112 protein-coding genes, 2 tRNA genes and 1 pseudogene (1 of these 115 running past the window's edge) are annotated in these 115343 nt (G+C 55.3%); 47 read left to right on the forward strand and 68 right to left on the reverse strand.

The window, feature by feature from the left end:
• From ABLV75_RS06425 to pdxA, 7 genes are all read right to left on the reverse strand, one after another.
• The coding region (locus ABLV75_RS06425) for a hypothetical protein (RefSeq protein WP_148673295.1) at nt 1–106 on the reverse strand (106 nt) is incomplete at its 3' end.
• An 18-nt stretch (nt 107–124) separates the two neighbouring features.
• Nucleotides 125–1075: a transaldolase gene (tal, locus tag ABLV75_RS06430; RefSeq protein WP_017146113.1), complete on the reverse strand. Its 951-nt coding sequence runs from the start codon at nt 1073–1075 to the stop codon at nt 125–127.
• 30 nt (nt 1076–1105) lie between these two features.
• Nucleotides 1106–1564 carry a ribose 5-phosphate isomerase B gene (rpiB, locus tag ABLV75_RS06435; protein WP_004101165.1) on the reverse strand — a complete coding sequence of 153 codons (459 nt, stop codon included), beginning with the start codon at nt 1562–1564 and terminating at the stop codon, nt 1106–1108.
• A 28-nt stretch (nt 1565–1592) separates the two neighbouring features.
• Nucleotides 1593–1967, reverse strand: coding sequence for a PTS glucitol/sorbitol transporter subunit IIA (locus tag ABLV75_RS06440; protein ID WP_016807640.1), 375 nt, complete (start codon nt 1965–1967; stop codon nt 1593–1595).
• Nucleotide 1968: 1 nt separating this feature from the next.
• Nucleotides 1969–2988, reverse strand: coding sequence for a 2-keto-3-deoxygluconate permease (locus tag ABLV75_RS06445; protein ID WP_004101158.1), 1020 nt, complete (start codon nt 2986–2988; stop codon nt 1969–1971).
• Nucleotides 2989–3080: 92 nt separating this feature from the next.
• Nucleotides 3081–4799, reverse strand: coding sequence for a four-carbon acid sugar kinase family protein (locus tag ABLV75_RS06450; protein ID WP_004101151.1), 1719 nt, complete (start codon nt 4797–4799; stop codon nt 3081–3083).
• A gap of 35 nt (nt 4800–4834) precedes the next feature.
• Nucleotides 4835–5842: a 4-hydroxythreonine-4-phosphate dehydrogenase PdxA gene (pdxA, locus tag ABLV75_RS06455; protein ID WP_023320718.1), complete on the reverse strand. Its 1008-nt coding sequence runs from the start codon at nt 5840–5842 to the stop codon at nt 4835–4837.
• 242 nt (nt 5843–6084) lie between these two features.
• Between pdxA and ABLV75_RS06460 the strand changes: the two genes are divergently transcribed.
• Together ABLV75_RS06460 and ABLV75_RS06465 are read left to right on the forward strand one after the other, a co-directional pair.
• Nucleotides 6085–6879 carry a triose-phosphate isomerase gene (locus ABLV75_RS06460; RefSeq protein WP_004101148.1) on the forward strand — a complete coding sequence of 265 codons (795 nt, stop codon included), beginning with the start codon at nt 6085–6087 and terminating at the stop codon, nt 6877–6879.
• 41 nt (nt 6880–6920) lie between these two features.
• On the forward strand, nt 6921–7883 hold the full coding sequence (locus ABLV75_RS06465) for a sugar-binding transcriptional regulator (protein ID WP_004101147.1): 963 nt from the start codon (nt 6921–6923) through the stop codon (nt 7881–7883).
• Between the two features lie 89 nt (nt 7884–7972).
• Here ABLV75_RS06465 and ABLV75_RS06470 read toward each other — a convergent pair whose 3' ends face one another.
• The 7 genes and pseudogenes from ABLV75_RS06470 to ABLV75_RS06500 form a co-directional block, all read right to left on the reverse strand.
• Entirely contained in the window at nt 7973–8284 is a 312-nt protein-coding gene (locus tag ABLV75_RS06470) for a hypothetical protein (protein WP_032734362.1), read from the reverse strand.
• Between the two features lie 43 nt (nt 8285–8327).
• Nucleotides 8328–9158: a Sir2 family NAD+-dependent deacetylase gene (cobB, locus tag ABLV75_RS06475; protein ID WP_004101139.1), complete on the reverse strand. Its 831-nt coding sequence runs from the start codon at nt 9156–9158 to the stop codon at nt 8328–8330.
• A gap of 14 nt (nt 9159–9172) precedes the next feature.
• A complete protein-coding gene (nagK, locus tag ABLV75_RS06480; protein WP_004101137.1) occupies nt 9173–10084 on the reverse strand; it encodes an N-acetylglucosamine kinase in 912 nt (303 codons plus the stop codon).
• 48 nt (nt 10085–10132) lie between these two features.
• On the reverse strand, nt 10133–11377 hold the full coding sequence (gene lolE / locus ABLV75_RS06485; RefSeq protein ID WP_004101135.1) for a lipoprotein-releasing ABC transporter permease subunit LolE: 1245 nt from the start codon (nt 11375–11377) through the stop codon (nt 10133–10135).
• On the reverse strand, nt 11377–12078 hold the full coding sequence (lolD, locus tag ABLV75_RS06490) for a lipoprotein-releasing ABC transporter ATP-binding protein LolD (RefSeq protein ID WP_004101134.1): 702 nt from the start codon (nt 12076–12078) through the stop codon (nt 11377–11379). The genes lolE and lolD overlap by 1 nt, the downstream gene beginning before the upstream one ends.
• Nucleotides 12071–13270 (reverse strand): lipoprotein-releasing ABC transporter permease subunit LolC, encoded by a 1200-nt coding sequence (gene lolC, locus ABLV75_RS06495; RefSeq protein WP_004101133.1) that lies wholly within the window; start codon nt 13268–13270, stop codon nt 12071–12073. The genes lolD and lolC overlap by 8 nt, the downstream gene beginning before the upstream one ends.
• A gap of 200 nt (nt 13271–13470) precedes the next feature.
• A pseudogene (locus ABLV75_RS06500) lies at nt 13471–13536 on the reverse strand (hypothetical protein); the annotation flags it as partial.
• Between the two features lie 39 nt (nt 13537–13575).
• Here ABLV75_RS06500 and mfd point away from each other — a divergent pair.
• Both mfd and ABLV75_RS06510 read left to right on the forward strand, forming a co-directional pair.
• Nucleotides 13576–17022, forward strand: coding sequence for a transcription-repair coupling factor (mfd, locus tag ABLV75_RS06505; protein WP_017146119.1), 3447 nt, complete (start codon nt 13576–13578; stop codon nt 17020–17022).
• Nucleotides 17023–17185: 163 nt separating this feature from the next.
• The gene (locus ABLV75_RS06510) at nt 17186–18145 is read left to right on the forward strand and encodes a L,D-transpeptidase family protein (protein ID WP_004101131.1); all 960 of its coding nucleotides are present in this window, start codon (nt 17186–17188) and stop codon (nt 18143–18145) included.
• 220 nt (nt 18146–18365) lie between these two features.
• On the opposite strand, the gene bhsA is transcribed toward ABLV75_RS06510, so the two are convergent.
• Nucleotides 18366–18623 carry a multiple stress resistance protein BhsA gene (gene bhsA / locus ABLV75_RS06515; RefSeq protein ID WP_004101130.1) on the reverse strand — a complete coding sequence of 86 codons (258 nt, stop codon included), beginning with the start codon at nt 18621–18623 and terminating at the stop codon, nt 18366–18368.
• Between the two features lie 249 nt (nt 18624–18872).
• Between bhsA and ABLV75_RS06520 the strand changes: the two genes are divergently transcribed.
• Entirely contained in the window at nt 18873–19508 is a 636-nt protein-coding gene (locus ABLV75_RS06520) for a TetR/AcrR family transcriptional regulator (protein ID WP_004101129.1), read from the forward strand.
• Between the two features lie 367 nt (nt 19509–19875).
• Nucleotides 19876–22053 (forward strand): TonB-dependent siderophore receptor, encoded by a 2178-nt coding sequence (locus tag ABLV75_RS06525; RefSeq protein WP_023320716.1) that lies wholly within the window; start codon nt 19876–19878, stop codon nt 22051–22053.
• 56 nt (nt 22054–22109) lie between these two features.
• Here the strand turns inward: ABLV75_RS06525 and ABLV75_RS06530 are convergent, their stop codons facing one another.
• The 8 genes from ABLV75_RS06530 to hinT all read right to left on the reverse strand — a co-directional run bounded on the left by ABLV75_RS06530 (nt 22110) and on the right by hinT (nt 28221).
• Nucleotides 22110–22649, reverse strand: a complete 540-nt coding sequence (locus ABLV75_RS06530) for a glycine zipper 2TM domain-containing protein (RefSeq protein WP_004101127.1) — start codon at nt 22647–22649, stop codon at nt 22110–22112.
• Between the two features lie 229 nt (nt 22650–22878).
• Nucleotides 22879–24183 (reverse strand): NAD(P)/FAD-dependent oxidoreductase, encoded by a 1305-nt coding sequence (locus ABLV75_RS06535; RefSeq protein ID WP_004101125.1) that lies wholly within the window; start codon nt 24181–24183, stop codon nt 22879–22881.
• Between the two features lie 233 nt (nt 24184–24416).
• A complete protein-coding gene (gene ycfP, locus ABLV75_RS06540; protein WP_004101110.1) occupies nt 24417–24959 on the reverse strand; it encodes an alpha/beta hydrolase YcfP in 543 nt (180 codons plus the stop codon).
• 36 nt (nt 24960–24995) lie between these two features.
• The gene (gene nagZ, locus ABLV75_RS06545) at nt 24996–26006 is read right to left on the reverse strand and encodes a beta-N-acetylhexosaminidase (protein ID WP_029779317.1); all 1011 of its coding nucleotides are present in this window, start codon (nt 26004–26006) and stop codon (nt 24996–24998) included.
• 31 nt (nt 26007–26037) lie between these two features.
• Nucleotides 26038–26856 (reverse strand): thiamine kinase, encoded by an 819-nt coding sequence (thiK, locus tag ABLV75_RS06550; RefSeq protein ID WP_004101107.1) that lies wholly within the window; start codon nt 26854–26856, stop codon nt 26038–26040.
• On the reverse strand, nt 26837–27472 hold the full coding sequence (gene lpoB / locus ABLV75_RS06555) for a penicillin-binding protein activator LpoB (RefSeq protein ID WP_004101106.1): 636 nt from the start codon (nt 27470–27472) through the stop codon (nt 26837–26839). The genes thiK and lpoB overlap by 20 nt, the downstream gene beginning before the upstream one ends.
• Nucleotides 27473–27484: 12 nt before the next feature.
• The gene (locus tag ABLV75_RS06560) at nt 27485–27859 is read right to left on the reverse strand and encodes a YcfL family protein (protein ID WP_004101105.1); all 375 of its coding nucleotides are present in this window, start codon (nt 27857–27859) and stop codon (nt 27485–27487) included.
• Between the two features lie 5 nt (nt 27860–27864).
• Nucleotides 27865–28221 carry a purine nucleoside phosphoramidase gene (gene hinT / locus ABLV75_RS06565; protein ID WP_004101104.1) on the reverse strand — a complete coding sequence of 119 codons (357 nt, stop codon included), beginning with the start codon at nt 28219–28221 and terminating at the stop codon, nt 27865–27867.
• A 353-nt stretch (nt 28222–28574) separates the two neighbouring features.
• Between hinT and fhuE the strand changes: the two genes are divergently transcribed.
• Nucleotides 28575–30758, forward strand: coding sequence for a ferric-rhodotorulic acid/ferric-coprogen receptor FhuE (gene fhuE, locus ABLV75_RS06570; RefSeq protein WP_004101103.1), 2184 nt, complete (start codon nt 28575–28577; stop codon nt 30756–30758).
• Nucleotides 30759–30857: 99 nt separating this feature from the next.
• Here fhuE and ptsG read toward each other — a convergent pair whose 3' ends face one another.
• The 6 genes from ptsG to pabC form a co-directional block, all read right to left on the reverse strand.
• A complete protein-coding gene (gene ptsG, locus ABLV75_RS06575; RefSeq protein WP_004101102.1) occupies nt 30858–32291 on the reverse strand; it encodes a PTS glucose transporter subunit IIBC in 1434 nt (477 codons plus the stop codon).
• A 297-nt stretch (nt 32292–32588) separates the two neighbouring features.
• A complete protein-coding gene (locus tag ABLV75_RS06580) occupies nt 32589–33383 on the reverse strand; it encodes a metal-dependent hydrolase (RefSeq protein WP_004101101.1) in 795 nt (264 codons plus the stop codon).
• A gap of 10 nt (nt 33384–33393) precedes the next feature.
• On the reverse strand, nt 33394–34398 hold the full coding sequence (holB, locus tag ABLV75_RS06585) for a DNA polymerase III subunit delta' (protein ID WP_004101100.1): 1005 nt from the start codon (nt 34396–34398) through the stop codon (nt 33394–33396).
• On the reverse strand, nt 34395–35036 hold the full coding sequence (gene tmk / locus ABLV75_RS06590) for a dTMP kinase (RefSeq protein WP_004101099.1): 642 nt from the start codon (nt 35034–35036) through the stop codon (nt 34395–34397). The genes holB and tmk overlap by 4 nt, the downstream gene beginning before the upstream one ends.
• Entirely contained in the window at nt 35026–36048 is a 1023-nt protein-coding gene (yceG, locus tag ABLV75_RS06595) for a cell division protein YceG (RefSeq protein WP_004101098.1), read from the reverse strand. The genes tmk and yceG overlap by 11 nt, the downstream gene beginning before the upstream one ends.
• Nucleotides 36049–36050: 2 nt before the next feature.
• Nucleotides 36051–36860, reverse strand: a complete 810-nt coding sequence (gene pabC, locus ABLV75_RS06600) for an aminodeoxychorismate lyase (protein ID WP_004101097.1) — start codon at nt 36858–36860, stop codon at nt 36051–36053.
• A gap of 393 nt (nt 36861–37253) precedes the next feature.
• Between pabC and ABLV75_RS06605 the strand changes: the two genes are divergently transcribed.
• The 6 genes from ABLV75_RS06605 (at nt 37254) to ABLV75_RS06630 (ending at nt 43207) form a co-directional block, all read left to right on the forward strand.
• Nucleotides 37254–37796, forward strand: a complete 543-nt coding sequence (locus ABLV75_RS06605) for a fimbrial protein (protein ID WP_004101095.1) — start codon at nt 37254–37256, stop codon at nt 37794–37796.
• Nucleotides 37797–37872: 76 nt separating this feature from the next.
• Nucleotides 37873–38547, forward strand: a complete 675-nt coding sequence (locus ABLV75_RS06610; protein ID WP_004101093.1) for a molecular chaperone — start codon at nt 37873–37875, stop codon at nt 38545–38547.
• Between the two features lie 34 nt (nt 38548–38581).
• Nucleotides 38582–41134 (forward strand): fimbria/pilus outer membrane usher protein, encoded by a 2553-nt coding sequence (locus ABLV75_RS06615; protein WP_004101092.1) that lies wholly within the window; start codon nt 38582–38584, stop codon nt 41132–41134.
• 20 nt (nt 41135–41154) lie between these two features.
• Nucleotides 41155–42132 carry a fimbrial protein gene (locus tag ABLV75_RS06620; RefSeq protein ID WP_004101090.1) on the forward strand — a complete coding sequence of 326 codons (978 nt, stop codon included), beginning with the start codon at nt 41155–41157 and terminating at the stop codon, nt 42130–42132.
• Between the two features lie 13 nt (nt 42133–42145).
• Nucleotides 42146–42655, forward strand: a complete 510-nt coding sequence (locus tag ABLV75_RS06625; protein ID WP_004101088.1) for a fimbrial protein — start codon at nt 42146–42148, stop codon at nt 42653–42655.
• 81 nt (nt 42656–42736) lie between these two features.
• Complete coding sequence (locus tag ABLV75_RS06630; RefSeq protein WP_224226998.1) at nt 42737–43207, forward strand: fimbrial protein; 471 nt, start codon at nt 42737–42739, stop codon at nt 43205–43207.
• 102 nt (nt 43208–43309) lie between these two features.
• Here the strand turns inward: ABLV75_RS06630 and fabF are convergent, their stop codons facing one another.
• The 8 genes from fabF to yceD all read right to left on the reverse strand — a co-directional run bounded on the left by fabF (nt 43310) and on the right by yceD (nt 49798).
• Complete coding sequence (fabF, locus tag ABLV75_RS06635; RefSeq protein WP_142477916.1) at nt 43310–44551, reverse strand: beta-ketoacyl-ACP synthase II; 1242 nt, start codon at nt 44549–44551, stop codon at nt 43310–43312.
• A gap of 89 nt (nt 44552–44640) precedes the next feature.
• Complete coding sequence (acpP, locus tag ABLV75_RS06640) at nt 44641–44877, reverse strand: acyl carrier protein (protein ID WP_000103754.1); 237 nt, start codon at nt 44875–44877, stop codon at nt 44641–44643.
• 210 nt (nt 44878–45087) lie between these two features.
• Nucleotides 45088–45822 (reverse strand): 3-oxoacyl-ACP reductase FabG, encoded by a 735-nt coding sequence (gene fabG / locus ABLV75_RS06645; RefSeq protein ID WP_004101082.1) that lies wholly within the window; start codon nt 45820–45822, stop codon nt 45088–45090.
• 12 nt (nt 45823–45834) lie between these two features.
• Nucleotides 45835–46764, reverse strand: coding sequence for an ACP S-malonyltransferase (fabD, locus tag ABLV75_RS06650; RefSeq protein WP_004112164.1), 930 nt, complete (start codon nt 46762–46764; stop codon nt 45835–45837).
• A 15-nt stretch (nt 46765–46779) separates the two neighbouring features.
• Nucleotides 46780–47733: a beta-ketoacyl-ACP synthase III gene (locus ABLV75_RS06655; RefSeq protein WP_004101080.1), complete on the reverse strand. Its 954-nt coding sequence runs from the start codon at nt 47731–47733 to the stop codon at nt 46780–46782.
• Between the two features lie 53 nt (nt 47734–47786).
• Entirely contained in the window at nt 47787–48884 is a 1098-nt protein-coding gene (gene plsX, locus ABLV75_RS06660) for a phosphate acyltransferase PlsX (protein ID WP_024274027.1), read from the reverse strand.
• 202 nt (nt 48885–49086) lie between these two features.
• Nucleotides 49087–49260 carry a 50S ribosomal protein L32 gene (gene rpmF, locus ABLV75_RS06665; protein WP_004101077.1) on the reverse strand — a complete coding sequence of 58 codons (174 nt, stop codon included), beginning with the start codon at nt 49258–49260 and terminating at the stop codon, nt 49087–49089.
• A gap of 16 nt (nt 49261–49276) precedes the next feature.
• The gene (gene yceD, locus ABLV75_RS06670) at nt 49277–49798 is read right to left on the reverse strand and encodes a 23S rRNA accumulation protein YceD (RefSeq protein ID WP_004101075.1); all 522 of its coding nucleotides are present in this window, start codon (nt 49796–49798) and stop codon (nt 49277–49279) included.
• Between the two features lie 141 nt (nt 49799–49939).
• Between yceD and ABLV75_RS06675 the strand changes: the two genes are divergently transcribed.
• Entirely contained in the window at nt 49940–50524 is a 585-nt protein-coding gene (locus tag ABLV75_RS06675) for a nucleoside triphosphate pyrophosphatase (protein WP_004101073.1), read from the forward strand.
• Between the two features lie 222 nt (nt 50525–50746).
• Nucleotides 50747–51892 (forward strand): alpha/beta fold hydrolase, encoded by a 1146-nt coding sequence (locus ABLV75_RS06680; protein ID WP_004101071.1) that lies wholly within the window; start codon nt 50747–50749, stop codon nt 51890–51892.
• Nucleotides 51893–51903: 11 nt separating this feature from the next.
• On the opposite strand, the gene rluC is transcribed toward ABLV75_RS06680, so the two are convergent.
• On the reverse strand, nt 51904–52857 hold the full coding sequence (gene rluC / locus ABLV75_RS06685; RefSeq protein ID WP_098992436.1) for a 23S rRNA pseudouridine(955/2504/2580) synthase RluC: 954 nt from the start codon (nt 52855–52857) through the stop codon (nt 51904–51906).
• Nucleotides 52858–53554: 697 nt separating this feature from the next.
• On the opposite strand from rluC, the gene rne reads away from it, so the two are divergent.
• Nucleotides 53555–56791 carry a ribonuclease E gene (rne, locus tag ABLV75_RS06690; protein ID WP_004101061.1) on the forward strand — a complete coding sequence of 1079 codons (3237 nt, stop codon included), beginning with the start codon at nt 53555–53557 and terminating at the stop codon, nt 56789–56791.
• Between the two features lie 35 nt (nt 56792–56826).
• On the opposite strand, the gene ABLV75_RS06695 is transcribed toward rne, so the two are convergent.
• Nucleotides 56827–57762 carry a LysR family transcriptional regulator gene (locus tag ABLV75_RS06695; protein ID WP_004101060.1) on the reverse strand — a complete coding sequence of 312 codons (936 nt, stop codon included), beginning with the start codon at nt 57760–57762 and terminating at the stop codon, nt 56827–56829.
• Between the two features lie 109 nt (nt 57763–57871).
• Here ABLV75_RS06695 and ABLV75_RS06700 point away from each other — a divergent pair, with 109 nt between their 5' ends.
• Entirely contained in the window at nt 57872–59086 is a 1215-nt protein-coding gene (locus ABLV75_RS06700; RefSeq protein WP_004101059.1) for an MFS transporter, read from the forward strand.
• Nucleotides 59087–59139: 53 nt separating this feature from the next.
• On the opposite strand, the gene murJ is transcribed toward ABLV75_RS06700, so the two are convergent.
• The 4 genes from murJ to rimJ all read right to left on the reverse strand — a co-directional run bounded on the left by murJ (nt 59140) and on the right by rimJ (nt 62955).
• Nucleotides 59140–60675 (reverse strand): murein biosynthesis integral membrane protein MurJ, encoded by a 1536-nt coding sequence (gene murJ, locus ABLV75_RS06705; RefSeq protein ID WP_004101058.1) that lies wholly within the window; start codon nt 60673–60675, stop codon nt 59140–59142.
• Between the two features lie 112 nt (nt 60676–60787).
• Nucleotides 60788–61711, reverse strand: a complete 924-nt coding sequence (locus tag ABLV75_RS06710; RefSeq protein WP_004101057.1) for a Gfo/Idh/MocA family oxidoreductase — start codon at nt 61709–61711, stop codon at nt 60788–60790.
• Between the two features lie 2 nt (nt 61712–61713).
• On the reverse strand, nt 61714–62361 hold the full coding sequence (locus tag ABLV75_RS06715; RefSeq protein WP_004101051.1) for a YceH family protein: 648 nt from the start codon (nt 62359–62361) through the stop codon (nt 61714–61716).
• 9 nt (nt 62362–62370) lie between these two features.
• Nucleotides 62371–62955, reverse strand: coding sequence for a ribosomal protein S5-alanine N-acetyltransferase (gene rimJ / locus ABLV75_RS06720; protein WP_004101049.1), 585 nt, complete (start codon nt 62953–62955; stop codon nt 62371–62373).
• Nucleotides 62956–63184: 229 nt separating this feature from the next.
• Here rimJ and mdtH point away from each other — a divergent pair, with 229 nt between their 5' ends.
• The 8 genes from mdtH (at nt 63185) to ABLV75_RS06760 (ending at nt 69264) form a co-directional block, all read left to right on the forward strand.
• Nucleotides 63185–64393, forward strand: a complete 1209-nt coding sequence (gene mdtH, locus ABLV75_RS06725) for a multidrug efflux MFS transporter MdtH (protein ID WP_004101048.1) — start codon at nt 63185–63187, stop codon at nt 64391–64393.
• Between the two features lie 65 nt (nt 64394–64458).
• Nucleotides 64459–65106: a glutaredoxin 2 gene (gene grxB, locus ABLV75_RS06730; RefSeq protein WP_004101046.1), complete on the forward strand. Its 648-nt coding sequence runs from the start codon at nt 64459–64461 to the stop codon at nt 65104–65106.
• 137 nt (nt 65107–65243) lie between these two features.
• A complete protein-coding gene (locus ABLV75_RS06735) occupies nt 65244–65804 on the forward strand; it encodes a lipoprotein (protein WP_004101044.1) in 561 nt (186 codons plus the stop codon).
• Nucleotides 65805–65927: 123 nt separating this feature from the next.
• Complete coding sequence (gene pyrC / locus ABLV75_RS06740; RefSeq protein ID WP_004101042.1) at nt 65928–66974, forward strand: dihydroorotase; 1047 nt, start codon at nt 65928–65930, stop codon at nt 66972–66974.
• Nucleotides 66975–67046: 72 nt separating this feature from the next.
• Nucleotides 67047–67292 carry a DNA damage-inducible protein I gene (dinI, locus tag ABLV75_RS06745; RefSeq protein ID WP_004101040.1) on the forward strand — a complete coding sequence of 82 codons (246 nt, stop codon included), beginning with the start codon at nt 67047–67049 and terminating at the stop codon, nt 67290–67292.
• Nucleotides 67293–67578: 286 nt separating this feature from the next.
• Nucleotides 67579–67833 carry a biofilm formation regulator BssS gene (bssS, locus tag ABLV75_RS06750; protein WP_004101039.1) on the forward strand — a complete coding sequence of 85 codons (255 nt, stop codon included), beginning with the start codon at nt 67579–67581 and terminating at the stop codon, nt 67831–67833.
• 124 nt (nt 67834–67957) lie between these two features.
• On the forward strand, nt 67958–69076 hold the full coding sequence (solA, locus tag ABLV75_RS06755) for an N-methyl-L-tryptophan oxidase (protein ID WP_004101038.1): 1119 nt from the start codon (nt 67958–67960) through the stop codon (nt 69074–69076).
• Nucleotides 69077–69150: 74 nt separating this feature from the next.
• Nucleotides 69151–69264 carry a YceO family protein gene (locus tag ABLV75_RS06760; protein ID WP_004101037.1) on the forward strand — a complete coding sequence of 38 codons (114 nt, stop codon included), beginning with the start codon at nt 69151–69153 and terminating at the stop codon, nt 69262–69264.
• Here the strand turns inward: ABLV75_RS06760 and ABLV75_RS06765 are convergent.
• Nucleotides 69250–70314 (reverse strand): rhodanese-related sulfurtransferase, encoded by a 1065-nt coding sequence (locus tag ABLV75_RS06765; protein WP_004101035.1) that lies wholly within the window; start codon nt 70312–70314, stop codon nt 69250–69252. The two genes, ABLV75_RS06760 and ABLV75_RS06765, sit on opposite strands and share 15 nt — an antisense overlap.
• A gap of 209 nt (nt 70315–70523) precedes the next feature.
• Here ABLV75_RS06765 and ABLV75_RS06770 point away from each other — a divergent pair, with 209 nt between their 5' ends.
• From ABLV75_RS06770 to ABLV75_RS06780, 3 genes are all read left to right on the forward strand, one after another.
• Nucleotides 70524–71444, forward strand: a complete 921-nt coding sequence (locus tag ABLV75_RS06770) for an LpxL/LpxP family Kdo(2)-lipid IV(A) lauroyl/palmitoleoyl acyltransferase (RefSeq protein WP_004101033.1) — start codon at nt 70524–70526, stop codon at nt 71442–71444.
• Between the two features lie 183 nt (nt 71445–71627).
• Entirely contained in the window at nt 71628–72878 is a 1251-nt protein-coding gene (gene mdtG, locus ABLV75_RS06775; RefSeq protein WP_004101031.1) for a multidrug efflux MFS transporter MdtG, read from the forward strand.
• A 79-nt stretch (nt 72879–72957) separates the two neighbouring features.
• A complete protein-coding gene (locus ABLV75_RS06780; RefSeq protein ID WP_004101030.1) occupies nt 72958–73344 on the forward strand; it encodes a MysB family protein in 387 nt (128 codons plus the stop codon).
• On the opposite strand, the gene ABLV75_RS06785 is transcribed toward ABLV75_RS06780, so the two are convergent.
• The 3 genes from ABLV75_RS06785 to mdoG all read right to left on the reverse strand — a co-directional run bounded on the left by ABLV75_RS06785 (nt 73345) and on the right by mdoG (nt 77714).
• Nucleotides 73345–73572, reverse strand: coding sequence for a YceK/YidQ family lipoprotein (locus ABLV75_RS06785; RefSeq protein ID WP_004101029.1), 228 nt, complete (start codon nt 73570–73572; stop codon nt 73345–73347). It lies immediately after the preceding gene.
• A 67-nt stretch (nt 73573–73639) separates the two neighbouring features.
• Complete coding sequence (gene mdoH / locus ABLV75_RS06790) at nt 73640–76168, reverse strand: glucans biosynthesis glucosyltransferase MdoH (protein ID WP_004101028.1); 2529 nt, start codon at nt 76166–76168, stop codon at nt 73640–73642.
• Entirely contained in the window at nt 76161–77714 is a 1554-nt protein-coding gene (gene mdoG, locus ABLV75_RS06795; protein WP_004101027.1) for a glucans biosynthesis protein MdoG, read from the reverse strand. The genes mdoH and mdoG overlap by 8 nt, the downstream gene beginning before the upstream one ends.
• 252 nt (nt 77715–77966) lie before the next feature.
• On the opposite strand from mdoG, the gene mdoC reads away from it, so the two are divergent.
• Nucleotides 77967–79127 (forward strand): glucans biosynthesis protein MdoC, encoded by a 1161-nt coding sequence (mdoC, locus tag ABLV75_RS06800; RefSeq protein WP_004101026.1) that lies wholly within the window; start codon nt 77967–77969, stop codon nt 79125–79127.
• A gap of 35 nt (nt 79128–79162) precedes the next feature.
• Here mdoC and ABLV75_RS06805 read toward each other — a convergent pair whose 3' ends face one another.
• The 7 genes from ABLV75_RS06805 to ghrA all read right to left on the reverse strand — a co-directional run bounded on the left by ABLV75_RS06805 (nt 79163) and on the right by ghrA (nt 83992).
• Nucleotides 79163–79753 carry a TetR/AcrR family transcriptional regulator gene (locus ABLV75_RS06805; RefSeq protein WP_016807604.1) on the reverse strand — a complete coding sequence of 197 codons (591 nt, stop codon included), beginning with the start codon at nt 79751–79753 and terminating at the stop codon, nt 79163–79165.
• Nucleotides 79754–79799: 46 nt separating this feature from the next.
• Nucleotides 79800–80354: an O-acetyl-ADP-ribose deacetylase gene (ymdB, locus tag ABLV75_RS06810; protein ID WP_004101023.1), complete on the reverse strand. Its 555-nt coding sequence runs from the start codon at nt 80352–80354 to the stop codon at nt 79800–79802.
• A gap of 91 nt (nt 80355–80445) precedes the next feature.
• Nucleotides 80446–80751 (reverse strand): type 1 fimbrial protein, encoded by a 306-nt coding sequence (locus tag ABLV75_RS06815; RefSeq protein ID WP_004101022.1) that lies wholly within the window; start codon nt 80749–80751, stop codon nt 80446–80448.
• A 316-nt stretch (nt 80752–81067) separates the two neighbouring features.
• Nucleotides 81068–81550: a DUF1097 domain-containing protein gene (locus tag ABLV75_RS06820; RefSeq protein WP_026055849.1), complete on the reverse strand. Its 483-nt coding sequence runs from the start codon at nt 81548–81550 to the stop codon at nt 81068–81070.
• 103 nt (nt 81551–81653) lie between these two features.
• Nucleotides 81654–82208, reverse strand: coding sequence for a molecular chaperone (locus ABLV75_RS06825; RefSeq protein ID WP_004101018.1), 555 nt, complete (start codon nt 82206–82208; stop codon nt 81654–81656).
• A 22-nt stretch (nt 82209–82230) separates the two neighbouring features.
• Nucleotides 82231–82968 carry a phosphatase gene (locus tag ABLV75_RS06830; RefSeq protein ID WP_004101016.1) on the reverse strand — a complete coding sequence of 246 codons (738 nt, stop codon included), beginning with the start codon at nt 82966–82968 and terminating at the stop codon, nt 82231–82233.
• 85 nt (nt 82969–83053) lie between these two features.
• Nucleotides 83054–83992, reverse strand: a complete 939-nt coding sequence (gene ghrA / locus ABLV75_RS06835; protein ID WP_348854907.1) for a glyoxylate/hydroxypyruvate reductase GhrA — start codon at nt 83990–83992, stop codon at nt 83054–83056.
• A 268-nt stretch (nt 83993–84260) separates the two neighbouring features.
• Here ghrA and ABLV75_RS06840 point away from each other — a divergent pair.
• Nucleotides 84261–84348: transfer RNA gene (locus ABLV75_RS06840), tRNA-Ser, on the forward strand.
• Between the two features lie 163 nt (nt 84349–84511).
• Here the strand turns inward: ABLV75_RS06840 and ABLV75_RS06845 are convergent.
• Complete coding sequence (locus ABLV75_RS06845) at nt 84512–85417, reverse strand: LysR family transcriptional regulator (protein WP_348854908.1); 906 nt, start codon at nt 85415–85417, stop codon at nt 84512–84514.
• 114 nt (nt 85418–85531) lie between these two features.
• Here ABLV75_RS06845 and ABLV75_RS06850 point away from each other — a divergent pair, with 114 nt between their 5' ends.
• The 3 genes from ABLV75_RS06850 (at nt 85532) to ABLV75_RS06860 (ending at nt 87323) form a co-directional block, all read left to right on the forward strand.
• On the forward strand, nt 85532–86392 hold the full coding sequence (locus ABLV75_RS06850; protein ID WP_204723555.1) for a pirin family protein: 861 nt from the start codon (nt 85532–85534) through the stop codon (nt 86390–86392).
• Between the two features lie 20 nt (nt 86393–86412).
• Complete coding sequence (locus tag ABLV75_RS06855; RefSeq protein ID WP_004101006.1) at nt 86413–87090, forward strand: isochorismatase family protein; 678 nt, start codon at nt 86413–86415, stop codon at nt 87088–87090.
• 145 nt (nt 87091–87235) lie between these two features.
• Nucleotides 87236–87323: transfer RNA gene (locus ABLV75_RS06860), tRNA-Ser, on the forward strand.
• A 409-nt stretch (nt 87324–87732) separates the two neighbouring features.
• On the opposite strand, the gene ABLV75_RS06865 is transcribed toward ABLV75_RS06860, so the two are convergent.
• Nucleotides 87733–88431, reverse strand: a complete 699-nt coding sequence (locus tag ABLV75_RS06865) for a hypothetical protein (RefSeq protein WP_004101005.1) — start codon at nt 88429–88431, stop codon at nt 87733–87735.
• A 96-nt stretch (nt 88432–88527) separates the two neighbouring features.
• On the opposite strand from ABLV75_RS06865, the gene ABLV75_RS06870 reads away from it, so the two are divergent.
• Entirely contained in the window at nt 88528–88821 is a 294-nt protein-coding gene (locus ABLV75_RS06870; RefSeq protein ID WP_348854909.1) for a YciI family protein, read from the forward strand.
• A gap of 50 nt (nt 88822–88871) precedes the next feature.
• On the opposite strand, the gene phoH is transcribed toward ABLV75_RS06870, so the two are convergent.
• The 4 genes from phoH to efeU all read right to left on the reverse strand — a co-directional run bounded on the left by phoH (nt 88872) and on the right by efeU (nt 93468).
• Nucleotides 88872–89660 (reverse strand): phosphate starvation-inducible protein PhoH, encoded by a 789-nt coding sequence (gene phoH / locus ABLV75_RS06875; protein WP_032704643.1) that lies wholly within the window; start codon nt 89658–89660, stop codon nt 88872–88874.
• Nucleotides 89661–90169: 509 nt separating this feature from the next.
• Entirely contained in the window at nt 90170–91450 is a 1281-nt protein-coding gene (gene efeB / locus ABLV75_RS06880; RefSeq protein ID WP_004101000.1) for an iron uptake transporter deferrochelatase/peroxidase subunit, read from the reverse strand.
• Nucleotides 91451–91454: 4 nt separating this feature from the next.
• Nucleotides 91455–92582 (reverse strand): iron uptake system protein EfeO, encoded by a 1128-nt coding sequence (efeO, locus tag ABLV75_RS06885; protein WP_004100998.1) that lies wholly within the window; start codon nt 92580–92582, stop codon nt 91455–91457.
• Between the two features lie 55 nt (nt 92583–92637).
• Nucleotides 92638–93468: an iron uptake transporter permease EfeU gene (gene efeU / locus ABLV75_RS06890; protein WP_004100994.1), complete on the reverse strand. Its 831-nt coding sequence runs from the start codon at nt 93466–93468 to the stop codon at nt 92638–92640.
• 272 nt (nt 93469–93740) lie between these two features.
• Between efeU and ABLV75_RS06895 the strand changes: the two genes are divergently transcribed.
• The gene (locus ABLV75_RS06895; RefSeq protein ID WP_004100992.1) at nt 93741–94925 is read left to right on the forward strand and encodes a nucleoside transporter C-terminal domain-containing protein; all 1185 of its coding nucleotides are present in this window, start codon (nt 93741–93743) and stop codon (nt 94923–94925) included.
• Between the two features lie 129 nt (nt 94926–95054).
• On the opposite strand, the gene ABLV75_RS06900 is transcribed toward ABLV75_RS06895, so the two are convergent.
• Nucleotides 95055–95489 (reverse strand): DUF3574 domain-containing protein, encoded by a 435-nt coding sequence (locus tag ABLV75_RS06900; RefSeq protein ID WP_032734361.1) that lies wholly within the window; start codon nt 95487–95489, stop codon nt 95055–95057.
• 112 nt (nt 95490–95601) lie between these two features.
• Nucleotides 95602–97110 carry a sodium/proline symporter PutP gene (gene putP, locus ABLV75_RS06905; RefSeq protein WP_004100988.1) on the reverse strand — a complete coding sequence of 503 codons (1509 nt, stop codon included), beginning with the start codon at nt 97108–97110 and terminating at the stop codon, nt 95602–95604.
• 556 nt (nt 97111–97666) lie between these two features.
• Here putP and putA point away from each other — a divergent pair.
• Nucleotides 97667–101629, forward strand: a complete 3963-nt coding sequence (gene putA, locus ABLV75_RS06910) for a trifunctional transcriptional regulator/proline dehydrogenase/L-glutamate gamma-semialdehyde dehydrogenase (RefSeq protein WP_004100986.1) — start codon at nt 97667–97669, stop codon at nt 101627–101629.
• Nucleotides 101630–101821: 192 nt separating this feature from the next.
• Nucleotides 101822–102217: a lysozyme inhibitor LprI family protein gene (locus ABLV75_RS06915; protein ID WP_004100983.1), complete on the forward strand. Its 396-nt coding sequence runs from the start codon at nt 101822–101824 to the stop codon at nt 102215–102217.
• Here ABLV75_RS06915 and rutR read toward each other — a convergent pair.
• On the reverse strand, nt 102214–102852 hold the full coding sequence (gene rutR / locus ABLV75_RS06920) for an HTH-type transcriptional regulator RutR (protein ID WP_004100981.1): 639 nt from the start codon (nt 102850–102852) through the stop codon (nt 102214–102216). The two genes, ABLV75_RS06915 and rutR, sit on opposite strands and share 4 nt — an antisense overlap.
• Before the next feature lie 284 nt (nt 102853–103136).
• On the opposite strand from rutR, the gene rutA reads away from it, so the two are divergent.
• The 7 genes from rutA to rutG are packed head-to-tail and all read left to right on the forward strand — an operon-like array spanning nt 103137 to nt 108558.
• Complete coding sequence (rutA, locus tag ABLV75_RS06925; RefSeq protein ID WP_004100980.1) at nt 103137–104228, forward strand: pyrimidine utilization protein A; 1092 nt, start codon at nt 103137–103139, stop codon at nt 104226–104228.
• Nucleotides 104228–104938, forward strand: a complete 711-nt coding sequence (gene rutB / locus ABLV75_RS06930; protein WP_004100975.1) for a pyrimidine utilization protein B — start codon at nt 104228–104230, stop codon at nt 104936–104938. The genes rutA and rutB overlap by 1 nt, the downstream gene beginning before the upstream one ends.
• Nucleotides 104931–105323 carry a pyrimidine utilization protein C gene (gene rutC, locus ABLV75_RS06935; protein ID WP_004100974.1) on the forward strand — a complete coding sequence of 131 codons (393 nt, stop codon included), beginning with the start codon at nt 104931–104933 and terminating at the stop codon, nt 105321–105323. The genes rutB and rutC overlap by 8 nt, the downstream gene beginning before the upstream one ends.
• Nucleotides 105320–106123 (forward strand): pyrimidine utilization protein D, encoded by an 804-nt coding sequence (gene rutD / locus ABLV75_RS06940; protein WP_004100973.1) that lies wholly within the window; start codon nt 105320–105322, stop codon nt 106121–106123. The genes rutC and rutD overlap by 4 nt, the downstream gene beginning before the upstream one ends.
• A complete protein-coding gene (locus ABLV75_RS06945; RefSeq protein ID WP_004100972.1) occupies nt 106120–106710 on the forward strand; it encodes a malonic semialdehyde reductase in 591 nt (196 codons plus the stop codon). The genes rutD and ABLV75_RS06945 overlap by 4 nt, the downstream gene beginning before the upstream one ends.
• Before the next feature lie 9 nt (nt 106711–106719).
• Nucleotides 106720–107214, forward strand: coding sequence for an NADH-dependent FMN reductase RutF (rutF, locus tag ABLV75_RS06950; RefSeq protein WP_004100971.1), 495 nt, complete (start codon nt 106720–106722; stop codon nt 107212–107214).
• Between the two features lie 21 nt (nt 107215–107235).
• On the forward strand, nt 107236–108558 hold the full coding sequence (rutG, locus tag ABLV75_RS06955; protein WP_004100970.1) for a pyrimidine utilization transport protein G: 1323 nt from the start codon (nt 107236–107238) through the stop codon (nt 108556–108558).
• A 240-nt stretch (nt 108559–108798) separates the two neighbouring features.
• On the opposite strand, the gene ABLV75_RS06960 is transcribed toward rutG, so the two are convergent.
• The gene (locus ABLV75_RS06960; RefSeq protein ID WP_004100969.1) at nt 108799–108972 is read right to left on the reverse strand and encodes a general stress protein; all 174 of its coding nucleotides are present in this window, start codon (nt 108970–108972) and stop codon (nt 108799–108801) included.
• Between the two features lie 374 nt (nt 108973–109346).
• Here ABLV75_RS06960 and wrbA point away from each other — a divergent pair, with 374 nt between their 5' ends.
• Nucleotides 109347–109943 carry an NAD(P)H:quinone oxidoreductase gene (wrbA, locus tag ABLV75_RS06965; RefSeq protein WP_004100968.1) on the forward strand — a complete coding sequence of 199 codons (597 nt, stop codon included), beginning with the start codon at nt 109347–109349 and terminating at the stop codon, nt 109941–109943.
• A 20-nt stretch (nt 109944–109963) separates the two neighbouring features.
• Nucleotides 109964–110191, forward strand: coding sequence for a YccJ family protein (locus ABLV75_RS06970; protein ID WP_004100967.1), 228 nt, complete (start codon nt 109964–109966; stop codon nt 110189–110191).
• A 139-nt stretch (nt 110192–110330) separates the two neighbouring features.
• Here ABLV75_RS06970 and agp read toward each other — a convergent pair whose 3' ends face one another.
• Nucleotides 110331–111578 carry a bifunctional glucose-1-phosphatase/inositol phosphatase gene (gene agp / locus ABLV75_RS06975; RefSeq protein ID WP_004100966.1) on the reverse strand — a complete coding sequence of 416 codons (1248 nt, stop codon included), beginning with the start codon at nt 111576–111578 and terminating at the stop codon, nt 110331–110333.
• Between the two features lie 137 nt (nt 111579–111715).
• Nucleotides 111716–111940 (reverse strand): hypothetical protein, encoded by a 225-nt coding sequence (locus tag ABLV75_RS06980; RefSeq protein ID WP_004100965.1) that lies wholly within the window; start codon nt 111938–111940, stop codon nt 111716–111718.
• 273 nt (nt 111941–112213) lie between these two features.
• On the opposite strand from ABLV75_RS06980, the gene ABLV75_RS06985 reads away from it, so the two are divergent.
• Entirely contained in the window at nt 112214–112336 is a 123-nt protein-coding gene (locus ABLV75_RS06985; protein ID WP_004100963.1) for a small membrane protein, read from the forward strand.
• Between the two features lie 122 nt (nt 112337–112458).
• On the opposite strand, the gene ABLV75_RS06990 is transcribed toward ABLV75_RS06985, so the two are convergent.
• The gene (locus ABLV75_RS06990; protein ID WP_004100961.1) at nt 112459–113850 is read right to left on the reverse strand and encodes an APC family permease; all 1392 of its coding nucleotides are present in this window, start codon (nt 113848–113850) and stop codon (nt 112459–112461) included.
• Nucleotides 113851–114202: 352 nt separating this feature from the next.
• Nucleotides 114203–115343, reverse strand: partial view of a glutamate-putrescine ligase gene (gene puuA / locus ABLV75_RS06995; RefSeq protein ID WP_004100960.1) — the 3' portion only. Its footprint extends 278 nt past the window's final position; the window shows 1141 of its 1419 coding nt (coding positions 279–1419); the start codon falls outside the window, past its right edge — the gene reads right to left on this strand; its stop codon occupies nt 114203–114205.

Raw genomic sequence — 115343 nt, forward strand, 5'->3', positions numbered from 1 at the left:
CCATCGGGGCACCCGGGTGGCCGGATTTGGCTTTCTGTACTGCGTCCATGCTCAGGGCTCGCAGCGCGTTGGCGCAGAGGCTGCGGGTGGTTTTTGTGGTATTCATAAGTCTCTTTTCCTGCCCTTACAGCATCTGCTGAATCTGATTTTCCAGTTTGACCTGATCGACCGCGAACAGGCGGATACCTTCCGCCAGTTTTTCCACCGCCATCGGATCCTGATGATGTTGCCAGAGGAACTCCGCCTGAGTCATCGGGCTGGGGCGGGTTTCCGTCACGCAGCCGGGCGCCAGCTGGCGACTCAGCGTCCCTTCACTGGCGGCCAGCTCATCAAGCAGCGCCGGGGAGATAGTCAGGCGATCGCAACCTGCCAGCGCCTGGATCTGCTCGATACGGCGGAAGCTGGCCCCCATCACCACGGTGTCGTAGCCGTGCGATTTGTAGTACTGATAAATCTGGCGCACGGAAACCACGCCCGGATCGCTGTCGACCTGATACTCCGGCTGCGGTTGGTTTTTCTGATACCAGTCGTAAATACGCCCCACGAACGGCGAGATTAAAAAGACGCCGGCTTCGGCGCAGGCCCGCGCCTGGGCAAAGGAGAACAGCAGGGTCAGGTTACAGTTGATACCGCTTTGTTCCAGCTCCTCTGCGGCGCGAATCCCCTCCCAGGTGGCGGCAAGTTTGATGAGGATGCGTTCCGGCCCGACGCCGTTCTTTTCATACATCTGAATAAGCTTGCGCGCCTTCGACACGCACATCCCGCGATCCCAGGCAAAACGGGCATCGACTTCGGTAGAAATACGCCCGGGCACATGACGCAGCACCTCGGTACCGATATCCACCGCCACCTGATCGCAGGCGTTTATCAGCTGCGTTTCCGGGCTGCCGCCCTGCCGACGCGCCTTGCCGATGGCGTCGGCAATGAGCGCCTGATACTGCGGGAGCTGCGCGGCCTTCAGCACCAGTGAAGGGTTGGTAGTCGCATCCTGCGGGGCAAATTTTTTGATCGATTCGATATCGCCGGTGTCGGCAACCACCGTGGTGTATTTTTTCAGTTCGTCTAACTGGCTCATAGTCTGTTCCTTATATTACGACTGCGGATATTAATCTCTGGCGTGCTGGTGTTCGTAATAGTCGATACGCTCCACTTTCGACGCGGAGCCGCCGCCTTCATATTCGGATTCAAGCCAGGCCTGAATAATTTTTTTGCCCAGCTCCGGGCCAATCACGCGCGCGCCAAGAGTGATAATCTGCGCGTTATTACTTTTGCGCGCCCGCTCGGCGGAGAAAGTATCGTGGCATTGGGCGGCTCGTATCCCCGGCACTTTATTCGCCACAATGCTCATTCCAATACCGGTGCCGCAAATCAGGATGCCGCGATCGTGCTCGCCCTGCTTTATTGACATTGCCACCGCATGGGCAACATCCGGGTAGACCATGCTGCCCTGGCGTTTATCGCTGCTGTAATCCGCGACCTTAATTCCCTGCCCATTCAGATAAGCGACGATAGCGTCGCGAAAAGCATAGGCGGCATCATCCGCACCAATAGCGATTGTTTTCATGATAATTTCCTTAATTTAGCTGTACGTCTTAATTTAGTTCCGGATAGAAAAAGATTTGGTCGCCACGCTGAATATTCTGGGGGACGTCACCACTGAGATGCACCATCCCCGGTAATTCAGCGGTGGCAGCGCCATCAAATTTTAAAGTGATATGGCCAAGCTGTTTTAAATTTGCCGTTGCAACACCACCTACCGCCGTGACTCGATAAATAGTCTCATTTATTTTCATTATCTGCCCGGGTACCAATTCAGCTGTCAGCTCACTGCTCTGATGTACGGCGCAATACATCGCAATATCGTCAGGAACGGATTCAGAAAATAAAATCAGCTGATGCTCCTGTAGATAGTCTTTGACATATTTCCCGACAGCCGTGATAAGTAATGAATACAACGGCGCAGTCATATTATTTGTTCCCTTTGGTGGCAGGCGAAGATAACGTCACTTTCTCTTCACTGGTTTCTTCTTTTACCGGTTCAACCCTCGGCGCGCGCTTTTTCAGACGCTTATCAAACCAGGCCACCAGTATCGGCGCGGTAATCATGGTGATGATGCTCGCCGTCGCCAGCTGCGCGGTCGCGGCATCCACGTACATCGCCAGCGAGGGATCGGCCTGAGCCACCATTGCCGGCGTCAGCGCAGAGCTGGCGGCGGTTGTCCCCAGCGCGGCGCCCAGCGCGGTTTTCTTCTTCAGGAACAGGTTGTAGATAAAATAGAACACAATGCCGGTTAGCGCAGAGATAATGCCAAGCAGGATCCCGGACAGTCCGGCGGTAAAGACCGTGTTAATGCTGGAATTGGCGCCGATGGCAAACGACATAATAATGATAATCAGCGGCTGAGCGGCGGCGCACAGCTGTTTGAAACGCTCATCAAGGTTGCCCCACAGCATACCAATCAGCAGCGGGATAAGCATCGATAGCAGCGCGGCGAAAGGAATATTGGCCAGGCCGCTGACCCCCAGCACCATCATGGTAACAAAGGGCCCATCCTTGACGCAGAAGACGGAGATCGCCCCGGCATCGCTGGCATCGCCGTAGTTGCTGCACAGCGCGATATACAGCGAGCTGTTGGAGCTGGTTAAACAGGCAATCAGCGCCAGGGTCGAAATACCGAGGAAACCGTTGGGGCCAAACATCGCCCCGGCCACCCATACGGCCAGCGCGCCGGCGAGGCATTTCAGCAACAACAGCACCGCGCCTTTATAGAGCGGCAGGCCGGCCTGGCGGATATTGATCGAGGTACCACAAATCAGCAGAAAAATCCCCATCATTGCGCTGGAACCGACTTTGAATAATGCGGTCGTCGGGCCGCCGATGCCCAGGACTTCTGGAGCAAAGGTATTAATAAGAATCGCCACGAGCAACGGAATAATAATTAAACCGCCTGGCACCTTATTCATCTTCTCTAATATATTTATGTTCATAGGGTAACTCATAAATTATGATTTAACAGAGATAACGACGCAATACTACCCGGACGACCATTACGTCGCTTTTTATTTATATGACCTGTGGGTTATAGCTGCGCTTCTTTATAAATTCTTTCAACAATCGTGCTAATAATATCTTCTGGTCCGGTTAAACCGCCTTTGCCGACGCAAATCAATCCCGCATAATCGCCGCCGATAATACGCACCATATCGGTTTGCGGTATCACGTAGTCGATCATTTCAATGCCGGTCGCGCCAAGCTCTTTAAGAACATTTACCATCGTATCGCCGCCGGTCATATACAGGCCTTTAATTTCTCCGGCTGCGCAGTTAAGCACTTCACGAACAATATTCCCCAGTCCCTGGTTAATATTTTCCGCAGCCTGTCCGTGGGCCAGCCCAAAGCGCTGCTCTTCTTCCTGAAGATTCAGCAGCCGCCCGGTTAACGCGGATTCAAAAACGAAGATAGCGTTCTGCTGCGCCGGCACGCACTGCCGGGCATGCTGCACCACGCGATTCACTTCGATTTCAGCGGCGTTTTTCCTGTCAACCAGCAGTTCGGCATCAACAGGGATGTGACACACTCTTTCATCATTAGCGATCAGATGCTGAAGCTGCTTTTTGGTCACCGGCGTGGCGCTACCGGCAACCACCAGAATCGAACCGCGCGGGTTTTCCGCCCCTGACGACGCTGTCGCGCTGCTGCGCGCTTCCCGCATCAGGCCACGACGGACCGCAAGCCGCTCGGTAAAAGGCCCCGGGTCGACTGCCAGCACGTTCCAGTTCAGCGCCACCACCGCCCCGGCAATCGCATCGACATCGTCAACAGTAATCGCATCGACGACGATCACCCGCACGCCGCGCTGCTGCTGTTCCTGGAGATCCCGCTGCAGTTGCTCCTCGCCTTTCATCACCGAGGCCAGCGCGATATGCCCGACCTGATGATGGGTCTGCGCCGCCAGCAATCCCGGCACCCAGGATTCGGTAACCGGAGTACGCACATCGCGTGCGACATCGGTTCGCGAAAGCGCGACGGAGTCAATTACCGAATAGCCGCCAACCAGAATACGCCGCGACTGCGGCATCGCCGGCACGACGACGGCAACCGTTTCCAGCGGCAATTGTTCCAGCATGGCATCAATTTCAAAGCCGATGCCGCCGCGCAGCGTGGTATCAATACGCTTGGTAAAGTAGTGCGCGCCGCGCGCCTGCAGCTGCTTCACCGCGGCGCTGACCTGCTGCTGGGCTTCCGCTTTCGGCAAAGGACGGCTGTCGCTGCTGACGACCATCGCCGGATACTCCACCTCATTGCGGGCGAAGGATTCAGTATCGAAGAACGCGGCGGTTTTTAACCCGCTACGCGCCAGCAGCACCCCGACGGTGGTCGCACCGGTCAGATCGTCGGCCACGATCCCCAGCTTACCGCCTTCCCCCTGCGGCCAGATCATTTCAATACAGGCGGGCGTCACGCCGGAGACGTAGATCCCTTCATGAATAAACTCCGCCAGCGGACCACTTTTACCGGTGGGATGGAGGTTAATCGTCGGAATACCGCGTTTGGGATAGAGACCGCAGCGTAGCGTGCCGCCGCAGTCGATAACCATCAGGCCGATCTCCTCTTCCGGCGGCTCGCCGTTTTTAAATACGTCGACGGAAGGCCAGCCAGTCAGTTCGCTCAGGCGCTCAACGACCGGGGGACAAATCCCCCCGGTGATATAAGCAATCTTTTTCGCCTGGCTAATATTAATGGTCAGCGGCCCGCCCCAGCCCTTACAGCCTTTGCTAATTAACAGATGTTTTTCCATTTCTCTGCCCTTTTGCTTCGCATTAACCTCAGCGATTAGTGGTTTTTCATTTTCCAGTAGCTCACCGCGGCCATCGTGGACTCCAGCATACTGACGGTGCCCGCTTTACCGGTGCCGGCAATATCAAACGCCGTGCCGTGGTCTACCGAGCTACGCATAAACGGCAGGCCAAAGGTAATGGTTACGGAACGCTCAAAATCGAGGGTTTTACAGGCGATATGCCCCTGATCGTGATAAAGCGAGAGGATGGCGTCATAGCGCCCCTGTTTACCCAGATGGAAGACGGAATCTGCCGGCACCGGGCCGATGGCGTTAATCCCCATTTCCTGCGCCGCTTTGACTGCCGGGATGAGGTTATCGGCTTCTTCGTGGCCAAACAGGCCGTTGTCTGAACCATGCGGATTCAGCGCGGCTACCGCAATGCGCGGATTTTTGATATTCAGCGCGGTAAACTCATGGTGGATCTGCTGCACGCAGGCCAGAACGCGCTCTTTATTGGCGTAATCGCAGGCGTCTTTAAGCGCCATATGACGGCTCACGAAGAAGACCCGCAGGTTATGAACGTGGAACATGGTCAGGCCATAATCGGATTGCGTTTCAACCTGATAGATCTCGGTATGACCCGGCAGTTTACACCCCGCCAGCTTGATTGCTTCTTTATGAATCGGCGCGGTAGAGACCACATCGATCAGGCCGGCTTTCCCCAGTTCGATAGATTTCAGCACATAGTCCAGCGACATCTGCCCCGCCAGCTTCTGCACTTTGCCCCATTCAATGCTCTCGCAGTCATACTCACCGGTTTCCAGCACGTCCACCGTACCCCAGTTGAAGCGAGCTTCCTGCGGATGGCTAATTTTGTTAATCGGAAAATCACAGCCCATGATTTTCATTGCTCTGGCGATAATCGGCGCTGAGCCAATCAAAAAAGGTTTGCACTCGTCGTAGACGCTTTTCTCCATCATCGTCGCGACTGAAATCTCCGGACCAATCCCGGCAGGGTCGCCAATGGTAAGTGCGACAACTGGCTTTTTCTCTTGTGACATCGTGGACCTCTCGTAGTGAAGTTCGGCTTGTTCATATGTTCAATGGTGAATCATATGCTCAAAACATTACCTGATGATTGAGAGGTTATTGGTGATTTAGATCACATAAAAAAATCCATAGATTTATTTTATAAAAAAATGTGATCTAACATATGTTCATTGGGTGATAAAAAGTTCAATCTCTCTCATAAGCGAAAGCCATTTCACGACAAGCTATTGATTTACCTATTATGGAGAACAAGATGGAACAAATCTGGTTAGGAACCAGCTGGAAAATGAATAAACCGTTATCACAAGCCATGGCCTTTTGTGAAACGCTGGCGCAGCGGTTACCGCAGGTGAGGCATCCGAAAATCCAGCCGTTTATTATTCCCCCTTTCACCGCCATTTATCCCGTCAGCCAGTATCTACAGCAGCATCAGATCCCCTGCCTGACCGGCGCGCAGAATATGCATGAAGCGGAAAACGGCGCCTGGACCGGTGAAATTTCCGCCGCCATGCTGGCTGAAACCGGCGCCTCCCTGGTCGAGCTTGGTCACTCCGAGCGTCGCGGCGCGTTCAATGAATCCGACGCCGCCATTAACCAAAAAGTGCATCGCGCCCTGCGTCACGGGCTTCGACCTCTGATCTGTATCGGCGACAGCGCCGATGAAAAACGCTGGCAGGTCTCACGGGAAACGGTAGTGAGGCAGATGAAAATCGCGCTTTCTGGCCTGAATGAACAGCAGGTTTTACACACTCTGGTTGCCTATGAGCCCATATGGGCTATCGGCGAACACGGCACGCCGGCGACGCCGGAGCAGGCCGCAGAGATCCACCGGGCGCTGCGTCAGGCGTTATGCGAGACCTTCGGCGAAGAAATCGGACGGCGCATTCCCCTGCTGTACGGCGGTAGCGTCAATCGGCAAAATGCCGTAGAACTGCTTCAGCAGGATGACATTAACGGACTGTTTATTGGCCGCGCGGCATGGGATGCCAACGGCTATTGCGACATTGTTCAACGCGTTACAGAGGAATTTATTCTTCAGGCGCAGTAGTATTAGGGAGACATCAAAGATGGAAACACCAGGCGATAACTATGACTGAACAAGACTCAGATTATGCGCTGCTGACAGAAATTGCCGTGGCCTATTACGATCAGGAGCAAACCCAGGAAGAGATTGCAAAACGCTTTGGGATCTCACGCATTAAGGTCGGTCGGTTGCTGAAAAAAGCTCGCCACGAAGGGATTGTCGAGATCAGCGTGAAATACCACCCGGTCTTCAGCTCCCAGATTGAGCAGCAGTTTATCTCCCATTTCGGCATCAAGCGCGCGCTTATCGCCCTGGACCATCACGACGAGGATGAACAGCGCCAGCAGGTCGCGGCGCTGGTCAGCAACTATCTCGCCGGGATCCTCAAAAGCGATATGACCGTGACCGTCGGGCAGGGTCGCAACGTCGCCGCCGTGGCCAACCACGTGGGGATCTTTCCAGAGCGCAACTGTCGCTTTATTTGCGGTATCGGCGGCACCAAGCGCGACAACCAGCTGATCGATGCCGATCACATCAGTCGAAACCTGGCGCGTAAATTCAACGGTTTTAGCGAAACGCTGTACGCCCCGGCCTATGTCGAAACGCCGGAACTGCGCTCAGCGTTTATGCAAAACCGGCTGATTAAAGCCACGCTCGAACAGGCAAGCAAGGCGGATGTAGCCATCATTGGCCTTGGCGATATGAACGAAAATAGCTTTATGGTGCAGCTCGGCTGGTTCTCCCCGCAGGAAATTGCGACTGCGCGCCAGGAACAGGGCGTAGTGGGCGATCTCGCTGGCTATAGTTTTTTCAATATTCAGGGTAAACCGGTTGATACGGTGATGAACGATCGGGTTATCGGCCTGAGCCTTGAACAGCTTCGCGCCATCCCGTGCGTGATCGCCATTGCTTCGGAAAGCACCAAGGCAACGGCGATCCTCGGCGCGCTGCGCACCGGCGTAATTGATGTGCTGGCCACCAGCGCATCTAATGCCCGGGCGGTGATCAATATGCAGAAGGCGCTATGAATAAAGGGCGCCGAGGCGTCCTGAATTTCATGAGCGGCCTGCCCAGGCGATTGCCGTACGCTTTTTCCGGGCGGTGGCAAAAGCCGGGATTATTTCTTGCCCTGATTTTTCGTTAAGACAGCATCAAGCTTGCCCGCAATATACTTCAGCGGCTTCCACAACGCGCCCAGCACGATAAGCGGCCCGAACCACGCCGAACCGCCCTGCGCGCTCTGGCCCTCAATCAGCAGAAACAGCAGATGAAACAGGCAGGAAGCCGCGGATACGACGCCGAGAATAAGAGAGAGGATGAACAGAATATTTCTGCTATCAGAAAGACGAGGCAGGCCATACTGACTCCACAGGCCAACCCCCACTGCGGCCAAAAATATCGCAGCAGATAGTGCTAATGGGCTATCCATAGCCACTCCTGTTTTCCGTAACGCTGTATTGGTGAGGTTGCGTCTACCCGGCCAGCTGTTTCAGCAGCTTTTCCACAAAGCGCGGCACTTCTTCGCTTGCCGGGCCATAGTGTTTCTCGGCAAATTCGCTGCCTACCTGGCTTGGCTCGAGATTTAGCTCAACCGTGTGGGCGCCCTGCAGCCGCGCTTCATGGACAAACCCTGCCGCCGGATAAACGTGCCCGGAAGTACCGATGGCGATAAAGATATCCGCCTCCGCCAGCGCCAGGTAGATTTCATCCATATCCAGCGGCATCTCGCCGAACCACACCACGTGCGGGCGCAGCGGCGCGGGAAACTGGCAGCAGTGACACTTATCTTCCGTCGTCACATCACCGGTCCACGCCACCACCTGGCCGCTCCACGAACAGCGCACCTTCAGCAGCTCGCCGTGCATATGGATCACCCGACGGTTGCCCGCGCGCTCGTGCAGATTATCGATATTCTGGGTCACCAGTAGAAAATGGTCACCCAGTCTCTCTTCCAGCCGCGCCAGCGCCTGATGCGCCGCATTGGGCGCAATGTCCGGACTTTGCAGCTGACGACGGCGATCGTTGTAAAACGCCTGCACCAGCGCCGGGTCGCGGGCGAACCCTTCCGGCGTGGCGACGTCTTCTACCCGATGCTCCTCCCACAGGCCGTCGGCGGCGCGGAAGGTTTTAATTCCCGACTCCGCCGAAATACCCGCGCCGGTTAGCACCACGACTCTTGGTTTTTCCATCGTTTCAGGTGTCTCCTTATCTTCGCCGAAGAAAATCCGCTGACGCAGACGGTCTCGTAACCGACGCTTATTGCGGCGAAATCGGCTTAATCGATGTAAGCGGCGCGACTGCATAGCTACCTCTGTCGTTAATGAGTCAGATGAAGGAAGGCCGCACCGCGCATACCTCCCGCATCGCCATGACGCGCGCGTTCGATGCGCGGCACGCTGGCAACGGGGAGCAGATGTCGCGGCAGGCGCTGCGCCAGCCCTTCGGTTATTGCTGTAAAGTTAGACAATCCCCCGCCCAACACCAGCAGATCCGGGTCGACAATCGTTAAAATATTGCCCAGGCACACCGCCAGCAGATCGAGGTAGCGCTCAACGTGCTCGCGCGCCTTCGCGTCGCCCTGCTGCCAGAGCGCGACGATCTCGGGTGAGGTTAAGGATTGTTGGTAAAAATGGTGGTACAGCCAGGCAAAGCCGCGTCCGGAAAGGTAGTTTTCAATGCAGCCCAGTTGGCCGCAGCCGCAGCGCGTAAGCGGGAAATCGCGCCCTACGACTTCCAGCGCATCCACCGGCAGGCGGATATGGCCGAATTCGCCGGTTATATAGCGATGCCCGGTAATCGATTTACCGTTGAGCACCAGCCCGCCGCCAACGCCGGTGCCGAGGATCATCCCCATCACCAGCGGGTATTGGGTAAATTCGTCGTCCCACGCTTCGGAGAGGGCAAAACAGTTGGCGTCGTTATCAAGCCGCACATCGCGCCCCAGCCGCTCGCTCAGATCGGCCCGCAGCCGTCTGCCGCTGGCGGCAGGGACGTTGGCGGCATATAGCGTACCGTCTTCCGTCTCCGGCATGCCGGGAATACCGATGCCCACCGAACCCTGACAGCCGAAGCGCTGGTCGGCCTCCGCCACCAGCGCTTCTACCGCTTGCAAAAAATCTTCATAGCTCTCTTTTGGCGTGGCGACGCGTTTTTCCCACTGCAGCCGCCGCGCGTTATCAAATACGCCCAGCGCTATTTTGCTGCCGCCAATGTCAAATCCATAGTACATTTCAGCCATTCCTCTTTACCGATCGGCAACGCCGACCATGACGATAAATTACTGGCCACTCAGCACCCTCGCCGGGTCAATGCGGCTGGCGCGGCGGGCGGGATACCAGCTGGCCAGCAAACTCAGCAACAGTGCCGTCACCAGCACGTAAACGACGTCCAGCCAGTGCAGTTCAGACGGCAGGAAGTCAATAAAATAGATGTCGCCGGAGAGGAATTTATGCCCGATCAGATCCTCAATACCGTTAATGATTGCGGTCAGCTTAAATGCGCAGATAATGCCAATAGCCACGCCAATCAGGCTACCTACCGAACCGGCAAGTAAACCATACCATACGAAAATCGCGCGGATCAGCCCGTCTTTTGCGCCAAGCGTGCGTAGCACCGCAATATCGCCGCTTTTATCTTTCACCGCCATCACCAGGGTCGAGACGATATTAAAGCAGGCCACGCCAATCACCAGCACCATCGCCAGATACATAATGGCGCGAATCATCTGAATATCCCGGTACATATAGCCGTAGGTACCGATCCAGCTTTTGATGTAAACGTAGCTGTTGGTCACTTCGCCCGCATCGCGTACCAGCGTATTGGCATGAAACACGTCGGTCACTTTGATAGCGATCCCCGTCACGCTGCTGCCCATATCCAGGTACTGCTGCGCATCCTGCATGGGAATCATGGCAAAACTATGATCGAGCTGGCCGCTGAGCTGCAAAATGCCGGTAACGTGAAGCCTGACGCGCTTTGGCTGCAGCAGCTGGTGCTCGGCATCGGAGTTAGGGATCATGATCGACACCCAGTCGCCCTGCTTGACGTGCAGCGCATCGGCAACGCCCTTACCGAGGATCACCTGCTGCTCGCCGGCTTTAAAGCTGGCCCACGCATTGTTCTGCACAAAGTTGGGTAACGAACTGAGACGGCTTTCCTGCTGTGGGTCGACGCCTTTCACCTGAATTGCGCGCATGTTGCTGCCGCTCTCCACCAACCCGGTGAAGTTAATATAAGGCGCCGCGGCAACGATACCTTTGACCTTTCCAACCTTCGCCAGCGCCTCGTTCCAGTTGTTCCACGGCTGGTTTACCGGCTCAATTTCACCGTGCGGTACCACCGCCAGAATGCGGTTATTGAGCTCGCGTTCGAAGCCGTTCATCGCGCTCAGGCCAACGATCAACACCGCCACGCCCAGCGCGATACCGATCGTCGAAATAACCGAAATCAGCGACACCATCCCACCGCGCCGCCGTCCACGGCTAAAGCGCAGGGCAATCAATAACGATAACGGAGAAGCCATTACTCAGCCCCCATCAGGGAGAGTTCGGCTGTCAGGCGCCCGTCGCGCATCTCCAGCTGGCGGCTCATACGTTTTGCCAGCTGCAGGTCGTGGGTCACCACCAGGAAGGCGGTACGCTGGGCGACGTTCAGCTCGCCAAGTAGCTGAAAAATGCTGTCGGCGTTGCGGGCGTCAAGGTTACCGGTGGGTTCGTCCGCCAGCACCAGACGCGGTTTATTAACCAGCGCACGAGCAATCGCGACGCGCTGACGCTCGCCGCCGGAGAGCTCCGACGGACGATGATCGCTACGGTGCTCAAGCCCAACAGAGCGCAGCATCGCTTTCGCCTGACGCTCGATATCCGCCGCCTTCTGTTTACCAATCAGCAGCGGCATCGCTACGTTTTCCAGGGCGGTGAAATCCGGCAGCAGATGGTGAAACTGATAGATAAAGCCCAGTTCGCGATTGCGCAGATCGGCGCGGGCGGCGGCGGAGAGCCGGCTCATTGGCTGGCCGGAAAAGATAACGTCACCGGAGGTTGGCGTGTCCAGCCCGCCCAGCAGATGCAGCAGCGTACTTTTGCCGGAACCGGAGGTACCGACAATCGCCATCATCTCGCCCTCTTCAATGCTGAAGCTGACATCGTGCAACACGTCGGTTTGCACGGTGCCTTCCTGATAGCGTTTGCACAGGTTGTCGCATTGCAGCAGGATCTTATTCATAACGTAAAGCCTCAGCGGGTTGAGTGGCGGCAGCGCGCCATGAAGGATACAACGTAGAGAGTAATGCCAGCGCCATGGCCACGAGGGCAATGACGATGACCTGCAGCGGCTCAATAGCCACCGGCAGCGCGGCGCCGTCGAGGAACGCGCCGATAATCGGCATTAAATTATTGAGCTGGCTGGCAAGCAGCGCGCCCAGCCCGGCGCCGAGCAGCGCACCGACGATCCCGGCGCTGGCCCCCTGGACCATAAAGACCAGCATGATCTGCCGCGGCGTCAGGCCGAGGGTCTGCAGGATCGCCACTTCACCCTGTTTTTCCATCACCATCATGCCCAGAGAAGTAATGATGTTAAAGGCGGCCACGGCGATAATCAGGCTCAGCAGCAGGCCCATCATATTTTTTTCCATCCGCACGGCCTGGAACAGTTCGCCTTTTCGCTCTCGCCAGTCCTGCCATTTGGTGCCTTCCGGCAGTTTCTGCTGGCTGAGCGTGTCGACCTGCAGAGGCTGACTCAGCCACAGACGCCAGCCGGTAATGTTCCCCTGGGGGTAACGCATCAGGCGAGAAGCATCGTCGATATTGGTCAACATCTGATAGCCATCGACTTCGCTGCTGGCGGCAAAGGTACCGATCACGTTGAACAGGCGCTGGCTGGGAAGCCGCCCCATCGGGGTAAACTGGCTGGCGGAAGGCACCATCACGCGGATCCGATCGCCGCGGTTGACCCCCAACTGCCCTGCCAGCTGCTCACCCAGGATGACGTTATATTTTCCGGCCTGCAGATCGCTCTGCTTCACGTTAACCAGATAAGGGGTCAATGGATCTTTTTGCGCCGGGTCGATGCCGAGCATCACGCCAACCGCTACGCTGCGGGCGCTTTGCAGCACCACATCGCCGGTGGTCAGCGGCGCCACGCGGGTGACGCCCTGTAGTCTGGCTGCGCTTTCCGGCAGTTTTTGCGGGTTTATAGACCCTTGCTGTGCGCTGAGAATGGCCTGCGGCATCAGCCCCAGGATGTTGTTTTGCAGCTCGCGCTCAAAGCCGTTCATCACCGAAAGAACGGTCACCAGCGCCATCACGCCAAGCGTAATGCCAATAGTGGAAAGCCAGGAGACGAAACGACCGAAGCGGTCGGCTGCGCGCCCGCGCATATAGCGAAGGCCGATAAAAAGTGCGGCAGGTTGATACATGTAATCCATCTGATTGCTGATAGCCGATGTCCGAGTATATAAGCGATTATGAGCAGCGTAAATGACTGAAACCTGTAGATTTTATTGGCAAAATCAGTAAAAAATCAATATAAACAACAACATAGAAACATAAGTCGTTATTTAACTTTACGCTTATCGGAGTTCGTTACATTTTCGTCCCTAACATGACCTTTGCGATACGGGTTGGCGAATTCTGGTCGATCGCGGATAATCAGACTATTGAATATCAGCGAGTTGCCCTCCATATCGGCAGAGCGAATCCTCAAGAGATCATGATACCGTCTATGCCTGAACAATACCGATACTCTCTGCCGGTTAAAGCCGGCGATCAGCGCCAGCTTGGCGAACTGACCGGCGCGGCCTGCGCCACTCTGGTGGCTGAAATGGCCGAGCGCCACGGCGGCCCGGTGGTACTGATAGCCCCCGATATGCAGAACGCCCTGCGTCTGAATGATGAAATCAGGCAGTTTACCGACAGCATGGTAGCAGGCCTGGCGGACTGGGAAACGCTCCCCTACGATAGCTTCTCTCCGCACCAGGATATTATCTCTTCACGTCTCGCTACCCTGTACCAGCTCCCGACCATGGAACGCGGCGTGCTGATCGTCCCGGTCAGCACTCTCATGCAGCGCGTCTGTCCGCATAATTTCCTCCACGGCCACGCGCTGGTGATGAAAAAAGGCCAGCGGCTGTCGCGGGATGCGCTGCGCTCGCAGCTGGATAGCGCCGGCTATCGTCACGTCGATCAGGTCATGGAGCACGGCGAGTACGCCACGCGCGGCGCATTGCTTGATCTGTTCCCGATGGGCAGCGAGCAGCCCTACCGTCTCGATTTTTTTGATGATGAGATCGATAGCCTGCGTCTGTTCGACGTCGACAGCCAGCGAACGCTGGAGGAAGTCGCCAGTATCAACCTGCTTCCGGCGCACGAATTTCCGACCGACCAGGCCGCTATCGAGCTGTTTCGCAGCCAGTGGCGCGACCGCTTCGAGGTTAAGCGCGACGCCGAGCATGTTTATCAGCAGGTCAGTAAAGGCACGCTGCCTGCGGGGATCGAATACTGGCAGCCTCTGTTCTTTAACGAACCGCTGCCGCCGCTGTTCAGCTATTTCCCGGCGAAAACGCTGATCGTCAACACCGGCGATCTCGAAGCCAGCGCCGAACGCTTCCAGAATGAAACCCGCGCTCGCTTTGAAAATCGCGGCGTTGATCCGATGCGTCCGCTTTTGCCGCCGGAGCAGCTGTGGTTGCGCAGCGATGAACTGTTCAGCGAGCTGAAAAAATGGCCGCGCGTGCAGCTCAAAACCGAACGCCTGGCGGAGAAGGCCGCTAATACCAATCTCGGCTATCAAAAATTACCCGAGCTGGCGATTCAGGCGCAGAACAAAGCGCCGCTGGATAACCTGCGCCGATTCCTCGAATCCTTTAGCGGGCCGGTGATTTTCTCGGTTGAGAGCGAGGGACGCCGCGAAGCACTCGGTGAAATGCTGGCCCGCATCAAGATCGCGCCAAAGCATATTTTGCGTCTTGAAGAGGCGACGGGTAACGGCCGCTATTTGATGATCGGCGCCGCCGAGCATGGCTTTATTGATAGCCAGCGCAACCTGGCGCTGATTTGCGAAAGCGACCTGCTGGGCGAGCGCGTTGCCCGCCGTCGTCAGGATTCACGCCGCACCATCAATCCGGATACGTTGATTCGTAACCTGGCGGAGCTGCATATCGGTCAGCCGGTGGTGCATCTGGAGCATGGAGTTGGGCGCTATGCCGGAATGACGACCCTTGAAGCGGGCGGCATTAATGGCGAATACCTGATGCTGACCTACGCCAACGACGCCAAACTGTACGTCCCGGTGTCCTCACTGCATCTGATTAGCCGCTATGCGGGCGGGGCGGAAGAGAATGCGCCGCTGCATAAACTGGGCGGCGACGTCTGGGCGCGAGCGCGGCAGAAAGCGGCCGAGAAAGTGCGCGACGTGGCCGCCGAGCTGCTGGATATCTATGCCCAGCGCGCGGCGAAAGCCGGCTATGCGTTTAAACATGATAAACAGCAGTATCAGCTATTTTGCGACAGCTTCCCGTTCGAGACCACGCCCGACCAGGCGCAGGCTATTAACGCCGTCCTGAGCGATATGTGCCAGCCTCTGGCGATGGACCGTCTGGTGTGCGGCGATGTTGGCTTCGGCAAAACGGAAGTGGCGATGCGCGCCGCTTTCCTGGCGGTCGAAAACCATAAGCAGGTGGCGGTGCTGGTGCCAACCACCCTGCTCGCCCAGCAGCACTTCGATAACTTCCGCGATCGCTTTGCTAACTGGCCGGTGCGTATTGAGATGCTTTCGCGCTTTCGCAGCGCCAAAGAGCAGGCGCAGATCCTTGAGCAAGTCGCGGAAGGAAAAATCGATATTCTTATCGGCACCCATAAACTGCTGCAGCCGGACGTTAAGCTGCGCGATCTCGGTCTCCTGATTGTTGATGAAGAGCACCGCTTTGGCGTGCGTCACAAAGAGCGCATCAAGGCAATGCGCGCCGACGTCGATATCCTGACCCTGACCGCGACGCCTATTCCGCGCACGCTGAATATGGCGATGAGCGGTATGCGCGATCTTTCGATCATCGCCACGCCGCCCGCCCGCCGTCTGGCGGTCAAAACCTTCGTTCGCGAATATGACGCGCTGGTGGTACGCGAGGCGATCCTGCGTGAGGTGCTGCGCGGCGGCCAGGTTTACTACCTCTATAATGACGTGGAAAACATCCAGAAAGCCGCCGAGAGGCTGGCGGAGCTGGTGCCGGAAGCGCGCATTACCATCGGTCATGGACAGATGCGCGAGCGCGAGCTCGAGCGGGTGATGAACGATTTCCATCACCAGCGTTTTAACGTGCTGGTCTGTACCACCATTATCGAAACCGGGATCGACATACCCACGGCGAACACCATTATTATTGAGCGTGCCGATCACTTCGGCCTGGCTCAGCTGCATCAGCTACGCGGACGCGTTGGGCGGTCGCACCATCAGGCCTATGCCTGGCTGCTGACGCCGCATCCGAAAGCGATGACCCCCGATGCGCAAAAACGCCTTGAGGCTATTGCATCGCTGGAAGATCTCGGCGCTGGCTTTGCGCTGGCGACCCATGACCTCGAAATTCGCGGCGCGGGCGAGCTGCTGGGCGAAGATCAGAGCGGTTCTATGGAAACCATCGGCTTCTCCCTCTATATGGAGCTACTGGAAAACGCCGTTGACGCGCTGAAGGCCGGGCGCGAGCCCTCGCTGGAAGATCTCACCAGCCAGCAAACCGAAGTTGAGCTACGGATGCCGTCGCTGCTGCCAGACGACTTTATCCCGGATGTGAATACTCGCCTGTCGTTCTACAAACGCATTGCCAGCGCGAAGAGTGAGAATGAGCTGGAGGAGATCAAAGTCGAACTTATCGATCGTTTTGGCCTGCTGCCGGATCCGGCCCGCAATCTGCTCGATATCGCCCGGCTGCGCCAGCAGGCGCAGAAGCTGGGGATCCGCAAGCTTGAGAGCAACGAAAAAGGCGGCACCATTGAGTTTAACGAGAAGAATAACGTTAATCCGATGTGGCTGATTGGCCTGCTGCAGAAGCAGCCGCAGCACTATCGACTGGATGGCCCGACGCGCCTCAAATTTACGCAGGACCTCGCCGAGCGTAAAACGCGGATGGACTGGGTGCGCCAGTTTATGCTTCAGCTGGAAGAGAACGCCACCGCTTAACGGTGCCCGGGATACGATCCGCGCGTCGTATCCCGGCCCCCTCATATTCGGCAAAATTTACAAACATTTTGCAATCCCTCTGCACTTCCACACACTCGTTCGACCATAATCTCAGGGACTTTTCTTATAAAAATAACCACTTACTTAATATGGAATTAAGGTGATGAAGAGCTTTTCGCGACTTTCTTTCTGGCTGGGGATGATGGCTATCGCCGCCGCGCTGGCGCTGCCCGCTCGCGCCAATACCTGGCCCCTGCCGCCTCCGGGCAGCCGTCTGGTCGGGCAGAACCAGTTCCACGTGGTCGAGAATAATGGCGGCTCGCTGGAAGCGATCGCTAAGAAGTACAACGTCGGTTTTCTGGCCCTGCTTCAGGCGAACCCCGGCGTGGATCCTTACGTTCCGCGAGCCGGTAGCGTACTGACCATCCCGCTGCAAACGCTGTTGCCCGACGCGACGCGGGAAGGATTAGTCCTGAATCTGGCCGAACTTCGTCTCTATTACTATCCGCCGGGCAAAAATGAAGTGACCGTGTACCCTATCGGCATCGGCCAGCTCGGCGGTGATACCATCACCCCAACGATGGTCACCACCGTATCCGACAAACGTGCCAACCCGACCTGGACGCCTACGGCCAATATTCGCGCCCGCTATAAGGCGATGGGCATTGACCTGCCTGCCGTTATGCCCGCCGGGCCGGATAACCCGATGGGCCACCACGCCATTCGTCTGGCAGCGTACGGCGGCGTCTACCTGCTACACGGCACCAACGCCGATTTCGGTATCGGCATGCGCGTAAGCTCCGGCTGTATTCGTCTGCGCGATGATGATATCAAAGCGTTGTACAATGAAATTAGCCCGGGCACCCGAGTGACGATAATCAATACGCCCATTAAGGTATCCGTTGAGCCGAACGGTACCCGTCTGGTAGAAGTGCACCAGCCGCTGTCAAAGCATATTGACGACGATCCGCAGACCCTGCCGATTACGCTCACTGACAGCATGCAGGCTTTCAAACAGGCGCATTTGACCGATACCGAAGTGATGGAACGTGCAATGATGCTGCGCTCCGGTATGCCGGTAGATGTGACCCGTCACCCTCGGGCCAGCGAACAGTCGCTATAGTTCATCCGCTAACGGACGTAAAAAAACCGCCTTCAGTTCACACTGAGGCGGTTTTTTTATGGCAATAATCAAACAGAGTACAGCTTTACTGCGTTTCGCGGCGCCATAAAGGGGTGGGCGCCGCGTCTCAGCAGGGAATAACTTACTTCTTACTTCGCGCGGTCAACTGAAGGGGGTCAGAACCGCGCGTGGTCAGTGGCAAAACAGGGGTGGTGCTAAATTATTTATAGATAACCGCGGTTCCGTGAAGGGTATTTGGACCGGTTACTGAAGTGATACGGTAAGAGGTTGCACCCATCTCTTCCGCTTTTTGCGCCAGCTGATCTTCCAGAGAACCCAGGTTGGTGCCAGCAGAGGCGGAAACGGTACCGATTTTATGCTGGCCCGCCGGAGTGGATTGAACTTCAACAGCGGCAAAGCTGGCGAAAGAGAGCGAGCTGAGAACAGCGGCGATGGTTAATGTTTTAACATTTTTCATGATTATTAAACCTGTGCAGATGAATATTTTTGTAGGGACGAACGCATTTACTTAACGATCGATAGGTAAATAATAATGTGATCCACATCACACGTCAAACTATTTTTATAACGTTCGTTTAACTATTTACAAACAGCTTAAAATTCATACATATATGAATTATTTATTTTTAGGCCTGCATCGCTGGCAGCCCATCAGCTTTATTTTTATAATGCTTCTTCAACACACCAACACAGGTACAGCGGCACCATGACAACTGACGTTCAAAGTTGCACGAAAAAAAGCCGTGGCCGACCTAAAGTGTTCGACAGGGAAGCGGCGCTGGATAAGGCCATGACACTCTTCTGGCAGCACGGCTATGAAGCCACCTCTCTCGCCGATCTGGTCGAAGCGACGGGCGCAAAAGCGCCAACGCTTTATGCCGAATTCGTGAATAAAGAGGGGTTGTTTCGGGCGGTGCTGGATCGCTACATCTCGCGTTTTGCCGCCAGGCATGAGGCGCTTTTGTTTGACGACGAGAAAACCGTCGATCGGGCCTTGCGCGATTATTTCACCGCCGTCGCGACCTGCTTCACCAGCAAAGAGACGCCGGCAGGCTGTTTTATGATCAATACCTCTGCGGCGCTGGCGGCCTCCTCAACCGATATCGCCAATACCGTGAAGTCGCGGCACGCGATGCAGGAACAGACGCTCACTCATTTTCTCCAGCAGCGGCAGCTGCGCGGCGAACTGCCGCCAGACGGCGATGTTCATCAGCTGGCGCAGTTCCTTAACTGTATACTGCAGGGGATGTCCATCAGCGCCCGCGAAGGCGCCGATTTCACTAAAATCATGCAAATTGCCGAAACCACGCTGCGGTTGTGGCCCCAGGTTCTTCAGCGCTAATTTCTCCTTTACCGGTGGGCGCACCACCGGTTTCACCCCGCCTTACCCACACATTACGTCATGTTTTCAGTCGTTTATTTGTTTTTTTCTCGAGAATGATATTGATAACAATAATCAATACGGGCAGAATTCAGCCTTAAACATTTCTGTTTATTTCACCCTGTAACAACCGGTGCACCCGTACCGGAAAATTAAAACAACGATATCGTTAGCCCTAACTAATTCGAGTTGCAGGACAAGGTACTTGTGCCTTGAACTGCGCTAGTGCTGGCCCCGTAGGGGCCAGCGCCATGGATGGGCCGAGTAATCCAAAGCCAACACCTGCGACTTGAAGAATGACGGGCATAAACTCATAAAAGGAATGAGCATGAACAAGCGTCTCTGGGTACTCAACCCACTGCTGCTGGCAACCGCCCTGCCCGCCTGGGCCGCTGATGACAATATGATCGTCAGCGCTAACCGAACGCATCGCACCGTCGCTGAAATGGCGCAGACCACCTGGGTCATTGAAGGCCAGGAGATTGAACAGCAGGTACAGGGCGGTAAAGAATTTAAAGATGTGCTTGCGCAGCTGATCCCTGGCATCGACGTCAGCAGCCAGGGACGCACCAACTACGGCATGAACATGCGCGGCCGCGCGATCGTCGTCCTGATCGATGGCGTTCGCCTTAACTCCTCCCGTACCGACAGTCGCCAGCTGGATTCAATCGATCCGTTTAACATTGAACACATTGAGGTGATCTCCGGCGCCACCTCGCTCTACGGCGGCGGCAGTACCGGTGGTCTTATCAATATCGTCACCAAAAAGGGACAACAAGAGCGTCAGGTCGATCTGGAACTGGGAGGCAAATCCGGCTTTGCTAATAGCAACGATCGCGATGAACGCGTGGCGGCAGCGGTCAGCGGCGGTACCGACCACGCTTCCGGTCGTTTGTCGGTCGCTTATCAGCGCTTCGGCGGCTGGTATGACGGTAACCACGATGCGCTAATCCTGGATAATACCCAGACCGGCCTGCAGCATTCCGATCGCCTCGACGTCATGGGGACGGGAACCATTGAAATTGACGATAACCGTCAGCTGCAGCTGGTTACGCAGTATTATAAAAGCCAGGGCGACGATTATGGCCTGTACCTGGGGAAAAATATGTCGGCGGTGACCGGCGACGGCAAGGCCTTTACCACCGATGGTCTGAACTCGGACCGCGTACCCGGCACCGAGCGTCACCTCATTAGCCTGCAGTATTCCGATGCCGATTTCCTTGGCCAGAACCTCGTCAGTCAGGTTTATTATCGCGATGAATCCTTGTCCTTTTATCCCTTCCCTACGCTGAGCAAAGGCCAGGTTAGCAGCTTCTCATCCTCAAAACAGGATACCGATCAATACGGGGCGAAAGTCACCCTTAACAGCCAGCCGCTGGACGGATTGGACCTGACCTGGGGGCTGGATGCGGACCACGAAACGTTCAACGCCAATCAGATGTTCTTCGATCTGAATCGATCAATGTCTTCCGGGGGCCTGAATAACCAGGCAATCTATACCACTGGCCGTTATCCCGGCTACAGCATTACCAACCTGGCGCCGTTCCTGCAGTCCAGCTACGATCTGAACGATATTTTCACCCTCAGCGGCGGCGTACGTTACCAGTGGACGGAAAACCGGGTCGATGACTTTGTTGGCTATGCCCAGCAGCAGGATGTCGCCGGCGGTAAGGTCAGCTCGGCGGATGCCATTCCGGGCGGAAAAACCGATTACGATAACTTCCTGTTTAACGCCGGGATCGTTGCTCATCTCACCGACCGCCAGCAAACCTGGTTTAACTTCTCTCAGGGCGTTGAGCTACCGGACCCGGGGAAATACTACGGCATCGGCAAGTACGGCGCGGCGGTCAACGGCCATCTCCCGCTTCTCTCCAGCGTTAACGTCGGCGACTCGCCGCTGCAGGGGATCAAAGTCAACTCTTACGAACTGGGCTGGCGCTATACCGGTGATAACCTGCGCACCCAGCTGGCGGCATACTATTCGACCTCCGATAAGACGATTGTCGTTAACCGTACCGACATGACCATCGACGTGCAGTCCGATAAACGCCGTATTTACGGCCTTGAAGGAGCCGTAGATTACTTCTTCCCGAATAGCGACTGGAGCGCCGGAGCTAACTTTAACCTGCTGAAATCTCAGGTGAAGAGTGACGGTAGCTGGCAGAAGTGGGACGTGACGCTCGCCTCGCCGTCAAAAGCCACCGCCTGGGTTGGCTGGGCGCCCGAACCGTGGTCGCTGCGGGTACAGAGCCAACAGGTATTCGATCTCAGCGATGCCAGCGGCAATAAGCTTGATGGTTATAATACCGTGGACTTTATCGGCAGCTACGCGCTACCTCTTGGCAAACTGACCTTCAGTATCGAGAACCTGCTTAATGAAGATTATGTCACCGTCTGGGGCCAGCGCGCGCCGCTGCTCTACAGCCCAACCTACGGCAGCAGCTCTCTGTACGAATATAAAGGTCGCGGCCGTACCTTTGGCCTGAACTACGCACTGAGCTTCTGATAAAAAAAGCCCCTCGGCCTGAGCGACTGAGGGGCTAATAGAGATAAACATCTTTTTTACGCTTTGTTAGTCAGAATCAGTTGACCATTGCTGTCCAGCGGGATTTGCGCGCCGGGGTCGCGATCCATACGGATTTTGCCCTGCTGGTCGCCGATTTTGTAAGTGACGTCATAGCCGAGCATTTTTTCCGATTTGTCATACACCGTTTTACAGCGCTGCTGCGTGGTTGTGTAAGTGTCCCCTTCCTGCATTGAGCCCTGAATCTGGTTACCAGCATAGCCGCCGCCCAGCGCGCCCACGACGGTGGCAACGTCGCGGCCGCGGCCGCCGCCGAACTGATGACCAATCACCCCGCCGGCCACTGCGCCTAAGACTGAACCGGCAATACGGTTTTCATCCTGCACCGGGCGACGATGAGTGACGGTGACGTTTCGGCACTCTTTACGCGGGGTTTTAATGCTCTCTTTTATCGGCGTACTGGACACCACCTGCGCATACTGCGGTCCGCGATCTAACACGTTAAGACCGGCAACGGCTGCAACGCCCAGCGCGGCAGCCACGCCAATCCCTATACCCGCCAACATAGATTTATTCACGGGACATCCTCCTTTGTTGCTATTACCGCTAAGTTTGCCGCTCAGCCATAAGCCTTGCAAATAAGAAAGCGGATGAAAAGTGCGTGAACGTACGGCAAATCAAGGTGATTCGGAGAAATCTGAGGGGGTTTTAAGGAAAAGACAGGAGGATATTCTGGATATTTCCGGGGGAAAGCTTAGCGGAGGGATCCGGGCGACAGCACCTTTTGGCTCTGCCGCCCGAACAACATTAATGCAGCTTCAGACGCGGGCGAATAATACGGTTGATACGCCCTACCAGCATCATCAGGCCGGTTTTGAAGTAACCGTGCAGCGCAATCTGGTGCATACGGTACAGAGAGATATAGACGAAACGCGCAATGCGCCCTTCAATCATCATTGAACCGCGCATCAGGTTGCCCATCAGGCTGCCCACGGTGGAATAGTTGGAGAGCGACACCAGCGAACCGTGATCCTTATAGGTATAGGCTTTAAGGGGTTTACCTTTCATCTGCGCCAGAATGTTGTGCAGAGCGCAGGTCGCCATCTGGTGCGCAGCCTGAGCGCGCGGTGGGACAAAACCGCCTTCAGGACGGGCGCAGGAGGCGCAGTCGCCGATGGCGTAGATATCCTCGTCGCGAGTGGTTTGCAGCGTCGGCTCAACCACCAGCTGGTTAATGCGGTTGGTTTCCAGGCCGCCAATCTCTTTCATGAAGTCCGGCGCTTTAATGCCGGCCGCCCAGACCATCAGATCCGCGTTAATAAATTCGCCTTCTTTGGTGTGCAGACCGTTAGCATCGGCGCTGGTGACCATGGTTTTGGTCAAAACGCGAACGCCCAGCTTGGTCAGCTCGTTGTGCGCCGCGCCGGAGATACGTGGCGGCAGTGCCGGCAGAATACGCTCGCCGGCTTCAACCAGCGTCACGTTCAGAGCTTCGTTAGTCAGACCTTTATAGCCGTAGCTGTGCAGCTGCTTCACCGCGTTATGCAGCTCGGCCGACAGCTCAACGCCGGTTGCGCCGCCGCCTACGATGGCGATATTCACCTTACCGTCCGCCCCAAGATTCGCCGAGTACTTGAGGAACAGATCCAGCATTTCCTGATGGAAACGACGCGCCTGGTGCGGGTTGTCGAGGAAAATGCAGTTTTCTTTAACCCCTGGCGTATTGAAATCGTTAGAGGTACTTCCCAGCGCCATCACCAGCGTGTCGTAAGGCAGCTTACGTTCAGGTACCAGCAGCTCACCCTTTTCGTTACGCAGTTCAGCAAGGGCGATCGTTTTGGTCTCGCGGTTAATATCTACCACTGACCCCAGCTGGAACTGGAAGCCGTGGTTACGGGCGTGGGCCAGGTAGCTCAGCGCGTCTACACCTTCATCAAGTGAACCGGTCGCTACTTCATGTAGCAGCGGTTTCCACAGGTGGCTGTGGTTACGATCGACCAGCGTAATTTTGGCTTTCTTATTGCGGCCCAGCTTTTTACCCAGCTGGGTAGCCAGCTCCAGCCCACCGGCACCACCACCCACAATCACTATTTTTTTCAATGGTGTAGTCACGCGACCCCCTAAAATTATTAACCAATTGTTAATTAAAGGTTATTGATATAGCCTTTAATTAACAACAGGTTACGGCATTGAAACCATTCAGCGAGATCGAGAATAACATGAACGGTGCATTGGTCATACCAAAATTGATATGCATCAAGTTTTACTGCATATTTTTTGAGCGCGCAATCGCAGAAATGGATAAAAAAAGCCCGCATTGTTTTCACATTGCGGGCCGGGAGCGATCAGCCGAGGGTTTTGAAGGCTTTTATTCGCTGGAGATGCGGGGAGATATTTTTAAACTTGTGGGTCTGTTCTTCATCCCAGATGATCTCATAGTAGTGGTGCAGCAGGTCCGCAGAACGCTGGCTATCCAGCGCTTCATCCTGTCGTGACAGCACCACCAGGCAGCGGTCGCGGTTTTTTTCACGGAAATTATTCACGCACTTGGTGGCGATATCAGCATACTCTTCCGGCCGGTCAATCTTGCCTTCCATGTTTTCATCAGGAAACAGGTTGGGGTTGAAAACGGCCTGGCGAATATCGCAAAGAAAGCCAATTCTCTCCGCCCAGAAACCACCGAGACCCACGCCGCAAATGAGGGGTCGATCGTCGGCGCTTAGCTGCAGCATTTTATCGACTTCTTTTAACAAATGCTGCATATCATGTTTAGGATGCCGCGTGCTGTAGCTAATCAACCGGACATCGGGGTCAATAAACTGAAGCTGTAGCACCTTCTCATGGTTACCGGGGCTGTTTGAGTCAAAACCATGTAAATAGATAATCATCGCATCCTCACCAGACAACAACGCCTTTCAGGTATATTACGCGGACTTCGCCTCTTGCCAGCGCGCGTGAAGCTGCTCCAGCTGCGCGCTTATTGTCTTCCAGCGGGCGGAATCCCTTAACGCCTGACGGCTAATGGAACCTTTATGATACAATTTCGTAACACGCTCTGCTTTGATCGGCGACAGGTTATCCAGCACGCTGACCGCACCCTTACGATTATTGCAGACAAGGATCATATCGCAACCCGCATCCAGGGACGCCTGGCCGCGTTCGGCATAGCTGCCCATAATCGCCGCGCCTTCCATTGACAGATCGTCAGAGAATATTACGCCGTCAAATCCCAGCTCGCCGCGCAGGACCGTTTTCAGCCAGTGCGCGGAGCCGCTGGCGGGACGGGGGTCAACGTCGCTGTAAATAACGTGGGCGGGCATAATAGCATCCAGACGCTGCTCGCCGATCAGCGTGCGGAACACGGCCATATCTTTCGCGCGAATTTCCGCTTCCGCACGCGGATCGCGCGGCGTCTCTTTGTGAGAGTCTGCCGTCACCGCCCCATGCCCCGGGAAGTGCTTGCCGGTGGTTTTCATACCCGCGCCGTGCATGCCATCGATGAAATGGCGAGCTATCGCCAGCGCCTTGTCGGGGTCCTGATGATAAGAGCGCTCGCCAATAGCGGCGCTGATATGTCCGACATCCAGCACCGGCGCAAAGCTGATATCAATATCCATAGCGATCATTTCGCTGGCCATCAGCCAACCGGCTTCTGCGGCCAGCCGGCCGCCCTCTTCCATGCCTAGCAGGGCGGCGAAGGATTGCGCTGCAGGAAGACGGGTAAAGCCCTCGCGGAAACGCTGCACGCGACCGCCTTCTTGATCGACCGCCACCACCAGATGGTTGCGCGAAGCCTCGCGGATCTGGCGAACCAGCTCACGCAGCTGCGCCGGATCGTGATAGTTGCGGGTAAACAGGATCAGCCCGCCAACCAAAGGATGCGCCAGAATCTCACGCTCTTCCGCATCCAGTTCAAAACCTTCGACATCCAACATTACCGGGCCCACAGCCACCTCTCTTATCCTTTTATTTTTTGTCTAACTGACGCCATATCTCATCGGCCAGCGTGATAAACTGCCGGTCGCCGGTTTGCTGCCAGCGTCGTTCATACCAGCCCGCCATCAGCAGCCGCACCCAAGGGCGCCAGCGCTGAATTTGCCGCCAGAGCTGAAGCTCATCAATGTGCGCCTGTCGCGCATACTCTGCGGTAAGCTGGCGATGCGCAACGGGGTCGATCCACACCGCCGCCAGTTCCAGCGCGATATCGCCATCGCCCGCATATTCCCAGTCAATCAGCCGCAGTCCCGCCTCGCCGCGAACAATGTTGCCCGCATGGACATCCATATGTAAGGGCGCCAGACGTAACGGCTGCGGTTCGCCCCGGCGAAGCAGCCGCTTATGCCACCGTAGCCACAGCGGTGTACGGCGCGCAGGACTGCACTGCTGCCAGTAACGCTCAAGCAGCGGCCGCAGCGCGATACGCCAGCCAAAGCGTGGCTGCCGGTGCAGATGATACAGCAACCCTGCGAGCGCCGGACACTCCGGTAATGCGTTGACCACGTCGCCAGAGCAATATTCCACCACCATCCAGGCGGGAGAATAAAAAACCGGCGCAGGCGCTAAGGTATTGGGAAGGCGGGAAAGCACACGGTACTGGCGGCGGAAGTCGCAGGACGGCGCATGCGGGTCGTGCGGCTGGCGCAGCACCCGCTTTCGCCGGCCATCGCTGAGAATACAGCTGCCGCCGCTCAGCCCGGTTTCGGACAGCGCGGCGACAGGCGTATAGTGGGGGAAAAAGCGCGACAGCACTTCGTCGCGCGTGAGCTTATTGTTGCTGAACAGCACCTTTACCCGACCAGATAATTTCGCCGGTTTGTACCAGCATCAGCTGCATTTTCAGCTCAGGTGAATTGACGTTGCCGGTTGCGTTGGAATAGAGCACATACTGTGCGCCAACGGTGCGCGCAATGCCCATCGCTTTGCTGCGACTACCAAGGCTATCCTGTGGCGACAGGCCAAGCTGCTGTTTGGCCACGCCCAGCTGCTGCTGGGAAACCAGGGTGAATTTTCCGTTACCCTCAAGCGCATTACGCAGCGCCGTGGTGGCTTCACCCGCATTCAACGTGCCGTTAGTGCGGTTGTTGACGCTGTCGACCAGCAAAATGCTGCCCGCATTTACGCCGCTGGCCTGCAGCATCTGACCAATCATCGGCTGCACCGCGGAGTGCCAGTCAAAATGACGCACGCGCGGCGCCGGCTGCGCAGGCTGCTCGCCGTGTTCAATCGGACCCGGCTGGGTCGGTATCACGGGAATAGTCGGCACAGTCGGCTGCGGCTGAACAGGCTGCTGCGGCTTCGGCTGCGCTTCCTCAACGGGAGCGGGTTCCTGACGTTGACCCACGCATCCGGCAAGGAATATCGCCAGTGCGGTAACTAATGCATAGCGACATAGTTTAATCATTACGATTACCTCTTACAGATAAAGATAAAGTCGGGCCTTGTGCGCCCCCAGAATATTGGCGCTGCCATAAAGCGTAACGGAAGAGTGCGCAGGAACCGTTATGCTGCGTGCAGACTCCAGCGGATGCATTTCCAGTCCCCTGGCGTCATACCAGAAAAAGCGATAATGCACGGTCACCGGAACCTGGCGTTCATTGAACAATCTGGTGGTCGCCGTCGCCTGAATCTCGGATGCAGTTACCGTTGGTACTTCAGCGCTGATTCCTGCTGCCAGTACGTTTGATTCCATCACCAGACTTTGCTGATCGCTGACCGGTATTTCCGGATGCGAACTGCACCCGGCCAGTAATGTCACGGCCAGTAATGCGCCGATATGGGCTGCACGCATGGAGTTTAACCTTTATGAGCCAGCATCGGGCCTAACGGACGGCCGCCCAGCAGGTGCATATGGATATGATAGACCTCCTGGCCGCCGTGGCGATTGCAGTTAACGATCAGGCGATAGCCATCGTCGGCGAGCCCCTCGTCGCGGGCGATTTTCGCCGCTACGGTCATCATGCGCCCCAGAGCCAGCTCATGCTCTGCGGTCACATCATTGACGGTGGGAATCAGGATATTGGGAACGATCAGAATATGGGTCGGCGCCTGCGGAGAGATATCGCGAAAAGCGGTAACGAGCTCATCCTGATAAACCACATCCGTCGGGATCTCCCGGCGAATGATTTTGCTGAAAATCGTTTCTTCTGCCATGACTGATTCCTTAATCATTTTTATACCGTGCACTGGCCTGCCCCTGCAGGTAAACGCGGACGCACGGAATTCCTCTAAGAGTATGAGCGAGTTACTCCCCCTCTTTCAACCTGAATGCGTTTTTTCTTACGCCACAAAGCGCCTGGCTGCCGACGGATTAATCGTTTATTACCTGGAAACGATGCAACGGCAGAAATAACGCCTTTATGACCTTCATGCTTACCCTTATTTACAGTTTAAATATTAATGCGTATATTTCTCATTTGTATTCAAAATGAATGCAGTGCGCTTACGATCGACCGCGGCCAGAGAGCCGTAGCGAATAACAATTATCTCATGATCAAGGGTTTATGATGTCTCTCTCCACTCACTCCCGGGATGGGCGAAACGCTCCATCCCTGCTTGCGATGGGCATAGCGCTGGCGCTCTCCCCAAACCTTAGCCAGGCTGCCAGTCACTCCGAAGACACTATTATTGTAGAAGGTTCCGCAGATAGCGCTTCGGATACGCAAGAACAGGATTACAGCGTCAAAACTACCTCCGCAGGGACAAAAATGGAGATGGCCCAGCGCGATATCCCGCAATCGGTCAGTATCATCACCGAACAACGGATGCGCGATCAGCAGTTGCAAACGCTGGGTGATGTGATGGAGCACACCATGGGGATCAGCAGCAGCCAGGCAGATTCTGACCGCACCAGCTACTACTCTCGTGGTTTTGAGATCGATAACTATATGGTCGATGGCATTCCGACCTGGTTTGAATCCCGCTGGAATCTGGGCGACGCGCTTTCCGATATGGCTCTTTTCGAACGGGTGGAGGTCGTCCGCGGCGCGAATGGTCTGCTGACCGGCACCGGTAATCCCGCCGCGTCGATCAATATGATCCGTAAGCATGCGACCAGCCGCGAGTTCAAGGGAAATGTCTCTGCGGAGTACGGCAGCTGGAACAAGCAGCGCTACGTTGCCGATATGCAAAGTCCGCTAACTGAAGATGGCAACGTGCGGGCGCGCATTATCGCTGGTTATCAAAATAATGACTCATGGCTCGATCGTTACAACAGCGAAAAAACGTTCTTCTCGGGGATTGTGGATGCGGATCTCGCGACGTCGACCAGTTTATCCGCCGGCTACGAGTATCAGCGTATCAACGTCAATAGCCCGACATGGGGCGGTCTGCCGCGCTGGAATACCGATGGCAGCACAAACCGTTACGATCGCGCCCACAGCACCGCTCCAGACTGGGCCTATAACGACAAAGAGATCAATAAAGTCTTCGTTACGCTGAAACAACGCTTTGCTGATACCTGGCAGGCAACGCTGAACGCCACTCACTCCGAGGTCAAGTTCGACAGCAAAATGATGTACGTAGATGCTTACGTCAATAAAGCGACCGGGATGCTGGAGGGGCCTTATAGCAGCTACGGTCCGGGCTATGACTACGTAGGCGGTACCGGCTGGAATAGCGGAAAGCGTAAAGTCGACGCCGTGGATCTGTTCACCGACGGCGGCTACGACCTGTTCGGCCGCCAGCATAATCTGATGATAGGCGGCAGCTACAGCAAGCAAAATAACCGCTATTTCAGCTCGTGGGCAAACGTCTTCCCCAATGAGATTGGCAGCTTCTACAGCTTCAATAGCGCTGGGTTCCCGGAAACCAGCTGGGGCCCGCAGAGTCTGGCGCAGGACGATACCACGCGCATGAAATCGGTGTATGCCGCGACGCGTATTTCCCTGCTTGATCCGCTGCATCTGATCCTTGGCGTCCGCTATAACAACTGGAGCATTGAGACGCTGACCTACAACATGGAGAAAAATCATACCACCCCATACGCCGGGCTGGTTTACGACATAAACGACAATTGGTCGGCCTACACCAGCTATACCTCGGTCTTCCAGCCGCAGAACAAGCGCGATAGCTCGGGTAAGTATCTGACGCCGATTACCGGGAATAACTATGAAGTGGGCCTGAAGTCGGACTGGATGGACAGCCGATTAACCACGACTCTCGCGATATTCCGCATCGAGCAGGATAATCTCGGCCAGGCGACCGGTGGGCAAATCCCCGGTAGCAACGGCGAAGCAGCCTATAAAACCGTCGATGGAACCGTGAGCAAAGGGGTGGAGTTCGAAATCAACGGTGCGATTACCGATAACTGGCAGATGACCTTTGGGGCGACGCGTTTTGTCGCTGAAGATAATGAAGGCAATGCGGTGAATCCCAACCTGCCGCGAACCAGCGTCAAACTGTTTACCAGCTACCGTCTGCCGGTAATGCCTGAACTGACCGTTGGCGGCGGCGTTAACTGGCAGAACCGGGTATATAAAGATACCGCGACGCCATACGGCACCTTCCGTGCGGAACAGGGCAGCTATGCGCTGGTTGATTTGTTCACTCGCTACCAGGTCACTAAAAATTTTGCTTTGCAGGGTAACGTCAATAACCTGTTCGATAAAACCTACGACACCAACATCGATGGTTCAATTGTCTACGGCGAACCGCGCAACTTCAGCATTACCGCCAGCTATCAGTTCTGATCTCTGGTTAACGTGACAAAATCCGCGGGCGCGCTTTTAACGCCTGCGGCCATTAAAAAAGGCAGCCAGTTGGCTGCCTTAGTCTCCCCATATCACAACTTAGCTGTTGCGGATGTATTCATCCATTTCAGTTTTCAGGTTATCGGATTTAGTACCGAAAATAGCCTGAACGCCCGAACCTGCAACAACCACGCCTGCGGCGCCCAGTTTTTTCAGGCCAGCCTGATCAACTTTCGCCACATCCGCCACGCTCACGCGCAGACGAGTGATACATGCGTCAAGGTTAGTAATGTTCTCTTTACCGCCGAAAGCAGCGATCAGTGCCGGAGCCATTTCGCTGGTCGCGCCAGCTTTGCTGTCTTCGGTTGCATCTTCGCGACCCGGGGTTTTCAGATCCAGCGCTTTAATCAGCACGCGGAAGACCACGTAGTACACGATCGCGTAGCAGATACCGACGATCGGGAACAGCCACAGCTTGCTGCTGTTGCCGGAGAGAACGATAAAGTCGATCAGGCCGTGAGAGAACGACGTCCCGTCACGCATACCCAGCAGGATACAGATCGGGAAGGCCAGGCCCGCCAGAATCGCGTGGATAATGTACAGGATCGGCGCAACGAACATGAAAGAGAACTCGATCGGCTCGGTGATACCGGTCAGGAACGAGGTCAGCGCTGCGGAGATCATGATACCGCCCACTTTCGCGCGGTTTTCTGGCTTAGCAGAGTGCCAGATAGCGATAGCGGCAGCCGGCAGACCGTACATTTTGAACAGGAAGCCGCCGGACAGTTTGCCCGCCGTTGGGTCGCCTGCCATGTAGCGCGGAATATCGCCGTGGAAGACCTGACCTGCTGCGTTGGTGTATTCGCCAATCTGCATCTGGAAAGGTACGTTCCAGATATGGTGCAGACCAAACGGCACCAGGCAACGTTCAATGAAGCCGTAGATACCGAACGCGACAACCGGGTTCTGGTAAGCAGCCCACTGGGAGAACGTCTGGATGGCAGTACCGATCGGCGGCCAGATAAAGGACAGGATCACGCCCGTGAAAATCGCTGCCAGACCGGAGATAATTGGCACAAAACGCTTGCCCGCAAAGAAGCCCAGATATTCAGGCAGCTTGATGCGATAGAAGCGGTTGAACATGTACGCTGCGATGGCACCCGAGATGATACCGCCGAGTACGCCGGTATCTGCAAGGTGTTTAGCCGCAATCTCTTCAGCAGGTAAATGCAGAACCAGAGGCGCAACCACGGACATGGTTTTCACCATGATGCCGTAAGCGACGACCGATGCCAGAGCGGATACGCCGTCGTTATTGGTGAAGCCAAGTGCGACACCGATAGCAAAAATCAGCGGCATGTTAGCGAAGACTGAACCGCCCGCTTCTGCCATGACGTGGGAAACTACGGCTGGCAGCCAGCTGAAGTTTGCGGAACCGACGCCCAGCAGGATACCTGCGATAGGCAGTACGGATACCGGCAGCATCAGCGATTTACCGACCTTCTGCAGGTTAGCAAATGCATTCTTAAACATAATTGAGAGTGCTCCTGAGTATTTGGTGCTTTTTTACGCTTTCACGCATTGGCCCGGGGGGAGAACCGCGCCGTGGACAGGACATCTAAGCGCCCTTTATTTATTACACAGAGTAAAATAATTACCGGGATGATTGTTTGACGGCTATCACGTTTCAATCAGACACGAGCCAAAAACTTACACTGGTTTACATAACTCGTGTCTGAATGTTGCCAAAAAACCTTCACCGCCCCATTTGTGGCGGTGAACTTTACTCGCTTTAGCTATTAATTACGAGCCTTAAAATAATAAGGAATATCAGAGAGGTTGCAGCCGGGAGGGGTCGATATGAAAAAGCGTCGCGAAATTTTCCGTGGTCTGTTGTGCCAGTTGCTCCAGCGATACGCCTTTAAGAACCGCCATATACTCGGCGACATCCCTGACCAATGCCGGTTGGTTCTCTTTACCACGATGCGGTACCGGAGCCAGATAGGGCGAATCGGTCTCTACCAACAGGCGATCGAGAGGTACATAGCGCGCTGCATCGCGAAGCTGCTCCGCATTACGGAACGTCACAATGCCGGAAAACGAGATGTAGAACCCCATATCCAGCAGCTTACCCGCTGTCTCTCTATCCTCAGTGAAACAGTGTAGTACGCCACCGCAATCCGTCACTTTTTCTTCGTGTAAAATTTCCAGCGTATCGGCGCGGGCATCTCGGGTATGCACGATAACCGGCTTATTCAGCTCCCGGCCTATCCGGATATGGTCGCGAAACGACGTCTGCTGGCGCGCTTTGGTTTCCGGCGTGTAGAAATAATCCAGTCCGGTTTCACCCATCGCCACCACGCCATCCTCTGCGGCGAGCTGGTGCAGCGCCTCAACGTCGTACTCTTCATCCTGGTTCAACGGATGCACGCCGCAGGAGAAAACGACGTCGTTACGCTGGCCCACCAGCTCGCGCATACCGCGATATCCCGGCAGGGTTGTGGCCACCGCCAGGCAAAATTTCACATCGCGGGCGGCGGCTTTAGCCAGCACATCGTCCACGTTTTTATGCAGCGTTTGATAATCCAGGCCATCGAGATGGCAATGGGAGTCGACTAAAAACATAATGTCTCTCTCAGAGGTGGGATACGGGAAGGACCGCCCCAGGTTGCAGGTAATGTTCCCAGCGCAGAAGGCGCTCGGTAAGCAGCAGTTCGCGATTGATACCGACAACGCTCAGCAACTGCTCGCGGCAGGCGTTAACGTCGCGCGCGATCGCCTGTAAACGCGCGGCTGGCAGCGCAGCGGCCAGTTGATTCACCAGAGGCCAGGCATCGGGATTGCTGATAAGCGTAATTCCCTGCTGCCTTTTTTGTGCATCGACCAGCAGTGATGCCAGCCAATGCAGACGAATCGCGGCCTGCTCATGATTCAATACCGGCAGCAGAGACAGCCAGTCGCCGTGGGTTAAAACAGCGCCCAGGGACTGGCAAAGCTGCAGCCGCACGCTCCAGTGAGCGTCCTGCAGCAGATCCAGCGCCGCCGCCGGGGCATTGGCGCTAAGCCGCAGCGCCGCGAGCAATGCATCTTGTGACATTGTCACTTCTCGTTCTAACCACGCCAGCGCATACTGTTCAGAAGGCGGAGCAAGATGATGTAACCGGCAGCGGCTGCGCAACGTGGCCAGCAGGCGTGCGGGCTCCTGACAGGCAAGGAAGAACCATGTGTTTTCCGGCGGCTCCTCCAGCGTTTTCAGCAGGGCGTTGGCCGCCGCGTCGGTCAGCAGAGCGGCATCGTCTATCCAGACGACCTTCGCGCCGCCCAGACGGGCTCGTTCATAGAGTTTTTCGCTCACTTCACGCACGGCGTCAATCCCGAGCGAGCTCTTCCCCTTTTCCGGGATCAACGCATAATAATCCGGATGCGTCCCGGCTTGCATCAGCTGACAGCTATGGCATCGACCGCAGCTTTTATGCCCCTCCGGCTGCCGGCACATCAGAAAACGACACAGCGCGTAAATCAACGCGTCGCTTCCCATACCCGGCAGCGCCTGAATCAGTAGCGCATGGTGACCCCGTCCCGCCTGATAGCCGGAAACTAGCTGTTCAAAAGAGGGACGTAACCACGGATACCATTTCATGCGCGCTGCTCCGCGACCCACTGATTCACCACCGCGCGGATATCGCGCTCTACGGCCTCAAGCGGCTGGGTGGCGTCAACGGTGCGTATGGTGTCGTCCTGTGCCGCCAGCTCAAGGTAGCGCGCGCGCGTACGGTTAAAGAAATCGAGCGACTCCTGTTCGATACGGTCGAGTTCGCCGCGAGCGCGGGCGCGCTTCAGCCCTACCTCGGGAGTCACATCCAGGTAGAGCGTCAGATTGGGACGAAAATCGCCCAGTACCGCATCGCGCAGGGTTGCCAGCATCGTTTGGTCGATACCGCGGCCGCCGCCCTGATAGGCCTGAGTCGAGAGATCGTGACGATCGCCAATGACCCACTGGCCGCGGGCCAGCGCGGGTTTAATCACCGTCTCAACCAGCTGCACGCGCGCCGCGTAAAACATCAGTACTTCGGCTTTATCATTGATAACTTCATCGCCGGTGGACTGTATATCCAGCACCAGGCTGCGCAGTTTCTCGGCCAGGATAGTACCACCCGGCTCGCGGGTAAACACCATGTCGCTAATGCCCAGCTGTTTTAGCGTCTCTACCACAAGATTACGTGCGGTAGTTTTCCCTGCGCCCTCCAGGCCCTCGATGACGATATAGTTACTGCGCATTTTTTTCCTTAAGTACATTCAGATAGTCCTGAACCGAGCGGTTATGGCCGATCAGGTTGGTATTAAACGTATGTCCGCCCTTCCCGTCCGCGACAAAATAGAGGTACGGCGTTTTTGCCGGATGCGCGGCGGCGTTGAGCGAGGCTTCCCCCGGCGCGGCTATCGGGCCGGGCGGCATGCCGTTAATGACATAGGTGTTGTAAGCGGTTGGGGTTTCCAGGTCTTTACGCGTCAACTTACCATTATAACCCTCACCCATGCCGTAAATCACGGTTGGATCGGTTTGCAGACGCATGCCGATACGTAAGCGGTTGATAAACACCGAGGCTACGCGGTCACGCTCTTCGGCCACTGCGGTCTCTTTCTCAATGATCGAGGCCATGGTCAGCAGCTGATTTTTATCTTTGTACGGCAGATTATCCATCCGCCCTTCCCAGGCTTTATCGACCGCGGCAACCATCTTCTGATGCGCGCGCTTAAGGATCGCCACATCGCTGGTGTTGGCGGTATACATCCAGGTATCCGGCCAGAACCATCCTTCGACCCAATCGGGATGCTCCAGATCGAGAGCCTTTGCGACGGTTTCATAGCGATCGTCCGCCAGCGTATGCTTTACGTAGGGCGCATCGCGCAGCTGGCGCAGGTAGTCGCTCACCCGCATCCCTTCCACGAAGCGTAGCGGAAACTGGGCCTCTTTGCCGCTGGCTAACAGCTGCAGCATTTGACGTACCGTCATCTCAGGCGTGAAGCGATAGGTTCCGGCTTTAAAGTGGGATAGCTCAGGCTCAATGCGCAGCAGCCACTGAAACACCCGAGGTCGGTTGATCACTTTATCGCTGTAGAGCTGCTGCCCAAGCGCCAGGCGACCTGTGCCGGTCTCGAGGGTAAAGATGGTCTCTTCTTTAATCAGTAATTTGCTGTCCGCCAGTTGGCGAACTTTCCACATACCGACGCCGGCGGCGATGCCCAGCACCACCACCAATAGCAGGATGAAACGTAACATTTTCTTCATGACTAATCAGACAGCTCACACAAGGGGGCTAAAAAATGGTAAAGCTCGCGCGCGGACCAGCATTTATCGTCCCAGCGGCGAACCGGCACCAGCGGCATCAATGCGTTACAGACAACGACCTCGTCGGCTTCGCGTAACGCATCGGGGCGCATGGTGACTTCGACAACGCGAAACGGCGATGGTGCCAGCTTAGCGAGAATGTGCTGACGCATAATGCCGTTGACTCCCGCCCGATCGAGGCGCGGGGTAAAGACGTCAAAGCCTGTACGCCAGAATATGTTCGCGGCACAGCATTCCGTAAGCCACCCTTCGCTGTCAAGGACCAGCGCCTCATCGGCGTCCGTCTGCTCAAGATGAGAACGAATCAGCACCTGCTCAAGGCGATTAAGGTGTTTGAGTCCGGCAAGTAAAGGGTTACATCCCAGCTGAACCGGGCTCAGCGAGACGGAGATCCCTTCTTTACGCCAGCGGTGGTAGTGAGCCGGGTAAGGCGATACGCTGAGGATGCGGCTGGGATTTACGCAGCCTGCGGCGCTATAGCCTCGACCGCCCACTCCGCGCGTGATGATCGCTTTCAGCACGCCATCAGAATGGGGCTGCGCAAGGCGTGCCATCTCCCCTGCCAACAATTCCCAGTCGTTAAAGGGGATAAAGAGCTTTTTGCAGGTCGTTTGTAGCCGAGTCAGGTGTGCGTTGAGGAACTGAACCTTTCCCGCCACAATTCGCGCGGTGGTAAAACAGCCATCGCCAAACTGCACGCCGCGATCGTTCACCGGTAACACATTCGCCCATGCGCCATTCAGTAGATACATTCACCCCCCTCATTATTAATAACGATAAGAGTGCCTTCAGAGGACGCATTATGCAACCATCTGTACAAATCAATAAACCCTTCTGTGCCTACTTGTTTAGTTGCCATAATTAGTGAATTCATAATCCACAAAAACTGATTTTACCTTCCATCAAAGCATTCAGAGAAATAATAAGGATACACATCAAGTAATACTATTCACATGAAAAATCACATAATAAATATTGATTTTTAAAAAAACTACAATCCAGTTTTAGAAAACATAGCTACCCACATCACTAAGAATACCTATAATCAAATTGCCCGAAATTAATATTAAATTCTGTACGATTATTATTTCCCTATCGATGAAATGGAAAAATCATCGTCACTTATCTTTATCAAGGACTCATCAATGAAATTAAAATTAGCTACTATCGCTTTTGTTGCCACCATGGGGATTGCCTCTTCTGCATCAGCACAGGATGGCCAGATTAATTTTACCGGTAAAATAACAGAAACCGGTTGTAAAATTAATGGCGGAGTCACCAGCGCACAGGATGTGAAGCTCGGTGAAGTCTCTAAAACCGCACTGCCGGCTGCTGGCGACACGGCGACGACCACTCGCTTCTCGCTGGTATTGACGGAATGCCCGGAAGACCTGTTGGGTAAGCCGATTAGCGTTAAATATGACGGTACTCCGGATAGCATCAATACCGATTATTTACAGTTGACCGGTGCGGGTAGTGAAAATGTTGCTGAAGGCGTGGCGATTCAGTTACTCAACGACGATACCTCGGCGCTGCCGCTGGGCACGTCTTCCAGACCGGTAACTATTAGCAACAATGCAGCTGAAGAAACCACTCTTAACTTCTTCGCTCGCTATATCGCAACCACAGATACAGTGAAAGCCGGTGATGCTAATGGTACCGTAAACTTCACGCTGACCTACAACTGATCGCCCCTTTCTTCATTTATCACAACCATACAAAAATAAGGCCGGAAACCCGGCTTTATTTTTCGGGATATTGCCAATGAAAAAAAGCTTAGTATTAATTGCCACAACGCTATTAATGATGACAGTATCAGCTCAAGCCGGCGTTATTATCGGTGGAACGCGCGTTATTTATAACGGTGATAAAAAGGAGACTTCAATTAGCGTAAAAAATCCTGACAAATCATCATATCTGATACAATCTTGGAGCGATAGCGGCGAAAAAAACAACGATAAATCACCCTTTATGGTTACTCCACCGCTCTTTCGTCTCGGGCCTGGACAAGAGAACACGCTAAGAATAATTCGCACCGGCGGTAACTTACCTGAGGACCGGGAGTCTCTGTACTGGATGAATATTAAATCTATTCCTTCGACGGAGAAGCAGGATAATGTAAATAGCCTGCAAATAGCCATAAAAACGCGCATCAAGTTAATATATCGCCCCCAGGCGCTTATCAAAATGCCGGAAGATATTGCCGAAAAATTAACCTGGCAGCGTAACGGTAATACTCTGATCGTTAGCAATCCTACAGCGTATTACATGAACTTCAGTACCATCAAAATGGGCAATACTTCGGTAAAAAATGCCGCCTGGGTTGCACCGAAGAGCTCGGTTAGCTTTGCCATTCCTGCCGGCGCGAGCGGCGATGTGGTATGGACGCTGATTACTGATTATGGCTCCGTCGGAAAAGAGCATCGAGCACGTTTATAACGCTAACCAGTGTTAGCACCGAAAGGATATCGGGATGAATGTAGACGCCTACAAAAAGAAAATAACGCTCAGTCGTATCGCCTGCTTTATTGCCTTGCAGTGTGCTTTATCTATTCATAATACCGCATTAGCTCGCGAGTATTTTAATCCTGCCTTTCTCGGGATCGATGGGCCGGGAAAGGATCTGACCGACCTCTCTGCTTTTGAAGAAGGCATCGGCCAGATACCGGGAAACTATCATGTTGACGTTATCGTCAATAAAACATCAGTCGGTCTATATGATATTGACTTTGTAATGCAAAAAGATAGCCAGGGCAACGCTACGCTCCAGCCCTGTCTTAGCCTTGAGGCATTACAAAAATTTGGTATCCGTACACAGTCATTTCCCCAGCTTGCTGACGGTAAAGATTGCGCCAACTTACAGGTTATTCCACAGGCCAATGCGGAATTTGTCTTCGATCGCCAGCAGCTACGTCTATCTATTCCACAAGCTGCATTAAACAACCATGCCCGCGGCTATGTGGCTCCGGAGCGGCTAGACGAAGGAATTAATGCGCTACTGCTGAACTACAACTTTAGCGGCGCCAATACCGAAGCTCGTCAACGCGGCGCAGAAGACTCGAACAGCTATTATCTGAACTTAAGACCCGGTTTTAATATCGGCCCCTGGCGAATCCGCAACTACACGACCTGGAACCGTAACAGCAGCGGTGGGCAAGCACAGGAGAGCTGGGATTCACTCTATACCTATGCACAGCGCAACATCATCGCCCTGAAAAGCCAGCTCACAATTGGCGACAGCACCGCGCCTTCGGACATCTTTGACAGCGTCCCCTTCCGTGGTGCGCAGCTCGCCTCCGATGACGATATGCTTCCCGATAGCCTCCGCGGCTATGCGCCAGTAATTCGCGGTATTGCACGCACTAACGCTCAGGTGATCGTTAAACAGAACGGCTATACCATCTATCAGAGCTATGTCTCTCCGGGAGCGTTTGAGATCGCTGACATGTACCCCACCGGCAGCAGCGGCGATTTTGACGTCACGATTAAAGAAGCTGACGGCAGCGAACAACATCAGAAAATCGCCTTTGCCTCCCTTCCCTTACTGCAGCGTGAAGGCCGGTTGAAATATAGTCTGACCAGCGGCCAGTACCGCCCTTATGACAGCGATATTAATAAAGACACGTTTACGCAAGGGACCGTCATTTACGGTCTACCGGCAGGCTTTACCGTTTATAGCGGCGGTCAGTTCTCTCAACATTACCAGTCCGTCCTTCTGGGTGCAGGTAAAAATTTAGGAATGCTGGGAGCGCTATCGATAGACAGCGCGCAGGCATGGTCAAGAAAACAGGACGAAAGCAAAGAAAGTGGTCAATCATGGCGCATACGCTACAGTAAGAACATTATTGAAACGGGAACCAATTTCTCAATTGCGGGCTATCGATACTCAACCTCGGGCTACTATAGCCTGTCAGAGGTACTGGACACGTGGCGCGATAACGACTGGAAAAGTCAAAACGATCGCCGCCGCAATCGCGCCGAGCTTCAGCTTAACCAGAATATCAGCCAAAACCTGGGTTCGCTCACCCTCAACATGATGAGTGAGGATTACTGGAATAGCGAGCGTAAAATGCGCTCCATCAGCGTGGGATATAGTAACAACTGGGCAGGAGTAACTTACAACCTCAACTATAGCTATAACGAAAACACCACCGATACCGACAATAAAAAAGTTTATGACAAAGATCAGATCTTCTCATTTAACATCAACGTTCCTTTCGATCTCGGGTCAGGTAATAACTACGCTACCTACAGTCTGAACACCAGTAAGCACGGCAGCACCAGCCATAATCTGGGGATGAATGGCTCTACGCTGGCAGACAACAATCTGAACTGGAACATCCAGCAAAGCCAGACAAATCACGGTGAAGGCAATGGTGGTTATGCCAGTCTTGACTATCAGGGCACCTATGCCCGGGTCAATTCGGCGTACAGCTATGACCGCGATCAGCGCCGCGTCAACTATGGTATTGACGGCGGAATCGTCGCCCACGCTCACGGCCTGACGCTCAGTCAGGAGTTAGGCGAAACTGCAGCCCTGGTCGAAGCGCCCGGTGCAGATGGCGTGACGGTAATGAATCAAACAGGGGTAAAAACCGATTATCGCGGCTATACCATTGTTCCGTATGTCTCCCCCTATCGTGAAAGCGTGATTTCCCTGGATACGGCGACGCTACCGGATAATGCCGACGTAGAGCTGACCTCACAAACCGTTACGCCCACTCGTGGAGCCATCGTCCGCACCCACTTTGCGGCTCACGTCGGCAAACGAGTGTTAATGACGCTCATTCGCCGCAGCGGTGACGTCGTCCCCTTTGGCACAATGGTCTCAATCAACGGCGTCGACAAGCCGTCCGGTTCTATCGTCGGCGACGGCGGGCAAGTTTATCTTACCGGCATGCCGACTAACGGTACCGCCACGGCAAAATGGGGGCAAACAGCGTCAGAACAGTGCGAGTTTCTCTGGCAGCTACCTGACGTCGACCCCGCAAGCGGGGTCGCTGAACTAACATCCTCCTGCCAATAGAAAGGAAAAGGCGCCACGAGATGAAAGCAAAACTCTATTTACCCATCGCGGCAATCACTTTCTTTGCCCTCTTCCCCGCGCATGCAGACTATTTTGATGCGGTCAGGGGAAGCGTAATGAACTATAAATTTGGTGATTTCACGCTGCCAGCTAACCCTGGAGAAACGACCTATTGGGAGGAAGCGGGATCGCTGCCGACAACGGTATCGAGGAGTGATACAACCGGCTCTTATATTGCCCTTTCAATTAACGGACCCCTGGTCGGTGACAATATCTACGCGACCAGCAATCCGGGTATTGGCATTCAATATAAAACGAGCGTGGATACACTGACTGATGCGGGTGGAGGCACAGAATCGACTCCGAATAGTCGCTTCAATTTAGGGCAGCAGGTCGCTGCAGATATAAGCACTTACGTCCACGTAAAATACCGACTTGTCAGGCTGACAAATAAGATCCCTGCCGGTAAAATTACCAGCGCACCGCAGGTAACTGCCACTTTTTACAACCCAGATGGAAGGGGTACCGCTGTATTCACTCACGGTATTTATAGCTCAACGATTGCGTCGCAACCTAAAACAACTTCCTGCACGGTAGACGCACCGACGGAAATAAAGCTTCCTGCGCTTTACGGTAATAAGCTGAAAAATGGTGCGCAAACTATTACTGAAGCTCCGACCATCAAATTAATCAACTGTCCCGGCGCGATTGACGGTATTTCTTATAACTTTAGTGCCGTTTACGGCGCGCGCGATGCCTCAAATGGAATACTCAACGCCGTTAATGGCGATGGCTACGCGCAAAACGTTTACATTCAGGTCCAGAATGCCGACGGAACACCCCATACGGTTAATAGCTCAATAGCACTCAGTGATTACGCAGGTTCAGGTGAATATGAAATCCCTGAATTTAAAGTTGCTTATTATATTGAGAATACTGCAAGCGTGACGGCTGGCGAAGTGAAATCCGCTATCGAACTCAAATTAACCTATAACTAAACAAGGAAAGGAAATGAAAATTAAACAAGGACTTTTGGCAACCTTAGTTACCGCCAGCTGCGGATTATTCACGCCTTTAAGCCACGCGGTCAATATCGATATCACGGGAAAAGTTATCGCCTCTCCTTGCGAGGTCAATGGCGGTAATGAAACCCTCTCCATTGATCTGGGAGATTCTATTCGGGCCGGAGATATTTTTGAACCAGGCAGCGGCAGTGAATGGAAAAGCGCAGATCTTGAGCTTGTTTGCCCCCCTTCGGCCAGGTTCTTTAATGTGACCTTCACGGGTACTAGCGATGATGACGATCCGGCTTATTACAAAAATACCGGTACCGCTCAACGCGTCATGGTTGAATTAACCAATACCCTGTCAGAAACCGCTTACAAAAATGGGACCACGCTGGAAAATCTCGAAGTAGGAGGAGTCTACATAATCAACTTGCGCGCCCGTGCCGTCTCTAAATGGAATCCTCTGCCGGGCACTATTTCAGCTCAAGTCCAGGCCACCATCACCTATCCGTAGGATAACTTAAGAGACCGGATATAAATAATGAGACTGCGAATAATAGAGGTTATTTCATGCCTTACGGCTGCGCTCGGGATAATGATGACCGCCGTTCCGGCATTTGCGACAGACATTAATCTGACGGGGACGGTGGTCGCCTCTGCCTGCACGGTAGATACTGCACATTCGCTCAATCAGACCATTACATTCCCGGATTCAAAGACATCTGATTTTACCAGGGCAGGGGATGCCAGCGAGTGGCAGAATTACACCATCGTATTCACCTCTTGCCCACCGTCAACAACGGACATAATTGTTAACTTCTCCGGTACGCCAGATCCATCCAATAAATGTCTGGCAAAAAATGACGGAAGTGCCACAGGTATTGCACTGCAATCGGCCTTTGGCAAAGATGGTGGTTATTTGCAAAATTGCTTTGGTGGAATGACTGGAACTGCTTATGAAACAGGAAGGACCATAGAGTTGTCCTCTCGAATGATTGCCACCTCCGATCGTGTCACCGGAGGGAGTTTTCATTCAACCCTGTTACTTACTGTGACCTACAAATAACATTATGCTGACGCCTTGATAGCGAATGCCTCTGCCCTCTAACGTCAGACATAAAAAAACGGCACGTATAAACGTGCCGTTTTTTATTGACTGCATCGACCGCTAGACGCGCTTGAAAATCAGCGAGCCGTTGGTACCACCGAAGCCAAAGGAGTTACACAGGGTATACTCCATTCCGCTAACCTGGCGCGCTTCGTGCGGAACGAAGTCCAGGTCGCAACCTTCATCCGGGTTATCCAGGTTAATGGTTGGCGGAACGGCCTGATCGCGCAGCGCGAGGATGGAGTAGATAGACTCTACTGCGCCCGCCGCGCCCAGCAGGTGGCCGGTCATGGATTTAGTCGAGCTGACCATTACGCGGCTGGCAGCGTTGCCGAAGACGGATTTCACCGCCTGCGCTTCTGCTTTATCGCCTGCCGGCGTAGAAGTCCCGTGAGCGTTGACGTAGCCAATCTGGCTTGCTTCAATGCCCGCGTCGCGAATAGCGTTAACCATCGCCAGCGCTGCGCCAGCGCCATCTTCCGGCGGTGAAGTCATATGGTAGGCATCGCTGCTCATACCAAAACCGACGATTTCCGCATAGATTTTCGCGCCGCGTTTTTTCGCGTGTTCGTACTCTTCCAGCACGACCATGCCTGCGCCGTCGCCCAGTACGAAACCATCACGCTCTTTATCCCATGGACGGCTTGCCGCCTGCGGGTTGTCATTGCGCGTGGAGAGCGCTCGTGCTGCACCAAAGCCGCCTACGCCCAGAGGGGTACTGGCTTTTTCTGCGCCACCGGCAACCATTGCGTCAGCATCGCCATAAGCGATAACGCGCGCTGCGTGACCAATATTGTGGACGCCAGAGGTGCAGGCGGTCGCGATGGAAATGCTTGGTCCACGCAGACCAAACATGATGGTCAGATGCCCGGCCACCATGTTAACGATTGTGGAAGGAACAAAGAACGGGCTGATCTTACGCGGTCCGCCTTTTACCAGCGAACTGTGGTTTTCTTCGATCAGGCCAAGTCCGCCAATACCGGAACCAATAGCGGCACCGATGCGGGTAGCATTCTCTTCCGTCACTTCAAGGCCAGAATCCTGCATGGCCTGAATGCCAGCGACAATTCCATATTGAATGAAGGCGTCCATCTTGCGCTGTTCTTTACGCGAGATGAAGTCATCACAGTTAAAATCCTTTACTAAGCCAGCAAATTTCGTTGCATAGGCGCTAGTATCGAAATGGTCGATCAGGCTGATGCCACTCTGACCGGCAAGGAGAGCTTTCCAGGTAGACTCTACGGTATTGCCGACAGGAGACAACATGCCCAGTCCGGTCACAACTACACGACGCTTAGACACGGTTGTCCTCCAGGGAGGGAAAATAGATTCTTGTGGGACAAAATATGGATAAAACTCAGGCGGTCGAGTGACCGCCTGGAGATGTTCACTTACGCCTGGTGGCCGTTGATGTAATCAATGGCAGCCTGAACAGTAGTGATTTTCTCAGCTTCTTCGTCCGGAATCTCAGTATCAAACTCTTCTTCCAGAGCCATTACCAGCTCAACGGTGTCAAGAGAATCAGCGCCCAGGTCTTCAACGAAGGAAGCATTGTTGGTAACTTCTTCCTGCTTAACGCCCAGCTGTTCGCCGATAATTTTCTTAACGCGTTCTTCGATAGTGCTCATACTCTTAAATTTCCTATCAAAACTCGCTTTCGCGATGGTTTTCGTAGTGTATAAAATGTTGAAAAATTTGCAACTAAATCCCGGCAGGTCTTACCACGATTTTACGCTATTTTGCGGCTGTTTGCCCTCATAACGCAAATGATTTTGTACAAAACATTACAGAGAACCGCACGGACTGCGCGGTTCCTGAACGTTTTGCGCAAATCTCGGTCAGACCATGTACATTCCGCCGTTGACGTGCAGAGTTTCACCAGTGATGTAACTCGCTTCGTCAGAGGCTAAAAATGCCACCGCGCTGGCGATTTCATTTGGAGAGCCAAGGCGCCCCGCAGGAACTGCCGCCAGCGTACCCGCACGCTGCTCATCGGTCAGCGCACGCGTCATGTCCGTTTCAATAAAGCCCGGAGCAACAACGTTTACAGTAATACCGCGGGACGCAACTTCGCGAGCCAGTGATTTACTGAAGCCAATCAGACCCGCTTTCGCCGCAGCGTAGTTGGCCTGACCCGCATTTCCCATGGTACCAACCACAGAACCGATAGTGATAATACGTCCATGACGCTTTTTCATCATAGCGCGCATTACCGCTTTTGACAGACGGAAAACAGATGACAGGTTGGTTTCGATAATATCGTTCCACTCGTCATCTTTCATGCGCATTAACAGGTTATCACGAGTAATCCCGGCATTGTTCACCAGGATATCAACTTCACCAAATTCTGCGCGAATATTTCCCAGAACAGATTCGATAGATGCAGGATCGGTCACATTCAGCAGCATGCCTTTCCCGTTAGCACCTAAATAATCGCTAATCGCCTGCGCGCCGCTTTCGCTGGTCGCAGTACCGATAACTTTTGCCCCACGGGCAACGAGCGTCTCAGCGATTGCGCGGCCAATCCCGCGACTTGCACCGGTAACCAGCGCGATTTTTCCTTCAAAACTCATGGTTTTCCTCTTTTATTGCTCAAGCGCCGCAGACATAGCTGCCGGCTCGTTAAGCGCGGAAGCGGTCAGGGTGTCAACAATACGTTTAGTCAGACCGGTGAGGACTTTACCCGGGCCAACTTCATACAGATGCTCTACGCCCTGTGATGCCATAAATTCAACGGTTTTGGTCCACTGAACCGGGCTATACAGCTGACGGACAAGGGCATCGCGAATAGCTTCAGGCGTCGTTTCACTTTTCACGTCAACGTTATTCACGACTGGAATAGCTGGCGCGTTGAAGGTTATTTTTTGCAGCTCAACGGCCAGTTTCTCCGCTGCGGGCTTCATCAGCGCGCAGTGGGATGGGACGCTGACCGGCAGCGGCAGAGCACGTTTAGCGCCTGCAGCCTTACAGGCCGCCCCTGCGCGTTCTACGGCCTCTTTATTACCGGCAATAACGACCTGACCCGGCGAGTTAAAGTTCACCGGAGAAACCACCTGCCCTTCGGCAGACTCTTCGCAGGCTTTCGCAATCGCAGCATCGTCAAGACCGATGATCGCAGACATCGCCCCGGTACCTTCCGGAACCGCTTCCTGCATGAACTTACCGCGCAGTTCAACAAGGCGAACGGCGTCGGAAAAATTGATAACGCCCGCGCATACCAGCGCTGAATATTCGCCAAGGCTATGGCCAGCCAGCATCATCGGCGCTTTTCCGCCCTGCTGCTGCCAGACGCGATAGAGCGCAACGGAAGCGGTCAGCAGCGCCGGTTGGGTCTGCCAGGTTTTATTTAATTCTTCCGCCGGGCCCTGCTGTGCAAGCGCCCACAGATCGTAACCCAACGCCGCAGAGGCTTCACGGAACGTCTCTTCGATTACCGGGTAAGCGGCCGCCATATCTGACAGCATCCCGACACTCTGAGAGCCCTGTCCCGGGAAAACAAAAGCAAATTGCGTCATGTTTAAATCCTTATCCTAAAAACGAACCAGCGCGGAACCCCAGGTGAAACCGCCACCAAAGGCTTCCAGCAGAATAAGCTGACCACGTTGAATGCGGCCATCGCGCACGGCTTCATCCAGCGCACAAGGCACAGAAGCGGCTGAAGTATTACCGTGCCTGTCGAGCGTGACGACGACGTTGTCCATCGACATGCCCAGCTTCTTCGCCGTGGCGCTGATAATACGCAGGTTAGCCTGATGTGGTACCAGCCAGTCCAGCGACGAACGCTCGAGATTATTCGCAGCTAAAGTTTCATCGACGATATGAGCCAGCTCGGTCACGGCCACTTTAAAGACTTCGTTGCCCGCCATGGTCAGGAAGATCGGGTTTTCCGGATCGACGCGATCGGCGTTCGGTAGCGTCAGCAGTTCGCCGTAGCTCCCATCCGCATGCAGATGCGTAGAGATAATACCCGGCTCTTCGGAAGCCCCCAGCACCACGGCACCTGCGCCGTCGCCGAAAATGATAATGGTTCCGCGATCGGCAGGATCGCAGGTACGCGCCAGAACATCAGCGCCGATCACCAGCGCGTAATCGACCGCGCCGTTTTTCACGTATTGATCGGCAACGCTGAGCGCGTAGGTGAAACCCGCGCAGGCCGCAGCGACGTCGAAGGCCGGGCAACCTTTAATACCCAGCATTGATTGAATCTGGCAAGCCGAGCTGGGAAACGCATGGGTACCGGAGGTGGTCGCAACAATAATCAGACCAATTTGCTCCGGCTTTACGCCCGCCATATCCAGCGCATGCTTAGCGGCTTCAAGGCCCATGGTAGCAACTGTTTCGTTCGGCGCGGCAATACGACGCTCACGGATACCGGTACGAGTGACAATCCACTCGTCTGACGTATCGACCATATTTTCCAGTTCAGCGTTCGTACGCACGTGCTCAGGCAGATAGCTGCCGGTACCAATAATCTTCGTATACATGTACGCTCAGTCACTCTTGGGTAATATACCTGGTTAACTCAAACTGCGAGGCGTCAGTCGTTTCCGGTCACCGGGCTTTGAGGCCTGGCGTTCCCGCTTCTGCCGTCCTCAGGCAATTCGAAACCTGCAGGGTATAAAGATTCCAGGCGAGCGGCAATTCGCTGAGGAATCTGCCGCTGCACAGCCTGCACTGCCTGCTCTATCGCCACGCAAAAAGCGCGCTGATTGGCAGCCCCATGACTTTTGATCACGGAACCGCGTAATCCTAACAGACAGGCACCATTATACTGGTCGGGGTTGAGGTGACTGAATCGCCTCGACAGGCTTTTTTGTAACCAACGCTTTAATAAAAGCAGCCACCACGACCTTTTTTTCCCCTCTCCCTGTGATTTCAACAGTGAAAGGAACATTCTGACAACACCTTCCATCGTTTTTAATGTGACGTTGCCCGTGAATCCATCACAAACCAACACATCCGTTTTCCCCGTCAACAACTCGTTGGCTTCCAGATACCCAATATAGTTGAGGGTTGGCAAAGTTTTCAAAACGGCCGCCGCGTCGCGAATGCTGCTGAGACCTTTCATCTCTTCTTCGCCGATATTCAGAAGCGCAACGCGGGGATCCTTAATACCAATAACTTCTTCCGCAAGGACCGCCCCCATGACGGCAAACTGCACCAGCATAGTGCTATCGCAATCCACGTTGGCGCCTAAATCCAGCACCACCGTTTTGCCCTTCAGCTGGTGCGGCAGCATGGTAACCAGCGCAGGGCGCTCAATCCCCTCAATGGGTTTGAGCAACAGCTTCGCCAGCCCCATTAGCGCTCCGGTATTACCCGCGCTGACGCAGGCCTGCGCCCGCCCTTCTTTTACTAACTCCAGCGCAATGCGCATTGAGCTACCGCGGCTGGCGCGAATCGCTTGCGCGGGCCGGGCATCACTGGCAATAACTGACTGCGCAGGGATAACCTGCAGACGTGAACGTTGTTCAAAATCAGCTTTGGCAAGTAATGGCGCGATAGTGTCGGGATCGCCGACTAAAAGAAGTGTGAGTTGTGAATTAGAGTTCAGTGCCTGCAATGCTGCAGGCACTGTCACGGAAGGGCCAAAATCCCCGCCCATGACATCTAACGCCAGGGTTAGACGTGTCAAGGTATCGTCGCTGCTCGGTTCGGTTATTCCCCAGTTACCCGGGGAGATCCTCACTAAGCTTCATCACGCTTTTACTCTTCGTCTTTCGCGCTGCAAGTGCGTTGACTGCGCTCGTTCACACCAGTCACATAGTGAGCTATGCTCCCGGCGCTTCTCTCGCTTGCGTCTTCTTGCAACGCGAAATCCATGGAGTAATGCGTGATTACTTAGCGATAACCTTGCGACCGCGGTAGAAACCGTCGGCAGTGATGTGGTGACGCAGGTGTTTTTCACCAGAAGCTTTGTCTACAGACAGGCTGGTGACTGCGGTCAGAGCGTCATGGGAACGACGCATGCCACGTTTGGAACGGGTTGGTTTATTCTGTTGTACGGCCATGGACCTTACTCCTCAATTACTTATGCTTTAAGCTGGCTAATACGGCAAATGGATTTGGTTTTTGTGCCTCTTCAGGCAGTTCACCAAAGACCATGTCCGCGTCGGACACTTCACAGTGTTCAGAATCATGCACCGGAACTACAGGCAAGGAGAGGATAATTTCATCTTCAACCAGCGCCAGCAGATCGATTTCACCGAATTCGTTAACCTCAATCGGCTCATACGCTTCCGGCAGTGCCTCGGCCTGTTCGTCATTTCTGACGGGGCTGAAACAATACGTTGTGTGAACATGATGGGGGAACGGTTTCCCGCAACGCTGACATTCGAGGGTTACCGACACCGTCGCATCGCCGCTTAAAACGGCAAGACGCTGGTTATCAATAGCGAACGACATGCTGCATTCCACATCGCTGTCCACGCTGACAACAGAATCAGCGACGCGCACAGCCTGATCACGGGTATAGATACCTTGGTAATCTAAGCGCTTTTGAGCCGTGCGAACCGGATCGAGAGTCAGGGGTAATTTTACCTTTTGCATAGGGCGCGCATATTAACTTTGTAACGTCATAGAGTCAAAGAAAAAGGCAGCCTCAGGTTGCCTTTTGCCATTTATTCGCACACATTGCGGCGCATAGTTTAAAATGATGCTCTGCGAAGCGCTATATGTGGATGAAAAAATATGTCTGAACTGATCCTCGCGTCAACCTCGCCCTGGCGGCGAATGCTGCTGGAAAAGCTGTCGGTGCCTTTTGAATGCGCGGCGCCGGACGTAGATGAAACCCCGCTGCCCGGCGAGCCCGCCCGCCAGCTGGTGATGCGTCTGGCGCAGGCAAAAGCGCAGGCCCTCGCCGCACGCTATCCGCAGCACCTCATTATAGGCTCCGATCAGGTTTGTGTCCTGGACGGTGAAATTACCGGCAAACCGCATACCGAAGAGAACGCCCATCGCCAGTTGAGAAAGGCCAGCGGCACCATCGTCACGTTCTACACCGGCCTCGCGCTATATAACTCTGCCAGGGGTCATCTACAAACTGAATGTGAACCCTTTGACGTCCACTTCCGCCATTTAAGCGATCGGGAAATTGAAAGCTATATCCGCAAAGAAAATCCGCTGCAGTGCGCCGGCAGTTTCAAAAGCGAAGGATTAGGCATCACGCTGTTCGAGAGACTCGAGGGCCGCGATCCTAACGCGCTGGTCGGTTTACCGCTCATCGCGTTATGTCAAATGCTGCGCCGGGAAGGATTCAATCCCCTGCTCACCTGAACATAATGACGCATGGCATCGGAGAGGGTGTGTTTTTCCCGATGCCATAACGCCGTTTATCAATAACTTAAGTCACAGATCCATCCGCGTCGAGTTTGTTTAACGCCACGCAGCAGTTCAACGCGTACTCCCCCACAACAGTAATGCCTTACCTGTCACAGTTTATTTTTGCCGCACCATTAAAATAATAAAACAACGTTTTATTTTAAAAATGGAGCCACTATGCCTTTTCGCGCTACGCTTTTGACCCTCACCCTGCTGGCCGCCGCCAGCGTCAACGCGAGCGACTGGCAGCGCCAGGGCGTCGTAGAAGGCAATTTACCCGCCTCCTGGCAACAGTTGAAAGCGCAGATGACGTATCCGGACTCGTGGCTCTCTGGAAAGTATCGTCATTTCGATCAATGGCGAGAGCACGCCCGCACGCTGCTTCGGCAATCCCTGCTAACGCCGACATCAGCAAGCCCGTTCACCCCACAAACGCTGATGAGCGAAGATCGGGGCACCTATCGCGCCGAGAAACTGGCATTTAACGTCACAGATGAAAACCGGATTGCCGCTCTGATGTTAACGCCCAAATCAGCAGGCCCTCACCCGGCCATTGTCCTGCTGCACGACCATGGCTCAAAATTTGACATAGGCAAGGAGAAACTGATTCGTCCTTTGCGGGATGCCGCACGCCTGGCCAGCGCCGAGGCATGGGCAGATAAATTTTTCAGCGGTCGGTTCATCGGCGATGAGCTGGCGCAGCGCGGGTATGTTGTCATCGCCATTGATAGCCCGGGCTGGGGGGATCGCGGCCCCATGACCTACGAGCAGCAGCAGGCGCTGGCCAGTAACTATTTTAACCTTGGGCGCTCGCTGGCAGGGGAAGTCGCCTATGAAGATCTGCGAACCGTGGATTTCGTCAGTACGTTAAAAGAGGTTGATAATAAACGCATCGGGGTACTGGGTTTTTCAATGGGCGGTTTTCGCGCCTGGCAACTGGCCGCCCTGTCTGACAAAGTCGCCGCCACTGCCGCGATCTCCTGGTTCGGTACCTGGAACGGCCTGATGCAGCCAGGCAACAACGTTCTGCGCGGTCAATCGGCGTTTTATATGCTTCATCCGGGCCTGGCCGGACATCTTGATATTCCCGACATCGCCAGCATTGCAGCGCCCAGGCCGATGCTGATTTATAGCGGAGGGCAGGATAAGCTGTTTCCCGCTGCAGCCGTTAATGACGCCTTCGCTAAGGTGCATAACGTATGGGCGTCACAGAACGCGCAGGATAAGCTGGAGACCAGAACGTGGCCGGAACTGGGCCACGTCTTTTATCAAGAACAGCAGGATGAAGTGTTCCCCTGGCTTGATAAGTGGCTCAAGCCCTGAGCAAGTCCGTATCACTTCGTGTTACGTAAAACCTGCAGGCAACGCTTAAGCTGGTTATCTAAAGGCGCTTCAACACGCATCACTTCCCCTGTCCCCGGATGCGTAAACTTCAGCGCCGCCGCATGCAGGAACAGCCGGTTAAGGCCGGTGCCTGACAGCTGCTTATCGAATTCCCGGTCGCCGTAGCGATCATCAAAAGCGATAGGGTGACCGGCATATTGGGTATGCACGCGGATTTGATGGGTACGGCCGGTTACCGGGCTGCAGCGCACCAGGGTCGCATGGGGATAACGCTCTTCGACTTTAAAACGCGTTTCCGACGGTTTCCCCTCCTGGTTAACCCGCACGATGCGTTCACCGCTCTGCAGAATATTCTTCAGCAGCGGAGCCTGCACCACTTTAGTGTGGGACTGCCACTGCCCGCGCACCAGCGCCAGGTAGTCTTTTTGCATTCCTTTGTCGCGCAGCTGCTCGTGCAGGGAACGCAGCGCGGAACGCTTTTTGGCGACCAACAGAACGCCAGAGGTATCGCGATCGAGGCGATGCACCAGCTCAAGGAAGCGCGCTTCCGGGCGCAGCGCGCGCAGACCTTCAATCACGCCGAAGCTCAACCCGCTGCCGCCGTGTACCGCTGTCCCGGAAGGTTTATTAAGCACCAGAATATGATCGTCTTCATATAAAATCACATCGGCCAGCGCAGCAACTTTCTGCAGGTGGGGAGAGACCGCCTCTTCTTCTTTCTCCGCGACGCGGACCGGCGGAATGCGCACTTCGTCGCCGGCTTCCAGCTTATACTCAGGCTTGACGCGCTTTTTATTGACCCGCACCTCGCCTTTTCGCAAGATGCGATAAATCATGCTCTTTGGTACGCCCTTCAGCTGCGTACGCAAAAAGTTGTCGATACGTTGCCCTGCTTCATCATCAGCAATGGCAACCATTTTTACGCTTGGGATCTCAGTTTTCATGGTGCGCGATTCTAAATAGCCCGACGAATTAGCGCCACTCATTTTTATATGCTTATATTTATTATCATCCGGTTTTCGCCGCATGCTTCATCATCGTTTTGTTTGTTATTAGAACAATCCGTATACGCGGGTGAAAAAACTGTGGGTAACCGGGTGATAAAAGGTGAAAGTCAACTTGCTATAACGAGCTTAGCAATGGAATAATGATGCCGTTTTCCGTGCTGAAACTTGTTAGAACAAGAAATTAGCGGAATGACCAATTTTGTCTGACCGATCATCAACGCAGCAATGGCGTAAGACGTATTGATCTTTCAGACAGTTAGCGGGCTGCGGGTTGCAGTCCTTACCGGTACAGGCTCTATGGATTTCACGTCGCAGGAAGGCGTTCACACTGGGATATCCCGGCGCTCATTTCGATCAAATGATTAGAATGAACAGGTTAAGCCGCCACGCCTGCTGCTTGAAAAACGATGGGTATAAATGGAATCTTCTCTGGTGATACATCCCAGGCAGTTCCCCTGATAATTGCGCTGTGTTTCCGTTTGAAATACAGGCGACCGACACTCTGCGCCTCTTAAGCGCGCGACAACCGTGAGGTTGGCGACGTGAAACAGACACGAGGCCATCGGTTTCCCCCGGTAAGGCGTTACTCTGCCCGTAGCTTAGTCGTCAATGTAAGAATAATGAGTAAGTTACGATGAAAAGAATGTTAATCAACGCAACTCAGCAGGAAGAGTTGCGCGTCGCCCTTGTTGATGGGCAGCGCCTGTACGACCTGGATATCGAAAGCCCCGGGCACGAACAGAAAAAAGCGAACATCTACAAAGGCAAAATCACTCGTATTGAACCTAGCCTCGAAGCCGCGTTTGTTGATTATGGCGCCGAGCGTCATGGTTTCCTCCCTCTTAAAGAAATTGCCCGCGAATACTTCCCTGCCAACTACAGTTCCCACGGCCGCCCTAACATCAAGGACGTGCTGCGTGAAGGTCAGGAAGTGATTGTGCAGATTGATAAAGAAGAGCGCGGCAATAAAGGCGCCGCGCTGACCACCTTTATCAGCCTGGCGGGCAGCTACCTGGTACTGATGCCGAATAACCCACGCGCTGGCGGTATTTCACGCCGTATCGAGGGTGACGATCGTACCGAGCTGAAAGAAGCGCTGGCCAGCCTTGAGCTGCCGGATGGCATGGGACTTATCGTTCGCACCGCTGGCGTCGGCAAATCCGCCGAAGCGCTGCAGTGGGATTTAAGCTTCCGCCTGAAGCACTGGGAAGCCATCCAGAAAGCCGCAGAAAGCCGCCCTGCTCCGTTCCTGATCCATCAGGAAAGCAACGTGATTGTGCGCGCTTTCCGCGACTATCTGCGTCAGGATATCGGCGAAATTCTTATCGACAACCCGAAAGTGCTTGAGCTGGCGCGCCAGCATATCGCGGCTCTTGGGCGTCCGGATTTCAGCAGCAAAATCAAGCTGTACACCGGTGAAATTCCGCTGTTCAGCCACTACCAAATCGAGTCGCAGATTGAATCCGCTTTCCAGCGTGAAGTGCGCCTGCCTTCCGGCGGTTCTATCGTAATCGACAGCACCGAAGCGCTCACCGCTATCGATATCAACTCCGCCCGTGCTACCCGCGGCGGCGACATCGAAGAAACGGCGTTTAACACCAACCTCGAAGCGGCCGATGAAATTGCTCGCCAGCTGCGCCTGCGCGACCTCGGCGGTCTGATCGTTATCGACTTCATCGATATGACCCCGGTACGTCACCAGCGTGCGGTAGAAAACCGCCTGCGCGAAGCCGTACGCCAGGACAGAGCGCGCATCCAGATCAGCCACATTTCACGCTTTGGTCTGCTGGAGATGTCGCGTCAGCGTCTGAGCCCGTCGCTTGGCGAGTCCAGCCATCACGTCTGCCCGCGCTGTAGCGGAACGGGTACCGTACGCGATAACGAATCGCTGTCGCTTTCCATTCTGCGCTTGATCGAAGAAGAAGCGCTGAAAGAGAACACTAAAGAAGTCCACGCTATCGTTCCGGTGCCGATTGCTTCGTACCTCCTGAACGAAAAACGTGCTGCAGTAAGCGCCATTGAAACCCGCCAGGCCGATGTACGCGTCATCATCGTGCCAAACGATCAGATGGAAACGCCGCACTACTCCGTTCTGCGCGTACGTAAGGGTGAAGAGACCTCCACGCTGAGCTATCTGCTGCCGAAACTGCACGAAGAAGAGATGGCTATGCCTTCTGATGAAGAGCCGGCCGAGCGTAAACTTCCGGAGCAACCGGCGCTGGCCGCTTTTGTCATGCCTGATGCCCCACCAGCGCCGGCTCAGCAAGAGCCTGCTAAAGCTACGGTTGCCGTCGGAACACCAGCCGCTTCCGCACCTGAGTCGGCAGTGCCAGCGCAGCCGGGTCTGGTTGCACGCTTCTTCAGCGCCCTGAAAAATATTTTCTCCGGCGCAGAAGAAACTAAGCCGACAGAAGTCCAGGTTGAGAAAAAAGCGGAGGAGAAATCCGAGCGCCAGCAGGAACGTCGCAAACCGCGCGCCAACAACCGCCGCGATCGCAACGACCGCCGCGATAATCGTGACAACCGCGACAATCGTGCCGAGAATAGCGAAGTTCGTGAATCTCGCGAAGAAAACCGCCGTAACCGCCGCGAGAAGCAGCAGAACGTCGAACCTCGCGAAATCCGCCAGACAACGGCAGAAGATAGCGACAAGGGCAAAGCTCGCGACGATCAACCGCCGCGCCGTGAACGCAATCGCCGTCGTAACGACGATAAGCGTCAGGTTCAGCAGGAAGCTAAAGCGCAAACTCGTGAAGAACCGGTCGTACAGGATAGCGAGCAGGAAGAACGCGTGCAGACCATGCCGCGCCGCAAGCCGCGCCAGCTGTCGCAGAAGGTACGTATTGAATCTGCTGCCGCTGAGCAGGTTGTCGAGCCGGTAGCCGCGCCTCAGGTCATCGAAGCGCCAGCCGTCCAACCCGAAGCCGCAGCTCCGCGCACGGAACTGGCGAAAGTCGACCTGCCGGCGGTTGTTGAAACCGCTGCGGAACATGACGATACCGGCGAAGCACGCGAAGCTAACGGTATGCCGCGTCGTTCGCGCCGTTCCCCTCGTCACCTGCGCGTAAGCGGCCAACGCCGTCGTCGCTACCGTGATGAGCGTTACCCGACGCAATCCCCGATGCCGCTGACCGTAGCCTGCGCATCGCCGGAAATGGCATCTGGTAAAGTGTGGATCCGTTACCCTGTCGTTCGCCCGCAGGACCAGCAGCAAGAAGAAGCGCAGGTACAGGAGTTCGCTACCACCGCGGTTGACCCCGTTATCACCCCTGCGGCCGCCGTTGAACCGGCTGTCTCTGAAGTGGTTGCCCCGGAGGTAGTTGAAGAGCGCGTTGTTGAGCCGGTCGTCATCTCTGAGCCTGTGGCGATGATGAACGAACCTGAAGCTCCGGTTGTCGAAACCACGCACCCGGAAGCTATCGCCGCACCGGTTGATGAACAGCCGCAGCTGATTGCCGAGGCTGATGAAACCGTCGCCGAAGAGGTTGTCGCAGAAGCCGTCGACGTCGTGGCGAAAGAGGCTGTCGAGCCGGAAGCAGCGGTCGCTGAACCTGCTGCGGTTGAAGAAGCCGCGGCCGCTGTTGAAGAAGCGCCTGTCGTCTCCGAACCGGTGGTTGAGCCGGCACCGGCGGCAGAGCCGGTAGTGAAGACTCAACCTGTTGTCACGACTGTGCCGGTCGTTAAGGTCGCCAATCGTCACGCCACCGCGCCGATGACCCGCGCGCCTGCGCCAGACTACGTCCCTGAAGCGCCTCGTCAAAGCGACTGGGTTCGCCCGAGCTTTGATTTTGACGGTAAGGGCGCTGCTGGTGGCCATAGCGCGACCCATAAAGCCGCTGCCGGGCCTACCCGTCCGCAGCCCGTAGAGTAACGCCTACCAGACCGGCCCCAGCGGCCGGTCTTTTTTTATTCCCCTTCCGGTCGCTGCATCCCCGCAATCTGCGGCATAACCTCGCGCATCAAATCGAGAAACTTACGCAACCGCGTCGGATAATAGCGTGCCCAGGGATAGACAAGATGTACCGGCAGCGGTGAGGCACGCCACTGTGGGAATAGCTCCACCAGCCGCCCGGCGGCAATATCCTCCGCTACCGCCCAGCTCGAAACAATCGCCGCGCCCAGCCCCGCCAGCGCGGTATTGCGGGCGACATGTACGCTGTCGGTACTCAGGCACGGAGCAATGCTAAAGGTTATAAGCTGCTCATCCACCTCTGATTGCAGCATCACCTCATGCTGATAGAACGTGCTGATGGCTATCCAGGGCAGCAGCGACATCTCCTGCGGCTCGGTTAACGCCGGATAGTTCGCCAGCAGCGACGGCGATGCCACTACGCTGCGCGGCACCTCGGCCAGCAGGACCGACACCGTAGCCGGATCCACCTCAGCCCCCACGCGAATCGCGCAGTCGATGCCATCGCTCAGGAAATCCACGGTTTTATCATTCAGCATCCATTCGACCGAGAGCTGGGGATAGCGCTGCAGAAAGTCCACCAGCGGCCCCAGCAGCTGCTGCTGACCAAACGCATGCGGCGCCCGTACCCTTAATATCCCCACCGGACGGTCATCGGTGATGCGCAGGTCGTCTTCCAGCGCCAGCCACGCATCGACGATCTGTCGGGCATGCTGGTAACAGCGCTCGCCGTCATCGGTCAGCTTCATCGCATGGGTGGTACGCAGGATCAGCTTTGCGCCGAGCAGCCCTTCCAGCGACTGGAGTCGTCGACTTACCGTCGCCTGGGTCGTGTTCATCTGGACCGCCGCAGCGGAGAGAGACCCGGCTTCGACAATCCGAATGAATGTACGCATCAGTTCAATACGATCTATACGCTCCTGCTTCTTCATTTTTCTTGTGCCTATACGTTTAGCGTATAACCGTTTTACCACCGGGCTATCTACCGCGCCAGCCTCATTACGGGAAAAATAGCGCCATCGCTTCTAAGAGGAATCAATCATGACACCGACACCACTCACCTCCCGCGCAGCCGGCTGGGTAATATTTATCCTTGCGCTCGGCGCAGGCTTCAGCGTTGCCGCTATCTATTACGCGCAGCCGCTGCTGCCGCTAATGGGAGCAAACCTGCATTTGAGCGTTGAGGGTATGGGTCTGGTTCCGACCCTGACTCAGGCGGGCTATGCGCTGGGTATACTTTTCCTTCTACCGCTTGGCGACCGTCACGATCGCAGAAAGCTGATCCTGATGAAAAGCGCCGCGCTGGCAGTCCTGTTGCTGCTCTGCAGCCTTACCGGTCAGCTCACCACTCTGTTGATGGTTAGTTTGCTGATCGGGATGGCTGCGACAATGGCGCAGGATATCGTACCAGCTGCCGCGATTCTGGCTCCTGCGGGTAAACAAGGGAAAATGGTGGGTACGGTCATGACTGGCCTGCTGCTGGGGATCCTGCTGTCACGGACGGTGAGCGGGCTGGTGGGTGCGCTATTCGGCTGGCGGGTGATGTATCAGGCCGCTGCGGTCAGTATTGCACTGATTGGTCTGCTGATGTGGCGCGTGCTGCCGCGCTTTGAAATTCACTCAAACCTGACTTATCCGCAGCTGATGAAATCGATGGCCCACCTGTGGAAACGCTATCCGGCACTGCGTCGCGCCGCATTCGCTCAGGGGTTCCTCTCTATCGCCTTCAGCGCATTCTGGTCCACCCTGGCGGTCATGTTACTGGCGCACTATCAGATGGGCAGCGCGGTAGCCGGCGGCTTTGGTATTGCAGGCGCTGCCGGGGCGCTCGCCGCCCCGCTGGCTGGCGGCCTGGCCGATAAATTCGGAGCCGAAAAAGTCACGCAAATGGGCGCGGCGCTGGTTACCGTTTCTTTTGCCCTGATGTTTCTGCTGCCTGCGCTACCGCCGCATGGCCAGCTGATCCTGATTGCCATCTCGGCCGTCGGTTTTGACCTTGGACTGCAATCCAGCCTCGTGGCGCACCAGAACCTGGTGTATGGTCTGGAGCCTCAGGCGCGCGGTCGTCTCAATGCGCTGTTGTTTACCGGCGTGTTTATCGGAATGTCGCTCGGCTCAGTGCTGGGAAGCAAACTGTATGTGATAGCAGGCTGGAGCGGTGTAGTGACTCTCGCCGTCATTACCGGCGCTATCGCCCTCGGCATCCGCCTGATAGAAAGCGCGAGGGTCGTTTCGGCGCAACGAACCGTCAGGTAAAAAAAAGCCGCCCTGCTGGCAATACAGGGCGGCTTTTGTGTCAGGAAGAGAACTTAGACCGTGCGGCGAGCAAACTCTTTGACGCGGAAGCCCAGCAGCAACAGCGTCGCGAAATAGGCGACGACACCCGCTACCACGACTACCATCAAACGCAGCAGGCGGAACGGCATCGTCCCCTGCGACCACTCCGGCATCAGGTACATCACACCCAACAGCGCCGCAGACATCACGATGACGGCAATCACCAGGCGCAGCAGGAACAGGAACCAGCCGGGCTGAGGGGTGAATATTTTCTGTTTCCTCAGCTGCCAGTAGAGCAGCCCGGCGTTAAGGCAGGCCGCCAGGCCAATCGACAACGACAGACCGGCATGCTTTAGCGGACCAATAAAGGCGAGGTTCATAACCTGCGTCATGATCAGCGTGACGATGGCAATTTTCACCGGCGTTTTAATGTCCTGACGCGAATAGAACCCGGGAGCCAGTACCTTAACCACAATGAGTCCCATCAGGCCAACGGAATAAGCGACCAGCGCGCGCTGGGTCATCGCGGCATCAAAGGCGGTAAATTTTCCGTACTGGAATAACGCGACCGTCAGCGGCTTGGCCAGTATCCCTAACGCCACGGCGCTCGGTAGCGCAAGCAGAAAGCACAGGCGCAATCCCCAGTCCATCAAACGGCAGTATTCGTCGTGATTGCCGCTGGCAAAGCTTTTGGACAGAGAAGGCAGCAGAATGGTCCCCAGCGCCACGCCCAGCACGCCGGACGGAAACTCCATCAGGCGATCGGCATAGTACATCCATGACACCGAGCCGGAGACGAGGAACGAGGCAAAAATGGTATTGATAATCAGGGAAATCTGGCTAACCGAGACGCCGAGGATCGCCGGCCCCATCTGTTTCACCACCCGCACCGCGCCGGCATCTTTGAGGTTGATTCGCGGCAGCACCAGCATGCCGATTTTCTTCAAATGCGGCAGCTGCCAGGCAAGCTGCAAAATACCGCCAACCGTCACCGCCCACGCCATGGCCAGCATCGGCGGATTAAAGTAGGGCGCGGCAAACAGCGCAAAACCAATCATGCTGACGTTCAGGAAAGTCGGAGCAAAAGCAGGCACCGAAAAGCGGTTCCAGGTATTCAGGATGGCGCCCACGAGTGAAGCCAGGGAGATCAACAGAATATAGGGAAAAGTGATGCGCAAGAGCTGAGTGGTCAGGGCGAACTTTTCGGGCGTATTGGCAAATCCCGGCGCGGTGATGGTGATCACCCACGGTGCCGCCAGCATACCAGCGATGGTCACCAGCGCCAGCACCAGCGTCAGCAGCCCCGAAACATAGGCGACGAAAACCCGGGTCGCATCTTCACCCTGCTTGCTTTTATATTCCGCCAGAATCGGCACAAAAGCCTGTGAGAACGCGCCCTCAGCAAAAATACGCCGTAAAAGATTCGGAAGTTTGAAAGCAACGAAGAAGGCGTCGGTGGCCATCCCTGCGCCAAAAATACGCGCCACAATCGCATCGCGCGCAAAACCCAGCACGCGCGAAAACATGGTCATCGAACTGACGGCCGCCAGTGATTTTAAAAGATTCATTAACGTGTTATTCCACAACCCTGGAGTAAAACGCCCGCTCAGGCGGGCGCTGGAAAGTGGCGATAGTCTACCGGGTTCATAATGAATTACTACTGCCAGTTGTTACAACGGGTTATTCGCTCATCGCCTCGCGCCAGAGTTTCTCCACGATACGCTGAGCAAGCAGCGCCTGTTCGCCGGAGGTTTCAGGAACCGTCTGATTTTGCACGCATTCGATAAAATGCCGGGCGCAGCCGGTGAATCCTCGTTGCTCAAGGGTGGTCTGCCAGCCGGGGACCGGACGCTGGATCACGCCGCGCCCCCGCTCCTCCTGCCACTCCCGCATATCACGGACTTCATATAATCCACCGTCGGTTACCGCCTGCACCCACTCCCGCTGGCTTCCAGCGCGGCGGTGCATACTGGTGGTCATTTGGATCATCCCGCAGCTGAAATGATGTTCAGCATAAAGCATTTCACCCTGGGCCGTCGTGAGCAGCGTACCGCCGTTTAAACGGGCTTTATCGCCCGCCAGCCATAGCGCGGTGTCGACGACATGCAGATAGTCATCCAGCAGCGTAAAGCGCAGATCGTGGCCCACGCTGTCGCTACGGTGTTTATCCATCCGCAGCGAAGCCGCGTTACCGAGCTGAGCTTTAAGTTCGCGATAGAGAGGGGAGAAGCGGCGATTAAATCCGACCATAAGAGTAAGATGGCGGCGGGCCGCCAGCTCAACCAACGTCTCCGCATCGCTAAGCTTGTCGGCCAGCGGTTTATCAACGCAGACATGAACTCCGGCATTGAGTAACCGACTAACCACTTCATAATGTGAAACCGTTGAAGTATGGACGAATACAGCATCACACTGCGCCGCCAGCTGTTCCAGAGTATCCGCATAGGGGATACGCCACGTTTCACAGATGCGCAGCGCTTTCTCTTTTCCCGGCGACCACGCCGCCTGTAGCGTCCAGCCATCCGCTGCTCCCAGCACCGGCAGCCAGCCCTTTTGCGCAATGCTACCTAAACCAACGACGCCGATGCGTAGTTTCGCCGACATGCTTAATCTCCTGAATGAGGCAGCAGTGAATCCAGACGCGCTTTAAGTTCAGCGACGTCCGCTTCCAGCGCCTCAACGCGGGCCTGGAGATCGTCACCCGCCGGCGAAACGGCTTCAACGGCGGTAATCAGCGAATCCATATCATCGCAGAACAGGTGCATATAGCGGCTTTCACGCTTCCCGGGTTCCCGCGGCAGACGCGCAACATAGGGGCCGTCGTCTCGCGTAGCCAAATTTTCGAGGACGCTTTCCACCTCTGCCATATCGCTGAATTCATGCATTCTCTGCGCCCGCCCGCGCAGTTCTCCGGGCGTCTGCGCCCCGCGCAGCAGCAACGTGGTAATAATTGCCACTTCCGCTGGAGTTAATTTCAGGTCGCCAAATTCAGAGTTGCAGAAGCGCTGTTCATATTTGGTCACCCGATTGCCGAAACCGCTTACCGTACGCAAAAAATGACGCTTAACTAACGTATCGAGGAGCTCCTGCACGTCATTTTCGCTGAGCGACATCACCGGTTCACGGTTCGTTTTCTGATTACAGGCGGTCACCACCGCGTTGACCGACAGGGGGTACTGCTCCGGCGTGGTGACCTGCTTTTCCAACAGACAGCCAATGACTCGCGCCTCATGCGCGGTTAACTGATATTTCATGATGTCTCCTTAGCGACCCGGGGTCCAGTCCGGTGTCGTCAACGCCGTCAGTACGTGATCGCGCCACTGCCCATCAATGAGCAGGTAATCTTTGGCGTAACCCTCTTTTTCAAAACCCAGACGCGCCAGCAAATCGCCGCTACGCTGATTATGCGGCATATAGTTTGCCATTATGCGATGGATATGTTGCGTGCGCTGCATATAGCGAATTGCCGACGTCAGCGCTTCAAACATTAGCCCCTGCCCTTGCCATTTCTCTCCGATAGAGTAACCGAGATAGCAGGCATGAAACGATCCGCGCACCACGTTCGAAAAATTCGCCACGCCGATAATCTCTTTTTCTTCGGGGTCCAGCAGCGCAAAATAGAATGCCGAACCCTGCTTGTGAAACTCCGAAATCATCGATAAACGCGCCTGCCAGCCGGAAGGATAACAGTGGCTGTCGTCGCGCACTGGTTCCCAGGGTTTTAAGAACCCTTTATTTTCCGCGTAGTAATCGGCCAGACGCCAGGCGTCACGATCGTGTACCAGCCGCACCACCAGCCGATCCGTCGTCAAACGCACCTTCGGTACGTTACTGCGATAGCCAAACATTCCCCTCTCCTGTTCCCCTGACGCAATACTTGCTGACTTTACTATACCTGTCCTGCAGGGATGTGTGAAAACAGCAACATACCATTTTCTGCACCATCTCTGCTTTTCGATGAATAGCCTCTATCGTTCTTGCATTTTGATAAAAAAATATTGTCGCGAGTTAGCTGGGAAAATAGCCATTAACCCCGCAAAATATCAGAGCTTATTCTTATTTTTCCCGGGAGGGGAAATGTCCCGCGTATCGCAGGCAAGGAGCCTGGGTAAATATTTCCTGTTAGTTGATAACATGCTGGTCGTACTCGGCTTTTTCGTCGTGTTCCCGCTCATCTCTATTCGCTTTGTCGATCAGATGGGGTGGGCCGCGTTAATGGTCGGCATTGCGCTCGGGCTGCGTCAACTGGTGCAGCAAGGTTTAGGGATATTCGGCGGTGCGATTGCCGACCGTTTTGGTGCCAAACCGATGATCGTCACCGGAATGCTGATGCGCGCTGCCGGTTTCGCCGCGATGGCCGTCGCCCATGAACCATGGGTCCTGTGGTTATCCTGCATACTCTCCGGTCTCGGCGGTACGCTGTTCGATCCCCCGCGGGCGGCGCTGGTGGTTAAGCTGGTTCGCCCACACCAGCGCGGGCGTTTCTTCTCCATTCTGATGATGCAGGACAGCGCCGGGGCGGTGATCGGCGCGCTGCTGGGTAGCTGGCTGCTGCAGTATGATTTTCGTCTGGTGTGCAGCGCTGGAGCGGCCCTGTTTATCGCCTGCGCGGCGTTCAATGCCTGGTATCTCCCGGCCTGGAAGCTGTCAACGGTCAAAACGCCGGTTCGTGAAGGGCTGGGCCGCGTGCTGCGTGACAAACGATTTGTCACCTACGTCTTGACGCTAACCGGATATTACATGCTGGCAGTACAGGTCATGTTAATGCTGCCGATTATGGTTAACGATATTGCGGGTTCTCCGGCGGCGGTAAAATGGATGTATGCCATCGAAGCCACCATTTCACTGACGCTGCTTTATCCGATTGCCCGCTGGAGCGAAAAACGGTTTCGCCTTGAGCATCGGCTGATGACCGGACTGCTGATTATGACGCTGGCAATGATGCCGATTGGCCTGAGCAGCAATCTGCAGCAGCTGTTCACGCTGATCTGCGTGTTTTATATCGGGTCCATCATCGCCGAGCCTGCGCGCGAGACGCTTGGCGCTTCGCTGGCGGATGCCAGAGCGCGCGGCAGCTATATGGGCTTTAGCCGTCTGGGATTAGCCTTCGGCGGCGCTTTCGGCTACGCAGGCGGCGGCTGGCTGTTCGATGCCGGTAAGGCGACGGGTCAGCCGGAGCTGCCGTGGCTGATGCTGGGCGCGATCGGTCTTGCGACGTTTGTTGCTCTGTGGTGGCAGTTCAGTCCAAAACGTTCAACGTCCGGTATGCTCGAGCCGCGCACCTGATTTGCCGGACCGTCGTTTCTCCTCCATACTGAATTGAGGAAGTTCAGCAACAATGGAGGAGAAACGTGAAGTTATATATCTACGATCACTGCCCGTTCTGCCTGAAAGCCCGCATGATTTTCGGCCTGAAAAATATCCCTGTCGAACTGATCACGCTCCTGAACGATGATGAATCAACCCCAACCCGCATGATCGGCCAGAAAATGGCGCCCATCCTGCAAAAAGACGATAGTCGCTATATGCCAGAAAGCATGGATATCGTGCACTATGTCGATAAACTTGATGGAAAACCGCTACTGACCGGAGCGCGTAACCCGGCTATTGAAACCTGGCTGCGCAAGGTCAACGTCTACGCGAATCGTCTGTTGATCCCGCGTTTCGCCAAATCCGCATTTGATGAATTCTCAACCCCAGAGGCGCGCGCTTATTTTGTGAATAAGAAGGAAGCGGCTATCGGTAGCTTTGCCGATCACCTCGCCCATTCTACCGGTCTGGTTAAGAACATCAGCGACGATCTGCGCGCGTTGGATAAACTTATCGTCCAGCCAAACGCCGTCAACGGGGAGCTGTCTGAAGATGATATTCATCTCTTCCCACTCCTGCGGAATCTGACGCTGGTTGCCGGGGTGAACTGGCCGAGCCGCGTGGCCGCCTATCGCGACAATATGGCTAAACAGACGCAAATCAATCTGCTTTCCTCAATGGCTATTTAAGCTCAGGGCAGCGGAAGGTATTGCCCTTCGCTGCCTCACCGCCCGCTTTTTAAGTCTTTTCCGCTAGCACCTCCTGCGCTGGCGGGTCATGCTGCTTTGTGTCAGGATGAACCCATGGCATGACATTAAGGAATCCAATGAAAAAGATGTTTATCGCGGCCGCGCTTATCGTCAGCGGCCTGCTGAGCGGCTGTAATCAGCTTACGCAATATTCCGTGAGTGAGCAGGAGATCAACCAGGCGCTGCAGAAACGTAACCACTTCGCCAAGGATATTGGCCTGCCCGGCGTTGCGGATGCTCATATTGAACTGCAAAACCTGACCAGCGCGATTGGTCGTGAAGAACCCAATAAAGTGACGCTAAGCGGCGTTGCTAATTTAGATCTGAATTCACTATTCGGGAACCAGAAAGCGACCATTGACCTGAAGCTAAAAGCGCTGCCGACCTTCAACAAAGAGAAAGGCGCCATTTTCCTGCAGGAAATGGAGGTGGTGGACGCAAAGGTTCAACCTGAAAAACTGCAGTCCGTGGTACAGACGCTCATTCCTTACCTGAATCAGTCGCTGCGTAGCTACTTCAATCAGCAGCCTGCCTACGTCCTGCGCGAAGACGCCAGCGCGGGCGAAGCGTTGGCGAAAAAGTATGCGAAAGGGATTGAGGTTAAGCCAGGTGAGATTATTATCCCGTTCACTAACTAACGGCTCGGGCGCAGAAGCGCCCGTTTTTTTACAGAAGTTGATGCAAAGGAAAACGTTTACGCTTATCCTTAGTGCCCGGCAAAAACAGCCCTGATGACTGACCCTATTTAGCCGGAGCCTTCCATGACAGCACAATCCCAGGTATTGAAAATCCGCCGCCCTGACGACTGGCATATCCATCTGCGCGATGACGATATGTTAAAAACCGTCGTGCCTTACACCAGTGAGTTTTATGGCCGGGCGATCGTGATGCCGAATCTGGTACCCCCTGTCACCACCGTCGAAGCCGCCCTTGCCTATCGCCAGCGCATCATGGCGGCAATCCCGGCGGGCCACGATTTTACGCCGCTGATGACCTGTTATCTGACGGATACGCTCGACCCTGCTGAGCTGGAACGCGGATTCAACGAGGGCGTTTTCACCGCCGCCAAACTTTATCCGGCCAATGCCACCACCAACTCCAGCCACGGCGTCACCAGCACTGATGCAATCATGCCGGTACTGGAGCGCATGGAAAAGCTGGGTATGCCCCTGCTGGTGCACGGTGAAGTCACTCACGCGGACATCGATATTTTTGACAGAGAAGCGCGGTTCATTGAAACCGTCATGGAGCCGCTGCGTCGGCGCCTGCCGGGTCTGAAAGTGGTGTTCGAACACATCACCACCAAAGATGCCGCTGAATACGTACGCGACGGCAATGAGCTGCTGGCGGCGACCATCACCCCGCAGCACCTGATGTTTAACCGCAATCATATGCTGGTTGGCGGCGTGCGTCCCCATCTTTATTGCCTGCCGATCCTTAAACGCAATATTCACCAGCAGGCGCTGCGCGAACTGGTGGCCAGCGGTTTTGACCGCGCCTTCCTCGGTACTGATTCCGCTCCGCATGCCCGCCATCGTAAGGAAGCCAGCTGCGGATGTGCAGGCTGTTTTAACGCCCCGACCGCCCTGGGCAGCTACGCCACGGTGTTCGAGGAGATGAACGCCCTGCAGCACTTTGAAGCCTTTTGTTCGCTTAATGGCCCTCGCTTCTATGGTCTGCCGGTCAATGAAGGCTACGTTGAGCTGGTGCGCGAAGAGAGCCTGGTGGTAGAGAGTATCGCTCTGCCTGGCGACGCGCTGGTGCCGTTCCTGGCAGGAGAAACCGTGCGCTGGAGCATGAAGAAATAAATACCTCTCCCCCTGTTGTAAATGCGACAACCATACTGTATAAATAAACAGTACATTACACAGGGGGCAATTATGCGTATCGAAGTCTCTATCGCCAAATCGACAGCCTTACCCAACGGCGCTTTAGATGCGCTGAACAATGAACTCTCCCGCCGTATCGAACAGCAGTTCCCCTCGACGTCAAGCCAGGTGACGGTTCGCTACGCGGCTAATAACAATCTGTCGGTTATCGGCGGCCTGAAAGAAGACAAAGACCGGATTAGCGAAATCCTGCAAGAAACCTGGGAAAGCGCTGACGACTGGTTTGTCCGCGACTAGTCAATTAAATTTGCTCCCTCATTGTGCAACTTTTTGCCGGGTCGCCCCGGCTTTTTTATTTTTTTGATACTCAGACTTCCCCCTATTGCTTTTGCTTAGCACCTTCAAAAATAACGTATAACTGAATTGTGTTTGCGTAAAAAAACAGCAGTCAGCAGCGTATGTATCTCTTTTTCATTTAATTTCTCGAGTTTATTCTTGACTGCTGATATAATTAACTTGCTTCAAAAAACACGCATTAAACCTCGAGAACTGTTGTCTTTTAACATATGAATAAGGGGTTATGATGGAAAAGAATAATGAAGTCATCCAGACCCATCCCCTCGTTGGATGGGACATCAGCACCGTAGATAGTTACGATGCGCTGATGTTGCGCCTGCACTACCAAAACCCCGCTCAAGAAAGCAGTAGAGACGCAGAGATTGGCCAGACGCTATGGCTAACGACGGACGTCGCACGTCAGTTTATTTCTATTCTGGAAGCAGGTATTGCGAAGATTGAATCAGGCGAATACCAGGAAAATGAGTATCGAAGACATTAAGATTTAGCAAAAATGTCTTAATATTCACCTAACAGGCACCTTCGGGTGCCTGAACTATTTTCGGGCTTGTATATCAGCAGGTTGTTAATTACCCTGCTAATAAAGCAATAACCTGGAACTCACCATGCAATACGATCTTATCATTATCGGTAGCGGCTCCGTCGGCGCTGCCGCAGGCTATTATGCTCGCCAGGCAGGACTTAACGTACTGATGATTGATGCCTATCAGCCTCCGCATCAGGAAGGTAGCCATCACGGCAGCACCCGTCTGATACGTCATGCTTACGGCGAAGGCGAAAGATACGTCCCTCTGGTACTACGCGCGCAGAAGCTATGGGATGAGTTTGCCGCCGCCAGTGGGGAAGCCGTTTTTGAGCGTACAGGGGTGATTAACCTCGGGCCTGCCGACTCCGACTTTCTGCGCAACGTGGCCAGCAGCGCGCGCGAGTTCCAGCTCAATATTGAAGAAATGGATGCGCAGACAGTGATGACTCGCTGGCCGGAAATTCGTATTCCTGACGATTACCGGGCGATATTTGAACCCGCATCCGGGATACTGCGCAGCGAACTGGCCGTTGAAACCTGGATCCGTCTGGCACGCGAAGCGGGAGCTGCGCAATTGTTCAACTGCCCGGTTTCTGCTATTCACCACCAACCGGACGGCGTAACCGTTGAGACGCTGGACGGCGAGTACAGCGGCAAAAAACTCCTTGTCAGCGCCGGTACCTGGGTTACGCGTCTGTTGCCAGAACTCCCTGTCCAACCGGTACGTAAAATTTTCGCCTGGTTTCAGGCCGATGGTCGCTACAGCAGCAAAAATAACTTCCCGGCGTTTACCGGCGAGTTAGCCAATGGCGATCAGTTTTACGGTTTCCCGGCAGAAGATAACGAATTAAAAATCGGTAAGCATAACGGCGGGCAGCTTATTTCCACTCCGGAGGAGCGCAAGCCGTTTGGCTCTGTTGCCACGGACGGTTCAGAATCTTTTAGTTTCTTGCGTAACGTGTTGCCCGGTATCGGCGGCTGCCTGCACGGCGCATCCTGCACCTATGACAATACTGCTGACGAAGACTTTATTATTGATATGCTACCCGGCCAGCCGGATACGCTGCTGATCACCGGCCTGAGCGGTCACGGCTTTAAATTTGCTCCGGTTTTAGGCGAACTGGCCACACGGTTCGCGCTTGAAGAACCCTTTGGATTTGATCTATCTGCGTTTTCACTGGCGCGGTTTAATAAATAACTGCCCGCTGCCCAACGTCACAACTACGCTAAAGAAACGGCCTCGTTTGAGGCCGTTAATAACTGAGAGAGATGATGCGTCGCCTGTTTGAATTACTGGTTAACAACGTCCGCGAACATTTTATGATCTACCTGGCGCTGTGGCTGCTGCTGGCGTTTATCGATCTTATCTGGTTATGGTTTTTCTGACGGCTCAGGATCGGGGATCCCCAGCTTAGTATTCAGACGACCGCGGGATTTATTAAAGATCTTATTGCCATTTTCCCGTCCGGCACGCAGTTTTCTCTGCTCCTCTTCCGGCAGCTTATGTTCTTCCATGCAGGCTTCGCTACAGCAGCCGGCGAATTTCTCCGCGCAGGAAGGACACTGGATAAACAGCAGATGGCAACCATCATTCAGGCAATTGGTATGACTATCGCACGGAGCGCCGCACTGATGGCAATGGGCGATAACGTCATCTGAGATACGCTCCCCCATCCGCTCATCGAAGACAAAGTTTTTACCGACAAAGCGTACCGGCAGCCCCTGCTCGCGGGCGCGTCTCGCATACTCGATAATCCCGCCCTCAATATGCGAGACTTTAGTAAATCCGTTGTGCTTCATCCAGGCGCTGGCTTTTTCACAACGGATACCGCCGGTGCAGTACATCACGATATTCTTATCTTTATGTTCCTGCATCATCTCCACGGCTTTTGGTAGCTGGTCGCGAAAAGTATCCGCCGGGATCTCCAGTGCGTTCTCGAAATGGCCAACCTCATACTCGTAGTGATTGCGCATATCAATAAAGACCGCATTGGGATCGTCCAGCATCGCGTTAACCTCTGCGGCTTTCAGATAATCCCCCACGTCCGTGGCATCAAATGTCGGATCGTCAATTCCATCCGCCACGATCCGATCGCGAACCTTGAGGCGCAGAACCCAAAATGATTTACCGTCATCGTCCAGAGCGATATTCAGGCGGAGCCCATTGAGGGCGGGGTCAAAACCGTATAAGAATTCGCGCAGCGCATCGACCCGGCTTTGCGGGACGCTGATTTGCGCGTTAATCCCTTCATGAGCCAGGTAAATTCGGCCAAAGACATTAAGCTTAGTCAGCGCAATCCACAGCGCATCGCGCGTGGCTTTTGGGTCAATAATAGAGAAATATTTATAAAACGAGATCGTCGTGCGCGGCTCGGTTTCAGCCAACATTTGCGCTTTTAACGTCTCATTTGAAATGCGGTTATGTAACACTGGCATGGTGTACCTGCTCGGCATAGTCAATGAGTAAAATAAACGGCGGGCATCATATAGCAAACACGCTTAATTTACATCCCTACATTTTGCGCTACATTTTTCTCACCCATATTTGCTTGCATTAACATTAAATGCCATCTGAGGCCGGTATTTTGGCTGAGGCATAAAAAAATGCGATAATAGAACACGTTGCTTAATTAAACAGGTATGAGATGACCCATTTACCTAAATTTTCCGCAGCGTTGCTGCACCCGCGTTACTGGTTGCTTTGGTTAGGAATCGGCCTGCTGTGGTTGGTAGTTCAGCTGCCTTATCCGCTGATTTATCGCCTCGGTACTGGTCTTGGGCGTATCGCCATGCGGCTAATGAAGCGCCGGGCAAAAATAGCCCATCGCAATCTGGAGCTTTGTTTTCCTGATAAAAGCGAGCAAGAGCGTCACCGGATGGTCGTGGCAAACTTTGAATCCGTCGGTATGGGGCTGATGGAAACCGGTATGGCCTGGTTCTGGCCGACGAAGCGTATTGCGCGCTGGACGGACTCCATCGGCGTAGAGCATATCCGCGATGTACAGGCGCAAAAGCGCGGCATTTTGCTTATTGGCATTCATTTCCTGACCCTGGAAATGGGCGCCCGCATGTTCGGCATCAATGAGCCGGGTATCGGGGTTTATCGCCCTAATGATAACCCGGTTATCGACTGGCTACAGACCTGGGGACGGCTGCGCTCCAACAAAGACATGATCGATCGTAAAGATCTCAAGGGTATGATCCGCGCATTGAAAAAGGGAGAAGTGATCTGGTACGCGCCGGACCACGACTATGGCCCCGCCGCCAGCGTGTTTGTGCCGTTTTTCGCCGTTGACCAGGCCGCGACGACCTCCGGCACCTGGATGCTGGCAAAGATGTCAAAAGCCTGCATCGTCCCCTTCGTTCCGCGCCGTAAACCCGACGGTAAAGGTTATGAGCTGATCATCCTGCCGCCAGAGTGCGATCCGCCGCTGGACGATGCGGAGACGACCGCTCTATGGATGAATAAAGTTGTTGAGAAATGCATATTAATGGCGCCGGAGCAGTATATGTGGATGCACCGCCGCTTTAAAACGCGTCCGGAAGGCGTTCCTTCTCGTTATTAAATCTTTTCCATTTTCCGCCTGGTTATCCCGCATCTGAACACGGATGCGGGATATGTCACCTTGTTTAGTCCCCTCCTTTAGCTTTAAAAGCTCTCCTGCATTGCGGCTGTCATTTCTCAGGCGCATAATTAGCATGCTCATATTTTCAATTATTTGACCTGCGCTGCAGGCCAGTGGAATCCTATGTCGTCTGCTGATACCCCTATTAACTGGAAACGTAATCTCACCGTCACCTGGCTCGGCTGCTTTTTAACCGGGGCGGCCTTTAGCCTGGTGATGCCATTTCTCCCTTTGTACGTTGAACAGCTCGGCGTCACCGGCCACAGTGCCCTGAATATGTGGTCAGGGCTGGTTTTCAGCATTACCTTTTTATTTTCAGCCGTAGCTTCTCCCTTCTGGGGCGGACTCGCGGACCGCAAAGGGCGCAAAATAATGCTGCTGCGCTCAGCCCTCGGTATGGCTATCGTCATGCTGCTCATGGGGCTGGCGCAGAATATCTGGCAATTTCTGATCCTGCGCGCGCTGTTAGGCCTGCTCGGCGGATTTATTCCCAACGCCAATGCGCTGATCGCAACGCAAATCCCCCGCCATAAGAGCGGCTGGGCGCTGGGGACCCTCTCTACGGGGGCCGTTAGCGGCGCGCTGCTGGGGCCGCTGGCTGGCGGCTTCCTGGCCGACCACTGGGGGTTACGCACCGTCTTCTTTATGACAGCAAGCGTACTGTTTATTTGTTTCTTATTTACCCTGTTTCTCATCCGCGAGAATTTTGTCGCGGTCAGCAAAAAAGAGATGCTCAGCGCGAAAGACGTCTTTTCGTCGCTTAAAAGTCCAAAGCTGGTGCTGAGCCTGTTTGTAACATCACTGATTATCCAGGTCGCTACCGGTTCCATCGCTCCGATTCTGACGCTTTACGTGCGCGATCTTGCTGGCAACGTAAGTAATATTGCGTTTATCAGCGGTATGATAGCTTCAGTCCCCGGCATTGCCGCCCTGCTTAGCGCCCCTCGCCTCGGGAAGCTCGGCGATCGTATTGGTCCGGAGAAGATCCTGATCGTCGCGCTGGTGATTTCAGTCCTGCTCCTGATTCCTATGTCGTTCGTCCAGACGCCGCTGCAATTGGGGATCCTGCGCTTCCTGCTAGGCGCCGCTGACGGCGCGCTGCTGCCGGCGGTACAGACGCTGCTGGTGTATAACTCGACCAGCCAAATCTCGGGCAGAATATTCAGCTATAACCAGTCGTTTCGCGATATCGGTAACGTCACTGGACCGCTGATCGGCGCGTCGGTTTCCGCCAACTACGGTTTTCGGGCGGTCTTTCTGGTGACCGCATTTGTGGTGCTGTTTAACGCGGTTTACTCAACTCTGACCCTTGGCCGCGTTCGTCGTCAGCGGGCTACGGACAATCCGGGTTCCGGCAATCATTCGGTAAATTAATGCTCCCTCCTTGACGCATTGCCAACCGCCTTCTATAGATTGAATCGTATTCATTTCTATTCTTCTTAGGAGGTTAGCCATGCCAAAGGATTCGATGTTCTATGCCACGCTCGAAGAAGCAATCGATGCAGCCCGCGAGGAGTTTCTGGCTAATAATCCGGACAGCGACGAAGAAAGCGCCAGCATTGAGCAGTTAAATATCCAGAAGTACGTGCTTCAGGACGGTGATATTGCCTGGCAGGCAGAATTTTTTGCCGACGAAGATCAGCAGGGAGAATGCCTGCCAGTACTCAGCGGCCAGGCTGCGCAAAGCGTCTTTGACGGTGATTATGATGAGATTGAGCTGCGCCAGGAGTGGCTGGAAGAGAACACGCTGCATGAATGGGATGAAGGTGAATTTCAGCTTGAACCCTCGCTCGATACCGAAGAGGGCCAGGCTGCGGCCGATGAATGGGATGAACGCTAATTAGTTGTAGGGGCCATGGCTGGCATCAAGCGGCAGCAGAAGCGTATCGAACACCAGCGAAAAGGGCAGATCGAGGATCGTGATGTAGCGCCATGAGGAATCACGGACATCCCATTGCACGCCGGGATAGTACTGATTTCCATGGCCCTGCCCTGGCACCGTGCGACTGATAATGCTCCCGCAGCCGCTCAGCAGCAGCGTCAATGCGATAACCAGCAAAACTCTCATCAACAACCTCTATTCTCAGGTCAAAAAAATACCGGCACTATTGCCGGTATTTTCCTTAAGGTACGGCTTACTTGGTTTTTAACGCCAGCGGATTCAGCGTCAGCTGCTGATAAGCTGCCACCCACGAAGAGTATTTCTCCGGAGCGGCCCACACGCGATAATGCATACGCGACATGGTCACCGGGTCGCTCAGCAAGACCAGACGACGATCGCGGTTAAGTTTATCCGGCGTCTCGTTCAGCGCCTGTTCAACGTGACGTTCGCGAGCGATATCCAGAATATGCCCGTGACGGTGGCGCGCAGTAGCCATCGCTGTTGCCAGCGCGTTAAACGACGGGTTGAATACCGCATGCATAAAGCCATCGTCCAGAGAACGCTGGCGGTTAAGCGTCAGGTAAGCGTCAGTATCTTTTAGCACCTGCGGCGGAGAGTACTCTTCCGGGATCAGGAACAGCTTCCAGCGCTTAGTGCGCAGGCCAATGGTGGCGCGGCTGGAAATAGCCGACACGAACGGCGACAGAATCAGCGAGACCACGATCGGCGCCAGCCAGAACAGGAAACGCAGATCCAGCCATGCCATGCCCACCGCCCAGACCAGACCCAACAGCATCTGCGATCCGTGACGCATAAACGCTTCACCCCATGGGGTAGAGTCATCGTCACGCTGCGGCGAGTTCCACACCACTTCCCAGCCGAGAAACGCGCTGACCACAAAGACGGTATGGAACAGCATACGTACCGGCGCCAGCAGCACCGAAAACAGCACCTCCAGCAGCAGAGAGAGCGTGACGCGGATAAAGCCACCGTACTCTTTAGGCCCTTTACACCAAACCAGAATAATGCTCAGCAGCTTCGGCAGGAACAGCAGCACCATGGTCGAAGCAAACAGGGCTATAGCCAGCTCCGGGCGCCACTGCGGCCAGACCGGGAACAGTTGCCGCGGCTGCAGGAAGTACTGCGGTTCGGTCAAGGCATGCACTACCTGCAGAGCGGTAGAGAGCGCAAGGAACATAAACCACAGCGGTGCCGACAGGTATGACATCACGCCGGTCAGGAACACTGCACGGTGAACCGGATGCATCCCTTTAACCAGGAACAGGCGGAAGTTCATCAGGTTACCCTGACACCAGCGGCGATCGCGCTTCAGCTCGTCCAGCAGGTTTGGCGGCAGCTCTTCATAAGAGCCGGGAAGATCGTAAGCAATCCATACGCCCCACCCGGCGCGACGCATCAGCGCCGCTTCCACGAAGTCGTGCGACAGAATTGACCCGGCGAAGTTGCCCTCGCCCGGCAGCGGCGCCAGCGCGCAGTGCTCAATAAACGGTTTCACCCGGATAATCGCGTTGTGACCCCAGTAGTGGGATTCCCCCAACTGCCAGAAGTGCAAACCGGCGGTAAACAGCGGGCCGTAGACGCGGGTAGCAAACTGCTGGCAGCGCGCATAGAGCGTATCCATACCCGATGCGCGGGGTGAAGACTGAATGATCCCGGCATTCGGGTTCGCTTCCATCAGGCGCACCAGGCCGCTCAGACATTCACCGCTCATTACGGAGTCGGCATCCAGCACCACCATATAGCTGTACTGGCTCCCCCACCGACGGCAGAAGTCATCAATGTTACCGCTTTTACGCTTCACGCGGCGGCGGCGGCGACGGTAGAAGATCTGCCCTTCGCCCTGCACTTCGGCAATCAGCTCCATCCACGCTTTTTGCTCCGCCACGCAGATGTCCGGGTTGTAGCTATCGCTCAGGATATAGACATCAAAGTGCTCGGCATTACCGCTGGCTTTTACCGACTCCCAGGTCGCGCGCAGGCCCGCGAATACGCGGTCAACGTCTTCGTTACAGATAGGCATGATAAGCGCGGTGCGATGCTCCGGATTCAACGGCTCATTCCCGACCGTTGACGCGGAGATACTGTACTTATCGCGGCCGATAAGTAGCTGCAGGAAGCCCATCAGCGCAGTCCAGAAACCCGCAGAAACCCAACAAAAAAGCACGGCGAAAAGAATCAGGATCCCGGACTGCAGCACATACGGCAGCAGTTGCATAAAGGAGATCCACAGGTTCTGTCCCACCATGTCCGCCGGGTTAATCAGCGCCCAGCCCTGGTAGGGCAAAATGGTTTTCATGTACCAGGTCGCCACGACGGTCTGCGCCAGGGTGAGCAGCAGAAGAATATAGCGACGAATAGAGCCGACGGTACGCCATTTCTGCTCGCTCGCCTGTTCCTCCTGGCTGAGGCGAGAGAGATAGCGCGGAGTCACATCGCGTCCGCGCAGACGATCCCAGAAGCGCCCGACCGGGTTAGTACGCCATGGGTCCGGGAACATAGAGGAACGTTTTGCTTTCGGCATGGCGTTCAGCTGCGTGCGCCCTTCATCATCCTTCACCAGCTGATTACCGGCCAGTGAATCTGGCCAGCTATGCTCCAGTCGGGCTTTCACCGACCCCAGCGGGGAGTCATCTTCCCGTTTATAAACGTGATGTTCAGCGTCCAGTGCTTGATGTACGGCCTGCAGACTCGCGTCAGGTAACGCGCGCTTTTCTGCATCCGACAGCGGCAATGCATCGATGTACTTCGTTATCTTATTCATTGGCAGGCAGCTGATAGCTCCAGGTTTCGCTCAGCGTCTGGTCGGTATTGACCAGCGCAGCGCGCATATCCGTGGTTTTCTTAGGATCTTTCACTTTGACGCGCAGGATCATACGCCAGCCTTTAGTCACTGGGTTATAACGCACGGTGTTTTCAACGATTTCAGCGTTATCGCCGATGCTGGCCTGGGCAGTCACTGGCGTATCTGCGGGCAGCTTTTTCATCTCGGCGCCGGTGAAATCGACAATAAAGGCAATGGTGCCATCAGGCTGGCGAATCAGGTTCGATTGCTTGACGTCGCCGGTAGAACGGCGGGTCTGCATAACGTAAGCGTTATCCGGCGCGTGCAGCTTGTCTTCATCGCGGCTGAAAGTGATGGTGTATTTGAAATTCATCTCTTTGCCGGGTTCGGGCAGCTGATCGGGCGTCCAGTAGGTGACGATGTTATCGTTGGTTTCATCATTGGTCGGGATTTCGACCAGTTCGATTTTGCCCTTACCCCAATCACCTTTCGGCGTAATCCATGCGCTGGGGCGCAGATCGTAGCGGTCATCAAGATCTTCAAAACGGGAGAACTGGCGGCCACGCTGCAGCAGGCCAAAGCCCTGCGGGTTTTCCATCGCATAGCTGCTGACGGCAAGATGTTTTGGATTATTCAGCGGACGCCAGATCCACTCGCCGTTGCCGGCCAGGATGGACAGGCCGTTGGAGTCATGCAGCGCCGGACGATAGTTCGTGGTCGGCGACGGCTGATGTGGCCCAAACAGGAACATACTGGTCAACGGCGCCACGCCGAGCTTGCCGACTTTGTCGCGCAGATAGACCTTAGACTGCACGTCCACTACGGTGTCGCGGCCGGGCATAATCACGAAACGGTAGGCGCCGGTTGCGCGCGGGGAATCAAGCAGGGCGTAAATCGTCAGGCGTTTATCGGTCGCTTTTGGACGCTCAATCCAGAACTCACGAAAACGCGGGAACTCTTCGCCGGAAGGCAGCGCGGTATCAATCGCCAGCCCACGAGCGGAAAGACCGTATACCTGACCCTGGCCAAGCACGCGGAAATAGCTGGCTCCGAGCATGCTGACGATTTCATCATTCTTGTCTTTGCTGTTGATCGGATACAGGACTTTGAAGCCCGCAAAGCCGAGGTCTTTAACCGTATCTTTGTCGTGCTGGACGTTGCCAAAATTAAAATAGTCCGGGCTATATTTAATTTTACGTACGCTGGTTGCCGTCACTTCATTAATGGTGACCGGCGTATCGAAATACATCCCCTGGTGATAAAACTCGAGCTTGAATGGGCTTTTCAGATTATTCCAATAAGCTTTGTCGTGATTAAACTGAATTTGCTGATAGTCCGCATACTTCATATCGCGGAAGGCAGAGGGCAGGTTACTTTTAGGCGCTTCAAAGCCTTTGCCGGCTAACGTTTGTGCCTCTTTTGCGACGTCATCAATGCTGAATGCCCATGCAGATGAAGTACACAGGGACAACATTACGGCTGCGCTTAACCAACGCATTTTCATCATCTGTGGTTTATGTTTCATATAAGTAAGCACTTCCCCCTTTGTGTGCTTAAATCGATCCGATCTATTTTAATGGAAACTCAGGCATTCCGACAACATAATCCCTGCATTGTTCGGCCTGGCGGCACAGGGAATACGCAGTTCACTGCCCCGATTGCACTTTGCGTGCTTATCCTGGAGACAGATAACCAGAGTTCATGTAGGGTTGCAGAGAATTTAAACGTTATCACGTTGAGTGATAAGACGATTTGTCTGAGAATGTAGTGATATTGTATGAATAATACTCCGGTACAGCGTGAATATTTTTTCGATAGCATCCGCGCCTGGCTGATGCTGTTGGGGATCCCTTTTCACATCTCGCTTATTTACTCCAGCCACAGCTGGCACGTCAACAGCGCAGAGCCGTCGTGGTGGTTGACGTTGTTCAACGACTTCATCCATGCCTTTCGCATGCAGGTCTTCTTTGTTATTTCCGGCTATTTTTCCTACATGCTTTTTCTACGCTATCCGTTGAAGAAATGGTGGAAAGTTCGCGTTGAGCGGGTAGGCATTCCCATGTTAACTGCCATCCCTCTTCTGACGTTGCCGCAGTTTATTATGCTGCAGTACGTTAAGGGAAAAGCGGAAAACTGGCACACGCTTTCAGGCTATGACAAATTCAATACCCTTGCCTGGGAGCTGATTTCCCACCTGTGGTTTCTGCTCGTCCTGGTGGTCCTGACCTCGTTGGGCGTGGTGATGTTTAGATGGCTGACGCGCCAGCGTTCTGCCGCTGCGCCAACCTTCGGTGACACCGTCACATTAGGCCAGCTATCGATGATTTTTCTTGCCCTGGGCGTGCTGTATGCGGTCATTCGCCGCACCCTTTTTATTCTTTACCCGCCCATTCTCAGCAACGGTCTGTTCAATTTCGTCGTTATGCAGACGCTGTTTTATCTGCCTTTCTTTATTCTCGGCGCGCAGACGTTTATCAATTCACGCCTGAAGCTCATGTTCACTACGCCCTCCCCCTGGTGCTATACCGCAGCGCTACTGGGTTTTATCGCCTATCGTCTGAATCAGCAGTACGGTTCCGGCGATGGCTGGATGTATGAAACAGAATCCGTCATTACCATGGTGCTGGGGCTATGGATGGTCAACGTGGTCTTTTCGCTTGGCCACCGTCTGCTAAATTTCCAGTCCGCGCGGGTAACCTATTTCGTCAACGCATCGCTGTTTATCTATTTAGTGCACCATCCATTGACTCTGCTCTACGGGGCGTGGATCACGCCGATAATTAAGTCCAATACGCTGGGATTTATTACCGGACTGGTATTTGTGGTGGGTATTGCGCTGGTCCTGTATGAAATCCACCTGCGAATACCGCTGTTGCGCTTTCTTTTTTCCGGAAAATTCCAGCAAAAAACGGCGAAGCCGCAGACTTCTGCCGGTTAAAAATTATGCTGCTGCGCTATACGAGCACAGCAGCGCTATTTTCGCGTGAACACCAGGTTAAAGACATCGCGATAAAGCATTTCCATCGCCGCTTTATCCACCGTCGGGGCAGTCGCCAGGTCGCAGCGATACGCCGCCCCTTCGGTTAATATCGCGATAAATTCGCAGGCGACGCTAATTTGTTCAGCGGTCATTTCGGGGTGGTAGTGCCGGGTAAGTTTTCCCCCCTCTTCCTTCAGGCGTCGATCGGCCTGGTTCATGATTTCTCGCAGGCGCGGATTTCGGGAGGCTTCGGCGTTAATCTCCATTAGCAGATAATTATCATTTTTCGTACTCTCGCTCGCCGGGATCGCGCCGGCTAAAACCGACGCCATGCGGGCCAAATCATGATTCCCGGCAACCATCTCGCCAACTCTGGCGTTCACTATCTCGCTGACGATGACTTCGATAATCTCTTCTTTACTGGCAAAAACACGATAAAGCTGGCCGACGCTCAGACCAGCCCGCCGCGCGATATCTGCCACTGAGGCGCCGTGCAGGCCCTTTTCAGCAAAGCATTTTTGCGCCGCGACCACAATTTCCGTCCGGCGAAGCCGTTGTTTTTGTAGAACCTTCCCTTCAGCCACCGATAAATCTCCTGTCATGATGGATCCCCGCGATCGGAGAAAGCTATCATAACTTATTATGGCGACCGAGTTGTGCCCGACTCTCCTCCAGTAATCGGTTATAGATACTGGCGGTTTCGGCATCAAAGCAGACGAAACAAACGCGTTCCAGAGGATGGTAGCGAGTAAGAAATGCATTCACCGTATTAATGGCTATCTCGGCGGCAGCTTGTTTAGGGTAGCCGTAAACGCCGGTGCTGATAGCGGGGAAAGCAATAGAGCGGTAATTGTTTGCCGAGGCCAGCTGCAGGCTATTTTTATAGGCGTCCGCCAGTAATTCCGCCTCCTGCCTGTCACCACCGTGCCAGATCGGCCCCACGGCATGAATGACCGCGCTGGCGGGCAGGTTTCCTGCCGTCGTTATCACCGCATGGCCCGGCGGACACTCCCCTTGCTGCTGGCGCACAACTTTGCAGGCAGCCAGCAGGTCCGGGCCTGCTGCGCGGTGGATTGCGCCGTCTACGCCTCCTCCGCCTAACAGCGAAGGGTTTGCTGCATTGACGATAACGTCGACCGCCAGCGTGGTAATGTCGCCGAGAATTACCTCAGGTTGAACAGCCATTTCTCCTCCTGTCGGCATGCGTCTTGAAATAGATAAACGAGGATAATATGGCACGATCGCCCCCGGGACGAAAGCCTGGGGGCGCCGGAGGTTAGCGATAATCAACGTCCAGAATAGCGAGAGTCCGTTGTGGGTTAATATATCTCAACTGCGCGGAACGGATATTTTCATTGTGAACATCCCCTTTCTCCAGCTGACGGGCAGAGATCCGCACCGTTTCCGCCCTCGGACAATCCATCACCACCTGATTCTTGATAGCATTGAGCTGACAGGGCGCTTCCACAACTCTTCCATAGAAATGAATAACACCGGCGACTGTCTGTTCGGCAATCGCCGGGCTGAAACTCGTGGGTAAAAAAAACAGGGCCGCAAGTGATATGTATCTAATTGTTTTCATTGTAAAACCCCTCTGCTTGTTGGTCTAGCTATTAAAAAAAGCACAGCCATCCATGAGCGCATCGAGTTACATTTTTTTACCTCAGCCCAATTGTATTAACATTTTAAAAACAAATAACCAGCATTTATATAAATATGATTACAAAATCGATTCACTGACTATCAGTACAGCTTATCGTGCTGATTTATAGAGGAAAATAAACTAAGGAAGGAGAAGGCTATGGACGATATTCTGCCAAAAACAGCAAAAGAGCCCGTAGGGCTCTTTTAACACATGAATACAGGGAAGGTTTAGAAGCAGTATGAGCGAAGCGCGGTTAACGACTTTCGTTAGCCAGGGATTTATTCTTTTCCGCCCGCGTCGCCAGCCACAGGCCGCTATTTTTCATGGCGTAGCCAAAGACCAGCCCCAGCGCCAGTGAAGGTAAAACCAAACGCCAGTCGCCGCTGGCGGCAAAGGTCGCACAGGCGCCGATAAAGGTGCCCGGCACAAAAGAGAGTAATAGCTGGCGCGCCTGAATGCACATCATAAACGCCACGATACCGGTCATGATGTAGCTCACTATTTCCAGCTGAGGCGCCAGCGCGCTGCCGTGAATAATCACCAGCGCCCACGCTACGCCGCTCATTACCGTACAGGTGGAAATAACCAGCCCTTTTAACCCACCTTGCGGACAGGCAAAGTAAGCCGTACAGCCGAGAAATCCCGCCCAGCTCAGCAGACCCAGTGCGACCGCAACCCATCCCCAAATTGCAGAGAGTAAGCCCGTCGTTAATGCGATTGCGAAGAGTATGTTCATGGCGCGTATCATAGCAGAAACGCGCCGGCCAAATGAGATATGGAACACACTAAATGAATTAAGAAATCACTCGTTGCATTTTAATTGTGATTTAAATCACAATTTATTGTTCACCTTCTTCCTGGAGTTCATCCCACATGGCTGAAAGCGCTTCACGAGTTAGCGGAGCCATCGTGCGCCAGAACGGCGTAGTCGCATGCGCTTCAACCTTGCCAAGGAATGCGCCGCACCAGGGGAGAATATACTCAGCAAACAGCGTTTCCAGAACTTCGCTTTCATCTTCTGCCGCGTGATCTTCCAGCCAGGATGCGGCAAGCAGTAAGGATCCTAAGTGATCCGCCGCGCCCTCACCCGTGGGAACTCCATGCGCGCTGAGGAAAGCTCGAACTTCAGCTTCCGTAGCGCCCTCTACCCATGCGCGACGAAATGGCGCTACGCTGCACTCTTCACCGACAAACAACGCGTTGTAGTCAGCAGCCAGAGCCTGCATATCGCAGCTCTTTTGCAGGCGCTCCAGCAGTTCATCCTGCTCCAGCGGCCAGCTTGCCGCCAGCTTCCCTTCGCGAATAAGGGTAAATAGCGGAACCAGCAGCGGATCCTGCGGCTGACGGTAATAGAGAGAGCCCAGCACGCGGCAGAGGATTGAAAACTCGTTCATTCAGTTATTCCAGTTATTCAAATTAAAGTTCAGCAAATTCCGCAATCGCTGGCATCCCACGCGATTCAAGGAAATTAAGCAGACGCCGGGGCGTCACGTTTAGAATCCGCTCTTGCGGAAAATCTACGGCATCAAGGATTTTACGGCATTCGGTAAAATCACCGAGCGTGAATGCCGTATGAGAATCTGAGCCCAACGCCACCCAACCGCCGGCATCCCGTACGGCCGCCGCGACGGCACGGCAATTATCTTCACTGCCAATGCGTGACGAGACAAAAGATGAGTTATTGATTTCCAGCGCCACATGGTGCTTCGCCGCGGCGGCGGCAATAGCCGGAATATCAACGGGAAATTTCGGGTTCCCCGGATGACTGATGATATGCACCGTACCGCTCGCGATGGTGGCGATCATGGCCTCAGTATTCGTGGCTTTATCCTGCGGAGGAAACACCGGCTCGTGAAAGCCAGCAATAATCAGGTCCAGCGAATTGAGCATCGGGCCGGTACAGTCTATTTCGCCCTGGGTATTTTTAATGTTGGCTTCAATACCGCGCAGAATACCAACGCCATCCACCAGACGCGGCCAGATACGCATATTGATAAAATGCCAGTGGTGCGGCGCATCGGCCATATCTGGCCCGTGATCGGTAATGGCAAAGAGTTTGATCCCCTTGCGCTTGGCTTCCGCAATGTAGTCGTGCAGGGTACTGTAAGCGTGGGTGCTGGCGACGGTATGCATGTGCAGGTCAACAGGATACATCACAATCTCCTTCTCTGTTTGTGGCAAGAATAGCAGGAATCTGCGCCTGAGAGCAGCAAAAACCCCGCGCAGGCGGGGCTGACGCTTAGTATCCCAGCTGGCGATCGACCTGCCCGCTGACCGTTTCACCCCGTTCCATTTGACCGATGGTTTTGGCGATAAAAGCAATGGCTTCCAGAGGCCGGGTAACGGCCGCCACGTGGGGCGTCATTGCCACGCGCGGATGGCGCCACAGCGGGCTCGCTTCGGGCAGCGGTTCACGGCTGAAAACATCCAGCATCGCGCCTTTCAACTTACCGCTATTCAACGCGTCCAGCAGATCGTCTTCAACCACATGTACTCCGCGGGCCAGATTCAGCACATAGCTATTATCCGGCAGCTGCGCCAGGCGCGAGCTGTTAATAATTCCCACGGTTTCCGCCGTGTTGGGCAACAGGTTAATCAGCACTCGTGTTCCGTTCAGGAAGGCGTTCAGCTCCTTTTCCCCGGCAAAGCTGGTGATCTGCGGCCAGGATTTGCGGCTGCGGCTCCAGATGCGTAGCGGGAATCCCCAGTACTGCAGAGCTTCGGCGACCTTTGCGCCAAGCACGCCCGCCCCCATAATCCCGATGGGAAAGTCTTCGCGCTGATACTCCTCCAGCGGCTGCCAGTGCGCTTCTTGCTTTAAAGCCTGATAGTCATCAAAACGACGGAACCAGTGCAGCACCTGGCTCACCGCATACTCTTGCATTTGTAACCCCATGCCGGTGTCTTCCAGACGGAATAGTGGCGTCGACAACGGCAGCATTTCCGGATGCTCACGCAGTTTGCTCAGGATGGAATCGACGCCGGCGCCAAGGGCAAAGACGGCTTTTAAATCGCGGCCTTGCAGCATTTCTACCGGCGGATGCCAGACCAGCGCATAGTCAGCGGGTTGTTCATCGCCGGATTTCCACTCGCGAACTCGCGCGCCGGGGAGCTGTTTTTCCAGTTCCGCAATCCAGAAAGGGGTGTCAAAGGTCGGGTGGTAAAAAATGATATCCATAAGGGCTCCTGATAGCCGACGCTACAGGCAGGTTAGGTTAGCGCCGCGTTTTACTCGTTGTTTTCTATTGGTTTGCCAGCATAGCAAATTTCGTTCGGGGAGCGTGTGAAAAAGAGAATGGTGACAAAAAAAACGATTCTCGCGCGTTTAAGGAGCAAGTTGCTTGAAGTTTGGCTAAACGCGCGATTTTTTTAAAAAGTTGATTGACGGGCGATACGTATTTCCCTAAATTAGCGCCCGTTCCCGACAATAACGGGAAAGACAATATGGTGAGGTGTCCGAGTGGCTGAAGGAGCACGCCTGGAAAGTGTGTATACGGCAACGTATCGGGGGTTCGAATCCCCCCCTCACCGCCATATTTTAAGAAGAGCTCGTACGCAGGTACGGGCTTTTTTTTCGCCTATTGCACGCCACCGCCCGGTAGCCCGGACAGGCGCATCGCGCCGCCTCCGGGAACAGCCCCCTTCTGCGGCTTCAGACTCTGTTCGACAGCCTGCGCCTTGTGGATTCAGGCAAATGCTAATCCTCCTCCATCCGCTGATACTCTTCGCTCAGGAAATCAACCAGCGCCCTGACCGAGGGGAGCAACCCGCGCCGTGAGGCAAACACCGCATGGATCACTTCCCTGCGCGGCTGCCACTCATCGAGGACAACCACCAGCTCGCCGGCCGCCAGCTGATCGCGCACCATTAATAAAGGAAGCTGTACCACCCCAACGCCGGCGATTGCCGCTTCGCGCAGCGCCAACATGTCCGTGGTGACCAGCCGGGGTGTAAAGTAGACTTCCGCCCGTGCGCCCTCCGGGCCGGTCAACTGCCACTTATGCTGATGTTTGCCTGCGCCCAGGCTCAATCCCGGCCAATCGCTTAATTCTGACGGCGCCGCAGGCTGCCCCTTTTGCTCTACTAACTGTGGACTGGCGACCAGGCGGTGACCACGATCGGCGAGAACGCGCATTACCAGATCGCTATCCTCTATCGGCCTTGGGCGTACGCGGATCGCGATGTCAACACCCTCTCCAACGACATCAACTCGTCGGTTTGTGGCTTCCAGCTGCAGATTAACTCCCGGATAGCGCACCATAAACCGCGCCAGCATAGGCCCGACGTGCGCATGCAATAGCGTCACCGGACAGGTCAGCTTGACGCTTCCGCGGGGCTCGGAACGCAGGGTCTCTACCGCCTGCTCTGCCGCTTCCGCCTCTATCAGCATCGCCTTGCAGTGCTGATAGAAGGTGTGCCCCACCTCCGTTACCGCAAACTGACGGGTTGTACGTTGAATCAAACGTACGCCGAGGCGTTCTTCTAACTGGGCGATTCGCCGGCTCAGTTTGGATTTAGGCTGATCGAGCGCTCTGCCCGCCGCCGCGAATCCTCCGTGATCCACCACCTGCACAAACCAGGCTAAATCGTTGAGATCCTGCATTCTTCCTCCATCGTTCCATTTTTGGAACAGTATAGGCCGTTTTTGCTATCTACCGGAGTATTAGTGGTGAATATAAGCTTATTCACATCAGAAACAGATGCACTGGAGAAAGCCATGAAACAGATTACCGGAATCTACACCGCGCCTGCGCAGCATTGGGTAGGCGATGGTTTCCCGGTTCGCTCAATGTTCTCTTATCAGACGCACGGCGAACAGCTAAGCCCCTTCCTGCTACTTGACTATGCAGGCCCTCATCACTTCCCGGCAGGGTCCGAGAAACGCGGCGTCGGCGAACATCCGCATCGCGGATTTGAAACCGTCACCGTGGTGTACTCCGGCGAAGTTGAACATCGAGACTCAACAGGCAGAGGCGGCGTCATTGGACCGGGCGATGTGCAGTGGATGACCGCAGGCGCCGGGATCCTGCACGAAGAGTTCCACTCGGCGGAATTTACCCGCTCCGGCGGCGAGCTGAAAATGATTCAGCTGTGGGTCAATCTTCCGGCTAAAGACAAGATGACGCATCCCGGCTATCAAAGCATCACGGCGGATGCCATCCCTGACGCCGAGCTGCCGGATAACGCTGGCCGCATGCGGGTGATTGCCGGGCGCTATCAGGATGTTGTCGGACCGGCGCATACCTTTTCGCCGCTTAACGTATGGGACCTGCAGCTAAACCAGAGTCATGAGGTAACCCTGCATCAGCCCGCTGGCTGGAGCACGGCGCTGGTGGTGCTGGAAGGTGAAATCGTGGTGAACGGCGAGGGTAACGCCCGCGAAGGTCAGCTGGTGGTGCTCAGCCAAAAAGGTGAAACGTTCCACCTCGCGGCCAATAGTCACGCCAAAGTGCTGCTGATGGCCGGCGAGCCGCTGCAGGAGCCGATCGTGGGCTACGGCCCGTTTGTGATGAATACCAAAGCGCAAATCGCAGAAGCGGTTCGTGATTTTAATAGCGGCCGCTTCGGCCAAATCTGATACTGAATGAGGTGAAGAATATGTCTACCCCAGCTAACTTTAATGGTTCTCGTCCTGTTATTGATGTCAATGATACCGCCATGCTGCTGATCGACCACCAGAGCGGTCTCTTCCAGACCGTAGGCGATATGCCGATGCCGGAGTTACGGGCGCGCGCCGCCGCGCTGGCAAAAATGGCCTCGTTAGCCGGTATTCCGGTGATCACCACGGCATCGGTGCCGCAGGGACCGAACGGGCCGCTAATCCCTGAGATCCATGAGAATGCGCCCCATGCGCACTATATTGCGCGTAAGGGGGAGATCAATGCCTGGGATAATCCGGAATTTGTGGCCGCGGTAAAGGCCACCGGCCGTAAAACATTGATTATTGCCGGGACGATTACCAGCGTTTGCATGGCGTTCCCGGCGATTGCCGCCGTCGCCGACGGCTATAGAGTTTTTGCCGTCATCGATGCCTCCGGCACCTATAGCAAGATGGCGCAGGAGATCACTCTCGCCCGGGTCGTTCAGGCGGGCGTCGTGCCGATGGATACCGCCGCGGTCGCTTCCGAACTGCAGCGCACATGGAATCGACCGGACGCCGCAGAATGGGCTGAGGTTTATACTAAAGTCTTCCCGGCATACCAGCTGCTGATCGAGAGCTATGCCAAAGCGCAGGACGTGGTGAAGAATAACGAACAGCTTGATTCACAGCGTTAAAACGCCTGCCCCGCCGCGCTACGACGGGGCAGTGTTCAATGCTTAACCAAACGATAGCAAAAGAATAAATACTGCTTGACCGTTTTAGCGCAACTCCCTATAGTAGCGCCCCGTTGCCCGCCCAAGGTGAGCAGCAAAACAATATGGTGAGGTGTCCGAGTGGCTGAAGGAGCACGCCTGGAAAGTGTGTATACGGCAACGTATCGGGGGTTCGAATCCCCCCCTCACCGCCATATTTTAAGAAGAGCTCGTACGTAAGTACGGGCTTTTTTTTCGTCTATTGCACGCCACCGGGGGGATGAGAAGCCCCGACCGGGGGTCGACAACTGGCGTCAGCCAGTTGGACAGATGACGAGCCTGCGAGGAGTCTGCCCCGACAAAATTGCCGGGAGCAATTTTGAACAGCGTTTACGCTGGCCCCGCAGGGGCGAGGCCCAGGGACGGGCCGAGTAACGGCGAGCGCAGCGAGTCAATCCCCCCCTCACCGCCATATTTTAAGAAGAGCTCATACGCAGGTACGGGCTTTTTTTTCGCCTATTGCACGCCACCGGGGGGGATGAGAAGCCCCGACGGGCCGAAATAGAGTCACGGCGCGGCCATCCTTCTCGCTACATATCATTCACCGCCATTTTATGACCGCCCTCACCCCTGCACATCGCCCTTCACTTCATCGCAGCGCGAAAGAGCAACCTCGGTTAACGATATGACGCGGTCGTACTTCACCAATAAATTTATAAACGACAAAGAGAGAACGACCAGACCGATATAGCCATATGCCAGCCCCATAACCCAATCATGACCTGCTACAGGTTTTGCTAACGTAATAACCATAGAGATTATCCCTGGCAGAATACCAAGTTTATCGACGGGGCCGACAATAAGATTGATTCTTTTACTCAGAAACTCACGTTCGTGCTTTATCTCGAGCAGCCCCAACTCCAGGGTAGGCTTGCCTAAGCGTACAAAATCCGCAAGAAAACGCTCGTCGGTTAAGGCCTCTTTTTTAATATTTTGTTCTACGCTGGCGCTGAGCGGCATGGTGAAGAAGTATTTTATCGTGTTTCGCTGCTGGTAGATTTTAATGATTGGCATGAGAATCAGCACTACATAGGAAAGTGCTATGAGTACGATCGACAAATCAATAAGCCAGCGGCCTGAGGGCTTGATCAGCATATACCCGCCCATTGCGCCAAAGGAAACCAGAACCATCCCCACTAACCCGATAAATAGCCACCGGTCAGATTTACTATTATCGCCGGCGAGTAATTTGTTTTTTAAAGCCGCTTCATGCGACTTAAGCAATTCAATATAGTTCAGCAAACCGCTGTTATTTTCATTCATAGCGCACTCCTGCTAAAGGTGATAAAAGAGCCTGAAACACTATCCACGCTAATGATAAACTGCCGAAGCGTTACCACTCACTATCCAGGAAGGAATATGAGCACTATTGCCGTTGTTGTTCTGACTTACGTTAAACCGCTTGAAGAAGTAGATGCCCAGCTTGCCGAACACGTGGAATGGCTTAAGCAAGGGTATGCTGAGGGAATATTTCTCGCGTCGGGGCGTAAAATCCCCAGGTCCGGCGGCGTGATTCTGGCTAAAGGCGATGATATGGCTGCGCTGCAAAATCGGTTAAGCCTGGACCCATTTCAGCAATCTGGCGTGGCGAAGGCCGATATCATTCCCTTTGAAGCCACGATGACCAGCCCTTCACTGCAGGCCTTGCTGTAATTAAGCAAAAACAAAGCCCGGTTTCCCGGGCTTTGCAGACTAAGAAACTATCAGTAGTAGGCTTTCAACGCGCGCTGGCAAAGCATTGAACGCACGCAATCGTCCGTCGTAAAGCGCACGATCCCCACCATTTCATCTTCCTCAAAACGCGCCAGCGCATCGGCCAGACCCGACGGCACGCCTGAAGGTAAATCGCACTGGGTGATGTCACCGTTGACGATAACCGTCACGTTCTCCCCGAGGCGGGTCAAAAACATCTTCATTTGCGCCGCGGTCACGTTCTGGGCCTCGTCCAGAATCACTACCGCATTTTCAAATGTACGTCCGCGCATATAGGCGAACGGCGCGATTTCCACCTTGCCGATTTCCGGGCGCAGGCAGTATTGCATAAAGGAAGCCCCCAGCCTCCTCACCAGCACGTCATAAACCGGGCGGAAATAGGGAGCAAACTTCTCGGCGATATCTCCCGGTAAGAAGCCGAGGTCTTCGTCGGCCTGCAGAACGGGACGGGTAACAATAATTCTGTCCACATCTTTATGAATCAGGGCTTCAGCAGCTTTCGCCGCGCTAATCCAGGTCTTACCGCACCCGGCCTCGCCCGTGGCAAAGATCAGCTGTTTATTGTCGATGGCGTTCAAATAATGCGCCTGAGCCTCATTGCGCGCTTCAATTGGCGATAGATCGCGGCTATCCCGCGCCATGCCAATTGCTTCTACGCCACTCATTTGCACAAGCGATGTGACCGATTCTTCTTCGCGCTGCTTATGGCTTCGCGAATCCTGTCTCAGCACACGTTTGGCCTCACGACGAGCTCTGGTCACTGCTTTTTGTCTTCCCATGGATAGCACCTTGCGTTGTTGGTTTACATCACACGCGTCACGTTCGACGCGATTATGCGCACTAACGATTGAGGTTTGGCTTCCTTGTAAGCCATTGCTTGCCTGACGAATTGGCAGAGGGTCACGGCTACGCGCACCGATAACCTTGCCTGGGTTCAGATATTCTGTGATAGAGGGGGATGATTTGGCGGTGAGAAAATCGCGGCCGGAAGTGGGGCTTCCGTGCTGATGAGTACGGTATCGGGTTTGACGTTTTCCGTTACAGCAATCGGGCATTCGCGATCTCCATAATGAAACGATACTGCTGCCGAGAACTACCGCGTCTGTAATAAGTACATCAGAAATAATTCTAAGCGCAACTTATTTTTCACATACAAACAACAAATAATTCTCATGGCGGCTCGGAAGAGTTTCCGACTATAAGATTACAGAAAAATGAAACAAGGCAGGAAATACAAAAAATGAATGGAAAAACAGCAGAAAACGCCCTGCCCCGGAGGGCAGGTACGTCAGGCTTCGACTAACGATTGACCGAGGTAATGTTGAGGGTCAACAGCCCCCGGCAGAACAAAAAAGTATCCGCCGCCAATCGGCTTCACGTACTCTTCCAGGGCTTCTCCGTTCAGCCGCTTTTGCACCGTCAGGAAGCCTTTTTCCAGATCGTGCTGATAGCAGACAAACAGCAGCCCCATATCCAGCTGGCCGGAATTCGTGACCCCCAGCGAATAACTGTATCCCCGACGCATCATCAGGCTGGAGGCCGTTTCCGGAGTGCGCGGGTTGGCCAGCCGAATATGACTGTCGAGCGCAATGATTTCGCCGTCAGGATCGTTACGGTAATCGGGCACATCATGCTCGTGCTCCATCCCCAGCGGCGCTCCGGTCAGTTTGTCGCGGCCAAAAATGGTCTGCTGCTCTTTCAGCGGCGTGCGGTCCCAAAACTCAACGTGGAACTGAATAATCCGCGCCGCCTGGTAGCTACCGCCCGTCGCCCATGCTGGTTCCCCCTGGTCGGCGGTTACCCACACCACCTTGTCCATTAACGCAGTATCCGAACTCAATGGATTCGCGGTGCCGTCTTTAAAGCCCAGCAGATTCACCGGCGTCTCTTTACCCTTGCTGCGCGCGGCGCTATCGGAGATGAAGCCCTCCCGCTTCCAGCGCACGCTGAGTAAATCCGGCGTGTGTTTAATCACATCCCGCAGCGCGTGGATCACCGTATCCTGGGTATTGGCGCAAATTTGCAGCAACAGATCGCCGTGACAGAGCGTCGCATCGAGCGAGTCGTTAGGAAAACGGGTCATTTTTTGCAGCTTCTTCGGCGCATGGCTGGCCAGACCGAAGCGTTCGTCAAACAGCGAATGCCCCACCGAAACGGTTATCGTCAGGTTATCCGGGGCGATCCACGGCCCAAGAATGCCCGAGTCCATCGGCGGCAGCCGCGGATTCGGCGTCTCCGGCGCGGGCCCGCCCTTAGTCAGAAAGGCGATCCGCTGGGTCAGCAGACGAAACAGCCTTTCCAGATCCGCTTTATCACCGGCGAGGACATCAAATGCGACGATCATCATCGATGCCTGCTGCGGCGTCAGCACGCCGGCCTGGTGCAAACCATAAAACGGCTGCGCTTCCATGCGCGCATCGGGGGAGACCGTACCCGGTGAGCTTTTCTCTTTTGCCGCATGCGCCACCGGGCAGCCACCGGTCAAGGCCAGCGCGCCGCCAAGCGCGCCGATCCCTTTGAGTAACCGCCGACGCGACGGTTCATTGATAGGGTATTTTTGCTCTGCCATCGACTTAATCCAGACCGAGGATCCCGCGCAGTTGGGCCAGATCTTCCGCAAGGGTGGTGATCGGGCCTTTCAGCGCGTTACGATCGGCATCCGTCAGTTTGTCGTAGGTCTCAAAACCCTCTTTGGTGCGGTATTTACCGAGGATGGCGTCAACTTTCTTGAAGTTGGCATCCACTTTTGCCAGCAGCGCGCTGTTCTCTTTTTGTAGTTGAGGACGCAGCAGGTCGACGATTTTCTGCGCGCCGTCAATGTTGGCCTGGAAGTCCCACAGGTCGGTATGGCTGTAGCGATCTTCTTCACCGCTGATTTTGCTGGCCGCCACTTCTTCAATCAAACCGGCTGCGCCGCCAACCACTTTTGACGGCGGGAACGCCAGCTCGCTGATGCGTTTTTGCAGCTCAATAACGTCAGCGTGCAGTTGATCGGCGTATTTATCCATGCCTTTGACGCTGTTATCGCCAAACAACGCTTTTTCCAGCCGGTGGAAACCGGTGAATTTTGGATCTTCGGCTTTTTTCTCGTAGTCATCCTCGCGGGCGTCAATGCTGCCATCAAGGTCAGAGAACAGCTCAGCGATCGGCTCGATACGTTCATAGTGCTGACGCGTTGGCGCATACAGCGCTTTAGCTTTCTCAACATCGCCTGCTTTCACCGCATCGGTAAAGGCTTTGGTGCTGATCACCAGTTGCGCAGTCTCGGCGCTAACCCAGGCTTTATAGGCGGTAATCGCTTCGCCGAGGCTAAGCAGCGCATCGGCTTTCGCGGCACCCTGGGTCGCCTCTCCGGTCACCGTCAGTTTGCCTTTCGGGTTAGTCAGCAGGCCGCAGGTCATATCATATTCACCCGGCTGCAGGTTTGCCGTCAGCTTTTGCGTAAAGCCGGGGGCGATATTCTCGCGCTCTTCAACCACCATCACGCCTTTCAGGATCTCCCATTCCAGCGCTTTCTGGCTGTGGTTCTGAATGATGAACTGAGTTTTACCCGCTTTGACGGTGACGTTCATTGGCTCGCACTGTTTGTCAGTAACGGTAACTTTTACCTGCGGAATATCGGCCGCCTGGGCGTAAATTGCAGAGCTGAATAGCGCGGCAACGGTAAGCTGCAGCGCAGTGCGACGAAAATGATTCATCATGATGACCATCCCTTTCGATAAGTATGTTGTAACTATTTGAATTCGCGATGCCCGACTACGCGGCTCGGGATGCGGTGGTGTTATTGCCCGACGGCAGCGCGAACAGCACCAGCGCCGGAACCAAATAGATAAAGTAGACAGCCACTTCGCTGATAGTCGGCGTTTCCTGATAGCCGAAAATCCCCTCCAGCAGCGTCCCGAAGAGCGTATGCGTCGAAATCACGTTGCTGAGATCGAAGGCGACGTCCTGAAAATGGTTCCACAATCCGGCTTCATGGAAAGCGCGAATAGCCCCGGCCGCCAGACCTGCGGCAACCAGCAAAATAAACAGGCTGGTCCATTTGAAAAAGACGCCGAGATTCATGCGGATACCGCCCCAGTAGATCAGGAATCCTAAAACGATTGCCGTTCCCAGCCCAAGCATCGCTCCGATGGGCGGCCAGATACCCACATCCTGCTGGAACGCCGCCAGCAGGAAGAATACGGACTCCAGACCTTCGCGAGCGACGGCGAAAAACACCATCATCACCAGCGCCCAGCCATGGTGGTTGCCGCGCTGAAGCGCATTATCGACCGCCTGTTCAAGCTGCTGTTTGACGTTGCGCGACACTTTGCGCATCCAGAAGACCATCCAGGTCAGAATACACACCGCCACCACCGCCACGATGCCTTCGAATAATTCCTGCTCGCGTTGCGGGAATTCGCCGGTCGTTTCGTTGATAAAGATCCCCAGCCCCAGGCACAGCGCCGCCGCCAGGAAAACGCCAATCCACATAACGCTAATCCAGTTCCCGCGCTGGGTGCGTTTCAGATAGCTGGCAATCAGGCTGACAATCAGCGCGGCCTCGAGGCCTTCACGTAACATGATGAGAAATGGGACAAACATACCAAAACCCTTAAATGTGAACCGCAGTCAATTGATGCAAAGTTAGGTAAATATTTCTGATAGTGATTATCATTACAATAATCAGAAACACAAGTGAAATGTGTAGGGAATGATGACGATTTGTAAATTAATCGCTAACAAATAATGAGCTACGGAATTATTTCTCTGCCTTAAGCCATCCCTGCAGGATAAGGGGATTTTTTGCGCCGGATATTTACCCGGCCGAAGAGCTGTGGCTAAATGGCGGCCTTATTTACTGCGAAATGAACAACATGACTCAATTCCTGCACTTCCTGCTGGCGCTGGCGGTTATCCTCGCGCTCGCCTGGCTTGCCAGTTACGACCGTAAAAAAATCCGCATTCGCTATATTATCCAGTTAATTATTATTGAAGTTGCGCTGGCTTTCTTTTTTCTCCACGCCGAAAGCGGCCTGTGGCTAGTGAAAAATATCGCATCCTTTTTTGAATCACTGCTCGGCTTTGCCGCCGAAGGCACCAACTTTGTATTTGGCGGCATGAGTGAAAAAGGGCTGGCGTTTATTTTCCTTGGCGTGCTGTGCCCCATTGTCTTTATCTCCGCGCTCATCGGTATTCTTCAGCACTGGCGTATTCTGCCGATTTTTATTCGTCTGATTGGTACCCTGCTATCAAAAGTTAACGGTATGGGTAAGCTGGAATCTTTCAACGCGGTCAGTTCGCTGATCCTCGGGCAATCAGAGAACTTTATTGCCTATAAGGGCGTGCTCGGCGACCTCTCTTCGCGCCGCCTGTTCACCATGTCGGCCACCGCAATGTCGACGGTTTCGCTGTCCATTGTCGGCGCTTATATGAGTATGCTCGACGCGAAATATGTCGTTGCCGCGCTGATCCTGAATATGTTCAGCACTTTTATTGTGCTGTCGATCATTAATCCGACGCGACCAGGCAGCGAGGAAGAGATCAAGCTTGAGAAGCTTCATGAATCGCAGAGCTTCTTTGAAATGCTCGGTGAATATATTCTGGCCGGATTCAAAGTCGCCATGATTATTCTGGCGATGCTGATTGGCTTTATCGCCTTAATTAGCGCCATTAACGCGCTCTTCGCCACCCTGTTTGGCCTGAGCTTCCAGCAGATACTCGGCTATGTCTTCTATCCGCTGGCGTGGCTGATTGGTATCCCGCTAAGCGATGCGCTGAACGCCGGCAGTATTATGGCGACTAAGCTGGTGGCCAATGAATTTGTCGCCATGATTGAGCTACAAAAAGTCGCTGCCAGCATGACGCCGCGCGGGCTGGGTATCTTATCAGTGTTCCTGGTCTCCTTCGCCAACTTCGCTTCTATCGGCATCATCGCCGGGGCGATTAAGGGTCTGAACGAGCAGCAGGGGAATATCGTTTCCCGCTTTGGCCTGCGGCTGGTGTATGGCGCAACGCTGGTCAGCCTGCTCTCCGCCAGCTTTGCTGGTCTGGTACTGTAACCGCAGTTATTGCCTGTGATCCCGGGGGCGGCGCAGAGCGCCTTGCCCGGGCTGGCAGCTCGTACGAGCTGAGGTTGCGTAGCCCGGGTAAGGCGTTAGCCGCAACCCGGGTCTTTCATCAGATGCCAATTAAAAGTGCACGCAGACCGGCTGGTCAACGCGCATGACCGACTCCTGTGCAAAGCGCGATTTATAGGTATTGCGCAGCGCCTCAATCCCCTCTTCGCTCTTCGCATCTTTGCCATGGATCAGCATCAGCGCCTTGCTCTGCTCGCGCGCCACGGTTCCGTCATTGCCGAGCCACTGACCGCGCGCGTCAAAGACCGTCAGGCCATCGCGAAAGCGCGTCGTCACGTCGCGATCAACGAACTGCTGCCACTCCTGGGCGGTAATGTCCTTCCCGACCGGACGGCTTAAGCCAAAATAAAGCGTGGTTTGCACCATGGCGTTATCCGCCGGGCAGGCATCAGCATCCGCCGCCGGGGCCATCTTCGCGGCGGGCGCTACGCAGCCGCTTAAAATCCCTGCCAGTACTAACGCCATCGCACCCTGTTTGACACTCATCTTGCTACCCTCATTGATATTTATGCTCAGATATCAGCGTATTTTCAATCGATTAGCAAGAGGCACAAACAATAAAGCCCGCATGATGCGGGCTTGATGATGCGACAGAGCATTACTCGGCGGTCGCGCGCACCGGCGGCGCGGAGTGGTAATGGGCGTCCGCTTCGGCAAAGCGTTTTTGCATCTCTGCGGAAGGCGCTTTACCCAGCAGGCTGAAGACCACAATTCCGATGCTACCGAAAATAAAGCCCGGGATAATTTCATACAGGCCCAGCCAGGCGAACTGTTTCCAGACAATCACCGTGACGGCGCCGATGATCATCCCGGCCAGCGCGCCGTTACGCGTCATTCGCGACCACATCACCGAGAACAGCACCACCGGACCAAACGCAGCGCCGAAGCCGGCCCAGGCGTAGCTCACCAGCCCCAGCACACGGTTCTCCGGGTTCGCTGCAAGGGCAATGGAGACCAGCGCCACGGCCAGCACCATAAAGCGGCCAACCCATACCAGCTCCTGCTGACCGGCATTTTTACGCAAAAACGCTTTATACAGATCTTCGGTGATGGCGCTTGAGCAAACCAGCAGCTGGCAGCTCAGGGTCGACATGACCGCCGCCAGGATCGCCGACAGCAGAATCCCGGCAATCCACGGGTTGAACAGAATCTGCGCCAGTTCGATAAAGACGCGTTCAGCGTTCTGATTAACTGCGCCCGCCACGCCCGGGTTGTTGTTGAAGTAAGCGATGCCGAAGAAGCCAACGGCTACGGCCCCCGCCAGGCAGAGGATCATCCAGGTCATGCTGATACGACGGGCGTGTACGATGCTATGGTGCGAGTCCGCCGCCATAAAGCGCGCCAGGATATGCGGCTGGCCAAAATAGCCCAGCCCCCAGCCCATCAGCGAAATAATCGCCACGAAGTTCAGCCCTTTCAGCATATCAACGTTCTCAATGCTCTTTTGCTTGATAACTTCCAGCGATTCGCCAAAGCCGCCGACCGAAATAATCACCATGACCGGCGTCAGGATCAGGGCAAATATCATCAGGCTGGCCTGGACGGTATCGGTCCAGCTCACCGCAAGGAAACCGCCGACGAAGGTATAAATAATGGTTGCCGCCGCGCCGGCCCACAGCGCGGTTTCGTAGCTCATGCCAAAGGTGCTTTCAAACAGACGCGCTCCGGCCACAATACCGGATGCGCAATAGATGGTGAAAAATAACAGAATCACCAGCGCCGAGATAATTCGCAGCACCCGGCTTTTATCTTCAAAACGGCCGGTGAAATAATCCGGCAGCGTCAGCGCGTTATTATTCACCTCGGTGTGTACCCGCAAACGCCCCGCCACCAGCTTCCAGTTAATCCATGCGCCTAGCGTCAGGCCAATGGCAATCCAGCTTTCGGAAATCCCGGAGATAAATATTGCGCCGGGCAGCCCCATCAGCAGCCAACCGCTCATATCTGAAGCGCCGGCGGAGAGCGCGGTGACGAATGGGCCAAGGCTGCGGCCGCCGAGAATATAATCATCAAAGTTCTTTGTCGAACGCCAGGCAATAAAACCGATGAGTACCATGCCAAAAATATAAACAATAAAAGTCACCAACATGGGTGTGCTAATAGCCATGTAAAAATCTCCAGAATTTTTTGTCGACAGCGTCCAGATTTGTCGTTTTATCCACTACCGGAACGGGGCAATGGCCTATTGGTTGTATTGGGCGACCGTATCCTGACGGAAGCTTTGTTTTTTCACAAATGATTTAACACAGCATTTACACTAAATGCATCGGGGACCAAACTTCATTTTGTAATAGGTTGCACTCTCTCACGTTTTTATCGGTTGCACCACGTAAAAGTGTTAAGTCACGCAGATAAAACCCCAAATATAAAGGGAATGAATAGCTGCTATTAACGCCATACAATTTAACAATTACGGCAATTTCAGGCCTGCAGCACAATTCTCAATTAACAAGGTTGCACAAAGTTGCAACATGGTAGATATTTCTACGCAACCTCATCACTGCACAGAAGCGAACTTCGCCAAATCAATCACTCGGCGTCCGGGCGGCAAATTTATCAGCATCCGGCGACATAGTTAACCTTGTGGCCGGAGCGTGGTAATGCAGCCAATAAAGAGGCGGGTTGAAGGATAAAGCGAATGACCAATAACAGGAGTTCCTGACATGGGCACCACCACCATGGGTGTAAAACTTGACGACGCGACGCGCGAACGTATTAAATCCGCGGCGAGCCGTATTGACCGTACGCCGCACTGGCTGATTAAGCAGGCCATTTTCAATTATCTGGAAAAGCTGGAAAACGACGAGACGCTGCCTGAGCTACCGGCGTTACTTTCCGGCGCGGCTAACGAAAGCGATGAAACGGGCAGTCCGGGCGATGAGCCCTGGCAGCCGTTCCTCGAATTCGCTGAGCAGATCCTGCCGCAGTCCGTCTCCCGCGCGTCAATTACCGCCGCCTGGCGTTGGGCCGAAACCGACGCCGTGCCGATGCTGCTGGAGCAGGCTCGCCTGCCGCAGAATCTCGGCGAGCAGGCCCACAAGCTGGCATATCAGCTGGCGGAGAAGCTGCGCAACCAGAAAACCGCCAGCGGCCGCGCAGGAATGGTGCAGAGCCTGCTGCAGGAGTTCTCGCTCTCGTCGCAGGAAGGCGTGGCCCTGATGTGCCTGGCGGAGGCGCTGCTGCGCATTCCCGACAAAGCCACCCGCGATGCCCTGATCCGCGACAAAATCAGCAACGGCAACTGGCAATCGCATATCGGCCGCAGCCCCTCGCTGTTCGTCAATGCCGCCACCTGGGGGCTACTGTTTACCGGCAAGCTGGTCTCAACCCATAACGAAACCAGCCTGTCGCGTTCGCTGAACCGTATTATCGGCAAGAGCGGCGAACCGCTGATTCGTAAAGGCGTCGATATGGCGATGCGCCTGATGGGCGAGCAGTTCGTCACCGGCGAAACCATCGCCGAAGCGCTGGCCAATGCCCGCAAGCTGGAAGACAAAGGCTTCCGCTACTCCTACGATATGCTGGGAGAAGCGGCGCTGACCGCCGACGATGCCCAGGCCTATATGGTTTCCTATCAGCAGGCTATTCATGCCATAGGCAAAGCCTCGAACGGCCGGGGTATTTATGAAGGGCCGGGCATTTCGATTAAACTCTCCGCGCTGCATCCGCGCTATAGCCGCGCCCAGTACGATCGCGCGATGGATGAGCTTTACCCGCGCCTGAAATCGCTAACCCTGCTGGCGCGCCAGTACGATATCGGTATCAACATTGACGCCGAAGAGGCCGATCGTCTGGAGATCTCGCTCGATCTGCTGGAAAAACTCTGCTTTGAGCCGGAGCTGGCGGGCTGGAACGGGATTGGCTTTGTGATCCAGGCCTATCAGAAACGCTGCCCGTTTGTCATTGACTACCTGATCGACCTGGCTACCCGCAGCCGTCGCCGCCTGATGATTCGTCTGGTAAAAGGCGCCTACTGGGATAGCGAAATCAAACGCGCGCAGATGGACGGGCTCGAAGGCTATCCGGTCTATACCCGCAAGGTTTATACCGATGTCTCCTATCTGGCCTGCGCGAAAAAGCTGCTGGCGGTGCCGAACCTGATCTATCCGCAGTTCGCAACGCATAACGCCCACACCCTGGCAGCGATTTATCAGCTCGCCGGACAAAACTACTACCCCGGTCAGTATGAGTTCCAGTGCCTGCACGGCATGGGCGAACCGCTGTATGAGCAGGTGACCGGCAAAGTCGCCGATGGCAAACTCAACCGTCCCTGCCGTATTTATGCGCCGGTGGGCACCCACGAAACGCTGCTGGCCTACCTTGTGCGTCGCCTGCTGGAAAACGGCGCTAACACCTCGTTCGTGAACCGCATCGCCGACAGCACCCTGCCGCTGGATGAGCTGGTTGCTGACCCGGTCGCCGCCGTGGAAAAACTGGCCCAGCAGGAAGGTCAGGTTGGCCTGCCGCATCCGAAAATCCCGCTGCCGCGCGATCTCTACGGCAAGGGGCGCAGTAACTCAGCCGGTCTGGATCTGGCCAACGAGCATCGCCTGGCCTCCCTCTCTTCCTCGCTCTTAAACAGCGCGCTGCATAAATGGCAGGCGCTGCCGATGCTGGAACAGCCGGTTGCCGAAGGCGAAATGCAGCCAGTCATCAACCCGGCGGAGCCAAAAGATATCGTCGGCCACGTGCGCGAAGCCAGCGAGGCTGAAGTTCAGCTGGCGCTGACCAGCGCGGTCAACAACGCGCCGATCTGGTTCGCCACCCCGCCGCAGGAGCGCGCGGCGATCCTCGAACGCGCTGCGGTACTGATGGAAGGCCAGATGCCAACGCTGATGGGTATCCTGGTGCGCGAGGCGGGAAAAACCTTCAGCAATGCCATTGCCGAAGTGCGTGAAGCGGTGGATTTCCTGCACTATTACGCAGGCCAGGTGCGCGCGGATTTTGATAACGAAACCCATCGTCCGCTCGGCCCGGTAGTGTGTATCAGCCCGTGGAACTTCCCGCTGGCAATCTTTACCGGCCAAATTGCTGCCGCGCTGGCGGCCGGCAACACCGTTCTGGCGAAACCCGCGGAACAGACGCCGCTGATCGCCGCTCAGGGCGTCGCTATCCTGCTGGAAGCGGGCGTACCGCCGGGGGTTATTCAACTGCTGCCGGGCCGCGGAGAAACCGTCGGTGCGGCGCTGACTTCCGACGAGCGCGTTCGCGGCGTGATGTTCACCGGCTCAACCGAAGTCGCCACGCTACTGCAGCGCAATATCGCCAGCCGCCTGGATGCTCAGGGTCGCCCGACGCCGCTCATCGCTGAAACCGGCGGCATGAACGCGATGATCGTTGACTCTTCCGCCCTGACCGAACAGGTGGTGATCGACGTTCTTGCCTCGGCGTTCGACAGCGCGGGACAGCGCTGCTCTGCGCTGCGCGTGCTCTGCCTGCAGGATGATATCGCCGACCATACGCTGACGATGCTGCGCGGCGCGATGGCCGAGTGCCGGATGGGCAATCCGGGCCGCCTGACTACCGATATCGGGCCGGTTATTGACGCCGAAGCCAAAGAGAACATTGAGCGCCATATTCAGACGCTGCGCGCCAAAGGGCGCAAAGTCTTCCAGGCGGTGCGCGAAACCAGTGAAGATTCGCGCGAGTGGACCAGCGGTACTTTCGTTCCACCGACGCTGATCGAACTCGACAGCTTCGACGAGCTGAAAAAAGAGGTCTTCGGCCCGGTGCTCCACGTGGTGCGCTATAACCGCAACGAGCTGGACGGGCTGGTTGAGCAGATCAACGCCTCGGGTTATGGCCTGACCCTGGGCGTGCATACCCGTATCGACGAAACCATCGCCCAGGTCACCGGCAACGCCAACGTCGGCAACCTGTACGTCAACCGTAATATGGTTGGCGCCGTGGTCGGCGTGCAGCCGTTCGGCGGCGAGGGCCTATCGGGTACGGGTCCAAAAGCCGGCGGCCCGCTGTATCTGTACCGACTGCTCTCCAGCCGGCCGCAGAACGCCGTCGGGATCACCCTCGCCCGCCAGGATGCGGAGTACCCGCTGGACGCGCAGTTGAAAACGCTGTTGGAGAAACCGCTGCTCACGTTACAGCAGTGGGCTAAAGACCGCCCGGAACTGCAGGCCCTGTGCCAACAGTTCAGCGAACAGGCGCAGGCCGGTACCCAGCGTCTGCTTCCGGGCCCAACCGGTGAGCGCAACACCCTGACCTTTATGCCGCGCGACCGCGTGCTGTGCGTCGCCGATAACGAGCAGGACGCGCTCACCCAGCTGGCGGGCGTGACCGCCGTGGGGTGCGAAGTGCTGTGGCCTGACGCGCCTCTGCAGCGCGAGCTGGCGAAAAAACTGCCGCGCGAAGTCAGCGAACGGATCCACTTTGCCAAAGCGGAAACCCTGGCGAGCGAGCCTTTCGATGCGGTTATCTACCACGGCGATTCCGATCAGCTGCGTGAGCTGTGTGAACAGGTAGCGGCGCGCGATGGTGCGATTGTTTCGGTGCAGGGCTTCGCCCGCGGCGAGAGCAATCTGCTGCTGGAGCGGCTCTATATTGAACGTTCGCTCAGCGTCAATACCGCCGCAGCCGGCGGCAACGCCAGCCTGATGACGATTGGCTAAGCCTGCTTCCCGGGTTGCGGCTGATGCCTTACCCGGGCTACCCAACCACAGCCCGCACTATCAGTAGCCCGGGCAAGGCGCTCCGCGCCGCCCCCGGGAAAGCAGACGGCACAACGTCAGCTAATGACACCAGACGCAGGCTGTGGTTAATTAAGGCTCCCGGACGGGAGCTTTTTTTATGGGAGTTGACCAATGAAACGCACTTTACTCGCTTTTGCCGCGCTGCTGGCAAGCACCCATGCGCTGGCGGACGAATGTAGCAACGCCAGCAATCAAACGGAAATGAACCAGTGCACCGCCGAGCAGTACCAGGCTGACGACAAAAAATTAAATGAAACGTATCAGGAAGCGCTGAAGCGCGCCTCTGAAAAACAGCAGGAACTGCTGAAAAAAGCGCAGCTGACGTGGATTGCCCTGCGCGACGCCGACTGTCAATTCCTCGCCTCCGGCGCAGAAGGCGGCAGCGTACAGCCGATGCTGATCAACCAGTGCATGTCCGATAAAACCGTCGAGCGCGAGTCGTATCTCGCTTCGCTGCTGCAGTGCGAGGATGGCGATCAGAGCTGCCCGCTGCCGCCCGCCAATTAACGCACCCGAATCCCTTCGATAATCATCCGCTGGACGTTATCGACGGTTTGCTGAAAAAACGCCTCATCGCGCAGCGTCGCGCCGGTTACCGCCTCAACCTGAGTGGCGAAATCGGCGTAATGCTGCGTAGTCGCCCAGATCATAAAGATCAGATGCTGCGGGTCGACGGGCGCCAGCCTGCCGCTCTCAACCCAGCCGGAAATAATCGCCGACTTCTCATCTACCAACGCTTTCAGATCGCCGGTCAGCTCGCCCATCAGCAGCGGCGCACCTTGCAGCATCTCCAGACAAAACAGCTTTGACGCCTGCGGGTGATCGCGGGAAACCTCCAGCTTAAGGCGAATATATTCGCCGATGGCCACCAGCGGACTGATGTCTTCACGAAACGCCTTGAGCGGCGCCAGCCAGATAGCCAGGATCTGCTGCAGCACCGCGATATACAGCGCTTCTTTCGAGGGGTAGTAATAGAGCAAATTGGTTTTCGACACCCCGGCCAGCTCGGCAACCTGCTCAAGCCGCGTGCCGTGAATGCCATACTGCGAGAACGCGTCCAGCGCGGCAGCCAGAATAGCCTCTTTTTTTGCGCTCACCGCCTGTGAACGTTTGCCGATCTTTTTCACGCCGCCCTGTGCCATGCATTATCTCCTTCTTTTCCCGCCATCAGCATAGCAAAAGCCCAGCGCCGGCACGACTCTGTGCACCCCGATTGCGCACGACTGCGGCTTTTTCGTGCACCGATTTTGACCATTCAGTCCACTTTTATTGCTGCCATTTTCAGCAACCATAACGCAACACATTAATAACATTGGCCTTTGTAAAACTGGCATCGCCTTTGCTTTATCTTTCAGGCGAGGTGATTGAGGGAGATGCAGGATGCAGCGCCGCGCCTTCTTGTTCAACGACATGCAGAGAGGTAGGTATGAAAATTGGTGTCTTCGTTCCGATTGGTAATAACGGCTGGCTGATTTCCACCCATGCTCCCCAGTACATGCCGACGTTTGAGCTCAATAAGGCTATCGTGCAAAAAGCCGAACACTACGGCTTCGATTTCGCGCTATCGATGATCAAACTGCGCGGCTTCGGCGGCAAAACCGAATTCTGGGATCATAATCTGGAGTCCTTCACCCTGATGGCCGGACTGGCCGCCGTGACTTCACGCATCCAGATCTACGCCACCGCCGCCACCCTGACCTTGCCCCCGGCGATCGTCGCCCGCATGGCCTCAACCATTGACTCTATCTCCGGCGGCCGCTTTGGCGTCAATCTGGTCACCGGCTGGCAAAAGCCGGAGTACGAGCAGATGGGCATCTGGCCGGGCGATGACTATTTTGCCAGCCGCTATGACTACCTCACCGAATATGTCCAGGTCCTGCGCGACCTGTGGGGAACCGGGCGCAGCGACTTCAAAGGCGACTACTTCACCATGAATGACTGCCGGGTCAGCCCGCAGCCGTCGCAGCCGATGAAGGTCATCTGCGCCGGGCAAAGCGATGCCGGTATGGCGTTCTCCGCCCAACACGCTGACTATAACTTCTGCTTCGGTAAAGGCGTGAACACCCCTGCCGCCTTTGCCCCCACCGCCGCCCGGATGATGCAGGCGGCGGAAAAAACCGGCCGCGACGTCGGCTCCTACGTCCTGTTTATGGTGATTGCCGACGAAACCGACGAGGCAGCCCGGGCCAAATGGGAGCATTACAAAGCCGGCGCGGATGACGAGGCGCTGGCGTGGCTGACCGAACAGAGCCAGAAAGACACCCGTTCCGGCAGCGACACCAATGTGCGCCAGATGGCCGATCCCACCTCGGCGGTCAATATCAACATGGGCACTCTTGTGGGCTCCTACGCCAATGTCGCCCGAATGCTCGACGAGGTGGCGGCGGTTCCCGGCACCGACGGCGTGCTGCTGACGTTTGATGATTTCCTTATCGGTATCGAAGCCTTTGGACAGCGCATTCAGCCGCTGATGCGCTGCCGCGACCATATTGCCACCATGACTCAAGAGGTTGCCTGATGATTACCCTGCCCGCTCGCCCGGAATCCCTGACCTTCGCGCCGCTACAAAGCGCGCTGATCGTCGTCGATATGCAGAACGCCTACGCCAGCCAGGGCGGCTATCTCGACCTCGCCGGCTTTGATGTTTCCACCACCCGACCGGTTATCGACAATATCAACCTCGCCGTGGCCGCCGCGCGCGCCGCCGGGATGCTGGTTATCTGGTTTCAGAACGGCTGGGATGACCAGTACGTGGAGGCCGGCGGCCCCGGTTCGCCCAATTTTCATAAATCCAACGCGCTGAAAACCATGCGCCAGAACCCGGAGCTACAGGGCAAGCTGCTGGCGAAAGGCGGCTGGGACTATCAGCTGGTCGATCAGCTTAAGCCGCAGCCCGGCGATATCGTGCTGCCGAAACCGCGCTACAGCGGCTTCTTTAATACCGCGCTCGACAGCATCCTGCGCAGCCGCGGAATCCGCCATCTGGTGTTTACCGGCATCGCCACCAACGTCTGCGTGGAATCAACCCTGCGCGACGGCTTTTTCCTCGAATATTTCGGCATCGTGCTGGAGGACGCTACGCACCAGGCCGGTCCGGCGTTTGCCCAGCAGGCGGCGCTGTTTAATATCGAAACCTTCTTTGGCTGGGTCAGCGATGTCGCCAGCTTCTGTAATGCCCTTGAGCCCGCCGCGCCGCACGCATTTACCGAGGAGAAACGTTATGCCTAAACAGGTGATTATTCCGCCAGGCACCACCGCGCCTATCGCACCGTTTGTTCCCGGCACGCTGGCCGACGGCGTGGTTTACGTCTCCGGCACCCTGCCGTTCGATAAGCAAAATAACGTGGTTTACATCGGCGACCCAAAGGCGCAAACCCGCCACGTGCTGGAAACCATCAGGAGCGTTATCGAGACGGCGGGGGGCAGTATGGCGGATGTGACCTTCAACAGCATCTTTATCACCGACTGGAAAAACTACGCCGCGATTAACGAAGTCTACGCGGAGTTCTTCCCCGGCGACAAACCGGCGCGTTTCTGCATTCAGTGCGGGCTGGTGAAGCCCGAAGCGCTGGTGGAGATCGCCACCGTCGCCCATATCGGGAAACCGGCATGATGAAGCTGAATATCTCCCCGGCGCCTTATCCCGGCGCGCCGGTGGTGGTTCTGAGCGCCGGGCTCGGCGGCGCGGGCGGCTACTGGCTGCCGCAGCGTTCGGCGCTGGAAGCGCACTACCAGCTGGTGAGCTATGACCACAACGGCACCGGCGAAAACGGCGGCTCGTTGCCCGCCAGCTATAGCATGGCGCAGATGGCGCAGGAGCTCTACGCGGCGCTGCTGGAGGCGGGTATTGGGCGCTTTGCGCTGATCGGCCACGCCCTGGGGGCGCTGATTGGCCTGCAGCTCGCGCTGGACCATCCCGAAGCGATAAGCGCCCTGGTACTGGTGAACGGCTGGCTGACGCTCTCCCCGCATACCCGCCGCTGCTTCCTGGTGCGCGAGCGCCTGCTGCACGCGGGTGGCGCGCAGGCGTGGGTAGAAGCGCAGCCGCTGTTCCTCTATCCGGCGGAGTGGATGGCTTCTCGCCTGCCGCGTCTGGAGGCCGAAGACGCGCTCGCCATCAGCCATTTCCAGGGCAAAGAGAATCTGCTGAAAAGGCTGAATGCTCTCAAGCAGGCCGACTTTTCGCGCCGGGCGGCAGCCATCGCCTGCCCGACGCTGGTTATCAGCGCCGCTGACGATCTGCTGGTCCCGGCCTCCTGCTCCCGCCTGCTGCAGGCGGCAATCCCCGACAGCCAGCTGGTGGAAATGGCCTGGGGCGGCCACGCCTGCAACGTCACCGATAGCGCCACCTTTAACCCTATTTTATGCGACGGGCTGGCCGCGATGCTGCCCGTACCCCAGGAGAACCTATGAGCGAAGCCATTAGCCCTGCCGCCTGCGCCGCGCTGTTCACCGAGGCCCGAACCCACAACGGCTGGCTGGATAAGCCGGTCAGCGACGCGCGGCTGCGCGAACTCTACGACTTGCTGAAAATGGGGCCGACCTCCGCCAACTGCTCCCCGGCGCGCTTCGTTTTCGTCCGCACCCCGGAAGGTAAAGAGAAGCTGCGCCCGGCCCTGTCGAGCGGCAACATCGCGAAGACCCTGCAGGCGCCAGTCACCGCTATTGTCGCCTGGGACCGCGCGTTCTATGACCGGCTGCCGGAGCTGTTCCCCCACGGCGACGCCCGCAGCTGGTTTACCTCCAGTTCGCAAATGGCGGAGGAGACCGCCTTTCGCAACAGCTCATTGCAGGCGGCATACCTGATTTTCGCCTGCCGCGCGCTGGGCCTGGATACCGGTCCGATGTCGGGTTTTGACCGCGAAAAAGTCGATGCGGCGTTTTTTGCCGACGGCGCCTGGAAAAGCAACCTGCTGATTAATATCGGCTACGGCGATCCCGGTAAACTGTACGCGCGCCTGCCGCGTCTGTCCTTTGATGATGCCTGCCAGCTGGTATAAGGAGCCCGCATGTCTCTTGCCGATAAACAAAGCTTTCGCGACGCCATGGCCCACGTCGGAGCGGCGGTGAACATTATCACCACCGATGGTCCCGCAGGCCGCGCAGGATTTACCGCCAGCGCGGTTTGCAGCGTCACCGACGCGCCGCCCACGCTGCTGGTCTGCCTGAATCGTTCAGCCTCGGTATGGCCGATCTTCAGCCAGCATCAGGCGCTGTGCGTTAATACCCTGGCGGCCGGTCAGGAAGGACTCTCGAACCTTTTCGGCGGTAAAACGCCGATGGCGGAGCGCTTCGCCGCCGCCGACTGGCAAACCGGCGCGACCGGCTGCCCGCGTCTGGAGGCAGCGCTGGTCAGCTTCGACTGCCGCATCAGCCAGATCGTCAGCGTCGGGACGCACGACATTCTGTTTTGCGAAGTGGCGGCGATTGTTCGCCATCCGGAACCGCGTGGACTGATGTGGTTCGATCGCGGCTACCACACGCTGATGCGTCCAGCCTGTTAACCCTAAACCCAGGATCTCATCATGGCTCTCTTCGATTTTCCTCGCTGGCAGTTAACCTCCCCCTCCGCCGCGTCCGGCGTCGTGGCCCCCGATGAACGGCTGTCGGTCGGGCAAACCGTGGTGATGGGCGTTCAGCACGCGGTGGCGATGTTTGGCGCAACCGTCCTGATGCCAATCCTGATGGGGTTAGATCCTAACCTGTCGATCCTGATGTCCGGCGTCGGCACCCTGCTGTTCTTTTTGGTCACCGGCGGGCGCGTGCCGAGCTACCTTGGTTCCAGCGCCGCCTTTGTCGGCGTGGTCATCGCCGTCACCGGCTTCAACGGCCAGGGGCTTAACCCGCACCTTAGCGTCGCGTTGGGCGGAATTATCCTCTGCGGACTGGTGTATACCCTGATTGGTCTGGTAGTGATGAAACTCGGTACCCGCTGGATTGAGCGGCTGATGCCGCCAGTGGTCACCGGCGCGGTGGTGATGGCGATTGGTCTTAATCTGGCCCCCATTGCGGTTCGCAGCGTATCAGCGACGCCGTTCGACGGCTGGATGGCGGTGCTGACCGTGCTCTGTATCGGCCTGGTGGCAGTGTTTACCCGCGGGATGCTGCAGCGGCTGCTGATCCTCGTTGGGCTGATTATCGCCTGCGCCCTCTACGCGCTGCTGGCCAACGGCCTCGGGCTGGGCAAGCCGCTGGATTTTAGCCTGCTTGCGCAGGCGGCGTGGTTCGGTTTGCCGCAGCTGACCGCCCCGACCTTTAACGGCCAGGCAATGATGCTGATCGCTCCCGTGGCGGTAATTCTGGTGGCGGAAAATCTCGGCCACCTGAAGGCGGTTGCCGGGATGACCGGGCGCAATATGGACCCGTATATGGGCCGCGCGTTCGTCGGCGACGGGCTGGCAACGATGCTCTCCGGCTCGGTTGGCGGCAGCGGCGTGACTACCTATGCGGAGAATATCGGCGTGATGGCGGTCACCAAAGTGTACTCGACGCTGGTGTTCGTCGCGGCGGCGCTGATTGCGATGCTGCTTGGGTTTTCACCGAAATTCGGCGCGCTGATCCATACCATTCCGGGACCGGTGATCGGCGGCGCATCGATCGTGGTGTTTGGCCTGATTGCCGTCGCGGGCGCGCGAATTTGGGTACAGAATCGGGTGGATCTGAGCCAGAATGCGAATCTGATTATGGTGGCAGTGACGCTGGTGCTGGGGGCGGGCGATTTTGCGCTTTCGCTCGGTGGCTTTACCCTCGGCGGGATCGGCACGGCCACCTTCGGCGCGATTCTGCTCCACGCTCTGCTTAACCGCCGTCCGCGTGAGGCCGGGCAAACCAACGTCACCCCGGTATGAAAGCGTGCAACGCCAGCAGACCCGTACCGGGAAATCCCCGGTCGCGCTGCGCTTACCGGGGCGACAAAACAGCGCCAACCCGTAGCCCGGCTAAGGCATTAGCCGCAGGCCGGGGGCTACTTCCGCTTAGCGGCATCTGCATGCATCGGGATAAAAAAAACCGCCGACTACACGTCGGCGGCGAGGGCGATGGGGTTTGCTCTGGAGATTAACCCCTATCGGCAGACAATCAGGACGGCGCTAGCTATCGCGGCTGCCGTGACTGTTTTTTCCCCCTTTTTTACCAGCTTCGGAAGCGCGCTGAGGATCGTTTTTAAAGTTCCCCCCGCTATGCTGGCCACCTTTACGACCTGCTTCTGATGCTCTTTCACGGTCTTCAGCAAAGTTGCCGGTACCGCCACGATGGTTTGCCATTACTGACCTCCATTTAGGTTAGACATCATGCTGCATTAGGTGAAACAAAAGGCCTTAGCCTCCGCGATCCCATTTTCCGATCGCGTACTGTTAAGGTTAGCGAATACAGAAGCGGCTGTAGGCAGATAGTCATATCCTGAAATAGATTTCTGATAACAACCGCCGCTATGGCGCACATTCTGCGCTAAGCAACTCTTATGACAGCCTAAAATAGCGCCGCCAAAGATGTATCTTTTTGCAACAGCCGCTATTTTTTGCATTTTTGTTATAAATCAAACAAATGATTGTTACATTTGCACTCTTCGCCAGAGATCTTATCTTTAAAGGTAGCCAGTCGTCTGGCTGGCGCATAACGCAACCGAGGAGTGATGCAAATGGCTAAGATTCTGGTGCTTTATTATTCAATGTACGGACACATCGAGACCATGGCGCATGCCGTCGCCGAAGGGGCTAACAAAGTCGATGGCGTGGAAGTGGTCGTGAAGCGCGTGCCGGAAACCATGCAGGCAGAGGTTTTTGCCAAAGCAGGCGGGAAAACACAAAACGCCCCCGTTGCCACACCGCAGGAGCTGGCTGAGTACGATGCCATCATCTTTGGTACCCCTACCCGCTTCGGCAACATGTCCGGGCAGATGCGCACCTTCCTCGATCAAACTGGCGGTCTGTGGGCATCCGGCGCGCTGTACGGCAAACTGGCCAGCGTATTCAGCTCAACCGGTACCGGCGGCGGTCAGGAACAGACCATCACCTCCACCTGGACCACCCTTGCCCACCACGGGATGATCATTGTGCCGATTGGCTACGGCGCTCAGGAGCTGTTTGATGTCTCGCAGGTTCGCGGCGGCACGCCTTACGGCGCCACCACCATTGCCGGCGGAGACGGATCGCGTCAGCCAAGTGAAGAAGAATTGGCCATTGCCCGCTATCAGGGTCAACACGTTGCAGGTCTGGCAGTTAAATTACACGGTTAATCTTCAGCAGGAGGAAAAGCATGCCGAATCAAGAAGCAAAGGCCCACCGCGTGGGTGAATGGGCAAGTCTGCGCAATACATCTCCTGAAATTGCCGAGGCAATTTTTGAACTCGCCAATTATGATGAAAAGCTGGCGGAGAAAATCTGGGAAGAAGGCAGCGATGAAGTCCTGCCCCGCGCCTTCGCCAAAACCGACAAAGACTCGCTGTTCTGGGGCGAACAAACCATCGAACGCAAGAACGTGTAGCCCGGACAGGTACGCAGTACCGCCTCCTGGATTTATTGCATGAGCTTCCCGGAGGCGGCGCGTTGCGCCAGTCCAGGCGACAACACCCGGCTAAACATCGGCAGCAAGACCCGGATTGCTCCGGGTTTTTTATGCTCTGCTACTTTGTCGCCTCGGCCATCGCCTTTTTAAAGGTATCCATTGGGCAGAAGCCGTTGTCATCCACAGGACAACCGTTCAGCGCCAGCGTTACCCGCTGCGGCGGCGATTGCAGGGTCAGCGCATCGGCATTACGCAACTGCTCGGTGCTTTGGTACAGATACTCGATCTTCATCAAATCACGATTGCCGCTCTTATCATGCCAGCGCTGGAACACCAGCTTGCCGCCGATGGGCGTGCGTTCGTACTGGTTGTGCAGCTGATAAGGTTTAAAATCCAGCGCCGTCAGCAGCGAGGCGATATTAGAGTCGTGCCCCACCAGCAGCGTCACTTTCGCCGACTTCGCCGCGTCCCCTACCAGAACGTTATCAATATATTTCACCAGCGGTTTGGCCACATTGCGCGCCACTTCCGGCGAAGTAAACAGACTGTCCTGATAGCCGTTTTTCAGCTTCGACAGCACCTGCCACTGCTTATCGCTGTTAATTTCACCCCACGCCACCTGGTCTTTCGGGAAACCTTCATAATATTGCAGTGTAAAGGCGTCAACCAGCGAGTTGCCGACTTTAAGCGGCCCGGAAACGCCCGGCTCCTGCTGATATTTAGCGCTAAAGGTATCTTTCGCGTCGCTCAGCGAGCACTGCTGCTTCTCTTTACAGGACGGGGAGTTACGGTAGTCGGTCATCTCCTCCAGCAGCTTATAGCTTTCGCTCAGCTGCATCCCCTGCCGCTCTTTCTCCATCGCCTGTACGGCCTTTTCGCTGAAGGCGGCGGAATCATCGGTGATCACCGGATTAAACGTCGGGTCCATGGTGCCCATTTTTTCCTGATGATGTACGGTCACGCCGCAGCCGGGGAACGCGCCGGTGATAAAGAACTGCGCGGTGGCGACGGTACGCTGCAGGCTATTGGCATAGGCGTAGACCGCGTTCTCCGGCGGGCATTCGCCGCTGGTCACCACTCCCTGCTGCGCCAGCCATTCGCGCATATAGTGCCCCATGTAGACTTCCAGCACTCCGCCCTTGGTGGTCAGCTGTCCACCGGGGACATCCCACTCTGGCCAGGACTTTGGCGTGGATTGCTCCAGCACGCTGCCGTTGTTCGCCAGCGGCGCGCGCAGGTTATGGCGGCTCATGATCAGCACCTGCTGAAGCTGGTACCCTTCCGGTGCGGCCGGTTCCTGCGCCTGAACGCCAGCGGACAGTAAAACAGCGCCGGCCACAGCGGCGGCGAGTAGACTTTTTCTCATCCCTTCATCCTCAGTCAGTGATTATCATCGCCATGATTGTGACAAATTTATGACATTTTTCCGGGCAATGGCTCGCAAAGTACGGAAAGAAATACGCTTTCCGCGATGACCGAGGGTCGCAAAATCAGGGAACAGGATTACTGCGGCAGCGGTACTGCCGCCAGAGTGCAGATAGCCTCATGCTCGCCGCCGTGATGGTCAACGATGACCACTTTATCTCCGGTTTTTTTTCCTTCGCAGGGTTTTAAAATCCGTTCGACAACGCGTTCATGGATAGATTGATGGCCGGAATCGGCCAGGCTGCTTGCTGACGTCGCCATCAGCAGCAGTCCAGCCAGCCCGACGATATGCTTATTCACCATTGATTACTCTCGCCCCCTATTTAAGCGGGCCAAGGGTAGCAACCTGCCGGGCCGTGGTCTGTAAATTCGCTTAAACGAGTGTTACTCCGTTCATTTTTTCATCACCGTCGAGCTTTACTCTTCACATTTATTCATGTAAATAATAATTTCATTGCTCGGCTGGCTGTCTATTCTCGTCCGACTCATCGGGTCATCTTTAAGAAATATCCCGATGCTATTATCCCGATATCACGGTATTTTTTCTCCATGTTAAACATAACATTAGGTTAATCTATGTCAGGTATCCTGCTCTTTATCGTCGCGGTGGTTTTGCTGGGAGTCGCGGTCTACAGCCTGGTCTCCTACGTCAAAGATCGGCGCTCCGCGCAACTGCCAACTCATAAGAAAAAGAAATAATTCATCCTCACTATTCTTACCTTTTGCCCCTGCTATTTCTTACCGACCGCCTGATTTCAAACGAGAATGACAAAAAAGAAGGCAGGCGCTTTCGCCTGCCTTTGTGTCGACGTAAAAAATGGTTACGATTCCCAGGCCTGTTCCGCTTTAGCGCCGTCAAACTGCGGCGGCGGTTTACGGAAACGGCGGGTCAGGTAAGTCAGATAGAGTAACCCCAGCCCCGCCCATATCAGACCGAGCGTCAGGGATGTCGCTTCCAGATTAATCCACAGCACCCCCACCGTCAGCGCGCCGACCATCGGGAGCAGCAGATAGTGAAAGCGATCCTTCCACGTTTTGTTAAAGCCTTTACGCCGCCAGAAGTGGTTGAACACCGATAGATTAACGAAGGTGAATGCTACCAGCGCGCCAAAATTAATCAGCGCCGTGGCGGTAACCAGGTCAAAGAACAGCGCCGACAGCGCGACAATCCCCACCATGATCACGTTGAGCGCTGGGGTACGCCACTTCGGATGGACGTAGCCAAAAATACGCTCCGGGAAAACGTTATCGCGGCCCATGACGTACAGCAGTCGTGAAACGCTGGCGTGCGACGCCAGGCCGGAGGCCAGCGTATTCACAAACGTCGTGCACAGGAAGATCGACTGGAACAGCTTGCCGCCGACGTAGAGAGCAATCTCCGGCAGCGCCGCATCCGGATCTTTAAAACGGCTGATATCGGGGAAAAAGAGCTGCATAAAGAACGAAGCGGCAATGAAAATCACTCCGCCATAGACCGCGGTCAGAAAGATCGCCTTCGGGATCACCCGTGCGGCGTCCGGCGTCTCTTCGGAGAGCGTAGTCACCGCATCGAAGCCGAGGAATGAAAAGCAGACGATCGTCGCCCCGGTAATAATCGGGATCAGGTGCGCATTCTGGCTGATAAAAGGCTGCAGCGACCAGACGGTGCCCACCCCTTCCCCTTTATGCAGTCCCTGCACCACCAGCACGATAAAGACCACCATAATCGAGATCTGCACCAGCACGAACAGGGTGTTGAAGTTCGCCACCAGATTGACGCTTTTCAGATTCGCCGCCGTCAGAATCGCGACAAAGGTCACCACCCATACCCAGGGCGGCACGTCCGGAAACAGCGCGGAAAGATAAATCTTCGCCAGCAGCACGTTGATCATCGGCAGGAACAGATAATCCAGCAGCGACGACCAGCCCACCATAAAGCCGACGTGCGGGCTGATCGATTTCTGCGCATAGGTGTAGGCTGAGCCCGCCTGGGGAAACTGGCGCACCAGCTTGCCGTAGCTGATGGCGGTAAACAGCACGCCGGCCAGCGCCAGCAGATAGGATGCCGGAACGTGGCCGTTGCTGATGCCGGAAACAATGCCGAAAGTATCAAAAACCGTCATCGGCGTCAGATAGGCGAGGCCCATCATCACCACCTGCCACAGCTTGAGGGATTTGCGCAGGCGCGGTTTTCCCGCTCCGGAGGCGTTGTCGAGAGAGGGATTAATAGCCATGGCCATTTCCCCCGCTGCACGCCTGGGCTTGCGGTCGTAGAGACCGGGAAACCAACCTGCTTCGCAACGGGGTTAATGGCAAATCAAAAGGTAAAAAGAACCGACGAGCGGCGGTAGCGGCGCATTCCATGCGGCCATGACGGCCCCCTTCTCCCTGCGGATATTTAAACATCTGCATCATTTCCTACCTCGTTACACACTGTGTCGTTAACTGAAGCCCCGTTGCCGCCTGCGCTCCTTAACGCGGCATCCGGGAATGGCTGGGCTCCCAGCAAAAACGTCCGACCAGGCTCCGCTCAGGCCGTATGATGCTACTCGTGATAATGCTAAAGCGCCCCTTGCGGGGCGAAAATCAGGCGTTTTTCAACATCCACTCAATTTCAGTCTCTGTGATCAGACGCTCAAATTGCAGTAATTCGTCATTTTTACAGGCGTGATAAACGTGACAGAAACGTTCGCCAAGCCGCTCGCGCAGGTGGTCGTTTTGCATAAACTCCCACAGCGCATCGCTCTGGCGAATCGGGAACGGCAGCCCCTCCTGCTCAAGGCCATTGCCTTCCACTTCTTCCTGTAACGGCAGCGGGTTATCCAGCCCGTGGAGGATGCCGGCAAAAATCGCCGCCATCACCAGGTACGGGTTGGCATCCGCCCCGGCCACCCGATACTCGACGCGATGGTTGTGCCGATCGCCGCATGGAATGCGCAGCGCCACCGTCCGGTTGTTATGCCCCCACGACGCCTGGGTCGGCACATACATTCCCGGCTGGAAACGGCGATACGAGTTCACGTTCGGCGCCAGCAGCGCCATCGATGCCGGCATCAGATCGATCATCCCGGCGAGCGCGCGTTTTAACATCGCGGAATCTTCACCGTCGGCGTCAGCCAGCACGTTCTCGCCTTTGTTGTTCTGCACGCTGATGTGGATATGCATCCCGCTACCGGCGTGCTCTTCATAGGGTTTCGCCATAAAAGTGGCGTGCATCTTATGCTTCTCCGCCATTAAACGCACGAGACGTTTTAACGCCAGCGCATCATCGCAGGCATCGAGTACGTTATCGGTATGGTGGAGGTTGATTTCAAACTGGCCGGGAGACGCTTCCGCCACCGCGCCGTCGGCGGGGATCAGCTGGAGCTGGGCGATCTCATCAATATCGTTAAGCACGTCGGCAAAATGGTTGAGGTTATCGACGGAGTAAACCTGGCTTTGGGTATTGCGATCGCCGGTTCCCGGCGCGCAAGGCGGCTGCAGGTAGCCTTCCGCGTCGCGCTTGCGGTCAAGTAAATAGAACTCCAGCTCTACCGCTACCACGGGGAACAGCCCGCGCTGGCGCAGCTGCTGCCAGAGGCGGTTCAGAACGTTCCGCGGCTCAACGTCAAAGGGAGCGCCATCTTCATCAACCATGGTCAGCAGAACCTGACCAATGTATTCCGGGTCCGCCGCGGACGGGGTTAAGGTTCCCAGCACCGGCACGCAGGTGCGATCAGGTTCGCCC

This window comes from Klebsiella sp. CN_Kp066 (genome assembly GCF_040065135.1).
Classification (GTDB): domain Bacteria; phylum Pseudomonadota; class Gammaproteobacteria; order Enterobacterales; family Enterobacteriaceae; genus Klebsiella; species Klebsiella oxytoca.

Coding starts and splice junctions, on each gene's coding strand:
- ABLV75_RS06770 (WP_004101033.1), top strand. CDS start 70,524: ATGACCCATTTACCTAAATTTTCCGCAGCGTTGCTGCACCCGCGTTAC.
- pdxA (WP_023320718.1), bottom strand. CDS start 5,842: ATGTCACAAGAGAAAAAGCCAGTTGTCGCACTTACCATTGGCGACCCT.
- ABLV75_RS06710 (WP_004101057.1), bottom strand. CDS start 61,711: ATGTCGGCGAAACTACGCATCGGCGTCGTTGGTTTAGGTAGCATTGCG.
- holB (WP_004101100.1), bottom strand. CDS start 34,398: ATGAAATGGTATCCGTGGTTACGTCCCTCTTTTGAACAGCTAGTTTCC.
- putA (WP_004100986.1), top strand. CDS start 97,667: ATGGGCACCACCACCATGGGTGTAAAACTTGACGACGCGACGCGCGAA.
- lpoB (WP_004101106.1), bottom strand. CDS start 27,472: ATGATTAAACTATGTCGCTATGCATTAGTTACCGCACTGGCGATATTC.
- ABLV75_RS06440 (WP_016807640.1), bottom strand. CDS start 1,967: ATGACTGCGCCGTTGTATTCATTACTTATCACGGCTGTCGGGAAATAT.
- ABLV75_RS06510 (WP_004101131.1), top strand. CDS start 17,186: ATGAAGAGCTTTTCGCGACTTTCTTTCTGGCTGGGGATGATGGCTATC.
- mdoG (WP_004101027.1), bottom strand. CDS start 77,714: ATGAAACATAAACCACAGATGATGAAAATGCGTTGGTTAAGCGCAGCC.
- rutC (WP_004100974.1), top strand. CDS start 104,931: ATGCCTAAACAGGTGATTATTCCGCCAGGCACCACCGCGCCTATCGCA.
- ABLV75_RS06675 (WP_004101073.1), top strand. CDS start 49,940: ATGTCTGAACTGATCCTCGCGTCAACCTCGCCCTGGCGGCGAATGCTG.
- fabD (WP_004112164.1), bottom strand. CDS start 46,764: ATGACGCAATTTGCTTTTGTTTTCCCGGGACAGGGCTCTCAGAGTGTC.
- yceG (WP_004101098.1), bottom strand. CDS start 36,048: ATGAAGAAAATGTTACGTTTCATCCTGCTATTGGTGGTGGTGCTGGGC.
- mdoH (WP_004101028.1), bottom strand. CDS start 76,168: ATGAATAAGATAACGAAGTACATCGATGCATTGCCGCTGTCGGATGCA.
- rutR (WP_004100981.1), bottom strand. CDS start 102,852: ATGGCACAGGGCGGCGTGAAAAAGATCGGCAAACGTTCACAGGCGGTG.
- ABLV75_RS06520 (WP_004101129.1), top strand. CDS start 18,873: ATGACAACTGACGTTCAAAGTTGCACGAAAAAAAGCCGTGGCCGACCT.
- ABLV75_RS06470 (WP_032734362.1), bottom strand. CDS start 8,284: ATGGATAGCCCATTAGCACTATCTGCTGCGATATTTTTGGCCGCAGTG.
- ABLV75_RS06695 (WP_004101060.1), bottom strand. CDS start 57,762: ATGAAGAAGCAGGAGCGTATAGATCGTATTGAACTGATGCGTACATTC.
- ABLV75_RS06785 (WP_004101029.1), bottom strand. CDS start 73,572: ATGAGAGTTTTGCTGGTTATCGCATTGACGCTGCTGCTGAGCGGCTGC.
- ABLV75_RS06820 (WP_026055849.1), bottom strand. CDS start 81,550: ATGAACATACTCTTCGCAATCGCATTAACGACGGGCTTACTCTCTGCA.
- ABLV75_RS06915 (WP_004100983.1), top strand. CDS start 101,822: ATGAAACGCACTTTACTCGCTTTTGCCGCGCTGCTGGCAAGCACCCAT.
- rutD (WP_004100973.1), top strand. CDS start 105,320: ATGATGAAGCTGAATATCTCCCCGGCGCCTTATCCCGGCGCGCCGGTG.
- ABLV75_RS06970 (WP_004100967.1), top strand. CDS start 109,964: ATGCCGAATCAAGAAGCAAAGGCCCACCGCGTGGGTGAATGGGCAAGT.
- ABLV75_RS06525 (WP_023320716.1), top strand. CDS start 19,876: ATGAACAAGCGTCTCTGGGTACTCAACCCACTGCTGCTGGCAACCGCC.
- mdtH (WP_004101048.1), top strand. CDS start 63,185: ATGTCCCGCGTATCGCAGGCAAGGAGCCTGGGTAAATATTTCCTGTTA.
- nagK (WP_004101137.1), bottom strand. CDS start 10,084: ATGTACTATGGATTTGACATTGGCGGCAGCAAAATAGCGCTGGGCGTA.
- ABLV75_RS06900 (WP_032734361.1), bottom strand. CDS start 95,489: ATGAGTGTCAAACAGGGTGCGATGGCGTTAGTACTGGCAGGGATTTTA.
- dinI (WP_004101040.1), top strand. CDS start 67,047: ATGCGTATCGAAGTCTCTATCGCCAAATCGACAGCCTTACCCAACGGC.
- ABLV75_RS06715 (WP_004101051.1), bottom strand. CDS start 62,361: ATGAAATATCAGTTAACCGCGCATGAGGCGCGAGTCATTGGCTGTCTG.
- tal (WP_017146113.1), bottom strand. CDS start 1,075: ATGAGCCAGTTAGACGAACTGAAAAAATACACCACGGTGGTTGCCGAC.
- ABLV75_RS06610 (WP_004101093.1), top strand. CDS start 37,873: ATGAAAAAAAGCTTAGTATTAATTGCCACAACGCTATTAATGATGACA.
- rpiB (WP_004101165.1), bottom strand. CDS start 1,564: ATGAAAACAATCGCTATTGGTGCGGATGATGCCGCCTATGCTTTTCGC.
- ABLV75_RS06780 (WP_004101030.1), top strand. CDS start 72,958: ATGCCAAAGGATTCGATGTTCTATGCCACGCTCGAAGAAGCAATCGAT.
- ABLV75_RS06450 (WP_004101151.1), bottom strand. CDS start 4,799: ATGGAAAAACATCTGTTAATTAGCAAAGGCTGTAAGGGCTGGGGCGGG.
- ymdB (WP_004101023.1), bottom strand. CDS start 80,354: ATGGCTGTTCAACCTGAGGTAATTCTCGGCGACATTACCACGCTGGCG.
- tmk (WP_004101099.1), bottom strand. CDS start 35,036: ATGCGCAGTAACTATATCGTCATCGAGGGCCTGGAGGGCGCAGGGAAA.
- phoH (WP_032704643.1), bottom strand. CDS start 89,660: ATGGGAAGACAAAAAGCAGTGACCAGAGCTCGTCGTGAGGCCAAACGT.
- lolE (WP_004101135.1), bottom strand. CDS start 11,377: ATGGCTTCTCCGTTATCGTTATTGATTGCCCTGCGCTTTAGCCGTGGA.
- ABLV75_RS06460 (WP_004101148.1), top strand. CDS start 6,085: ATGGAACAAATCTGGTTAGGAACCAGCTGGAAAATGAATAAACCGTTA.
- ABLV75_RS06980 (WP_004100965.1), bottom strand. CDS start 111,940: ATGGTGAATAAGCATATCGTCGGGCTGGCTGGACTGCTGCTGATGGCG.
- rutB (WP_004100975.1), top strand. CDS start 104,228: ATGATTACCCTGCCCGCTCGCCCGGAATCCCTGACCTTCGCGCCGCTA.
- wrbA (WP_004100968.1), top strand. CDS start 109,347: ATGGCTAAGATTCTGGTGCTTTATTATTCAATGTACGGACACATCGAG.
- ABLV75_RS06615 (WP_004101092.1), top strand. CDS start 38,582: ATGAATGTAGACGCCTACAAAAAGAAAATAACGCTCAGTCGTATCGCC.
- rutA (WP_004100980.1), top strand. CDS start 103,137: ATGAAAATTGGTGTCTTCGTTCCGATTGGTAATAACGGCTGGCTGATT.
- ABLV75_RS06700 (WP_004101059.1), top strand. CDS start 57,872: ATGACACCGACACCACTCACCTCCCGCGCAGCCGGCTGGGTAATATTT.
- ABLV75_RS06465 (WP_004101147.1), top strand. CDS start 6,921: ATGACTGAACAAGACTCAGATTATGCGCTGCTGACAGAAATTGCCGTG.
- fabG (WP_004101082.1), bottom strand. CDS start 45,822: ATGAGTTTTGAAGGAAAAATCGCGCTGGTTACCGGTGCAAGTCGCGGG.
- rutG (WP_004100970.1), top strand. CDS start 107,236: ATGGCTCTCTTCGATTTTCCTCGCTGGCAGTTAACCTCCCCCTCCGCC.
- ABLV75_RS06895 (WP_004100992.1), top strand. CDS start 93,741: ATGACTCAATTCCTGCACTTCCTGCTGGCGCTGGCGGTTATCCTCGCG.
- bhsA (WP_004101130.1), bottom strand. CDS start 18,623: ATGAAAAATGTTAAAACATTAACCATCGCCGCTGTTCTCAGCTCGCTC.
- agp (WP_004100966.1), bottom strand. CDS start 111,578: ATGAGAAAAAGTCTACTCGCCGCCGCTGTGGCCGGCGCTGTTTTACTG.
- ABLV75_RS06870 (WP_348854909.1), top strand. CDS start 88,528: ATGAGCACTATTGCCGTTGTTGTTCTGACTTACGTTAAACCGCTTGAA.
- murJ (WP_004101058.1), bottom strand. CDS start 60,675: ATGAATCTTTTAAAATCACTGGCGGCCGTCAGTTCGATGACCATGTTT.
- lolC (WP_004101133.1), bottom strand. CDS start 13,270: ATGTATCAACCTGCCGCACTTTTTATCGGCCTTCGCTATATGCGCGGG.
- putP (WP_004100988.1), bottom strand. CDS start 97,110: ATGGCTATTAGCACACCCATGTTGGTGACTTTTATTGTTTATATTTTT.
- ABLV75_RS06680 (WP_004101071.1), top strand. CDS start 50,747: ATGCCTTTTCGCGCTACGCTTTTGACCCTCACCCTGCTGGCCGCCGCC.
- ABLV75_RS06605 (WP_004101095.1), top strand. CDS start 37,254: ATGAAATTAAAATTAGCTACTATCGCTTTTGTTGCCACCATGGGGATT.
- efeO (WP_004100998.1), bottom strand. CDS start 92,582: ATGATGAATCATTTTCGTCGCACTGCGCTGCAGCTTACCGTTGCCGCG.
- rutF (WP_004100971.1), top strand. CDS start 106,720: ATGTCTCTTGCCGATAAACAAAGCTTTCGCGACGCCATGGCCCACGTC.
- ABLV75_RS06985 (WP_004100963.1), top strand. CDS start 112,214: ATGTCAGGTATCCTGCTCTTTATCGTCGCGGTGGTTTTGCTGGGAGTC.
- ABLV75_RS06845 (WP_348854908.1), bottom strand. CDS start 85,417: ATGCAGGATCTCAACGATTTAGCCTGGTTTGTGCAGGTGGTGGATCAC.
- ABLV75_RS06445 (WP_004101158.1), bottom strand. CDS start 2,988: ATGAACATAAATATATTAGAGAAGATGAATAAGGTGCCAGGCGGTTTA.
- lolD (WP_004101134.1), bottom strand. CDS start 12,078: ATGAATAAGATCCTGCTGCAATGCGACAACCTGTGCAAACGCTATCAG.
- efeU (WP_004100994.1), bottom strand. CDS start 93,468: ATGTTTGTCCCATTTCTCATCATGTTACGTGAAGGCCTCGAGGCCGCG.
- ABLV75_RS06960 (WP_004100969.1), bottom strand. CDS start 108,972: ATGGCAAACCATCGTGGCGGTACCGGCAACTTTGCTGAAGACCGTGAA.
- nagZ (WP_029779317.1), bottom strand. CDS start 26,006: ATGTTGGATGTCGAAGGTTTTGAACTGGATGCGGAAGAGCGTGAGATT.
- mfd (WP_017146119.1), top strand. CDS start 13,576: ATGCCTGAACAATACCGATACTCTCTGCCGGTTAAAGCCGGCGATCAG.
- mdoC (WP_004101026.1), top strand. CDS start 77,967: ATGAATAATACTCCGGTACAGCGTGAATATTTTTTCGATAGCATCCGC.
- ABLV75_RS06735 (WP_004101044.1), top strand. CDS start 65,244: ATGAAAAAGATGTTTATCGCGGCCGCGCTTATCGTCAGCGGCCTGCTG.
- pyrC (WP_004101042.1), top strand. CDS start 65,928: ATGACAGCACAATCCCAGGTATTGAAAATCCGCCGCCCTGACGACTGG.
- ycfP (WP_004101110.1), bottom strand. CDS start 24,959: ATGATTATCTATTTACATGGTTTTGACTCAAACAGCCCCGGTAACCAT.
- ABLV75_RS06625 (WP_004101088.1), top strand. CDS start 42,146: ATGAAAATTAAACAAGGACTTTTGGCAACCTTAGTTACCGCCAGCTGC.
- ABLV75_RS06830 (WP_004101016.1), bottom strand. CDS start 82,968: ATGTATCCTGTTGACCTGCACATGCATACCGTCGCCAGCACCCACGCT.
- ABLV75_RS06765 (WP_004101035.1), bottom strand. CDS start 70,314: ATGCCAGTGTTACATAACCGCATTTCAAATGAGACGTTAAAAGCGCAA.
- mdtG (WP_004101031.1), top strand. CDS start 71,628: ATGTCGTCTGCTGATACCCCTATTAACTGGAAACGTAATCTCACCGTC.
- fhuE (WP_004101103.1), top strand. CDS start 28,575: ATGTCTCTCTCCACTCACTCCCGGGATGGGCGAAACGCTCCATCCCTG.
- rluC (WP_098992436.1), bottom strand. CDS start 52,857: ATGAAAACTGAGATCCCAAGCGTAAAAATGGTTGCCATTGCTGATGAT.
- ABLV75_RS06850 (WP_204723555.1), top strand. CDS start 85,532: ATGAAACAGATTACCGGAATCTACACCGCGCCTGCGCAGCATTGGGTA.
- cobB (WP_004101139.1), bottom strand. CDS start 9,158: ATGCAGTCGCGCCGCTTACATCGATTAAGCCGATTTCGCCGCAATAAG.
- ABLV75_RS06855 (WP_004101006.1), top strand. CDS start 86,413: ATGTCTACCCCAGCTAACTTTAATGGTTCTCGTCCTGTTATTGATGTC.
- acpP (WP_000103754.1), bottom strand. CDS start 44,877: ATGAGCACTATCGAAGAACGCGTTAAGAAAATTATCGGCGAACAGCTG.
- ABLV75_RS06655 (WP_004101080.1), bottom strand. CDS start 47,733: ATGTATACGAAGATTATTGGTACCGGCAGCTATCTGCCTGAGCACGTG.
- ABLV75_RS06945 (WP_004100972.1), top strand. CDS start 106,120: ATGAGCGAAGCCATTAGCCCTGCCGCCTGCGCCGCGCTGTTCACCGAG.
- yceD (WP_004101075.1), bottom strand. CDS start 49,798: ATGCAAAAGGTAAAATTACCCCTGACTCTCGATCCGGTTCGCACGGCT.
- bssS (WP_004101039.1), top strand. CDS start 67,579: ATGGAAAAGAATAATGAAGTCATCCAGACCCATCCCCTCGTTGGATGG.
- ABLV75_RS06620 (WP_004101090.1), top strand. CDS start 41,155: ATGAAAGCAAAACTCTATTTACCCATCGCGGCAATCACTTTCTTTGCC.
- efeB (WP_004101000.1), bottom strand. CDS start 91,450: ATGGCAGAGCAAAAATACCCTATCAATGAACCGTCGCGTCGGCGGTTA.
- ghrA (WP_348854907.1), bottom strand. CDS start 83,992: ATGGATATCATTTTTTACCACCCGACCTTTGACACCCCTTTCTGGATT.
- solA (WP_004101038.1), top strand. CDS start 67,958: ATGCAATACGATCTTATCATTATCGGTAGCGGCTCCGTCGGCGCTGCC.
- ABLV75_RS06815 (WP_004101022.1), bottom strand. CDS start 80,751: ATGAAAACAATTAGATACATATCACTTGCGGCCCTGTTTTTTTTACCC.
- ABLV75_RS06560 (WP_004101105.1), bottom strand. CDS start 27,859: ATGCGTGCAGCCCATATCGGCGCATTACTGGCCGTGACATTACTGGCC.
- rimJ (WP_004101049.1), bottom strand. CDS start 62,955: ATGTTTGGCTATCGCAGTAACGTACCGAAGGTGCGTTTGACGACGGAT.
- ABLV75_RS06825 (WP_004101018.1), bottom strand. CDS start 82,208: ATGAACGAGTTTTCAATCCTCTGCCGCGTGCTGGGCTCTCTCTATTAC.
- pabC (WP_004101097.1), bottom strand. CDS start 36,860: ATGTATCTACTGAATGGCGCATGGGCGAATGTGTTACCGGTGAACGAT.
- ABLV75_RS06760 (WP_004101037.1), top strand. CDS start 69,151: ATGCGTCGCCTGTTTGAATTACTGGTTAACAACGTCCGCGAACATTTT.
- rne (WP_004101061.1), top strand. CDS start 53,555: ATGAAAAGAATGTTAATCAACGCAACTCAGCAGGAAGAGTTGCGCGTC.
- ABLV75_RS06865 (WP_004101005.1), bottom strand. CDS start 88,431: ATGAATGAAAATAACAGCGGTTTGCTGAACTATATTGAATTGCTTAAG.
- hinT (WP_004101104.1), bottom strand. CDS start 28,221: ATGGCAGAAGAAACGATTTTCAGCAAAATCATTCGCCGGGAGATCCCG.
- ptsG (WP_004101102.1), bottom strand. CDS start 32,291: ATGTTTAAGAATGCATTTGCTAACCTGCAGAAGGTCGGTAAATCGCTG.
- rpmF (WP_004101077.1), bottom strand. CDS start 49,260: ATGGCCGTACAACAGAATAAACCAACCCGTTCCAAACGTGGCATGCGT.
- ABLV75_RS06990 (WP_004100961.1), bottom strand. CDS start 113,850: ATGGCTATTAATCCCTCTCTCGACAACGCCTCCGGAGCGGGAAAACCG.
- ABLV75_RS06630 (WP_224226998.1), top strand. CDS start 42,737: ATGATGACCGCCGTTCCGGCATTTGCGACAGACATTAATCTGACGGGG.
- ABLV75_RS06580 (WP_004101101.1), bottom strand. CDS start 33,383: ATGTTTTTAGTCGACTCCCATTGCCATCTCGATGGCCTGGATTATCAA.